Genomic DNA, 113,046 nt, shown 5'->3' on the forward strand with positions numbered 1-113,046 from the left:
GAAGGTCTTCCTGTCAGCCATCGCACTCGCGGCTACCGTTCTATTCTGGTTGTAAATCAATGAGTCTGGAGCCTAGGTCTCCTTGACAATTGGCGCAGTCAGAGGTGAATCTTGATCGTAAGGCCGCCTCTGGAATGGTCAATTCCTGTCGCAGAGGCCGTCGGCTGATCCTGATGATGGGCGCGAGCTATGAGGCTGAAGCACGGGCGGAGCCGCCCCAGTTTCGTCCAGGGCGTCCATGACCGGACCGATGTGAAACCCTTTGTGAAAATACGACCATAGATACGGTGAGAGTTCCGGGTTTTCTGTGTCACGAGTGCGGTTGACTTGTTAGGCTGATTCCATCCTGAAAAAGAGGGGGTTTCATGCTTTTTATCACGAACAGATTTCCGACCCAGAGTATTCGCACCCGTAAAGGACGCCGTTTTACCTTTGATCTGGACAATAACGCGCCTTCAAATTCGGTGTTTTACTGTGAAAAGGGCGAAGATGAGCATCACACCGAAATCACCAGTAAAGAGCTGCTGCGGCGTGTGCGTGACAACAATTGCCGCCAGATCCTGCTGTATCTTCACGGGTTCAACAATCTGCCGGAGGATGTGTTCGAAACCACGGCTGAGCTTCAGCGTCTGTGCGATCAGGCCAAACCCGGTGAAGTGATGGTGTTACCCCTGATCTGGCCCAGCGACGCCAAGCAGGGGATCGTGCAAAAGTATTGGGATGACCAGAAGTCCGCAGACCAAAGCGGGTTTTCTTTTGCGCGGGTGCTGGAACGTTTTCTGGAATGGCGCAACAGTGAGGATAACGAGCCCGAAACCGCCCCCTGCCTGAAACGGATCAACCTTCTGGCCCATTCGATGGGCAATCGGGTTTTGCGCCAAACGCTGATAGAATGGGATCGGTACGATCTGGCGTCGGGCGTGCCCCTGTTGTTTCGCAATACCTTCATGGTCGCTGCAGATGTCGTTAATGAATCCGTGCATGAAAATGAGCCCGGTGTGCTGGTCAGCCATGCTTCGCGGAATGTGGTTGTCTATTTCGCCTCTGACGATCTGGCGTTGCGGGCCAGTAAGGCTGCAAACCTCAAGAACAAAGTTGCGTCCCGCCGGTTGGGTCATACCGGGCCAGAGAACATCGACCGAACCCCGCACAACATATTTCAGGTTGATTGCGACGATATCAATACGGCCTATGACACGCCTACCGGCCACAAATATTTTGGTCCGGTTTCGCCGGGCGGCGAGGCTGGTCTGGTATTCCGGCATATTTTTCAATGCGTCCAATCCGGGCGCGTTTTCCCAGATGATCCGCATCAGCGGTCGGTCATTTTGCGCTGAATCAGGCGTTCGCGATATGTCGGCTTTTCAAATTTGATCAGAAATCCAAATAGTTCACAATCTGGTGTTGCAACCTTCAGAATGATCTGGATGATCAGCACTACCAAGACCGGCAAAACCGGTCTGCCGTTTCATGGAACGGTACTAACGAAAAAACGGGGAGATTATAATGATCCTGAAGAACCTGATGATCGCTGCCAGTGCGACCGCATTGATGGCGGGTGCCGCATCGGCGGAAACGCTGCGATGGGCACGTGCTGGTGATGCGCTGACGCTGGATCCGCACTCGCAAAACGAAGGCCCGTCACACACAATACGTCACCAGATGTACGAGCCGCTGATCATCCGCGACGTAACAGGCGCGTTTGAACCTGCACTGGCGACCGAGTGGGGTCCCAAGGCTGATGATCCGAATGTTTGGGTTTTCAAACTGCGCGAAGGCGTGAAGTTCCATGACGGCGCGGACTTCAACGCCGAAGATGTGGTGTTCAGCTTTGAGCGGGCCAAGCAGCCTAATTCGGACATGAAAGAGCTGATCGGTTCGATCACCGAAGTGCGCGCGGTGGACGATTATACAGTCGAGATCGTCACCGATGGTCCGAACCCGATCCTGCCGTCGAACCTGACCAACCTGTTCATTCTGGACAAAGGCTGGGCCGAGGCAAACAACACTGTCAATGTGCAGGATTTCGAGGGTGGCGAGATCACCTTTGCCACCACCAACGCCAACGGAACGGGGCCTTATGTCCTTCAAAGCCGCGAGCCTGACGTCAAAACCGTGATGGTGCGCAACGACAACTATTGGGGCATCGATCAGTTCCCGATGGAAGTGACCGAGATTGTCTATACCCCGATCCAGAACGCTGCGACCCGTGTTGCGGCGATGTTGTCGGGTGAGGTGAACTTCCTGCAGGATATGCCGGTGCAAGACATTGACCGCGTCAATGGTGCCGATGGCCTGATGGTCAAGCAAGCCCCACAGAACCGTGTGATCTTCTTTGGCATGAACCAGGGTGCGGACGATATCGAAGCAGACAACGTAGACGGCAAGAACCCTCTGGCCGATGTGCGCGTGCGTCAGGCGATGTCTATGGCGATCAACCGTGATGCGATCAAGCAGGTCGTGATGCGCGGCCAGTCGCAGCCTGCGGGCATGATCGCACCGCCTTTCGTGAACGGCTGGACCGAAGCGATGGACGGCGAATCCGCCACTAATCTGGAAAAAGCCAAGGAACTGATGGCAGAGGCAGGTTATGCCGATGGCTTCTCGCTCCGGTTGGACTGCCCGAATGATCGATACATCAACGATGAAGGGATCTGTCAGGCGGCCGTTGGGATGTTGGGCCAGATCGGCGTGACTGTGAATCTGGATGCAAAGCCCAAGGCGCAGCACTTCCCGCTGATCACCGACGGCAAGACAGATTTCTACATGCTGGGTTGGGGTGTTCCGACATATGACTCGGAATACATCTTCAACTTCCTTGTCCACGGTCGCGAAGACGACATCGGCACGTGGAACGGAACCGGCTATCAGGATGATGCGCTGGACACAAAGATCAAGTCGCTCGCCTCGAACACCGACCTGGACGCCCGTAATGCCGACATCGCCGACATCTGGCGTGTGGTGCAGGACGAAGCGCTTTACATCCCCATTCATCACCAGGTTCTGAACTGGGGTATGGCTGACGGTGTCGGCATCGAAGTGGATGCCGAAGACCAACCCAAGGTCAAATACTTCACCATCAAATAAGTCAAAACTTTTGACGATCAGACAGGGCGCGATTTTCGCGCCCTGTTTTTTGTTGCGATCTGAGATTTCCTTGCGCATGCGGCAAAAACCAAGAAAACTCGACCACAGAAACAGGGAGACATAACAATGATCCTCAGGAACAGCGCCATTGGCATTGCAATGCTGGCTGCCACCAGTGTTCAGGCCGCAGATTTCAAATGGGCTTCGACCACCGACCCGCAAACCATGGACCCGCACGCGGTCAACTCGGCCCCGGTTCTGGGATTTCTCAATAACGTCTACGAAGGGCTGGTCCGGCGCGACAAGGACATGAGCGTTCAGCCTGCCCTGGCCGTCAGCTGGGAACCTATTGGCGAAGGAGACGGCTGGCGCTTCAAGCTGCGCGAGGGCGTGACCTTCCACGACGGCAGTACCTTTGACGCGCAGGACGTTCTGTTCAGCTATCAGCGCGCCTCGGGCGAGGCCGCGGATACCCGCAGCTGGTTTGCGCCGGTCAGTGAGGTGATCGTGGTCGACGATTATACTGTCGATATCATGACGACCGCGCCGAACCCGTTGTTCCCGTCTTCGATTGCCAACTGGATGATCATGGATCAAGGCTGGACCGAGGCGAATGATGCCGCCGTCCCAGACAAAGAGGCCGGCAATTATGCGACGATCAATGCCAATGGCACCGGTGCATTCAAAGTCACCGAGCGTGAGCCGGGTCTGAAAACCGTACTGGAACCTCACGAGGGCTGGTGGGGCGACGTCGAGCACAATATCACCCGCGCCGAGTTTAACCCGATCCAGAACCCTGCGACCGCCGTTGCGGCGCTGTTGTCGGGTGATGTGGATATGATCAACCCGGTGCCAATCCAGGACGTCGCGCGCCTGCAAGAAGACAGTGATGTCGAGGTCATCAAGGGGATCGAGGCGCGCGTGATCATGCTGGGCTTTGATCACGAGGCTGAGACGCTGAAATATACAGACGATGAGGGCAAGCCCAACCCGTTCCGCGACCCGCGCGTCCGCAAGGCAGTGGCGCAGGCCGTGAATGTCGATGCCATTCTGGCCACCATCATGCGCGGCAATGCCGAAGCGGCGTCGCAATTGGTGAGCCCGGCCATGAGCGGCTATTCATCGGCCCATGCCGAACGTCCCGCATTTGACGTTGAGGGTGCCAAGGCTCTGCTGGCCGAGGCAGGATACGCGGATGGATTCTCATTTGGACTGAAATGCCCCAATGACCGCTATCTGAACGACGAAGCGGTGTGTCAGGCCGTAGTCAGCATGCTGGCCCAGATCGGGATCACGGCTGAGCTGGAAGCGATGCCTGTGCGCAATTACTGGCCCGAGCTACGCGAGGATAACTATGACATGTACCTGCTGGGTTGGAGCCCCGGAACATTTGACGCGGAACACCCGGTCCGGTTCCTTGTCGCGACCCCGAACGAAGAGAAAAAGCTGGGCAGCTGGAATTTTGGAGGCTTCTCGAATGCACGCGTGGATGAACTGCTGCCTGCGATTCAGTCCGAGCTGGATGAGACCAAGCGTCAGGCCATGCTGGACGAAGTGGCTAAGATCATTCAGGACGAACAGGTCTATGTGCCCATGTATGTGCAGCCACTGGTCTGGGGCACGCGCAGCAATATCGAGTTGACGCAGCGCCCCGATAACTTCTTTTTGCTGCGCTGGGTGACCGTAAACTGAAGACGCTTGAAACATGGATTGGCGAGGGCCGGTTCGGCACCGCCAATCCGCATCGTACCCTGCATAATACCAAAGACGCAGGAAATAAGGATCGCTCTGATACCAGCCCGTTAGCGATACCTTGACCATTTAGCCGACCCGTGCATAGAGAAGCGGATCAATGGGGAAAGTGAATGTTCGCATATATCGTCCGAAGGATGCTCCAATCCGTGATCGTACTGCTGGTCGTGGGTCTGGTCGCATTTTCTATGTTCCGGTTTGTCGGCGATCCGATCGACAACATGCTGGGTCAGGAGCGTACGCAAGCCGATATCGACCGGCTGCGGGCTGAGCTGGGGCTGGATCAGCCGTTTCCGGTTCAGTACTACAAGTTCCTGAAAAATGCCGTTCAAGGCAATTTCGGTGTGTCTTATCGTCAGGGACGTCCTGTCTCGACCATCATAGCCGAGCGCGCGCCGGCCACACTGGAACTGGCTTTTGTTTCCGGCTTTCTGGCAATCACCATGGGGATTGCGCTGGGCGTGTTCACAGCCATCCGACGACAAGGGGTTGCTGCGAATGTCATCATGACCGTTTCCCTGATCGGGGTATCCCTGCCGACCTTCCTGATCGGGATCTTACTTATCTACATTTTCTCGGTTGAATTAGACCTCTTACCCAGCTTCGGGAGGGGCGAGACCGTTATGATTGGCAACTGGTCCACCGGTTTCTTGACGGCCTCTGGCCTCAAGGCGTTGATCCTGCCCGCGATTACGCTGGGCCTGTATCAGATGACCCTGATCATGCGTCTGGTCCGATCGGAAATGCTTGAGGTGTTGCGCGCCGATTATGTCCGGTTTGCACGCGCTCGCGGTTTGTCGGACCGGGTGATCAACTTCCGCCACGCGCTGAAGAACACTATGGTTCCCGTGATCACAATCACCGGTCTGCAGCTGGGCTCGATCATCGCCTTTGCCATCATCACTGAGACTGTGTTCCAGTGGCCAGGTGTTGGCCTGCTGTTCATCAACGCGATCCAGTTTGTCGATATCCCTGTCATGGCCGCATATCTGATGCTGATTTCGGTCATGTTCGTTTCGATTAACCTGATCGTCGATCTTCTTTATTATGCCATTGACCCGCGCCTGCGTGTCGACGCGAGGGCCACATGACCGATACCATCGAAACCCCGACCGCCCCCACCAAATCGCGATTTGCCAAGTTCTGGGACAGCGATTTTGCGTGGTCCTTCCGGCATTCTCCTGTTGCGTTGATCGCCTCACTGGTGGTGCTGATCCTTTTGCTGGCCGCCGTTTTTGCCCCGGTCATCGCGCCCTATAATCCGTTCGATCCGGCATCACTGAACCTGATGAACGGCTTTACGCCGCCGGGCACGCCCAATGCCTTTACGCAGGAAACCTTCTTTTTGGGGACCGACGATCAGGGACGCGACGTATTTTCGACCATTCTATATGGCATGCGCATCTCATTATTTGTTGGCGTGTCGGCGGTGATGCTGGCGCTGATCATAGGTGTCATCCTTGGGCTGGTTGCGGCGTATTTTGGCGGTTGGGTCGAGACGCTCATCATGCGGATTGCCGATGTGCAGCTGACCTTCCCGGCCATTCTGGTTGCGATGCTCATCTTTGGTATCGCCAAGGGCGTCACGCCTCCCGAATACCGCAACGAAATGGCGATTTATGTTCTGATCATCGCGATTGCCCTGTCTGATTGGGTGCAATTTGCGCGGGTCGTACGCGGCGCTGCGCTGGTGGAAAAGAACAAGGAATACGTACAGGCCGCCCGTCTGATCGGGCGCGGGCCAATTCCGATCATGTTCCGCCATATACTGCCCAATGTTCTCAGCCCGGTTCTGGTTATTGCCACGATCTCGCTCGCGCTGGCGATTATTGCCGAGGCAACGCTCAGCTTTCTGGGCGTTGGTGCACCGCCGACCCAGCCGTCGCTGGGAACACTGATCCGTATCGGACAGGGCTTCCTGTTCTCGGGTGAGTGGTGGATCCTGTTCTTCCCGGCCTGCACCCTTCTGGCGCTGGCCCTGTCTGTCAACCTGCTGGGCGACTGGCTGCGCGACGCGCTGAACCCCAAGCTGCGGTGATTACATGAGCCTTCTGACGATCAACGACCTGACGGTCGAATTCCCGACGCGCCGCCAATTGTTCACCGCCGTGGACCACGTGGACCTGTCCGTTGAACCGGGCGAGATCCACGGTCTGGTGGGCGAATCCGGTGCGGGCAAATCCACAATCGGAGCGGCCATCATGGGTCTGCTGGACCGGCCCGGCCGGATTGCCAGCGGCACCATCAAGCTGAGCGGTGACCAGATCAGCGGCCTGGATGCCGTCGCGATGCGCGGCCTGCGCGGCAAGAAAATCTCGATGATCTTCCAGGATCCTCTGACCTCGCTGAACCCGCTGTTTACCGTGCGCGAACAGCTGACCGAGACGATCCAGGCCCATCTGGGCGGAACGGATGCCGAGGCGAACCAGCGCGCCCGTGATCTGATCGACCGGGTGGGCATTCCTGACCCGGATACGCGGTTGGACCAATATCCGCACCAGTTCTCGGGCGGGATGCGGCAGCGTGTTGTGATCGCCCTTGCGCTGTGCACCGAGCCGGACGTGATTATCGCGGATGAACCGACCACGGCGTTGGATGTGTCCGTTCAGGCGCAGATTCTGGACCTGATCAAGGAACTGGCGCAGGAACGGCAGGTTGGCGTAATCCTGATCACCCACGACATGGGCGTGATCGCGGATACCACGGACAAGGTGACGGTTATGTATGCGGGTAAGGTGGTGGAAACCGGCCCGACATCTCAGGTCATGGGGAAGCCCACGCACGAATACACCAAGTCGCTGATCGCCGCTGTCCCGCGCCCCACGTTGAAACTGCACCGCTTCCCGCAGATCAGCTATGGCGGGCGTGAGACCCGTTTTGCCATCGACGATATGGCCCGGCACTGGCCCAAGGTGGACAATGACACCAGCAAACCGGTGTTCGAGATTCGCAATCTGACCAAGAAGTTCCTGCAGCGCAAAGGCCTGCTGCCGTGGGACCGCACTTATTTCACTGCCGTTGACGATGTCAGCTTTGACATTCATGCGGGTGAGGTATTCGGGGTGGTGGGTGAATCCGGCTCTGGCAAGTCTACCATCGCGCGGATGATCGCGGGGCTGTACCCGGTTGATGGCGGTACGATCACCTTTGAGGGGCAGGTGGTTAGTGATCTGACCAACAGAGCCGCGTTGGATGCGTATCGCAAAAACATTCAGATGATCTTTCAGGACCCTTATTCGTCGCTGAACCCTCGGATGCGGGTGGACGATATCGTGGCCGAACCAATCCGCCATCACAAGCTGATGGAAGGGTCCGATGTAAAACGCCGCGTGGACGAATTACTGGATCAGGTGGGACTGGGCCATGAGGCCGGGCTGAAATTCCCGCACGAATTCTCAGGCGGTCAACGGCAGCGTATTTCGATTGCCCGTGCTTTGGCGACGCAGCCGCGGTTCTTGATCTGTGACGAACCGACCAGCGCCCTGGACGTGTCCATTCAGGCGCAGATCCTGAACATCCTGAAAGACCTACAGGAACATCTGGGCTTGACGCTGCTGTTTATTAGCCACGACCTGCCGGTGGTACGTCAAATGTGCGACCGGGTGGCCGTGATGAAGCAGGGCAAGGTGGTTGAGTTGCAGGAAACCAACGAACTCTTCGCCAACCCGCAGACCGAATATGCAAGCGAGCTTCTGCGGTTGATGCCGAAACTCGACGATCTGTCGACGGATGGGCTAGAGGCCGAGACCTAATTCCAAAGACCCAATTGCCCGTCACTCGGGCAATTGGGTGTGCATATACATTAAAATATTCAAACTTTGCAGACTCATCCGGGTTTGTTGTGCTACGTCTGTCTTTGGAGTTGGGGGCTTCAGAGGGGCGAAATGTCTCAGGACCTTAGGGACTGGCTAAGCGCACTTGGATTATCTGACTACGCGCAAGCCTTTTTGGATAACAAAATTGATTTTGGAATTTTACCCGATTTGACGGGTGAAGACCTGATCGAAATCGGAGTCACTGCTGTCGGCGACCGTCGGCGGCTTTTGCGCGCGATTGCCGAGCTTGAGACGTTCGAAACTGCCCCGCCATTTCAGCCTCAGGAATCCCTGGAGCCTGCGAAACGGCAGGTAACGGTCATGTTCGCCGATCTGACCGGATTTACTCGTTTGACCAGCGAACTGGATGCCGAAGACATGCACGCGCTGCTCAACGCGTTTTTCACCAGGGTGGACAAGGTCGTCGAAAAATACGGTGGCCGGATCGACAAGCATATTGGCGATGCGGTCATGGCAGTGTTCGGCGCGCCGATCTCGCACACGAATGATACTGAACGGGCCGCGCGGGCAGCACTGGAAATTCACACGGTTCTGCCTGGCCTGAACCCTCCGCTGACCTGCCATATCGGGATTGCATCAGGGCAGGTTATTGCCAGTACAACAGGCAGTCAGGCGCATACGGAATACACCGTGACCGGTGATGGTGTGAACCTGGCCTCGCGCATCACTGACATGGCGGCGCCGGGGGAAACTTTGGTTTCACATGACATTCAGCGTGCGTTAGGGCCGCTTTTTGTTGGTGAGTCGATGGGCGAAAAGGCAATCAAAGGCCTTGGTGATCCGGTTGAGCTGTGGCGGCTGGACCGGATGGCGCGCAACATCCGGTCGCGCCGGCATCGCTTTGTGGGCCGGGAACGAGAGCTATCCCTGTTTTCAGCAACCTTCGACCGGTGTCAGCGGCACGGTAAGGGTGAAGTCCATATCGTACTGGGCGAGCCGGGCATTGGCAAAACGCACCTGTCCGAACAGGTGGCTGAACTGGCCGACAGCCTGTCCTATTCCGTCCACAATGGCGTGGTCATGGATTTCGGTACGCGCGAGGGGCATTCAGCCATCCAATCCGTGACACGCAGTATTCTGGGGCTGGAGCCGACGGATGATACGGAAACCTGTGCATCTGTCGCGAAGGACGCGATTAGCAAGGGGTGGGTAACAGCGGCGAATGCCGCGCACCTGAATGCGCTGCTGGAGCTTGAACAAGACCCCGGTCTGGCCGAGGTCTATGCGGTAATGGACAATGCAACCCGTCTGCGGGGGCGGCGTCAGGTCATCGACGACCTGATTTCGGCCCGCAGCCAGGAAACGCCTTTGTTGATCCATATCGAGGATATTCACTGGGCTTCACCCGAGATCCTGACAGCCTGCGCCCATATCGCGGCGATGACGCGCAATCTGCCCTGCGTGTTGCTAATGACCAGCCGCGTGGAAGGCGATCCGATCGACCGTGAATGGCAACTTGCGACGGATGGTGCCCTGATATCCAAGCTGGAACTGGCGCCGATGGGGGACGAACAAGCCCGACAACTGGTCGAAGAGTTCACCGGGATCGATCCTGAACTGTTAGACGCCTGCGTGAAACGCGCCGGGGGCAATCCGCTGTTTCTTGAGCAGTTATTGCGCAATATCGATGTGCTGAAACAGGAATCTGTTCCCGGCAGCATTCAGGGCATTGTTCAGTCCCGTCTGGATTCGCTGGACCGATCCAGCCGGACATCGATACAGGCGGCATCCGTGCTGGGGCAGAGATTTTCGCCCGAGGTATTGAATTTTCTACTGGGTGAAGGGCATCTGGACACCTCAACCCTGATCCGCTCGGCCCTGATCCGCGAGGCTGAGGCCGATCTGATGTTTGCCCACGCGCTGATCCGCGACGGGTCCTATGCGACCCTTGTAAAATCCGAACGCGCGCGCCTGCATCGTCAGGCCGCGAGCTGGTTCGAGGACCGCGACGCCACCCTGCGGGCGCAGCATCTGGATCGCGCGGGTGCTACCCATGCCGCCCAGGCGTATCTGGAAGCCGCGGACAAGCTGATACAGGTCTTTCAGTTCGACGATGCCAGCCCGTTGATCGAACGGGCGCTGGAACTGCCCGCGCCCGCAGGGGTTCGCTTTGATCTGTTCTGCGCCCGGGGTGAGACGCACCGGTTGCAGGGCCTGTCCAATGATGCCCTGCGTGAATTCAAAGAGGCCGCAGAATTGGCCGAGACGGATGAACAAATCTGCCGGGCGCAAATCGGCTTGGCGCAGGCCGCGCGGCAGGCCAGCCTGTATCAGGAAGCTCTGGAAAGTCTGGACATTGCCGAGGCAGCTGCGGAACGCTGCGGGTCTGACCGCGACATTGCTCAGATCAACTATGTGCGCGGCAATGTATACTTCCCGCTGGGGCAGGTGACAAAGGCGCTTGAGAGTAACGAAAAGGCTCTAACACTGGCCAGAAAGCTTGAATCCGCGCGACTTGAGGTTGGTGCGCTCAGTGGATTTGGCGATGCCAATTTCATGAATGCCACGATGCAAACTGCGACAGGGTTCTACACGCAGGCAGTCGAACGGGCGCGAGAAAAGGGTTTGGTCCGCGATCTGGCCGCGAACCTGCACAATCTGAGCGTCGCGCGCAGCTATACCGGTGATGTAGCGCAAGGAAAGTTGGATGCGCAGGAAGCCATTGAAGTGTCACAGAAGTACTTCGCCTTTGTTCCAGAATGCGTGGCGCAGACCTGTTTGGGCGTTGCGCACACTTTCTTAGGGGAAATAGATCAGGCGCTGGACGTCTTTACCCTGTCTGCCGAGATCGCGAACCGCGTTGGAGCGAAACGCCTAGAGGCGCAGGCGCTGGAACATCTTGCCCGCACGCAGGTTTATGCCGGGCAGCTGGAACAGGCGCGTGAAACCGGTCGCCGCGCGGTCGGCATTGCCCTTGAACACGGTCGGAATTTCGTCGGACCAAAAGCGCTGTCAGCTTTGGCCATGGCCGAAGAGGACCCCGCGACACAAGATGATAACCTAAAGCTTGGCGAGAAGATCATCGCCGAAGGCTGTGTTGGCCATAGCCATCTTCATTTCTATACGGACGCCGCTGCCGTCATGCTGGCGCGAAAGCAGTGGGACGAAGCCACGCGATACGCGGATGCCCTGGCAGCTTTCACTGCAGATGAGCCTTTGCCGATGGTCGATCTGTCGATCCTGCAGGCTCGAACACTGGCTGAATGTGGGGGTTGGGGTATTCCTTTGACGGCACATGAAGGGTTCGATGAATTGAAGGCGCGGTTTCAGGACCTGGGCATCAAACAATCGCTGGTCGGGCCGCTGGACTAATCAGGTGAGGGGCTGAATGAGCATAGAAAAGAAAGTCTGGCTGATCTCGGGTTTTGTTACGCTGGGTCTGGCCCTTGTTCTGTTCAAACTCTGGATTGAACTGAACCATTTCGACGAGGATCCGACGCAACTGCCAGATCAGGCGTCGGTCGACGCTTATCTGCAAGACCTTCCCAATTTGCCAGGCTATCAGGTCAAAACTGGCATATTCATCAAATCTTTTAGTTTTACCGGTGCCAGCGATGTGCATGTCAGCGGCTATATCTGGCAGCATTATGAGGATGGTGTGCATGACGCCATCAAACCAGCCGAAGGCGAAGTGGGGTTCATCCTGCCGGAAGCTGCCGAGGCAGCGAGTGGCCTGATTGAAGAAGCCTACAGGATAGATCAGGGCGGGTCCGAGTTGATCGGCTGGTACTTTGAACAGACCTTGCGTCAGGCCTTTGACTATACCAGTTATCCGTTTGACCACAAAACCGTCTGGGTCCGTTTCTGGCCGGGTGAGTTTGACGTAAATGTGGCTCTAATCCCTGACTTTTCGGCCTATCCGGCCACGGGGCCGGACGATATCTTTGGCATCGACAACCGGATTGTCATGGGAACATGGGAGCGTGAAAACACATATTTCGACTATCGCCTGTCCGATCTGGATACGACCCTGGGCATCGGCAAGAACGAATATCAGACCAACCTGCCCGAGCTGCACTATAACTTCGTTATCAAACGGAACTTTGCGAATGCCTTTATCGTTCACATGATCCCCCTGATTGTTGTGACAATGCTGCTGTTCGGGGCCGTCATGACGGTCACGCGACGCCCCAATCTGGTGGAACGGCACGATTTCAGTACGTCCAGCGTTATCGGCACTTGCTCGGTCCTGTTTTTCGTGATCCTGCTGGCGCATGTACAACTGCGCGAAGGGTTTGCTGGATCGCCCGTGATCTACATGGAATCGTTCTTTTTCCTGATGTATTTCCTGCTGCTGGCAGTGTCGGTAAACACCTACTTCTTTGCAGCCGAGGCCGTACCGTCCCTGTGGTTCATCCACTATAAAGACAACCTGATTCCCAAGGCCTGCTTCTGGCCCTTTGTCCTGTCGTGCATGGTGATCATCACGGCCTATAACCTCAGCCTCAAGGATATCCCTAAGGATGAGGCCGGGATACAGGTTCAAAACTAGGCGGGCGGCTGCCAACCGGGCTTTTGTGTGCCTGTCGCCATGTCCAGCGTGTATTCCCCGACAACCCCGGCTGCGCCCTGATCCAACTGGTCCAGATACTTGGTGGGCTGCGCGATCACGTAGGCATAGGCGGGTTTTTTCACACCGTCGATCAGCACATTGATCCGCTTGCGGACATAGACATTCTCGGGTGATCCGGGTCCGTGGTAACCTTCGAGCTGGTCTAGCTGTTTCAGGCCCGATGAGGTTACCCGATAGACTTCTCCGCATATTGGATGGCCGCGCCCTTTCTGGTCGACCAGCGTGGCCATCCTGTGCAGGAAGCCACAGTTCGGATTGTCGCAATGCGGCTCATGCGGCACGATCAGAGGCATTCGCTGTCGCGTCACGGCCTTGCCAACGAAATCATCCAGCACATCGGCGTGGGCTTCGTGGTTCGGGAAGCCTTTCTTCAACGAACCATAGGTAAAGTAGAGATAGGTGCGCTCACGGTCATCAACCACATCGTCTTCGCCCTCTTCCTCAATCTCGGTCAGCGTGTGGCTGTTGGCCCAGTCATCCAGCATGGCCAGCACGTCTTTTGATATTTTGGCGTCTTCGATGTCATGGGCGTTTTGCAGGAAATGGATGCAAGCGCTGGCATCAATGCCATCCGCTGCCAGCAGAGTTTTGACCATTTCGACCGAGTTGTTCATCACCGCCACGTGCAGGCTGGTAAATCCATGGTCGTTGGTCGCATTCACGTTGATACCGCGCCGTATCAGCTCTTGCGCAGCCTCCAGATCAGGTTTGCCCAGGTTCTGTCCGTTTTCGTTCAGCTCGCCTTCGCCGCCTGCTGCGTAGTGCAACAGCGTGTCGCCATTGTGGTCATCCACGATGTCGATCCCGGCCATGCCATTATCGATCGCCTCGAACACACGATTCCATTGTTCGAACTCATCCGATGCGGCGGCTTCTTGCGCCCATTTGCAGATGTTGTGTTCCTGATCGGCCAGTTCTTCGAACGCTTCGTCCAGAACCTCCATGATCTGGTCCGGGGTCGCCATCATGCCGATCCCCATCATGCCATTTGACAGACGCCCTTTGCGGGGACCCACCAGATCAACACCCAAATCACGCAGCTTTTCGACATTCCTTTGGGTTGTGACGTTGTTCCACATGTTGGTGTTACACGCCGGGCAAAGGATCGCCGGTTTGTTTCGGTACTGCCAGGCAACAAAGACCGAGGTCAGCAGATTGTCGGCAATCCCATTGGCGATCTTGCCCATTGTATTGCAGGTCACGGGCGCTACGATCACGCAATCGGCCCAATCACACAAGGCAAGATGCGACGCGCGCAGCGGCATGCCGAACTTTGTGTATCGAAAGTTCCATTCATCATCGTCGCGGTAATAGTCGTTGTGCGAGATATAGTCCTCGACCTTTTCCGGCTCGTACCCCCGTTCAATCTCGACGCCCTTTTCGATCTCGATATCGCGAAAGAACTTCTCGGCGGAAACCGACGGGATCAGTTTCACGTTGTGGCCAGCGGCGGTAATTTTCTTTACCAGTTGCGGCACCTTGTCTGCGGCAGAAGACCCGCAGGCACACAGCAATACGTTGCGTTTTTCGCTGGGGGCATCGGTCAGCCCACCCTTGGGATAGCCAAAGATGTTCTTGTCCAGGCTGGGAGATTCATTGCGCAGCAGAACCGGCAATCCGGCCTTCTTGATGTCTTTTTGAAATTGACCATTAAGGATTCTGTCTACGATGTCCTTGCGCGTGCCCTGAAACACATTCTGGAAATACAGATATGGAACCGTTTCCTTGCCGGTTCTAGCGATCAGTTGCCTGCGCATTTTCATGACATTTGCCCCGTGCCCCTCGACATCAACCAGCTTGATGTCGGTGATGCCGATATTGGCCAGAATACTGCGCAGCATGTAGGACCAGGGGTCTTCATCCGCATAGAACAGAACAAGTGGGTTTTTTTCGGTGATATGGTCCACGTCGGACGGATCTTTGGGCGCTTCACGTTCTTCGATCACCAGCAACGCAGGTTTCGTTATGTCCCGAAGGCCGCGAAACAAATGCCCGCGTGGTGCTTGCCACACTTGTGAGGTCGCGGGGCTCATGTCCACAACCGTCACCATATCGGTGGCCTCTTTATATGCGATACACAGGCACCAGAACTCCTCCAACAGGGCCGTTTCGCGGAACGCATTCTTCGGGGGGCGAATGACCTCAGACCCCAGTACCTTGTTGAAATCGATATTGATCATCAGGTGACGACCTTTGTCATCGTTCAGGCTTAGCAATTGGTGGCGGAACCAGTCTTCGGGTGATTTGATGCTTTTGTCCGAACGATTGGCATAGCTGCGGAAAGTGCTGCCCAGATGCACGTCCGGTTCCTGGCTGAGGTACCGTTGCGCCATCGCGTGCATTTGCCGGGCTGTCGACACGCGGCTAAGCGCCTCGGCCAGATCGGTTTGCGTTGCTCTCAGCAGTTTATCCTCGTCAACCTGTTCATCCCCAAGGATGGCTAGGCTTTCGGCAAGAACGCCCATCGAGTTCATGTTCGGGCTGGCCCGTCGGAACAGGTTACGCCGCTTTTTGGGGTCCTTGGCCAGGTATTCCGTACTGTCGACATAATTGCAGTCCTGCTTCAGGGTTTGCAGGTATGTTTTGACAGCGTCCCGCGCCGAAAACCGCAGCATCCCCCGTGATCGCATCGAGGTCCCATCGCGGTCCGTCATCCCGGCCCACAACCGATCGATGGTTGTCACCCATAGCTTGCCGTACTTTTCCGGGTGAACGTCCATCATATGCACAAGGCCGGTGCTTGGATTGCACTTTGCAATAATGGCAAAATGGCCGCCCGGCATGTTTTCCTTGCCATGTGCGACACCGACTTGAAAGTTCGCCACAAGGATATCGTTCTTTCCACCCAGCCGATTGGATTCGTCTATTGCCTCAAGCAACAGATCCACGGATGTCGTGGCCTCATCCATGAAATAGGCCTGCACCTGAATGACATCGCGCAGGTCCTGGGTATGGATGAATGTGCAGGCGACATCGAATAGCTCGCCCAGCGATATTCCGTCGTTCACGACAAACGAGGTCGGCAAGCCGCATTCGCGAAAGATGTCATTGACTTCGTAGCTGAATCCAAGCGCCGACATGCTAAGGGCTGCGGCGGTCACGCTGCAGCAATTGATCGGCTGTTGATAGTTCTTCAGATGCACACTGACCAGATCGCCAAACAGTGTATCTTCACAGGCATCTTTGATCTTTTTCGGGATTGCCTTCCATTGGTGTTTGGGCAGATAGGCCAATCGGGTACCCGGCGTGGCCAGCGCCTGAAGACTGACGGGAATGTCCTCGATTTCGAGATGCTCTTCGTAAAAATAGTCCCCGGTGTCTGCGGTCGCCAATACCGCTTTGTCCTGCCGGAGCTGAACCATGCCGCCAAGGACCACAAACATACCTTCAGAAGGCAGGACCGTTTCTTCGGATACTTCATAGAACTCGAATTTCGAATGAATGACTGATGAATCTTTGGATGGCAGGACCTCATCTATCAATTTCAGATCGTCTTGGGATGGATTGAATGATTGAGAGCTTTCAATTGGATCTTTAGGCACGTCTTGTCCCCCCTGAACTTCGGCGTGAAAATTGTCAAAGACCCAACGCAGAAGCATGTTTTTTGGTCAGGCACCCATCGGTCATACAGAATAAAAAAACCGGCCTGACGTAATTTCCCGCGCTGGGCGGACCGATTGAACACATTGATATGCGCGAACAAAAGGGTCCAATTGAGCGCACTGTATAATATCTGAATATAAAAATCACTGGCGTTGTTGATTGGGCCAATTGCGTTGCAGCCATAGGGTGATCATGTCGTTCATCGCGCCGCCGAGTGCGGAAGCTCGCACAGGTGGTGCGACGAATTGACAAAATTCTTGTCAATATGACAAACATGACCGCGATTTCGTCAAGATTGCCCCTGCGTTTCGGACAGAAGCAGCCTCATACTTTCAAAAACGAAAAAGGAGGCGCGTTTTGAGCTGGAACATTTGTGTCATCGGAGCAGGCAAGATCGGTCAGATGATCGCGACCTTGCTGAAGTCATCGGCCAATTACTCGGTCACAGTGGCCGACCGGGATTTGGCTGCGTTATCAGCATTGAACAAGCAAGGCATTTCGACCCGGCAGGTCGATGTGAGCGACGAAGCGCAATTGACCGAAGGCCTGGGTGGGTTCGATGCCGTAATCTCGGCGGCCCCGTTCTTTCTGACGCCGAAAATTGCCAAGGCGGCCAAGGCCGCTGGTGCACATTACTTTGACTTGACCGAAGACGTTGCGGCGACCAATGCCGTGCGTGACTTGGCACAAGGCAGTGATACGGCGTTCATGCCGCAATGTGGTCTGGCACCGGGTTTTGTCGGTATCGCAGGGGCATCGCTGGCGGCGGAATTCGATGAAATAGACAGCCTGCATATGCGGGTGGGGGCGCTGCCGCTCTATCCAACCAACGCGTTGAAATACAATCTGACCTGGTCCACCGACGGGTTGATCAACGAATACTGCAACCCTTGCGATGCCATTGTGAATGGTGAACGGGTCAAGACCGCTCCGCTGGAGGATTATGAGCTGCTTGGCCATGACGGGGTGGAGTACGAATGCTTCAACACCTCTGGTGGGTTGGGGACTTTACCCGAAACGCTGGACGGCAAAGCGCGGGCAGTGTCTTACCGTTCGATCCGGTACCCGGGCCATTGCGATATCCTGAAATTGCTTCTGAAGGACCTTGGCCTGGAACATCGCCGCGACCTGTTGAAGGATATTTTTGAGACCGCGCTGCCGCGCACCGATCAGGATGTGGTTTTGGTCTATTGCACCGCAAAGGGCATGATCGACGGCGCGCTGCGCGAGAAATCCCTGATCAACAAAAGCTTTGCCCGCACGATCAACGGGCAGGTCTGGAGTGCCATTCAGGTCACCACCGCCGCAGGCGTTCTGGGCGTGGTTGATCTGATGCGGACCGGCTCGCTGCCCGCGAAGGGCTTTGTCCGGCAGGAACAGGTGAACCTGTCCGATTTCCTCAATACCGAATTTGGCCGGCTTTATCGTGCCGGTGACGTAACCGAACAGAACAAGGCGGCCTGAGATATGAAAGACATCGTGATGACAGCCCAAACCACCCTCGCAAATCTGGATCTGACCGAGGCCGAACTGACCGGCGGCACGCTCAAAGTGACGTCTCCGATTGATGGCAGTGTGTTGGCAGACGTGCATGAAACACCCGTTGCCGACATGGATGCCATATTTGCCCGTTCTAAAACGGCGTTCAAAGAATGGCGGACCGTTCCGGCACCGCGCCGGGGTGAGCTGATCCGCCTGTTGGGAGAGGAACTGCGCGCCGCCAAGGACGATCTGGGTGCTCTGGTCAGTTGGGAGGCTGGCAAGATCACCTCGGAAGGTCTGGGCGAAGTGCAAGAGATGATCGACATCTGCGATTTTGCTGTTGGTCTTTCGCGGCAATTGTATGGTCTGACCATTGCGTCGGAACGTCCGGGTCACCGGATGATGGAGACGTGGCATCCAGCAGGCCCGGTCGGCGTGATCTCGGCCTTCAACTTCCCGGTTGCGGTGTGGTCGTGGAATGCGGCAGTGGCGCTGGTTTGTGGTGACCCGGTGATCTGGAAGCCATCCGAGAAATCTCCGCTGACCGCGATGGCTTGTCAGAAGATTTTCGAACGCGCGCTGGCCCGGTTTGGCGATGCGCCGGATAACCTGCTGCAAACCCTAATCGGTGGTGCGGCGCTGGGCGAGGCCTTGGTCGCAAGCGAAGACGTTCCGATTATCTCGGCCACAGGGTCCACCCGTATGGGTCGCGCCGTCGCGCCCATCGTGGCGCAACGCTTTGGCAAGTGCATTCTAGAACTGGGTGGCAACAACGCGATGATCGTTGGTCCTTCGGCCGATCTGGAAATGGCTGTCCGTGCGGTTGTGTTCTCGGCAGTAGGTACGGCCGGTCAGCGCTGTACCACGCTGCGCCGCCTGATCGTACATAACTCGATCCGCGAAGAACTGGTGGGTCGTCTGAAAAAAGCCTATGCGGGATTGCCTATCGGCAACCCGCTGGTCGAAGGCACGCTGATTGGCCCGTTGGTAGACGAAGCCTCGGGCGCGGCCATGACCGCAGCGCTTGAGGCTGCCAAGGCCGAAGGTGGAACCGTGCACGGTGGACGTCGCGTGACCGAGGGTGTGCCTGCGGGCGTCTATATGGAACCGGCCATTGTCGAAATGCCAGGCCAGACGGCGGTTGTGAAAACCGAAACCTTTGCGCCGATCCTCTACGTCATGGGCTATGACGATTTTGATGGCGCGATTGAGCTGCAGAATGACGTCCCGCAAGGCCTGTCTTCTTGCGTCTTTACCCTGAACATGCGCGAGGCCGAGCAGTTCCTGACCGCAGCCGGGTCGGATTGCGGCATCGCCAACGTCAATATCGGCCCGTCAGGTGCCGAGATCGGCGGAGCCTTCGGCGGTGAGAAGGAAACCGGTGGCGGGCGCGAAAGCGGCTCGGACGCGTGGAAAGCCTATATGCGTCGTCAGACGAATACTGTGAATTACTCGGCTGAGCTGCCCTTGGCGCAGGGCGTCAAGTTCGACATCTGAACCAGTTATCCAGCGGCGCCTTAAAGCGCCGCTGGACGTTTCAGATTAATCGGCAAAAAGATAATCAAGGCTCATGATGGCTTGCGCCTTGTCCAGCGACACGCCCAGAAACTCGGCAATCGCGGTCTCATTCTCAATATTTGAGTTGGCCTCGCGGATACGCAGGTATCCGTCAAACTCTGCCTCGCGGATCAATTCGGATTCGTGCACCAGTGAACTGCGCAGCGCCGGGATCAGACGGGCCACGGTTTCCCGAGGACTGCTGTCCCCGGCCAACCCAACCCGGCGAGCGTGACCGATCAGATAGTCGTCGGAATACTCGCACTCGATTTCCAGAACATGGCTGCGGGCCTGAACCGAGCAGAAATCCTGAATGATATCCAGATCTGCAGGATCCACGCACAAGACCAGCTTGTTGGAACCAAAGCTTTCAAACAGCATGCGAGCCACCGCGCGCCGGTGCCGCGTGCGCTTGGCCAGAGACGATTCAATGCCACCCAGATCAGGCAGAGAAGTGTCTTCTTCGTTGAACAGGTATTCGACGCAGGGAATGTCGGTTTCCGAGACGATCTGGTCCACCAACCGTTTGGCAACATGCCATTTCTTGCTCACGATCAGAAACACTTCGCGCTCAGGGCCCAGGGAATTGCCCGCCTCCCAGAACCGCTGCGCATAACGTCGCCCCACCCGGCCGCGCCCGGTCAGAAAGCTGTAAAGATTGCGGCCTTCGTCCGAGATGTGAAACGTCATCCCTTCGGTTGCGTACATCTGACCCAACCTGTACTTCAGCTCATGGGCTTCGGGGCTGATCTTGCGGGCGAACAGGTAATCTTGGGACAGCAGCAAGTCATAGTGATCGTTGTAGAACGTCACCGGCATGCCATAATCTGAGAACATCAGAAATGTGGGCGTTCGGTTGTCGATCTCAGTCTTGGGGATCAGATGGCGCACCAAAGTCTGAAAAAAGGTCTCGTCCGGAATCCAGGTGGTCGAGAAGAACCGTTTCACATCGGGACGCTTTTGCAGAAAATCCAGAATCATTTCGATGGTCCTACGGCGCAGGCACCACCATTGGCTGCCGATCATTATCTGAACGTCTGACGGAATCTCGCGCGTCAGACCAAACCGTTTTTGCAGATTGTACGACCCGTAAAACAGCTTGGCCTGTGTGCGTTCGTTGAAATAGTGCCGATAGATGAGCCGGTCCTCAACCATGCCGGTCTTGATCCAGTTGCTTTCCAGGAAATCATGGCTTTCGACGAAATCAACGTCGTGCTGGTTCAGAAAGTCGTGGATGTACTCAGCCGATTTGATCGGCATGCAGTCACCCGACACCATGTAGAAATGAGTGGCGCGGGGAAACGCATCCACAGCGGCCTGCAGGGCATTCAGCGTGGCCTGAACCAGTGACCACGCCCCCCAGCCGCATTTGATGCGCTTGCTGGCAAAGGTGACATTGAGATTGTCTTTCAAAGCCTCGCGAATGCGTGCGTAAGCAGTCGCACTGGCCCGCGCGTCAAAGTGGATCGCCATGCAATCCCCGGCTGCGGTCAATTGCTCGGCCTGCGCGATGATCGCGTCAGGGTCTTTGTGACAAAGCAATATGTAGGCAATTCTTGCCATATTGGCCTATTGTTTTCCGTTTCTGCCCGTTTCCAACCGTGATACTGAGGATGAGCGATTGAATAAATAGAATATTTTTGGTTTTTTGGTTTCAAATGCTGGCGCGTCAATATTGAGACCAGATCAGCAAAGGAGGCACAGCAGATGGGTTTTCCCGGAACATGGATGACCGAAAGCGAAAGCATGGTTTACCGTGTGGTGCCGAAATGCGCGTGTTCGACCATTGGTCAGATCATGTTTTATTCGGATCACGGGCAGTTTTTTGACGGTGATATCCATGACGCGAAGGACGGGATGCACAAATGGGCCTTCGGCCCAAGTCAGGATCAGATATCGGGCAATGTGCGGGATCACAAATCCCTGGCCTTTACGTGCGTGCGCAACCCCTACACCCGAATTCTAAGCTCGTTCTTCGACAAGATCTGCGGCATTCAGCGCAATGGCAAGCGGTATCGGGGCAATCTGGTGCCGACCTTGATCTACAACTACGGGATCGAGGTTGGCGGTGATGACGGTAAGGGTGAGTTTGATCAGATCGCCAGTTTCCGCCGGTTTTTGCTGTTTGCTCGTGATACGATCCGCTGGCGGCGTCCGATGGATCCTGACATTCACTGGTCGGCCATGTCCGGGCATGTCTCGACCTTCATCGTGAATGGTGGGCAATACGATCAGATTTTCTGGACTGAGCAGTTCAATGAAGGAATGCAAAGTGTCCTTGATCGGTTAGAGACACCGCACGCTGTGAATTTGTCCGAAATCCCGCGATTCAATGAATCCGAAGGCCACGGGCCGAAACGTGCGCATCCTGTCGAGGACTACTTTGACGATCTTTCGATGCACCTGGTCTACGAGATCTACAAACACGATTTCGAGCTGTTCAAATACGATTTTGAAAACCCGGGCAACAAGATGCCAATCGGTGAGATTGATCTGGACGAAGTTCACGCCAAGCTGGGCGACTAGGCGAACGAGTCAGCGATCGATCAGGCGCTCTTTCAGGCCGGTCGGGTATAGCTCTGGACCGCCGATATCCAGAGCATCCAGACTGAACCATCCTGCCGTCCAATTCAGGCCATTGTCTTCGGTGAATGAAATCGGCGCGTCGGGCCAATTCAAAAGCTCGGGGCACTGAATCTCGGCCACAAAGATGATCTCATGCCCCTGATGCCCTTCATGCTGGTACAGGTTCTCGATCACCAGCGGTTGCCCACTGACTTCAACTGTCACATCGAGCTCTTCCTTGAACTCACGCTTCAGCGCGTCACGCCATGTTTCGCCGAATTCGACCGATCCGCCCAAAGGGCGAACACCCTTGATGCGACCGTCGTCATTTGGGACTTCGGCTGCAAGAAGGCGGTCCCCCCGCCAATGTAAGCCGATGGCTTTGACACGGATACCGTTATGCGGGCGCCAGAATGTCATACTTGTCACCGATTGTGCCATGGATGCCGTTGAATAAAAAAGAAAAAGGTCTCGCTAAATGAGCTAGCGAGACCTTTGAAGTTATTGCAGTTTGGGTGGTTTGGAAACCGCTTCTTCAGACTTGGCGCACGGCACCTTTCGCGGCACTTGTCGCTAGCTTGGCATAGGCCTTGAGCGCGGTTGACACCTTGCGCTTGCGCGGTGCGGCCGGAACCCATCCCTTTTCGTCCTGCTCTTCGCGGCGGGCGGCCAGTTCTTCGTCAGACACGGCCAGATGAATCGTCCGGTTGGGGATGTCGATCTCGATCTTGTCGCCTTGCTTGACCAGCCCGATTTCGCCACCCTCGGCGGCCTCTGGTGAAACGTGGCCAATCGACAGACCCGAGGTGCCACCCGAGAAACGCCCATCGGTCAGCAGGGCGCAGGCTTTGCCCAGACCCTTGGATTTCAAGTAAGACGTCGGATAGAGCATTTCCTGCATCCCCGGACCACCGCGCGGACCTTCATAGCGGATCACCACCACGTCGCCTTCTTTGACCTTGCCGGTCAGGATGTCGTTCACGGCCTGATCCTGGCTTTCGCAGACATAGGCAGATCCAGCGAACGTCAGGCTGTTGGGATCAACGCCTGCCGTTTTCACGATACATCCTTCGCGCGCGATGTTGCCAAACAGGACCGCCAGACCACCATCCTGACTGAACGCGTGTTCCTTGGATCGGATCACACCGCCTTCGCGGTCGGTGTCCAGTTCCTTGTACCGGTTCGACTGGCTGAATGCCTGCGTCGTGCGCACACCGCCGGGCGCGGCCTTGAACAGGTCCTGCGCTGCGGGGTTGTTGGCGACCTTGATGTCCCAATTGGCAATCGCTTCGCCCATGGTCGCCGAATGCACGGTGCTGCAATCTTCGTGTAGCAGTCCCGCGCGGCTGAGTTCACCGAGGATCGAGAAGATGCCACCGGCGCGGTGCACGTCCTCCATATGAACATTCTCAGTATTGGGCGCGACCTTGCACAGACACGGCACCTGACGGCTCAGGCGGTCCATATCGGTCATGGTGAAATGCACTTCACCCTCATGTGCGATGGCCAGCAGGTGCAACACCGTGTTGGTCGAACCGCCCATGGCGATATCCAGGCTCATCGCGTTTTCAAAGGCGTCGAACGTGGCGATTTCGCGCGGAAGGAAGCCTTTTTCGTCCAGATCGTAGTGGCGTTTGGTGATTTCCACGATCCGGCGACCTGCCTCAAGGAACAGCTCTTTGCGGTCCGCATGGGTGGCCAGGGTCGAGCCATTGCCCGGCAGCGCCAGCCCCAGAGCCTCGGCCAGACAGTTCATCGAGTTTGCGGTGAACATACCGGAACATGAGCCACAGGTTGGGCAGGCGTTCTCTTCGATGTGCTGGACCTGTTCGTCGGTGAACCTGTCGTCTGCGGCGGCGACCATTGCGTCAACCAGGTCGATCTTCTTGGCGTCCAGATCGGCGATGTCGATCTTGCCGGCCTCCATCGGTCCGCCCGAGACAAAGATCGCCGGGATGTTCAGGCGCATCGCGGCCATCAGCATGCCGGGGGTGATCTTGTCGCAGTTCGAAATGCAGACCATCGCATCAGCACAGTGGGCGTTGACCATGTATTCGACCGAATCCGCGATCACTTCGCGCGAGGGCAGAGAATACAGCATTCCGTCGTGGCCCATGGCGATACCATCATCGACCGCGATGGTGTTGAACTCTTTCGCAACACCTCCAGCGGCTTCAACCTCGCGCGCGACCATCTGGCCCAAATCTTTCAGGTGCACGTGGCCCGGCACGAACTGGGTGAAAGAGTTGACGATAGCGATGATCGGTTTGCCGAAATCGTCGTCACCCATTCCGGTGGCGCGCCACAGGCCGCGGGCACCGGCCATGTTGCGGCCATGGGTTGAGGTTCTGGATCGGTACATTGGCATGATGCTGTTTCCCTTTTGCCCCGGTTGCGATATTCGGGTTGCGTACGTTATAGCGCACGTACCACATGTGCGCTATAACGCACAAGAGGATTCGAGAGACGATCAAGATGGCACCGGACGAAATTACGTTAAAACTACGCGATGTGCGGGCGGCCTCGGGGTTGAGCCTGTCCAAAGTGGCCGAGATGACGGGTGTCAGCAAAGCCATGCTGGGTCAGATCGAACGAGGCGAATCCAGCCCGACCATCGCAACGCTGTGGAAAATCGCCAAAGGGTTTCAACTGCCGCTGAGTGCGTTGATCGGAACGGCGGCCCTGCGGGATACCGCCATGCCCGACGTGTTTCACACGGTGACCTTTCCCGGCAGCATTGAGGTCAAGATCGTCTTTCCCTTCGATCCTGCGCTGGGCGCCGAAACGTTTCACGTCGACCTTGCCCCAAACCAAAGCCACGAATCCGCAGCCCATGCCGCAGGGGTGACCGAAGAAGTGTTTGTGCTGAACGGATCGCTTGAGATTCTCCGTGATGGTGACTGGGTACCGCTACAGGCCGGGCAGGGCCTGCGCTTTGCAGCCGATCTGCCGCATGGTTACAGGGCGGGGACGAATGGCGCTGCGTTTTTGAACATGCATCATTATGCACAACCAGCCGAAGTCACCTGAGGCAACGCGCTCGCTGGAAAGGTTGGGCGACAAGAAACAAATATGTGACCCAAGTACAAAGCTATGACTTTATGTCGAGGTGGCACACAGCGCGGGTCGCGCTGTGTACGGGTTCTTTTGCACGAACCGATCAGTTCGACGCAGATTGCAGCTTAGAGCTGTACTCGGACAGCGAGCTGGAAACGATATCGTACCACTCGCCCGACTGCCGCATTTCGTTCAGGCCATTGTTCAGCATCGAGATATACTGCAGCCCGTATGGGTTGGATTTATGGGCCAGCAGGCGAATGGTGGACAGATGGGTGAAGTTCTCATTCTGAACCACCTCGTTTTCCATACCCAAAGCCGCAATTGCCCCATTGGCTTGCTGAATAGCCATCCCGGTGGCGTCCGCGGTTCCGTTCATGACCGCCTCGATGCACTCTTCCGGGGTGCGGGGGCGAACAAGCGTGATTTTGGGTTCGACCAGGCCGGCCTCTTCCAGGTCATTGGTAAAGAACCCATCCATACGACAGAATACGGCCCCTTCCAGCTCTTCGATGGAGGCTGCGCCTGCATATTTGCTGTCGGGAAGAGTGAAATACCCAACGACCGATTCATACAATGGCTGTGATGCGTAGAACCCGTTACAGCGATAAAGGCTGTCTTCACCCATGGCATCGGGGTTTTTTGCGCAATCTGGCACAACCCAGGCAACGGCGATGTCATACGCTCCGGCGGGCAGAAGTGTGTAAAGATGCGAGTTGAAATCGTTCACCCAACCCTGGTTGTATTCGCGCTTGTTGCCCGCACGATGCAGGGCCGTTGTTGACAACCGCATCAAAAAGCCGCCACCCGAAAGACCTTCGTCCGTATAGGGTGCCCAATCGTTCCCGGCCAAAAGACGAATCGGTGGCTCGTAAACGTTTCTGGGTTTGATTTTTGCGGCTTTTTCTTCCTCTCGCTCAACAACTTCGTTGAACTGCGATGTAGCGGTCAGTCGGCCGTCAGCGCATGGCAAGTTCAGAATTGTACCAGGGGTCAGATTGTTCGGATTTCCGGCAATGACGTTTCTGTTTGCGTTGAAGATGATCTGGTAATCCCGAGAGCCATATGCCGTTTCGGAAATAGTCGCCAGCGTTTCGCCTGCTTCTACTGTGTACGATTCGCACGCGACCTGCGCCGCAGCACTTATCGGTGAGATCAAGGCAGCCAGACCCAGGGTCATGAGGCCAAACTTAATTCCAGGGGTGTTCATTTCGTTCTCCTGTAGAGTGAGTTTTTTCAACGTGCACCAGGGTCCCGGTTTTTTGTTCTATCACCCTAGTGACGTTGTGTTTTTTCTTTCGCTTACAAAATGGTAGGAAAGATGTGCCGCGCCGATTAAAATTTTACAGACTGCGGGGGAAAGCGTTTGTTCTTTTCCTGATTGCCCGTTTCCTTTGCTTCAGCGCCGATTTGTATTGGCTGTTTCCACGGCCTGAGTTCGGGCGCTTTCACAGATACTCCGGGGTACATTGACGTGGGGAAAACCGACCTTTTTGGGGCGGAAAGTGCGTTTTTTTGGGTTCAACCCTTGGTGGAGTGATAAATTACACACGGACATAAGCCCGATAAGCGGGGCTTTAGTCTTACACGCATCACTATTTGGGGTGTTTGCAACCCAGAGTATGCATGTGGTCAAACGGGTGCGCGCACAGGTCTGGTTCCTGAGAGCGCTCGCGTCAGTTGGTTTTGCCCAACATAGTCCCAATCATTCGCACATGCAGGTTCAGAGGCGTCCGTTAGCGTCATCATCCCATCCAGCCTTGAACCCGAATGCGCGCGCGTATAGGGAAAAACCAAACGCGTTTAGGGGAGGCTTTTATGCAGGACGATCCGAAAACCCTCGTTTCTACCGAATGGCTTGCTGCCCATCTCAAGGACCCGGATCTGCGGGTACTGGACGGGTCATGGTATCTGCCACAGCAAGGGCGCGACGCAAAGGCCGAATACAATGCCGCTCATATCCCCGGCGCACGGTTCTTTGATATCGATGACATTTCGGACCACCGCTCGGACTTGCCGCATATGGCGCCCCCGGTCGAAAAGTTCATGTCCCGCCTGCGGGCGATGGGCGTGGGCGACGGCCATCAGGTTGTCGTCTATGATGGGGCCGGTTTGATGTCTGCCGCCCGCGTCTGGTGGTTGTTCCGGTTGATGGGGCAGGAAAACATCGCCGTTCTGGATGGTGGTCTGCCGAAATGGCAGGCCGAGGGGCATGAGATCGAAGATCTGCCGCCGGTGATCCGCGACCGCCACATGACCGTCCGGGTCCAGAACCATCTGGTCCGCGACGTTACGCAGGTATCTGCCGCCGCCAAGCTGGGAGATCATGAGATCATCGACGCACGCTCTGCCGATCGTTTTGCCGGAACCGGGACAGAACCGCGTGAGGGTCTGCGAACGGGCCGCATTCCCGGATCGCGCAACGTGCCCTTTGGCACGCTGCTGAACAAGAACGGCACGATGAAATCCCCCGAGGAATGCCGCGCCATCTTCGAGTCCGCAGGTGTGGATCTGTCGAAGCCGGCCATCACATCCTGCGGGTCGGGTGTGACCGCCGCAATCCTCAGCCTTGCGCTTGAGCGCATGGGCAAGAAAGACCACTCGCTTTATGACGGCTCCTGGGCTGAATGGGGTGCCTTCCCGACCCTGCCCGTCGCAACCGGAGAGAACTGATGTTCGAAAACCTCAAACCGCAGCCTGCCGACAAGATTCTGGCGCTGATGCAGGCGTATCGCGAAGACCCGCGCGATCAAAAGATCGACCTGGGAGTTGGTGTTTACAAAAATGCCGAGGGCGTGACCCCGGTGATGCGTGCGGTGAAAGCGGCCGAAAAGCGCATCCTGGAAGAGCAAGAGAGCAAGGCCTACACCGGATTGGCGGGCGACCCGGCTTATGCCGATGCAATGATTGGCCTGATCCTGGGCACCTCGGTTCCACGCGGCAACATCGCTGCCGTGGCGACGCCCGGCGGAACCGGTGCCTGCCGTCAGGCGTTTGAGATGATCCGCATGGCCAACCCATCGGCCCGCGTGTTCGTGTCTAACCCCACTTGGCCGAACCACTTGTCGATCCTGAACTACCTGGGGATGGAGACGGTCCAATACCGGTATTTCGACGGCGAAACCCGTGGCGTCGATTTCGACGGCATGATCGAGGATCTGAAAACCGCGAATGCTGGCGACGTAGTCCTGCTGCACGGCTGCTGTCACAACCCGACAGGCGCCAACCTGAACATGGTGCAGTGGCAGGAGGTCGTGAACCTGATCAACGATCGCGGCCTCGTGGCAATGATCGATATCGCCTATCAAGGCTTTGGTGACGGTCTTGAGGAAGACGCGCAGGCAACCCGACTGGTGGCCTCGTCGGTCAAGCGTTGCCTGATTGCAGCGTCCTGCTCGAAGAATTTCGGTGTCTACCGCGAGCGGACCGGCCTGTTGATGGCCATCAGTGATGACCCGGCGCAGACAGCCCTTAACCAGTCCACGCTGGCCTTCCTGAACCGTCAGAACTACTCGTTCCCGCCAGATCACGGTGCGCGGGTCGTGACGACGATCCTGAACGACGAAGCCCTGCGTGCTGACTGGGCGGCTGAGCTGGAAGAGGTGCGCCTGTCCATGCTGGGCTTGCGCCAACAACTGGCAGACGAGCTGCAGGCCCAAAGTGGGTCCGACCGCTTTGGGTTTGTCGCCCAGCACCGCGGCATGTTCTCGCGTCTGGGGGCGGCACCGGAACTGGTCGAAAAGCTGCGCGCGGACCACGGCATCTACATGGTTGGTGACAGCCGGTTGAATATTGCTGGATTGAACGCGACGACAGTTCCGATTCTGGCCAAGGCGATCATTGACGTCGGTGTCTGATTCAAGCCAATAAATCAGAAAACCCGGGCGCGAACGCCCGGGTTTTTTTGTTTTCGAGTGGCAGGCTCTTAGCCTTTCGAAAACTCTGGATAAGCTTCCATACCCAGTTCTGCCATGTCGAGGCCGTTGATCTCGTCTTCTTCGCTGACGCGGATGCCGACCGTCGCCTTCAGAATTGTCCACAGGATCAACGCGCCAACAAATGTGAACACACCATAAGCTACGATACCGGTCAGCTGTGTGATCAGGTTTGCTTCGCCGTAGAAGATCACGGCGATGGTGCCCCAGATGCCTGCGAACAGGTGAACCGGGATGGCACCGACAACGTCGTCGATCTTGAACTTGTCCAGCATCGGAACCGCGAAGACCACGATGATGCCGCCAACTGCGCCGATCCACAGCGCTCCAAACAGGGTCGGGGCAAGCGGTTCTGCAGTGATCGAGACCAGACCGGCCAGCGCGCCGTTCAGCACCATGGTCAGGTCAGGTTTCTTGTACAGCACCTGCGTCATGACCAGGGCTGCGATAGCACCAGATGCGGCGGCCATGTTGGTGTTGGCGAAGATGCGGGACACGTCGGATACGTCACCTACGGTGCCCATCGCCAGTTGCGATCCGCCGTTGAAACCGAACCAGCCCAGCCAAAGGATGAACGTTCCCAGAGTTGCCAGCGCCAGGTTGGAACCGGGCATCGGGTGGACTTTGCCGTCTTTGTACTTGCCAATGCGGGGGCCAAGGATCAGGCAGCCCGCCAGAGCGGCCCAGCCGCCGACCGAATGCACAACTGTCGAACCGGCGAAGTCGGAAAAGCCCATGGCATCCAGCCAGCCGCCGCCCCATTTCCACGACCCCGAGATCGGGTAGAGGATACCAGTCAGCACTATGACGAAGACCAGGAAGGGCCACAGCTTTATGCGCTCGGCCACGGCACCGGACACGATGGATGCGGTTGCTGCCACAAAGACCAGCTGGAAGAAGAAATCCGAACCGATAGACGCGTAGTCTAACGCCGCGTCTGCGGGCGCAACACCCACGGCATCAAGCACGGTCGGACCGCCAAGGGCAAAGAAACCATTAAAATCGCCCGGGTACATCGTGTTGAAGCCGACCAGCCAGTACATGATCGCGGCAATCGAAAACAGCGCGATGTTCTTGATCATCTGCATGGCAACGTTCTTGGAACGCACCAGACCGCCCTCGAGCATGGCAAATCCTGCTGCCATGAAGAAGACAAGGAAGCCTGCCATCAGGAACAGCAGGGTGGTAAAAATATACTGGGTATGCAGCGCTGCTTCGCCCTCGGCGACCTCTTGCGCCAGACCCATCTGCGGCAGCACGACTAGCGCGGCGGCTGGGATGAGAGATTTCATCAGGTTCATTGTCAGTCCTCGAATGCTTTGGAGTGGCGGCGCTTACAGCGCCTCTTCGTTCGTTTCCCCGGTCCGCACGCGCAGCGCCTGCTCGACATCAAGGACGAAAATCTTGCCGTCACCGATCTTGCCGGTCTTGGCGGTTTTGGTGATGGTCTCGACGATCTGGTCGGCCATCGTGGCGGGCACCACGATTTCAAGCTTGATCTTGGGCACGAAATTCACCGCGTATTCGGCCCCACGATAGATTTCGGTGTGGCCCGATTGCGAGCCGAAGCCCTTGATCTCGGTCACCATCATGCCGCGCACGCCGGCCTCGGTCAGTGCCTCGCGCACCTCCTCCAGCTTGAACGGCTTGATTGTCGCAATGATCAGTTTCACGTCTGTCCCCTCTTCCTTTCCGGCGGAACCGGTTTGTTTGCACCTGCAGAAAGAGAGCGTGACTGACCGCAGTAAGAAACGGTCAGGGTGGGAGAACGCAGGGGAAAAGGGGGGTGAGGTGCACAATTTTTGCACAAAAAAACGTTGATGCCCAAAAATCAGGCGAAATATTGAGGCCGGTTAGCGGAATTTCATACCTCTACTTCGCGCCAGTGGCAGGGTATGGTGCCTCAAAATGATAACCGGGCAGAGTTTGAGCATGACTGAGTCCAAGCGCCGCAAGACATCGCTTGTTGCGGACAAAAGATACCCTTCCAAAGGGCGCAAACCCGCGACCACAAAGCGGACGACAAAGCCCGCCGGCAAGAAGGCGACGGCGCGTAAAACGTCGACGCGCAAAACCGCCCGAAAGAAAACCCGCAAGACGTCCGGTGGCGGCGGCGGCTTCTTTCGACGCATGTTCCGTTGGATCTGGCGGTTGATTTGGGGTGTGACCTGGCGTGTGGGCGCCGTGGCCGCGATGCTGTTGGCTTTGGCGGTCGGCGTTGTCTACTCCTCTTTGCCAGATGTCGATGCCTTGTTGGATGGTCGCGCACGCGGGTCGGTGACCCTGCTGGATCGTGATGGCAAGGTCTTCGCCTGGCGGGGTGATCAGTTCGGTGGTGTCATCACGGCCGATACCGTATCGCCCCATCTGAAGAACGCGGTCGTCGCGACCGAGGACAAACGATTCTATCGCCATTTCGGCGTCAGCCCGCGCGGCGTCGCGAGCGCCGTGCGCATCAACCTGAGCGAAGGACGCGGACCGCTGTCGGGGCATGGTGGGTCGACCATCACGCAGCAGACGGCCAAGCTGTTATGTCTGGGTGTGCCATATGAGCCTAGCGAATGGGAATCTGAGGCTGCATATGAATCCGATTGCCGTCAGGGCTCGCTCTGGCGCAAGGCCAAAGAGGCGGTCTATGCGATGGCGATGGAGGTCAAGTATTCCAAGGACGAGATCCTGACCATCTATCTAAACCGGGCCTTCCTGGGCGCGGGTGCGCGCGGGTTCGAGGCGGCAAGCCAACGTTATTTCGGGATCTCGGCGGCAGAAGTCAGCCCGTCGCAGGCCGCTATGCTGGCTGGTCTGCTGGTGGCGCCGACGCGCTATGCACCGACGAACAACTTGAAACGCTCTCAGGACCGGGCGCAGTTGGTGGTTGGCCTGATGGAGGCGCAGGGGTATCTGACCGCGGCGCAAGCCAGCAGTGCGCGCAGCAATCCAGCGCAACTATCCGAAGCTGCGGCTGCACGGGCGGGCGGTTATTTCGCCGATTGGGTGATGGCGAGTGGACCCGAGTTCTTTACACGCAACACGACCGAAGACGTTGTGATCCGTACCACGCTGGATCAGCGTATCCAGAAATCAGCCGAAGAGGCGCTGCAATTCATCTTTCAGGAGAAGGTCCGCGAGGGATCAAAGGCGCAGGCCGCGATCGTGGTGATGTCGGCGGACGGGGCCGTGCGCGGCATGGTTGGGGGGCGCAAGACCCGCGTGTCCGGCGCATTCAACCGCGCCACGCAGGCGTTGCGGCAAACGGGGTCATCATTCAAACCCTTTGTTTATGCCACCGCGCTGGAGCTTGGCTATTCGCCATTGGATACGGTGGTGGATGAACCTTACTGCGTGAATATTCCGGGGTCCGGTCAGTGGTGTCCCAAAAACTACACCAACAAGTTCTATGGGCGCGTCACGCTGGCGGACGCGTTAAAGAACTCGCTGAATATCCCGGCGGTGAAAGTGGCTGAGATATCCGGGTTGGACAATGTCCGCACGGTGGCCAGCGAATTCGGTATCGATAGTGATCTGGCGCAAGGCCCCGCTCTGGCGCTGGGTGCGTCGGAAAGCACGCTGATCGAGATGACGGGGGCTTACGCCGGAATCCTGAACGGTGGCTCGGCGGTGGAACCCTATGGGCTGACCGAATTGAAGCTGTTGGGCGATCAAACCCCGGTCATGGTGACGACAACCGGCATTGGTGAGCGGGTCATCAACGACAAAGCCGCCAAACAGCTGACGTGGATGATGGAGCGTGTCGTGTCCGAAGGCACCGGTGCGCGCGCTCAGTTGCCCGGTTGGCAGGTCGCGGGAAAGACGGGGACGACTCAGGCAGCCCGCGATGCTTGGTTCATCGGTTTTACGGCAGACTACGTGACGGGCATCTGGATGGGGTATGACGACAACACCCCATTATCCGGTGTGACCGGAGGCGGGTTGCCGGCTGAAATCTGGAAAGAAACCATGCTGCGCGTGACCGAAGGCATGACACCGACGCCGTTGCCGATGCTGGCCCCGGACCCACCGGTCAGAACAGCGCAACCGCAGCAACAGCGCCGTAAGAACCAAACCGGGTTGGATCGGGCTATCAACAATCTGCTGAACAACATTTTCGGTGGAAATTGAAAAAGGCGGTGCGCTGGGCACCGCCTTTTGAATTGAATGTGGGTCCGATCAGAGGCTGTCGTCGAGCGCGCCCAAAATGGCGTCGCCCATTTCCGTGGTCGAAACCGGCGTGACGCCTTCATCTGCCAGCAGGTCGCCTGTGCGGACACCGTCGGCCAGTACCTTCTCGATTGCGGCTTCCAGACGGTCCGCTTCTTCAAGCTGATCAAAGCTGTAGCGCAGGGCCATGGCGAAGCTGAGGATACAGGCGATCGGGTTGGCTTTGCCCTGACCGGTGATATCCGGGGCCGAACCATGGACCGGTTCGTACATCGCCTTGGGGCGGCCATTCGCCATAGGAGCACCCAACGAGGCCGACGGTAGCATTCCCAACGAGCCGGTTAGCATCGCCGCGCAATCCGACAGGATGTCGCCGAACAGGTTGTCTGTCAGAATGACGTCGAACTGTTTGGGCGCACGCACCAACTGCATCGCGCCATTGTCGGCATACATATGGCTCAGCTCGACCTCGGGGTAATCCTTGGCCACACGGTTCACAACTTCGCGCCACAGGATGCCCGATTCCATGACGTTGGCCTTCTCCATCGAGCAGACCTTTTTGTTCCGGCGCATTGCCAGTTCAAAGGCTGAGCGCGCGGCGCGTTCGATCTCAGATTCGGTATAGCGCTGGGTGTTGATGCCAACACGTTCATTGCCTTCCTCGAAGATGCCGCGCGGCTCGCCGAAATAGACGCCCGAGGTCAGCTCGCGCACGATCATGATATCGAGGCCGGCAACGATGTCTTTCTTCAGCGACGAGAAATCGGCCAACGCGTCAAAGCACTGTGCCGGGCGCAGGTTGGAATACAGGTCCATCTCTTTGCGCAGGCGCAGCAAGCCGCGCTCGGGCTTGAGGCTGAAATCCAGATCGTCGTATTTCGGGCCGCCCACAGCACCCAGCAGAACCGCGTCAACCTCTTGCGCTTTGGCCATCGTCTCGTCCGACAGGGGCTTGCCATGCGCATCATACGCGGCACCACCGACCAGATCCTCGCTCACGTCGAATTCCAGGCCGCGTTTCGCACCGAACCAGTCGATGACTCTGCGCACTTCGGCCATGACTTCGGGGCCAATTCCGTCTCCGGGCAGGATGAGGAGCGAGGGGTTGGACATGAAGGATCTCCTTGCGTTTTACGCACAGGCCCTAGCGCCTGTGCGGCATCGGGTCAATGAGACGATCCCGCCTGACGGCAAGGAAAATACAGGTTTGTTTCCGTTAGCGTCTGAAAATTGCGTCAGGTCTGCTTTGCAGGCCAGATCATGGCGCAAAGTGCCGTATCAGCGAGGCAGTTTCAGGTCGACCCAGATCAGCCGGTGACGGCTGGCACTTTCGGCGGTTTTGCGTTCTTCAGTGCCTCCGGGGGGCCAGTGCACCCCGGAATCCACCACCTGCCATTGGGCCGATGGCAAGACGTAATCGACCCGCATTGGACCAACCGTTTTCCAGACCACCGTTGTCAAATCGCCTGAGGGGTCTGCGGGTGAAGGGTCCTGAAGGCGGAGGTCGTTCAAAAACTCTCGGATCGCCTCTTTGCGTCCATCACCTCGCACTGGGTCCAGATTGGCGTCACCCGCGATGACAAACAGACGATCGGGTTTGCGCCCGACTTCACCATCCATGACTGCGGACCAAAGGCGTATTTCGTCCTGGTTTCGCAGTCCATTGCGATCCTCTGGCCCGTCAAACACGGGGGGTGAGGCATGAAAAGTCATCAAATCCAGCTGCCCCGCCGGAGCTTCAATGGGCACAATCCAATGCGCCACGGATGAGAGGCGCTGGACGTTCTGCGCCGGTTCTGACGGGTAGGGGCCTGCGTAATGTTGGGGCAGTTCAGCGCCGGGCAGTTCCAGCCATAGCACGTTGGACAGGTCCTGAACCTGATCCGAAGTGATGGGGTAACGAGACATCACGGCCAGCCCACCTTGTCCGGTGAAGCGACCCCAACCCTGCGCGTCGCCGGGGCCGTGGGTTCGACCATCTCCGTCCAGATCAAGATCCGTTTCCAGGCCAGAATTTGGTTGGGCTGTGAATGTGTGGGGATAGTCCAATCCGGCCTCGCGCAGCCGATTTGCCAGTGCCGCCAGCGCCAGCCCCTCAAAATCCCAATCGATCCCCTGCAAAGCAATTATGTCGGGGCGGGTTTCCGCCAGAACCGCAGTAACCGCCATCACCTGATCATCACCGCGGCGAATATCTCGCAACAGCAACCCCGGGCCATCGCGGCTGAGCTCTGTGTTGAAGGTGGCAATACGGATCGTCTCTGCCTGCGCCATAACGGGCAACAGCAGCAGGATCAGGATGCGGATCATGCGGTCTGGGTAGACTCGGCTGTGGAATAAGCGCGCCGTTTTTCGACGATCAAGTTGGCGATGCGCAGGGTCGCCATGCCACGCATGATCATGCTGGCGGGCAGGAAAGCCCAAGCACTGAGCGTCCAGATCAGCGTCTGAGGATTGCTCAGAGAGATCGGATCGGCATAGTCAGTCAGCAGTTTGATCAGGGCCGGGATCAGGAACGGCAGCAGAATGCCGATGCAAATGTTCAGTCGTCCGTCGCGCTGCAGGCGCGTTACCACATCACCGCCTTTGGTGGGGTCGAACAGCGGAAGATTGGTCCAGACATTGAAGGCGCCGTTTCCGGTCGGCCAGCCGCGCACTTTCACCGCGTAGGCAAAGCTGGCGATCGTCACCAAAGCAGCGACATACGCGACGCTGGCGGAAATACGGACAAGTTCGATCAAGGGTGCGCTTGCATCAGTCGGCAGCATTAGGATGATCAGCCGCACTGGCGAATAGGGAAAGTCGACCACATTTGCGACGCCCAAGCCAAAGGAATAGAAGGTCGTCGTCAGGCCGGTCGGCGTATACGCATTTTTGCAGATCAACGTCAGGAAGGTGACCATCGACATCAGCCCAACAAAGCGCAAACGGTTCACGGGCGGCGCGTCGCGGAACTCGATAAAGCTGGGAAAGGCAGAGTTGTATTCAGCGAATGTCAGGAAAAACGCGAGAATGGCGAGAAAGACGACAATCTCGGTCCCATTCGTAGACGTTACTGGCAGGTACAACGCAGGTGTCAGCACCAGTAGTGCGACCAAAATTCCCCGAATCGCCGCCCCTGTTGTGCGCGCAATCACTATCCAAACCCTTTCAAAACGGATTGACCGTTTCTATTTCTTTGACGGCTTTGTCCCATCTTGCATCCGACTTTTTTGCCGGAGACCACCATTACCGCCAACATTGACGATAAGCGACAATCCGCTCAAGCCAAGGCGTAGAAAACATGTGATTTTGGGCAAAATGATGGCAAAACTGGTGCACCTTTGCATCATCCGTGCCGCAAATTAGGCGTGTATTGGAGGGTGGCCGCTACATGTTGTGATTGCCTGGACTTCAACCCCAAGAACGCGAAAGGGGCCGCCTAGGCGACCCCGATAGGTTGAGTATCCTCAGATTCGCTGCTGGAATCACACCCAGGGGCGGGCCTGGCTTGCGTGATCTTCGAATTTATCGATGTGATGATCTTTCTCCATCGTCAGGCCGATATCGTCCAAACCATTCAGCAAGCAGTGCTTGCGATGTGGGTCGACACTGAACTCGATCACAACGCCATCTGAGGTGGTGATCTGCTGATCTTCCAGATGCACGGTCATGCGAGCGTTTTCGCCTTTGTGGGCATCTTCCATCAGGATCGCGTGGTGCTCTTCCTCGACCACGATGGGCAGAATTCCGTTCTTGAAGCAGTTGTTGAAGAAGATGTCAGCAAAGCTGGTCGAGATCACAACCTTGATGCCGAAATCCTTGATCGCCCATGGCGCGTGTTCGCGCGACGAGCCGCAGCCAAAATTGTCGCCCGCGACCAGAATTTCGGTCTGCCGATAGGCGGGTTTGTTCAGAACGAACTCTTCGTTTTCGCCCCCGTCATCATGATAACGCATCTCATCAAACAGCACGACGCCAAGGCCGGACCGCTTGATGGTTTTCAGGTGCACTTTCGGAATGATCATATCGGTGTCGATATTGATCAGCGGCATTGGGGCGGCCACCCCGTGGACTTTGTCAAACTTTTCCATGTCTACACTCCTGCAGGAGAGGGCCGCGCCCGTGTCCCGCGTTTAAGCTTGTTTCGCTTCTGTTGTTGCGTCGTTGGGTGCGTTCCGGATGAAGAACGCCATAAAGACCAGGCCGAACCCGTTGAACAGCATCTCAATGCCCAGGAAGATACCCAAAATGCTCAGCAGCACCTGCGGATCGCTTCCTACATAAGTCCAGATGATACCGGCAAGGACGATCGACAAGATGCCCGAGATCATCGTGGGCCAGAAAAACTGTGTTCCTTTCATCTGGAACGACAGAATAACCCGCGCGATGCCGCCTGCCATGAACAGGATCAGCATCACGGTCGCCAGTGTCAGGGTTCCCTGCAGCGGGTGGTCCAGGAAGGACCAGCCCAGAAACAGCATCACAGCACCCATGATGAGTGACAGAATTTTGTTGCCGGTGCCTTCAACCGTAAAGCCGCCAACAACTTGCAGCGCACCCGAGATCAGCAGCAACACTCCTGTTACCACCGTCACCGCGACGGATGCCACAACTGGCGCGCCCAGTACAAAGATACCGAACGCTATGGATAGTAGCCCCAGCAGGAGCCATTTGACCCAGTCACTCATGTTTTTAATCCCTCAAATATCTAGATATGAGGGGACCTTACATCAATTCACGGACGTCTGTCAGCCGTCCTGTGATTGCCGCTGCGGCAGCCATCGCCGGGCTCAGCAAATGGGTGCGTCCGCCCCGGCCCTGACGGCCTTCGAAGTTGCGGTTCGAGGTCGCGGCACAGCGTTCGCCGGGCTGCAGCTGGTCAGGGTTCATCGCCAGACACATTGAACATCCTGCCAGCCGCCATTCGAACCCGGCCTCTTTGAAAATCTCGGCCAGACCTTCTTCTTCAGCCTGCGCACGAACCAGACCTGAACCGGGTACGACCATGGCACGCATGCCGTCCTTGACCTTTTTGCCCTTCAGGATCTCGGCAGCGGCGCGCAGGTCTTCGATACGGCCATTGGTGCAGGACCCGATGAAAACGGTGTCAATCTCGACGTCGCTCAGTTTCTGACCGGCTTCCAGACCCATGTATTCGATCGACCGGCGGGCCGCGTCGACTTTGCCGCCTTCGAAATCTTCGGGGTTCGGCACGGTTGCGGTGATCGGCAGAACGTCCTCGGGGCTGGTGCCCCATGTGACGACCGGCGCGATGTCTTCGCCGCGCAGGGTAATGACCTTGTCAAAATGCGCGTCTTCGTCGGTAAACAGCGTTTTCCACCAGGTCAGAGCGGCTTCCCACTGGGCACCTTTCGGCGCGTGGGGGCGGCCTTTGACATATTCATAGGTGGTCTCGTCCGGCGCAATCAGGCCAGCGCGGGCACCGCCTTCGATGGCCATGTTGCAGACGGTCATTCGGCCTTCCATCGACAGATCGCGGATCGCTTCACCGCAATATTCGATGACATAGCCGGTTCCACCGGCAGTGCCGGTCTCACCGATCACAGCCAGAGTGATGTCCTTGGCGGTCACACCGGGCTGCAATTTGCCGGTGATTTCCACCTTCATGTTCTTGGATTTCTTCTGGATCAGAGTCTGCGTGGCCAGAACATGTTCGACCTCGGACGTGCCGATGCCGTGGGCCAATGCGCCAAACGCACCGTGGGTGGCCGTGTGGCTGTCACCGCAAACCACGGTCATGCCAGGCAGGGTCCAGCCCTGTTCGGGGCCGACGATGTGCACGATGCCCTGACGCACATCATTCACCGGGTAATAGTGAATACCAAAATCCTTGGCGTTCTTATCCAGTGCTTCGACCTGAATACGCGATTCGGGGTTTTCGATCCCGTTCACCCGATCCGCAGTGGTCGGAACGTTGTGATCCGGCACGGCGATGGTCTTTTCCGGCGCGCGTACTGGACGGCCCGCCATCCGCAGGCCTTCAAAGGCTTGCGGACTGGTGACTTCGTGCACCAGATGGCGGTCGATATAAAGCAGGCAGGTTCCATCATCGGCTTCGTGCGCGACATGGGCATCCCAGATCTTGTCATAGAGTGTTTTGGGGGACATCGGTCCTCTCCCGTATGTAATGAGAAATAGCTGGCGAGTGGCTGGGCGCCGCTTATAGGCGGGCCAGAACCGTGCGGGCGGCCCCAAAGAACCGTTCACGCAGGCGCGTGCGGTCTTGCAGTGTCGGAGCAGGGGCCAAATAGACTCTCATGCGCCTCAGATATATCGCGTGTGCCCGTCAATCAAGGTTCAATCCGGCCTCGGGCTTGCATCACCCCGAGTTGCTGTCCAAGCTGCGGTTCAGGAGACCTGTATGAACCAAGACCTGATCCCCAGCTCGCTGTCGGAACTCTATGAAAACATGGTCGCGGGGTTTTCCGTGCAGTTCGGCAAACTTGTTGATCTGATCGTCACGCCGGGTTGGCGGCGGCACCAGTTGATAATCATCCTCGCCCTGTGGGCGTTGGCATATGTGCTCAAGCTGGTTACGCAAAACCGGTGGGAAACCTGGGCACGTGCCCGCACCGGCTGGCCCAAATGGCGGCTGCGCACTCTGGTTCAGCTGATGCAGCGCCTAACGCTGGTCTATTTCGTTTTGTTGTCCTGGACGCTGTACCTGATCATGCAGAATGTGACCTGGCCGTCGCACAGTTACATTATCGGCGTGATCGCGACATTGGCCGCCGCATGGCTGGCGATCGCGCTGGTGGCGCGACTTGTCCGCAACCGTACGCTGCGGCGGATCTTCAAATGGGCAATGTGGGTCTATGCAACGCTGGTTGCGCTGAATTTGACCGATGACGTAGCCGAGTTTCTGGACGGCGTGGCGATTTCCATCGGTGATCTGCACATCTCGGCGCTGGGGATTCTCAAGGCCGCTTTGTTGATCGGCGTGCTGCTGACATTGGCCCGCATCGGGACCCGCACGGCCGAGCGGGGATTGCAGAGGAACGACGACATCACGCCTTCGATGCAGGTTCTGTTGGCCAAGGGCATTCAGGTTCTACTGTACGGCGCTGTCTTTATGGCGGCCATCCGCACGCTTGGGTTTGATCTGACAGGTATCGCGCTGTTGTCAGGTGCGATCGGCGTGGGCATCGGGTTTGGCCTGCAAAAGGTGGTGTCGAACCTGATCTCTGGGATCATCATCCTGATGGACCGCTCGATCAAACCGGGCGACGTGATCTCGTTGGGCGACACCTTTGGATGGATCAACGCGCTGGGCGCGCGGTATGTATCGGTGGTCACGCGGGATGGGCGTGAATACCTGATCCCGAACGAAGACTTGATCACCAATCAGGTGGTGAACTGGTCGCATTCGGACCGTTATGTCCGTCTGGATCTGGATTTCGGCACCAGCTACGACGACGACCCGCATCAGGTGCGCGCAACCGCGATCCGGGCGGTTAAATCAGTGAAACGTGTTCTCAGCGGCGGCTCGCATGAGCCGGTCTGCCATATCACCGGGTTCGGCGACAGCAGCGTGGATTACGTGCTGCGGTTCTGGATCAGTGATCCGACCAAGGGGCTGACCAACATTCGGGGCAATGTTTACCTCGCCCTCTGGGACGCCTTCAAGGCCGAAGGGATATCGATTCCCTTCCCTCAGCGCGAGGTTCGGTTGCTGTCGGACGGCGCAGAGCAGCAACAGATCGCCAAAGAGTGAGCGCCTGTGCGGCCCCTAAAGCGCCCGTTCATTGAAATGTTGCATTCCCCTTGTTACCTTATTAGTACCCCTGCGCCGGGGTTTGGCGGCGCGCAACAAAGGAGGACTATGTCCTGTCTCTACATACACAGGCGGGTTTGCCCGCCGATGATGGGGCCAATGTAATGGCCCACTCTCAGTCAATCAGCGACAAGCTGCTTGAACGTATCCTTTCCTCACTTTCCGATGACAAGGCCGAAGACGTCGTGCAGATCAACCTGCAAGGCAAATCGTCGGTTGCGGATCACATGGTGATTGCCTCGGGTCGGTCGACCCGTCAGGTCTCGGCTATGGCGGAAAAGCTGACGGATCGCATCAAGCAGGAATTCGGTTTCACCTCGAAGGTCGAAGGCAAAGATGCCGGCGACTGGGTGCTGATCGATACGGGCGACGTGATCGTCCATATCTTCCGCCCCGAAGTGCGTGAATTCTATCAGCTGGAAAAGATGTGGTTGCCTCAGGGCGGCAGCGCCTCGGCGAACTGAGGCGCCATCCCGGCCTGCATTAACAGGCCGGCGGCGAGAGAAATATGCGTATAAGCATTTGTGCGGTCGGGCGATTGCGTGCCGGACCGGAGAAGGCCCTGCTTGACGATTACCTGACCCGATTTGACCGGACCGGCCGCGCGCTGGGCCTTGGTCCTGCGCGCGTGATCGAGGTCGAAGACAAGAAAAACGCAGGCATGGGCGCCGAGGCCGCGTTGCTGCGCAAGGCCCTGCCGAAAGGCGCGGTGATCTGCACATTGGATGAACGTGGGCGGGTGATGTCCTCGCCTGATTTTGCCAAGAAACTGGGGGGCTGGCGCCAAGCCGGTCGGCAGGATCTGGCGCTGATCATCGGCGGGGCTGACGGAATAGACCCTAATCTGCGGACCGAGGCCGATTTTTCCATCTCATTTGGATCGATGGTCTGGCCCCATATGCTTGTCCGTGTGATGCTGGCCGAGCAACTTTACCGGGCCGCGACCATCCTGTCGGGCGGTCCCTATCACCGAGTCTGATATGGCGCAGCTTCTGATCGTCTACCATTCGCGCACCGGCGGAGCCCGTCAAATGGCCCAAGCCGCCGCGGCTGGAGCGCGGGACGAAGCGGAAACGGTTCTGAAAACTGCGGATCAGACAACGCCTGAGGATTTGCTGGCCGCGGATGGGTATATTTTCTGCGCGCCGGAAAATCTGGCGGCAATTTCAGGTCTGATGAAAGAGTTCTTTGACCGCTGTTATTACCCTGTGCTGGGCAAGATCGAAGGACGGCCTTATGCCCAGATGATCTGTGCCGGGTCCGATGGCGAGAACGCGGCCAGCCAAACCGCGCGGATTGCCACCGGTTGGCGCTTGAAAGAGGTTCAGCCGCCGCTGATTGTCTGTACCCACGCGCAGACGCCCGAGGCTATTCTGGCTGAAAAAACCATCCCGCAAAACCAATTGGATGAGTGCCATGATATTGGGGCTGCGTTGGGTGCGGGTCTGGCGCTGGGTGTGTTCTGAAGATCAGTTCAGCGGGACCAGCGTGGTCTCATCGCCCCAGCCATCGACACTACACCGCGCTTGAATCTGAACCTGTGTCACGCCATCTGGAAGCGCAACACCGGATAGTGAGCGTGTAAAGGGCTGCTCATTCTCATGCGGGTGATGCAATACGCGCATACCCAGTTCATTGCCGTCCATGTCCAGAACACGCCAGCCATCGGCATAGTGATCCCACCCGGTATCGGGATGTCGGATCGTCACGTCGAATCGCCACGTGTCGCCGCTTTGGCTGGCCGCCACGTTTTCAATCATAGAAGGGTCGGCAAGCGCCGGGCTGGCGAGAAAAAGGCTGAGAATCAAATACCGCATGAGGCGATCCTAGGCTGTGTCCGTCGGCTTCGCGATCACGAATCCGTGTCGCGCGGTTGGGACAGCAGGACCAGCCGGGAATGCGACGCAAACTCGCGCCGGTATAGGACACCAAATGTGATCGCCGTGCCCAGCAACAGTGCCACAGGTCCAAGAATCCAGGCAACGGACGCCAGGGCAAAATAAGTCACGCGCAAACCGCGGTTAAAGCTGCGCGCCGCGGTGACGCAGATCTCGGCCGCCTGTGCCGCGCGCGGATAGGCTTGTGGATCCGATGGTTCATTGGGCACCGAGGCCATCAGAACCGCGCAATAGCCAAACAACCGGTGCGCCCAGACATATTTCAGGAATGCATTGGCCAGAAGCAGGATAATGATCAGGATCTTGATCTCCCATACCATGGCCGGAGCGCTGCCGATGGCCAGATCATTGGCGACGCCGGCAAGACTTTCGGTATTGCCCAGCAGGGCCAATCCGCCCCCGATGGCGATCATCGTGGTCGAGGCAAAGAACGTACTGCCCTGCCGCATCGCCGCGACCACCTGCGCGTCAAACATTCGGGGTTGCCGGGTGACCATTTCCCGCATCCATTCTCGACGATAGTCATCCATCATCACTGTGACGGAATGCTTGTTGGGTGACGGGTTTTCGATCCGCCATCCGATCCACAGCCAGGTGATCAGCAACACGGCAATGGCCGCATAATCCAGCGGTGAAAACAGTTGTGCCCGATCAATCCAAGTCATGCTGCGACCTTACGGCCAGACATGAGAACTTGCCAGATGAGGAAATTGGTAATATTATTTTACCAAATAGAGGATCAGCCATGGAAATGCCAACGCCAAATCCTGACGTTCTGCGCCGCAAGGCAGTGGTTCTTCAACGTTTGTTGCAGGTCTTGCCCGAAGAGGCGGTTATTCATGAACCGTCCGAGACACGTGCTTATGAATGCGACGCATTGACGGCGTATAGGTGCCCTCCGATGCTGGCGGTGCTGCCGTCGACCACGCAAGAGGTCTCGGACGTTCTACGCATTTGCAACGAGGAAGGCGTTCCAGTCGTTCCGCGCGGGTCGGGTACTTCCTTGGCAGGTGGCGCATTGCCAACGGCGGATTGCGTCATCCTTGGAGTCGCCCGGATGAACGAGGTGCTGGAGGTCGACTATGACAACCGCTTCGTTCGCGTTCAATCAGGCCGCACGAACCTGAGCGTGACCGGTGCGGTCGAGGAAGACGACTTCTTCTATGCGCCAGATCCGTCCTCACAGCTTGCCTGTGCCATTGCCGGGAACATCGCCATGAACTCAGGCGGGGCGCATTGTCTGAAATACGGCGTGACCACCAACAACCTGTTGGGCGTAAAGATGGTGCTGATGGATGGCAGCGTGGTCGAGATTGGCGGCGCGCATCTGGACTCTGGCGGCTTGGACCTGTTGGGAGTCATCTGCGGGTCTGAAGGGCAGTTGGGCGTCGTGACTGAAGCCACGCTGCGCATTCTGCGCAAACCTGAAGGTGCCCGGCCTGTATTAATGGGTTTTGATGATAACGAAGTTGCCGGGCAATGCGTCTCGGACATTATCAAGTCCGGCATTTTGCCGGTTGCGATCGAATTCATGGACACGCTGTGCATCCAGGCCTGTGAAAATTTCGCCCATGCCGGTTACCCCAACTGCACCGCTTTGCTGATTGTCGAGGTCGAAGGGTCCGAGGCCGAGATGGACTATCAGTTGTCAAAGATCATCGAAATCGCCAAGCGCCACAATCCGGTCGAACTGCGCGAAAGCCAGTCGGCCGAAGAAAGCGCGAAAATCTGGCTGGGGCGCAAGTCGGCCTTTGGTGCGATGGGGCAGTTGAACGACTACATGTGTCTGGACGGGACGATCCCGGTTTCTTCCCTACCGGAAGTGTTGCGTCGGATTGGTGAAATGAGCGAAGAATACGGCTTGCCGGTCGGCAACGTGTTTCATGCGGGCGATGGCAACATGCACCCATTGATCCTGTTCGATGCCAACAAACCCGGTGATCTTGAGAAATGCGAGGCGTTCGGAGCTGATATCCTGAAGCTTTGCGTAGACGTGGGTGGCTGCCTGACAGGTGAGCACGGGGTTGGGATCGAAAAGCGCGATCTGATGTCCCACCAATACGCGCCTGCGGACCTTGAGGCTCAGATGGTCATCAAGGATGTGTTCGACCCGAATTGGCTGCTGAACCCGGCCAAAGTGTTCCCATTGCAGGCGTCGAAGTCCCGACGCAACGCGCGGATTGCCGCAGAATAATCGGCTCTAACAAAGAAGAATTGTCATGAAACCAAAGACAGAAGCCGAACTGGCCGAGATGGTGGCCGGGTTGAATGAACCGGTCCATATCAAGGGAGGCGGTACGCGCGGTATTGCGGGGCCAGACGCGGTGATCGACACCAGCGAGCTCAAGGGCGTCACACTTTATGAACCCGGCGCGCTGACTTTGGTGGCGAAGGCCGGAACACCCGTGGCAGAGATCGAGGCAGCGTTAGATGCAGAAGGTCAGCAATTAGCGTTCGAGCCTATGGATCACCGGGGATTGCTTGGAACCCGTGGAACACCGACCATAGGCGGCGTTGTTTCGGCCAACATATCAGGGCCCCGGCGGGTACAGGCAGGGGCATGCCGCGATTTTCTGTTGGGCGTGCGCTATGTCGATGGCATGGGGCAGGTCGTCAAGAATGGCGGCCGGGTCATGAAGAACGTCACCGGCTATGATCTGGTCAAACTGATGGCGGGATCCTGGGGCACTCTGGGTGTTTTGACCGAAGTGTCGTTGAAGGTACTGCCCAAGCCCGAAGTCGCCGCAACGCTGTCTGTTCAGGTATCTGGTGTGACCACCGCAGTTGCAGCGCTGTCCGCCGCATTGAAATCCCCTTTTGAAGTTAGCGGAGCAGCGTACGACCCGGATATGGGAAGCGCCTTACTGCGCCTCGAAGGATTTGCGAGTTCGGTGACATACCGGTCGGATCAACTGAAATCCCTACTGTCTGGTTTCGGCGAGGTTGCCGAACTTGAGCAGCCCGGAACATTGTGGGCCGACCTGCGTGACGCAGCCGGTTTCCACGAACAAAGCGGTGATGTCTGGCGCATTTCGGTCAAACCCTCGGATGCGCCGGACATCGTTGCACGCATCCCGGCAGATCGGACGTTGTTTGATTGGGGTGGCGGGTTGATCTGGGCCTTGGTGCCGGTTGGTACTGATCTGCGGGCGCAATTGGGCGCGTTTGACGGTCACGCAAACATCGTGCGAGCAGGGTTCGAAACACTGGCCGAACTGGGACGTTTTCAACCGGAGGCGTCCGGGATTAAGGCTCTAACCAAAGGAATTCGTCAAAGATTCGACCCCCGTGGTTTGTTTAATCCGGGGTTGATGGGGTAAGCCGATGCAGACGACGTTCACCGAAGAGCAGTTGCAAGATCCCGCGATCCAAAGATCAAATGAAATCCTGCGAAACTGCGTCCATTGTGGGTTTTGCACAGCCACATGCCCGACATATCAGGTGCTGGGGGACGAGTTGGATAGCCCACGGGGGCGCATTTACCTGATAAAGGACATGCTGGAAAACGAGCGTGTGCCGGATGAGAAAACGGTCAAGCATATCGACCGCTGCCTGTCTTGCCTGGCCTGTATGACCACATGCCCATCGGGGGTGCACTATATGCATCTGGTCGACCACGCGCGGGAATACATCGAAGAGAACTATAAACGCCCCTTCTCGGATCGTGCGCTGCGGTGGGTGTTGGCTCAGATCCTGCCTTATCCGATGCGATTCCGCTGGGCTTTGATCGGGGCGAAGCTGGGGCGGCCATTCCGCTTTCTGATGCCTGATGCCCGGTTGCGTGCCATGCTGGACATGGCACCCAAACATATCCCGCCCGTTAGTCGCAATGACGACCCGCAGAGATTTCCGGCTAAAGGACCGCAGCGCAAGCGCGTTGCGCTGATGACGGGTTGTGCGCAAAAAGCTTTGAATACTGACATTAACGACGCAACTATTCGACTTTTGACCAGGATGGGATGCGAAGTCGTCGTAGCCGAAGGGGCAGGGTGCTGCGGCGCCCTGACCCATCACATGGGCAAGACTCGCGAAAGTCATGAGGCCGCAAAAGCCAATATCAAGGCCTGGACCGCAGAAATGAACGGCGACGGGCTGGACGCCATCGTCATCAACACCTCGGGCTGCGGTACGACGGTCAAGGATTATGGCCATATGTTTCGCAATGATCCCATGGCCGAAGACGCGGCGCGGGTGTCGTCGATTGCAATGGATATCAGCGAACTGCTGATCCAGCTGGAGCTGCCACAGGGCGAAGAAAAGGGCCTGACCGTTGCATATCATGCAGCTTGTTCTCTGCAGCACGGTCAAAAGATCAAAGCTCATCCCAAAACTCTGCTGAAACAGGCTGGTTTCGCCGTGTTAGAGCCTGCAGATAGCCACCTGTGCTGCGGCAGCGCGGGGACTTACAACCTGATGCAGCCCGAGATTTCGGGCAAGCTGAAGGACCGCAAGGTCAAAACGCTGGAAGCCAAAAAGCCGGACGTGATCGCGGCAGGCAATATCGGATGCATGATGCAGATCGGCTCTGGCACGAACATTCCCGTGCTGCACACGGTCGAGCTTTTGGATTGGGCAACCGGCGGGCCGGTGCCGCGGGCCTTGCGTGAACCAGCCAAATCTGAGGTTCCGGTCCTTAGATAGACCATGCTGATGCAACTGCGCACCACTCGCCACGTTAAACGGACGCGGACGTCATCGCCCTATTTTTGCCGCACCGGAGACCTAGGAAAATACGTCAACAGCAAAGCCGGAGTGCCGTTTGCGAAACTGGATCACAGCATTGGCACTGGCTTTGACGCCATTGTCCGCCGCAGCCCAGGATACCGGGTTGAAAAGCCTGGACACCACCGATGCGGGGCGCGCGTGGATGGCGGTCGGGCGCCTGGACATCAGGGACGGCGCCGGGTTTTGCACCGGGACGCTGATTTCTCCGACCCAGGTTTTGACGGCCGCTCATTGTCTGTTTGATAAGGTGACCGGTCAGCGAGTTGACCTCGCAGAGGTCGAGTTTCTGGCCGCATGGCGTCTTGGGCGTGCATCGGCCTATCGACCTGCGCGTCGCGCTGTTGTTCACCCGGACTACGAATACAGCACCGAAGCAACGGCCTCGCGGCTATACAATGACATCGCGCTGATCGAGTTGTGGCAACCGATCCGAAACACAAGCGTAATTCCGTTCGAGACCGGAGACCGCCCGGCCCGAGGTGCCGAAGTGGGGGTCGTGTCCTATGCGCAGGACCGGGCCGAGGCGCCCTCGCTGCAAGAAGTGTGCTCGGTCATGACGCGCACATCAGACGTTTTAGTGTTGTCCTGTGATGTCGAATTCGGGTCGTCCGGCGCGCCGGTCTTTTCCTTTGAAGGGGACCGGCCGCGCATCGTTTCGGTCGTTGCGGCCAAAGCCGAATTCAACGGGCAGCGCGTGGCGATCGGCACCGCGGTCGAGGATTCACTGGAACTGCTGCAGGCAGAGTTGTCGGCTGGCCGCGGATTTGGCGTGTCTTCCCCTCTAGGTGGGGCACGCCGCAATATTGGAGCAAGGTTCATAAAACCATGAGTCGTTTTCTTCTGAATTTTCTTTTGTTCCTTTCAATTTCCGCCACCGCAACTTACGCCCAAACCGCCAAGCGAAAGCTGACGGATCGCGATGACCTTTACGGATGGGAGGCGGTTGGACGCCTGGACATAGGCGATCAGGGGTTTTGCACCGGCACGCTGATTGCGCAGGATCTGGTTTTGACTGCTGCGCACTGTGCGGTGGACAAGGCCAGCGGCAAACCCTACGAGCCGGGAAAGGTGACGTTCCGCGCTGGTTTGAGCCATGGTGAGGCGCTGGCAGATCGCAAAGTCACGCAGATTGCCGTGAACCCGGAATATGTCAGCAATGCCCCGCTGTCACCGAATAATGTCCGCGCCGATGTTGCGCTGATGCGTTTGGAACAGCCGATCCCTTATTCTATCGCCAATCCGTTTGCCTTGCACACAGGGCGCGTTGCCGGAACCGAGGTCAGCTTAGCCTCATACGGGCGCGGCCGGTCCGAGGCGATCACGCGGGAAAGGTCCTGCCGTATCCTGGGTCGCCAGCAAGGGTTGATCACCTTCAACTGCGACATCACTTTTGGCTCGTCCGGTTCGGCATTGCTGGCCAGAAATGGCCCGCGCTGGCAGATCCTGTCAGTTGTCTCAGCAATCGGAACCTACGGGGGCCGCGTGGCCGGCTACGGGATGGAACTGTCTGGAATTGTTGCCGAACTCAAGGCGGACTTGCGGCGCGATGCCCCGCGCCCACAGGCAACGATCCGCCGGCTGCAAGTCGGATCCGACAAGTCGAATTCCGGCGCAAAATTCATCAGCTCGGGCGGGGGTTGAACTCGATCAAAATGCTACCCATGTGAACTGTGTCGGGTCGCCACGAACGGGGCCCGTATCAACCAGATGCCCGTCCGAACGGAGGGCAGAACACAGATCGCTCTGATATGAGGATATGACACATGCGTAGTTTTGATTTTGCACCCCTGCACCGCGCCACCGTTGGTTTCGACCAGATCGCCGATATGATGGATCGCGTGCTGACCAATGATGTGGCTCAGCCGAGCTACCCGCCTTACAACATCGAAAAGACCGATGCCGACACCTATTGCATCTCGGTTGCTGTCGCCGGCTTTTCGGAAAATGACCTGTCGGTCGAAGTGAAAGAAAACGCCCTTATCGTTGCTGGCAAAAAAGCCGCCGAGGACAAAGAGCGCAGCTATCTGCATCGTGGCATCGCCACCCGCGCGTTCGAACGCCGCTTTGCGCTGGCCGATCACGTGCGTGTCACCGGTGCCAACCACGAAGACGGCATGCTGAACATCGACCTGAAGCGCGAAGTGCCTGAGGCCCTGAAACCGCGCCGGATCGAGATTTCTTCGGCCAATGCTATCGAAAAGGATGTGGTCGACGCCAAAGCCGTGAACTAAGGCGACGACAATACGCCGCGATAATCGTTCCTCTCTGGATTATCGCACCATACGCCCCGCGTTCCTCCAGACGCGGGGCGTTGTTTTTTTGTAGTACCAGAAGGTCCGCAATGCGGGACATTTCTGCCGTTTGCTGCGGCGCAGAGCTCCGGAACCAATTGAATGATTGCTCAGCAGGCGGAGTGGACGAACAGAACTATCTTTCGCTGTCTCGTCTGATAGCGCGGACCCTCATTGTCTATCTCAGGGCAAAAGCCTTCATCTACCACGGGATCGATATATAGCTTTCGGCAGACGCTCTATTTAGAAAAAAGGCCATTAGAAGAAAATACAACAATATTGGGGCAGCAAATATAGCCCTTCTTATCGTAGGTTTTAGGGAGCTATTCTTGTCCGGGCCAAATGTTTCGGCCTCGGCGTCGTTCAAAGGCGGGAATAGCTCCCTTTTGCTTTGCTTAACCATAGTCAACTCGTAAAAATAAACTATTTGCTATTTTCCAGACCTCACATTAACCGAATGTTAACGCACCTATTATTTCCGATTTAGCAGTTTTTTTTGATCGCCGCTGGAAACACAAACTTAAAAACCACTGCTATTGTTAACAGTTTTATTTTCCCAAGTGATTCTATTGGAAATAAAAGCCAAGTTGTTAATATTCCATTAAAGATAACAATTCCTGAAAGTCGAATAGCTGCCTCATTCTGGCCGTGTTTGAGCAACATTTTTAAGGATGGCATTCGTTCGCCACCGCTGACCAGTATTTCTCTAAACGAAAAGGATTTCTACCGTGTTGAACTTCCTTAAAGTGAGCGTATCCGCAATCGTACTGTCTACATTTGTAGTCGCGCCAGTCGTGACCGTTCTCGCTTCCGATTACGCATACGCAAAAAATGGTAACGGAAAAGGTGGAGGTAACGGCGGCGGAAAAGGGGATAATGGAGGTGGCAACGGTGGCGGAAAGGGCGGCAACAACGGTGAAAAAGGTGCCAAAAGGGGATGGGGTTCCGACAAAACGCTGAACGGGACAAATACGAAGTCTGCCAGCAAAAGTCGTAAGTCAAAGAGCGGCAGTCGTTTGGGTCGGGCTGTGAAGGAAGACTTTCAGGCCTTGGGCCGTAACCTGAAGCAAAACGGTGTCAAAGGTCTATTCAAAGGGAACAAGGCACGGACCACCACAACACGAACAAGTAAAGCGAGTGTCGCGCAATCCCCAAGACCACCAAGCAGAAAAGCAAAACTCCTTGATGATGGCACGCTTGCCCCGCGTAACCTCGGCAAACTGAATGGTGCCATTAACTCCAGTGTAAATGCAAAACTCGCGCATATCGCGAACGGACAGTATGCGAAAGGTACAGGGCCGGTGAGCCTGGCCGCTGGCCTTGCCGTAGCCGACGCAAATTTCAATCATGTCATGGGTGAAGATTACGACTTGAGCCCTGAAGAAGTGAAGGAAATTGCTGCGGCGTATGATTATTTGGACACAGCTCCAATGACGCTGGAGGAAGCTGAACAGGTTCTTGCCGATGAGGCGTCCACTCCCGGTACGATTGCGCCTGAAGATTTGGAAACCGCACAAGCGGTGAAAGATGCGCACGACGTAACAACAGATGAGGACGGAAATACGATAGCGCAACCGACGGACGATCAGTTGGCGGCTGCGGAGGCGGTGCATGACGCGGAGGCCAGTTTGTTGGGACATTACAAAGGCGATTTTTCTGAGGACAAAATCGTCGCGGAGGAACAGCAAGACCGCGTCCTCGGCGCGGTCCGTGCCTCCAATCCCGATGAAGAATCGGTAAAATCCACACTTGGCATTTCGGATGACGGAAGCGTTTATGCCGACGGCCAGGAGGACGATGATGTTGATGGAGAACCGGAGGAAGTAGATCAAACCCCGGGTGGAGAGGCGGAAGACGAATTTGCAAGTAACGGCTGAACGTAAAGTTAGAGGCCCGAAGGCAAAGATTTAGACGCTATTTCGACAGTACCGGTCTCCCGTTGGATTGAAACTGATCCACTAGTTGGATGGCACTATCACCTCTTTGGGGGTCACCAAAACAAACCTTACGCGGGACTAACATGTCTGCTTTGGGCTCAAATCTGACGTCTGAAGTTAAATGACCCCGCACAATTTCGTGCGGGGTCCTTCTGTGTTTTTCCTGTTGAGTTTAGTTCCCACCAGTCACCGACCCGATGGACCAGAACATCGTCTCGCCCGAGGCATCGTCGACGCCGTCATTGTCGGTCATCACAAACGCCTCGCCCGAGGGCAGGATGGCCAGACCTTCGATCTTGTCCAGAACGTAGCCACCGGTCGAGGTCAGGTCAGGCAACAGGTCGCGGACCTCTTGCTTGCTAACGACGGGCAGGGGGCCACCCAGTGGGGCCGGGGTCATGTCAGACAAAGGTATGCGATAGACCTTTTTGGTCACGGCGCGGTGGTCGTGCTGATTGTCACGCTCGATGACATAGACATGGTCGCCAAAGGCCACGATTTCCGACAGGCCGACCCAGCCATTTTCCGGCTCCGCCTTGGGATAAAGCACAGCACCCCATTCCTTGGTGTCCAGATTATAGGCGACCAGTTTCACGTGGTTCTTGGGGTCGTCCTTCCATTCGCGCTGAACGGCCATCCACAGGGTGTCGCCAACCTTGGTGATGCCCTCAAAGCCAAAACGCTTTTCGACTGCCATAAGCTCAGGTGGCAGGCCGATCTCGCCTTTGCGATCCTTGATCAGGCCATCAGCGGACACGTGGTAGATCGCGTGCGGGATAACACGGTCGGTGCGCCCTTCGGAGGCGACGTAGAACCCGCCTTTCCCGTCCAGGGTGATGCCCTCAAGGTCCAACTTCTGCGCCGGGTTGCCGTCCTGGCGGTGGATGCGGATCACATCCACAATCCGCGCGGGCTGCTGGCTGGGGTCGATCTTGAAAATCGAAGGCTGGAAGCCGTAGAAGCTGTCATTGACCGCATAGATCATGCCGTCCTTATCCGCGACCAGACCGGACAGAGCACCCCAGCCGATCAGTTCATCCGCCCCTGCGGATGTCAGATGCGGATAGGTGGCCGGGGCGTCCTGATATTCGTAGATCATCACATGCGCGCGCGGGCCACCGTCTTCGATCAGGTCCTTTTCATTGGCCGAAATCAGCAGGTTCCGTTCTGGGATCGTAACATAACCTTCGGGCCCAACGCCCGAGGGAAGAAGCTGTTTCAGAACCGGGTTGGCCGGATCGGTGGCGTCATAGACACCCACGACCGAGGCGCGCTCGGCCCCCACAAAGATCATTGGTGTGTTACCGAAGGTCGCTGCGGTCACACTTTCCGGCTCTACGCCTTTGGCGTCCGAGCGTTTGTCGGGGTAGTGGCCGATCTGAATGATGGCCTTTTCAAAATCGGTGCCGTTCTCGTAAACAACGGTGCCGTCCTTGTGGAAGATCGTCCAGCCGCGCGAGCCGCCTTTGTAGTCACCTTCGTTGGCGGTTGCGAAATGGTTGTCGTCGATCCATTTCACCGCATCCGGCTCGCGCAGGCGATCCTTTTGGCTTTCGGTGAAGATCAGCGCGCCGCGCTCATCCGTGGCGTCGATACCATCCAGATCCACGCTGCCTGCCGAGAAATGGCTGATCACGTTGCCATCCTTGTCGACAACCGCGATGTGGTTGTTTTCCTGCAGGGTGATGACGGTTTCACCCAGGGTGTTGATGTCGACAAACTCAGGCTCGGGATCAGTGGGGGCAACCTCGGCCAGACCTGCCAGCGAGGCCATCTTCATGCCCGCGCATTCCAGTGCGCCGTCTTTCAGCGGCACCAGCGCCAGTGTCCCGGCGGGCAGCTGCGGGATGACCCCGTTGTTCAAGCCTTCGTCGCGCTCATTCTCGATGGCGACGGAAACAAAGCTGCCATCCGGGGCAATCGCGACACTGTCGGGCTGACCACCCAAATCACAGGCACCGGTTTCCGCCTTACCCGCGATATCGACCGAGATCAGTTTGCCCGAAGGGGCAGTATAGCTTTCCGATGTGTTCACACCCACAAAAGCCGTCGCGCCAACAATCCCCACGGATGTCGGCTCACCGCCTACATCCATTGCGCCCAGAGGCACCGGGCTCGCGGGGTCGGTGATGTCGACCATGCCAATCATGCCCAGCGGGCTGTCCGTATAGACCAGCGTCATGCCATCAGCAGTCGCTGCGATGATCTCGGGCGAGGTTTCGCGGGTGGTATCCGCGCCCTCGGCCATGTTCTTGACGACGGGGAAAGATGCAATTCGGTTGAAATTCATTTCTGCCACAGCCTGACCGGCGGTCAGGGCAAGGGCAGATGTCAGGCAGACATAGCGCAATGACATCGGGTGGTATCCTCTCTCACTTGGATGAGAGGGGGATGAACGCGGGTCATTGCAGGGATGTGACGGTTTGTTTGCAGTTTTGTGACAAACCAAAAGGCCCCGACGCGTTGCATCGGGGCCTTTTCAGATCAGACCGACAGGCAGACGTATTTCATTTCAAGATAGTCTTCCATGCCGTGATGGCTGCCTTCGCGGCCCAGGCCGGACTGTTTGACGCCACCAAACGGGCCAAGCTCGGTCGAGATGATGCCGGTGTTCACACCAACGATGCCGTATTCCAGCGCCTCGGCCACCTTGTACACGCGGCTCAGGTCCTTGGCATAGAAGTAGGACGCCAGGCCAAAGATGGTGTCATTGGCCATCGCGATCACATCGTCTTCGTCCTCGAACTTGAACAGCGGTGCCAGCGGGCCAAAGGTCTCGTCCTGCGCGACCATCATGTCCTGAGTCACGCCAGTCACAATCGTCGGCTGGAAGAAGGTGCCACCCAGATCATGCGGTAGACCGCCGGTCAGAACCGCGCCGCCCTTGTCGGTGACGTCCTTGATGTGCTCTTCAACCTTGACCACTGCTTCGGCGTTGATCAGCGGGCCGGTGGTTGTGCCTTCGGCCAGGCCGTCGCCGATCTTCAGTGCTTCGACTGCCGCTTTCAGCTTGGCCGCGAATTCGTCATAGACACCGGCCTGTACGTAGATCCGGTTGGCGCAGACGCAGGTCTGGCCGTTGTTGCGGAATTTGCACATCATCGCGCCTTCGACGGCCGCATCCAGATCGGCATCGTCAAACACGATGAACGGCGCGTTGCCGCCTAGTTCCATCGAGCATTTCATCACCTGATCAGCGGCCTGTTTCAGCAGGATACGACCCACTTCGGTCGAGCCGGTGAAGGTCAGCTTTCGCACGCCGGGGTTTTCGCAGAATTCCTTCCCAATCTCGCTGGCGCTGGAGGACGGCAATACGTTGAACACACCAGCCGGAATACCGGCCTGTTCGGCCAGAACGCCCATGACCAATGCAGACAGCGGTGTTTCCTTGGCCGGGCGGGCAACAAAGGCGCAGCCTGCCGCCAGTGCCGGAGCTGCCTTGCGGGTGATCATCGCATTGGGGAAGTTCCAGGGCGTGATCGAGGCCGCAACGCCGATCGGCTGTTTCAGCACCATGATCCGCTTGTCGCGCTGATGGCCAGGGATCGTCTCGCCATAAACGCGCTTGGCCTCTTCGCCGAAGAACTCGATGAACGACGCGCCATAGCCGATCTCGCCAACGGCCTCGGCCAGCGGCTTGCCTTGCTCGGCGGTCAGGATCTTGCCCAGATCTTCGGCGTTTTCCATCATCAGGTCGTACCAGCGACGCAGAATCACGGCGCGTTCCTTGCCGGTCAGCTTGGCCCATTCCTTTTGCGCGGCCTCAGCTAGTGCGATCGCCCCGGCGACCTGCGCGCGGCTCAGGTCCGCGACTTCGGCTACGACGTCGCCGCGGGCCGGGTTGGTCACGGCAAAGGTGCCATTGTCCCCGTCGACCCACTGACCGCCGATATAGGCTTTGGTCACCAGCAGATCGGGGTTTTTCAGGATGGATTTCAGGTCGGTTGTCGCGTCCAGCATGGGTCAGCCTCCGGCAATAAAAATTTGTTAGCACTCAAACATGTGCCTCCCGGATTGTCTATGGCCACCCGTGGGGTCAGATCAATCCAGTTTTCGTATGGTAAACGTGACGTTTTTTGCCTACCGGGGCGCATTCATGCGATCTGAGGCCAAAGTGTCAACCCGCCTATCTTTTTTTGGCGGAGTTTGCCAAAGTTCCACAGGATTGGATGCCCAAGGGGATGTAAATGATCGTAACATCTCCTATCTTGTTGGGTGCATAATTAAAAAAGGAATAGGACAGATGTCGAACCAGCAGTTTGATGCGTTGATTGAGGAAACGCAGCAAAAAGTGCGCGAAAGCCAGGCTCAGATCGAAGGGCTGACATCCCGGATTGAAGCCGCGCGTTCTAAGATCGGCTCTGCCGAGGCCGACATCGACATCGAAAACGCCACGCTTGAGGACGTGCACGCCCATACCGAGGTGATGAACGCCAATATCGCCGAGCTGATCATGGGTCTGGACGACGTCACCAGCGCCTTTTCCAAGGATTTCGACGAGATGCGCTCGAAATCAGGGTGGGAGACGTTTGTCGGCATCTTCTCCAAGGGGAAGTCTGAATCGATGCGGCAGGAGCGCATGCGCACCGCCAATATCGACGATAAGCTGCAGGACCTGATCGCCAAATCCGACGTAATCGTTCAATTGCTGCAAGGGCAACTATCCGTGTTGGAAGAACAGCGGGTGAAGGTCGAGGAAAACCTGACCGGTACGCTGGACGACCGCGAGGCTACTGTTGCTGAACTAGAGGCGCTGCGGGCTGAAATTCAGGGTATGGATCCGACGATCATAACTCTGGAAAACAAGATCAGTGTCGAACAGGACGCCGCCGCGCGGACCCAATTGGAAACCGAACTGGCCGAGCTGAACAAGCAATACAATGCCAAGGTTCAGGAAGAGCAGGTCAAGCTGGCCAAAAGCCAAACGCTCGAACGCTATATCGAAAAGGGCAAAACCTGGGTCGATTCCCTGCAGAACCAGGCGGCGACGCAGATGGTGCTGATCAACAAGCTGCAGACAGACACGCAACAGCGCGTGGTGCTGTATGACGCCCTGACCAAATCGCTGAAAACCGCACAGCAGCAGGACGTGGCCCACCGTATCAACGAGATCGGTGTGCAGACCGACCAAGAGGCGCAAACCGCCATGGCCGCCATCGGCACCGCGACCAACCAGAAGATGGCCGACATGCTTGAGGCGCATGAGGACCACATGGTCTTTGCCCGCGACGTGCTGGAGAAAAAGGCCAAGGCGGATGAACGCTTTGCCCGTCGGTTCGCCTCGATTGTCGAGAAGCATGATAAGAACTTGTATGGGGGGTAAATGGCCTCTTTCATACTCTTGTTTGGCTCAATGGTCGTGTTGATGCCGGTATTAGCAATAGCGTTAGTTGTTTATGTACTAGCACTGTCGATTTTGACACTTTTGGGGTTGCAAAATACAGCCAACGCAGAAGGCGTCGCAGTTATACTCGGGGTGCTGCTTTTACCGGCCTATGTCTATTTCGTCGTCCGTATTATGGTGCCTGCTTTTTGGTTCGGCATGGTGAATATGTATGAAGAAGTATTTCACCGTGATGGTATGACGTCAGCCGAAGCCTTTGGTTTTTGGCGGGATCGTTTCCGTCTCGTCTTTGAAGATTGGGTCAGATACAGGAAATTCATCCGTGGCCGAAGTTAACCCCACCCGAGACCATGTCGGCCTGACCGACACCTTCGCTTCGCGCCGCTATTTCCGCAAGTTCGAGGTGATCACCGTCCATCTCCTGCGCGTGGCCGCGACTATGGAGGCGGAGGGCGCGATCAGCAAGCAAGAGGTGCGGATCGTGTCGCGCTACCTCTCGGGGCTGCTCTACACCTTTCGCGCGCTGAGTATGAAATACCTACTGGTCGGGCGCGATACGGGGCGGTTCTTTGGCAGTCTCGCCATGGACAAGCGCGACAGCGGGTTTCCGGTGGCTGCCGAGCTGCTGACCATGGCCAATGACGCGCAACAGGCGCAGGTGCATCTGGCGAATATGCCGTCCGAGGATGACCTGAAGACCGACATGGTGCGCACCATCATCAGCGAACAAGAAATCCCCACCAAACTGCAATTCGCGCTGTCGCAAAGGCTCTACTACGAGGAATTGCTGAAGGGGCAGCTGTTCTGGGCCCGCAACGATCCCGAATGCCACTGGATCGGGAATGAGGGCGAACGGCGCAAGTTCATGATCCACTGGGCGGTCTATGACAGTCAAATCAACCTGCCGGTCATCTACCTGATGCAGTTGGAGGACAGCGGCAAAACCGCCCTGCCCAAGGACCAACGTCGTTGGCCCGAAGTTCAGGCGCATCTGATGGCGCAAAGCTTAGGCGGTCTGAAACTGGTGACTATTGCCAAAGGCTTCGATCAGGATTTCGACGACTTGCACCCCAAACACCTGCGCCGCATCCACGTGGGGCCGATGTATTCCTCGGCCTATACCGAGCAAACCGGCCCGTTGCGGCAGGTGCTTGAGGACGCACAGGCACCGCAAGGTCAGGACTGGGCACTGGCCTGGACCACCGAAGAGCTGCAAAGCGAAGAGGTGATCGAAGAACGCGCCGGGTGGTTTTCCACAGTCGAGCGCGAGGTTTTCGCGCTGGACCCGTTCGGCGGACAGGGGGCCGAAACCGGGGCTACGCGCACCCAACGGTCGATCATCCTGCCCCAGCGCCCGTTTCAGGTGCTGGCTGAACGTAACCCGCCGGGATTTGGCGATGTGCGCAAATTCGTGGTCAGCAAGAGCGGGCAGGTGCTGCGCTATTAGTTTGGCCTCCGGCGGGAGTATTTTTGAAAAGATGAAGCAAGGGCGGTTTTGAAATGAGTTTGACGTCAGATCAGATGGAATTGCGCGAAGACGATATTCGCAAGCATTATCCGGCAGCGACCGCCTTGCTGAACGGTTTTGAACACGCGCCGCGGATAGCCAAAGCGGTTGAGGTGGCAACCGAACGGTCTCCGGGCGTTTCCACTGGACGGCGGTTCCGCTCCACGACGCCGGGGCTGGTGACACGCCGAACCATGCGCACAGCCGGAGTGCATCTGGCCGAACGGATCGAGGCCTCGGATGATGGCGATGCGCTAGTTTCACCACCGCAGGCGACCACGCAGCAGGCCATCCGCCGCGCCATTGCCATCGCCTTGGCTGTGGCTGAGACCTATGCGGAACAGACGTCGCTGGCTGATCTGAAACGCGCGAATCTTGCTGGAGACTTGCCCGCCGCGCGCAAGACCGAATTCTCGGAGCTGCTAACGGCCGAGGCGCTGATCACCTCGCACACCTTCGGCAATGCGCTGGCGTACTTGATGTCCTCGCATCTTGGAGAGACCACTGTCGATATCGGTGAGGTCGAAGAGGTCCTGACCGACAACGGCCAACTCGCCCTGCACGGCGCGCTGTGGGAACTGGACCAGACCCTCGCCAAACATGCCCCCGACGATGCCCACCTGATTGCCGCCACCAGCGCCTATGCCGAGCAACTGATGGAAAAGGCCGCGCTGCGCGCGCAGTCAGCAGGCCATCTGGCCCCGTTCCAGAACGCCGCATGGCACATCGAGGCTGATGATCTGACGATCCGAGGGTTCGAACCGGCCTCCAAGGCCAAATCCACCACCCTCACCATGACGTTCAAGAAACCGAACGAGGTTGTCGGCAACCATATCGCCAAGTATCAGGCGATGAAGCTGGCCAAGATGGTGATGGCCTATGACTTCGATCGCCGCCTGAACCCGTTTGCGGAACTCGGCGGGTTCATCTTCACCTTCATGGGCGACGGCAAACCGGGCACTGGCAAGACCACCCTGATCCAGATGATGGCCGGGCTGATCAACGACTATTGCCAGAACGCGGGCTATCCGTTCCGCTATCAAAACCTAAGCACCGATAATATCGACAGCTATCAGGGCAAGTCTGGCCAGAACGCCAAGGCCTTTATCAACACGATCATCGACCCTTCGGTCATCGGCTTTGGCACCATCGACGACATCGACCAATTGGCGGGCAAGCGTGGCGATCGGCAGTCGTCAGCCGGGCAACTGGAAATCACCGCCGTGCTGATGGAGAGCTTTGCGGGTGCCAACACCGTCGTGCGCGGCAACTGCACCTTTGGCATGTTCTCGAACTACCCAGAGAATGTGGACGATGCCCTGCGCCAGCGGGCGGGCGCTCGGTTCCTGGTCGACGGGCCGCAGACGCGCGAGGATTACATCGACATCCTGCACCTGCTGATGGGCCGCAACCACGACATTCCGCTGGGCGAACACGAAGCGTATGCAGCGCAGGAGATCAAGAAAGCCGTCGCCGCCAGTTTCGAAAGCCACTCCCGCCCACATGAGGACGCTCTGCTGCAGGTCTATGACCGGGTCTCCGGCGATATCGGCCAGATGGATACGATTGCCAAGATGGGCACCTATCTCAAGGCAATCCAGCAGGCGGATGAGCGCTTTACCGGCCGCGCAATCAAGAACATCACCGACGCCGTCAAGGTCCGCGCGATGGATTTCGAACTGCCCGACGAATGGATGGAAAACCCCGACCTGTTTCTGTTCCGCGACTACGGCACCAAGAAGGCGATGATCGAAGACCTGCGCCAGCCGATCACAGTGGAAATGGTGATGCAAGAGATCAACCGCTACGCCGACAGCGAGTTCCGCTATGCCGACAAGAGCGACGAGGTCGCCATCGAAAACGCCGTCCGCGAAATGGGCCGGATGGAAGAGGCCAAGCGGCGGTATTTAAAAGGAAAGAACATTGAGTAGAAGATTTGTAGTTGAAGCAGAGGGCTATCCGGAAATGCCTGGCATGATGCTGGTAACCGTCGAGGCTATGAAACAGGTAGGGGGCTCTGCAAGTATTTACGAACTTGACGAGAAGGTTGCGGAACTTGAAGGCGTTTCTGAGGAAGAACAATCCTTCATGATGACCGGAACCAACCAGGGTCAACCACGATTGAACTATTATCTGGCTTGGGCTCGAACCTTTCTAAAAAAGGGTGGGGCGCTCGAGAATTCCGCCCGCGGCATTTGGGCGCTAACTGAGTTCGGAAGCACAATAGATACAATTGGCGATACTCAGCGAATAATCGACCAGGTTAACGAGGAAGAAAAAGCCAGAGCTCGTGAGCGGCGCAAGAAGAAACAGCAAAACGGGGATGAGCCCGAATTGTTTTCGCCTTCTGATCAGAGTGGCAAAATCGAAGAGACACCCGACACGGAGACGTGGAAATCTAGGTTGCTCACAACTCTGAAGCAGATGGACCCATACGCCTTTGAACGATTAGCACAGCGTTTGCTTCGGGAAGCAGGTTTCACCAAAGTCGAAGTCAGAGGGAAGTCTGGTGATGGCGGAATTGATGGTGTTGGCGTACTTCGGGTGAACCTCGTTTCTTTTCAGGTGTTCTTTCAGTGCAAACGCTACAAAGGAAGTGTTGGCTCTTCGGAAATTCGTGACTTTAGGGGCGCGATGATGGGGCGAGCTGACAAAGGACTATTCATAACGACTGGCAATTTCACCGCTCAAGCGTCGGACGAAGCCACAAGGGATGGGGCTACTGCGATTGACCTAATTGATGGAGATCGTCTGTGTGACTTGCTCAAAGAAAATGATCTTGGGGTTGCGACAAAAATGATTGAGGCAGTCACAATAGATGAGAAGTTCTTTGCTAGCGTTTAGTGTTAGACCAAAAGAAGGAAGGTCCGCCTAGTGATCCGCCTCATCAAAAAAGGCCTGATGTTCGGCAATCTCGTCCACATTTCCAGCCCGGCTCTGGTCGAGCGGTATAACCGTGCGCTGCAGCATTTGGCGGGCAAGACCACGGCGCTCACGGATTTCCACATCGATATCTCGGGCTATTCACCCGAGGTGGGGATTGAGTTGGAGGATGAGCTCTACCTCAACCCCAACGGGGTCAACCGGCAGTTCATTCTGTTGACGACCGAGCAGAAACGCGCGCCTCTGCTGAACGTCAAATTCTCGACCTCGCGCGAAATCCTGCGCGAGTTCATCGAGATGAACGAGGCGCAGCTGTTTGCCCTGACCGCCACCGATGCGGTGGCCGGAGAGCTGGTGAACTCGGTCATAAAACTCACCACGCCGCGCGATCTGCTGAACCTGCGCAAAATCGAGATTGAGGCCGACACCGCAGGCGGCACACTGCGCAAGGCACAGCAACTGGCGGGCATGGTGGAACAGTTCAAGACCGAAGAGGACGCCTGGTTCGACGATGTGCTGATCGCCAAGATGATCGAAACGGCCAAGGAAACCGGCGACGTCACCCGCAATCCCGTCCGCCTGCGCCATACCGCCTTTGAACAGCGCAATTTCTGGACGGCGCACTTCGGTGGGCTCTACCTGTTCCCCGATCTGGATCATCCGGCGGTGATCTGTATGGGCGCCAGACCCGACGATATGCCGATCAAATACGTTTTTGACCCATCTCAGCGGAACCAGATTGCCAAGTTCCTCGGGCTAAACGGCTTGGTCGAAACGATCATCGAGGCGCGCGGTGTCAATTCCGCCGCAATCTTGCAGCAAAAGATGGATTTTCTGACCGTGGATGCCGCAGCCGATGCAGGCGTTGACCTGACAGGGTTGGACCGTGGCGATATGCGACGGCTGGCGCGAAACCATTCGGATCGTCTGCCCGACGCCTATCACGGTTTGGCGCAGCTGTTGCGCTGGGCAAAGGATGGCGGGCCGTGGCCGCGTATCACCTCGGATCACCCGGCCTATTTCTATACGCTGCGGGCGACCAACACACCGAACCGCGATCTGGTGAACATGCTGCTGGCGGAACTGGCCCCGTTGGACCCGCGTCAGGTGTTCATTTGCCATAAGGAACTGTTCTACCGCACCTATGCGACTTGGCCCGAGGCCAAAAAAGCCTATGTTGCCGACTTCCTCGCGCGCGAGTATCAGGTGGATAAGGCTGGCGCCCGGGCCGCACTATTCGGCCACGAACCGGATATGAGCGGCGATGACCGGGTCAGCGAAGACATCATCGCACGCGTCGGCCCTTGGGGCGCAGTAGGGAGAAGTTAAATGTTCGTCGCACTGCGCTTTTTGATCCCGTTGCTGGTCGTTCTGACGGTCATTTATGTGGGCGTATCAATCTATTCCCGCTGGATACGGCGCAATAAGTTGATCGCTCATTGGGAGAAAAAGGGTCTGACCGGCGACCGCGATGCCTTTGTCCAGCGCGGGCTAAAAAAATACGACGGATCGTTTCGACGCAAACTGATCCTTGGGATTTACGTGGTGCCGCTGGGCCTGATCGCAATCCTGATTTATGTTACGAATTTCATGTGAGGGTTTCGCTGATGCGTTACATCAAATGGGCTATCATCATCCTGTTCTGGGGCACGATTGCGGCGGTGTTGAATTACACCCTTCCGCAGCACGATGTGGTTCGGATTTCGGATACCTATGAGAAACGGATCGACCCCGGTGAGAACAGCATCTTCTGGTCGGTTCATGACGTCGGCAGTGATGCGACAACGCCAAACCGCGATGTGTTTTTCATTCAGACCCGCAAGACCAACGGCAAGGTCATGGTGTATCGGAACGAAGACACGGGCTGGGGCTGGCCACCTTATTTCAAACTAAACTCGTCGAACCTGCAGGCCGAAGCAGCAGACTTGAAATCAACAGCCGAAGCGCCTCGCTGGGTGGTTGTTCGCCACTACGGTTGGCGCAGTGAGTTCCTGTCAATTTTCCCGAATGCAGTGAAGATTTGGTCAGTAGACAGCCAAGACGTTCGGATTATTCCCTGGTTCAATATCATTTTCCTGACCGTATTCTTCGCGATAGTTTGGGCCCTTTGGGTCCGCTGGCGCCGGTTTCGCGAGGCGCGGGTTGATCCCGTGATCGAGAATATGGAAGATGGCCTTTATGCCGCTGGCGACGCCATAGAAGAGCAGGGCAGCAGGTTCCGAAAGTGGCTGAACAGTTGGAAATCCAAATAGTTTTTGGTGGGGCCGTTTGGCACCTCCCTCAGCCTTGGCGGTGACCTGTTGGCCTGAGTTCCTCAGCGTACGATAAATTCGGCGTGCAGCGCTCCGGCGGCTTTGATCGTCTTCAAAATGTCGATCATGTCGCGGGGCGACACCCCAAGCGCATTCAGACCTGCCACAACTTCGGACAAGGTTGCTGCTTCGGGTATTTCAGCCAGTCCGGTGCCTTCTTCTTCTTCTATTCCCGCGATTGTTCTGGGCACCACAACGGTCTCGCCGCGCGCGAAGGGGTTGGGTTGAACCGCAATCGGCGCCTCTTCGACTGTTAGCGTAAGGTTGCCCTGCGAGACCGCCACGCGGGATATCCGCACTTCCTGCCCCATCACAATCGTGCCCGAACGCTGATCGACCACGACGCGGGCCTTGGTTTCGGGTTCGACCAGAATGTTCTCGATCCGCCCAAGCGCGTGGGCGGTCGAAATTGCCTGCGTTGCCGCGATGTTCAGCTCAACCGTCCCGGAATCGCGCATGATGGCCACCGCGCTTTTGAACTCGGTATTGATGGCAAGCTCGATCCTGCCTGCCGTAGTAAAATCAGGCTCTCGCAAAGCAAGGCGCATCTGGGTAAGAGCCGAAAGTTCGAAATCGATTTCACGTTCTACCCTTGCTCCGGAGGGGATCACACCGGAAGTAGGAACGCCCTGCACAACCGAGGCGGCCTCTCCCTCAGCCGACACGCCGCCTGCCAAAACGGTGCCTTGCGCAACAGCGTAAATCTGCCCGTCGGCGGCGTTCAATGGGGTCATTATCAACGTTCCACCCAACAGGCTTTTGGAATCTCCGATGGCAGAGACCGTCACGTCGATTTGCCCGCCAACACGTGAGAAAGGCGGCAGGCTTGCTGTCACCAGAACGGCGGCCACATTTTTGGGGCGAAAATCCTCACCGTTGACGTTGACGCCCAACCTTTCGAGAATGTTGGACATGATCTCTTCGGTAAAGGGTGAATTTCTTAGCCCGTCACCGGTTCCATTCAGCCCTACAACCAGACCGTAACCGACCAGATCGTTTCCGCGGACTCCGTCGAAGTCCACCAGATCTTTCAGTCGGATCGCGCCGGCGGAGGCCAGGCCAGGAAGCAACATCAGAAGAAAAACAAGAACTCTCATCTCAGGAAATTCACTAGTGACAGGTTCGCGTTGCGAACGGTGACCGAATACAGGCTTTCCAGCTGGAACTGCACGGTTTGCAACTGAGTGGCGGTTTCATAGGGATCCGCCGCGATCAATGTGCTTCGGCTGCTTTGTAGGCTAGTCCGCGCCGCATTATTTCGCGTTTGCGCCTGTTCGATTCGGGCCTCGGTCGCGCCGACATCGGCGCGCAGCCCCACCAACTGATCCTTGGCGTTGACCAGATCGACGCCCAATTGTTTGAACAAGGCCGTTCTTTGTTGCATCGGGACATTCAGACCGCTGTCCGCGACCACGGCTGCGACCGCGATGTCGCGAAGTGCAGCTTTGATGGCTGGGTCGGTCGCTGTCACAGGAATTGAAACGCTTTCATTCTCGGATATCTGCATGGGGGCCAGTTTTGTGCCGGATCCCTGATAAATTACCGCATCGAACCCGGTAGGATCGTTGAACCAATCCTCTGCCCTCTGCCGGATGTCCGCGACAGTAGCTGCGCCCGTCAACTCGGCCTCTAGCGCGGTGATCAGCGTGTCAGCGGACGGAAGCGGAGAGACATCCGTTGCGGTGCCCGAGTAAAGGCTGCGCCCTCCGGCGCGGGTGTTCAACGAGGACACGATCGCGTCCAGTTCGTTTCTGGCCTGAGCCGATGCGTTTTCGTGGGTCACCGCCTGATTTGAGGTGCCAAAGGACAGAAGTGAGGCGGTAATCCCCTCAACAGCGCCGGCAACTGTATTCAGGCTCAGCTGCATTGCATCCGTGAACAACCCGGCTTCGGCGGTCGATACTTTGAACGCATCCAGTCTGGACAGGCCGCGATCCAGATCCAGCAGATGAGAGTAATCACCGTCCAGATGGCCAGACAAGTCCTGAACCCGCCCGGATGACAATTCGTAGGACAGTGTTTCGATCTGGTTTTTGATCTCGGTCGACCGGGTTCTCAGCGTCAATCCGCGCGCCAGATCACCAATGGATGTCAAATTCATCGTCATAACCTCAGCAGGGTGTCCATCATCTCATCCACGGTCGAGATGAGCCGCGCATTCGCGGCGTATGTCTTTTCGATCTGCATCAGGTTTTGCAGTTCGGTGTCAGTATCCACGCCGCGTTCAGCTTCGATCTTGGCCATTTCCAGCTGTGAGTGCTTGGCGAATGTCATGCGCGCCTCGGCGGCATGGGCGTTTGCCCCGGCCTTAGACAACAGTGCCTCGGCAATTTCCGCAGCTCGCATGTTGCCGGTGCCATATAACCCCCCGGCAACGGGACGGGCATCGTTCAGGACCGCGCTAAAGGCCCTCAGCTGCGTTGCATCGCCCGGATCCCCCGGAGTGGCGGCGCCGAGGCCCGTCCGTAATTTCCAGCTGTCACCACCAGCATCGGGGTCCACCGCCACGTTCAAGCGTATGCGCGAAGCCAATCCGATTGCCGCAGTTGCGTCGTAGCGATTGCCATCATCGGTGAACACGCCGGGGTCAGTTGCCGCGACGGTCGGATCAAGACCGGCGGTCTCGAACCGTTCGATCAGGTCTTGGGCGGCGGTGTCCAAGTGTGCTTGAGCCTCAACCGCCAGTTCATCGCGAATCTCGAACTGAGCCGCCAGCGCACCGCCCCTAAGCTGCGCACTATTGCCGCCGGTGCGCACAGGCTGCCCGTTCATTTCAAGACCTGACAAAAGGCTGTTGGCAATTGTCATATGCGGCTTGGTTTCGCCGGTAGTCGTAAAACTGAATTCTGCTGCCTGCCCCTCTAAAAGGATCAGGCCGCCGTCTGAATATAGTGACACACGGTCGTTATCCCGCGCTACGACATTGACCGGCATCAGTTCGTTCACTTGATCAATCAATACTTGGCGCTGATCCAGCAAGGCATTGATATCGCCTCCAGAATTCTTGATGCTGGGGATCTTGTTGTTCAGGTTTTCGATATCCTGCAAGGACTGGTTCAGGCGGTTGACCTGCTTGCCGATGGTCCTGTCTGCTTCCGACCGCGCCTGACGCAAACCTTCGGATGCCGCGTTAAGGCTCTCCGCCAAATCCCGGGCAGCGCGGGCCGCCTGATCCAGCCGCACTTTGGAATCGGGCAAGCTGGCGGCCGTTGTCATGTCGTTCTCAAATTGGGTCAACCGAGAGGCAAAGGATTTGGGGTCATCAACCGAACCCACGGCCTTTTCAAAACGGGTGTAGAACTCTGAGATTGCGCTTGTACCGGCAAGATTTGCGTCGGAATCGCGCCGGTTGGCGATCAGGGCCGGGTCCTGATGGCGCGTCACACCGACGGTGCGCACGCCGTTGCCTGAGATCGGACTTGTTGCCAATTCCAGGGAGCGACGCGCATAGCCCGGCGTCAGGGCGTTGGCGATATTGCCCGAGACAACTGCGGCCCCGCGGCTTGCGGCGGTCAGGCCTCCCAACGCGTTGTTCAATGCTGTCGTCATGTTCATCGGACAGGTCCTTTCCCTAGCTCAAAGCCCCGGATCAACGTTTGATGTTTGTGGTTTCCTGCAGCATCTCGTCGACGGTCTGGATCACCTTGGCGCTTGACGAAAATGCCCGTTGCGTCTGGATCATTGATGTCAGTTCAGTTGCAACATCTGTCGTCGATTCTTCGCGCGCAAAGGACACCAGATCGCCCGTTGGCCCATCGCCCGCGTTCCAAAGGAAAAACGTTCCGCTGTCGCGGGATGGGGCATAGGTCTGATTATCCAGCGCCGTTAGCCCATTCGGGTTGGGAACATCGACAAGCGGAATCTGGTACACGCGCCGGCTAACACCGCTGTCGTATTGCGCGTAGACATACCCGTTTTCATCCACCTTCACGCCTGTCATCGTTGCAACGGGGGCACCGTCGCGCGTGATCGATACGGGGGCAAATGTATCCGACAGTTGGGTAATTCCATCTTTGTCGCCAATCTGACCGATATTAATCTCCATCGGCCCGCCATCCACGTTCACCACAAAACTGCCATTTGTCGGATCGTAAGCACCACCCGAAATGGTGGTCACGCTGGCCAGCGTGCCGCCTGCGGTTCGGCTGTCGGTGAAGGTCAGGCGGTACTCTCCGATCACCGCACCGCCAGATGCGGTATCGCGCAGTGTCATCGTCCATTCATTGCTGGAGCCCGTACCGGGCACGGTCGGGACCAGTTCAATATTCACGGATTCCGACTTTCCGAGGTTGTCAAAATACTCAACCGACAAAGGCTGTGCGTCACCCGGTGCGCCGGCATCCGTCGCCGTGGCCGGAAGATTCATGCGAAGGTTCATGCTTGTGGTCGGCGAACCGGTTAGTTGGTTGACGCTGAGTTTGACGGGTTCCAGCGCAGCTGGCGTATCCCTTGGCACATTAGGGATCGATCCGTCCGGGCCAGCGGGCCAACCCAACAAAACAAGCCCCGATTGCGTCACCAGATGACCCTGCTCATTGGTGCGGAACGAGCCAGTTGTGGTCAGAAGCATCTCATTCGAGTTTGACGCCACCTGAGAGCTGGGTCGCACGGGCAGCAGGCCACGGCCGCGCACTGCCAAATCGGTTGAATTGTTCGTTGTGACCAGCGATCCACGCTGGTCGATCATGCGCTGACTCGTGGTTCTGACGCCGCCTGCCGAATAGCTTCCGCCCTGACCGGAGGTGACCATCGAGTGAAAGTCGGTCTCGACCCGTTTGTAGCCAAAGGTGGACGAGTTGGCGATATTGTCAGAGATGGTCGCCAGCCGGTTCGCGTTGGCCTTCAAAGCGGCCACACCGGCATTCAGCGAAGAGGAAATTGTCATTGGCACGCCCTTCTGTTGCGTCAAAACGTGATGCAACAGCTAACGTGCTGGCCCTTAACAGCACGCTAACAGGTAAAATGCGTTCTATCCTTTTGGGTCTAGGGCGTGCGCAGAAAGATGACCTCGATCCGGTTGTTGCGAACGGCCATCGGGTTTTTGGCTGTCAATTCACGGTCTGCGTGGCCCGTGACCCGATCCAGCCTTTCGGCGGCCAAGCCCTTGCCTTGCAGCATCTGACGCGCTGCCTGCGCGCGGGCCGTCGACAGATCCCAGGCCGGGTTTTGCGCCAGGACAACCGGCGATGCACGCACATGTCCTTCGACGGCGACTGCATTCTGCACCAGGTCCGAAGACCGCGCCACCAGCAACGCCAGTGCGCGCATCATGGCGGTGGGCTTATCGGTCCCCGATTCGAACAGCGGTTGATCCTCGGTATCGAACAGCTCGACAACCAAACCTTCATCTGTGACCCGCGTGACGATGTGTTTCAGGACCTTGTCCGAGACCAGGCTTTCACCGGTGCGCCCCAAAAGCTTGGCTTCAAGCGTCGAGAAATCCTCGAGGTTTTCCTTGCCGCCCTCGGCGTTCACGCCAACCGAACCACGCGCCTGCCGCGCAACGGTTGGGCTTTTCTGGCTGGCACCCGAGCCGTCCATCACCATGGTTTTTTCCGAGAACATATTGTTGCCACCAAAGGCCCCGCCCCCGCCACCTGACACCGGGTTCGCGGGGATTGTCGGAGAAAAGTAATCCGCCAGTCCTTTGCGTTGTTTTTCCGTCGTTGCATTCAGCAGCCACATCAACATGAAGAACGCCATCATGGCCGTAACAAAGTCGGCATATGCGACTTTCCACGCGCCACCGTGGTGACCATCGCCACCTGACACACGTTTCTTCTTGATGATGATTGGCGCCGCATTGGATTGCGCACCCATCTCCACCACCTTTTTATCACCCGATACCGAGGTATCAGCGCAGGTCTTAAGGCAGGCTTAACGTTTAAAACTGTCGAGATATCTCTACTGCGCCAAAGCGGTTCCTGCCCGACGCAGGATCAGCTGCAGGAGGTTGAAGCTGTTCTGGATGTCTTCTGTTTCGGGTTTGGCGAAAAAGCCGTCCAGATCATCATGAACACGCACCGCCTGATCGAGAAGTGGGTCCGCGCCCTCGGAGTAAAGCCCGGCCCTGATCATAACTTCGGATTGCTCATAGCTGCCAACCAGTCGGCGGGTTTGGGATATCAACAGGTTCTCCTCCGCCGTGGCCGCACTCGGCAGGCTGCGCGAGACCGAGCGGCCCAGGTCAATGGCTGGAAACCGGCCGCGTTCGGCAATCTCACGGCTCAGGACAATGTGGCCGTCCAGAACACCGCGCAGGATGTCGGCAATGGGTTCATCCATATCAGATCCTGCAACCAGAATGCTGAACACGGCTGTGATGTCGCCCTGCTCTTCCGTGCCTGTCCCGGCCCGCTCGCACAGGGCGGCAATTAAAGGGGTTACAGAAGGGGGAAATCCGCGCAGCGAAGGCTGTTCGCCCATGGCCACGGCAATCTCACGATGCGCCTCGGCAAACCGAGTGACCGAATCCGCCAGAAACAGCACGTTCAGACCCTGATCGCGCAGGTATTCTGCCACCGACATCGCGGACCAGGCACATCGGCGGCGCGCCAGGGCGGACTGATCAGACGTTGCGGCCACGACGACTGACCGCTTCATTCCGTCGGAACCCAGTGCATGTTCGACAAACTCGTTGACCTCGCGCCCACGCTCACCGACCAGCGCGACGACAACTGCATCCGCCTGCATCGACCGCGCCAGAGTCGCCAGCAAAGTGGACTTTCCCACGCCCGAACCGGCGAACAGTCCAATGCGCTGACCCTGAACGATGGGCAGCATAGTGTTCAGCATCGCAAGACCAGTCTCCATTCGTTGACCCAAAGGTTTGCGATCGACCGCAGGTGGAGGGGCTTGCATTATGTCCTGCTCCTGAATTCCCGACAGCAGCGGTTTTCCGTCCAATGGATTGCCAAACGGGTCGACCACCCGTCCCAACCAGTGCATTCCAGGCGCAAAGGCTGGTGTTTGGTTCAGAATCACTCTGTCACCAAGGCAGACCCCGTCCGGAGCCGTGGCGGGCAGCATGTGAATCAGATCCGATTCGACATGCAATATCTCGCCTGCCAGATCCGGCCCATTGCGTCGGCGTAAGGTCACATGATCCCCGATCCGCGCATGTGCTGCGATGCCTTCAACTTCTATAAACCCGCGCGCGACGCTGGCCACATGCCCCATATGGCGTGTGGCAGTCAGGCGGTCGATTTCACATTTCAATAGCATCGGGTCGAGATCGGACATCGTGGGTTCTCCAACGGTTTCTGAAAACGGTTTTTAAAGGAATCGGGGTTAAGCCTTGATTGAAATTGATCGAGGGAGAAGCCCCGATGTTCTATGACCTGAACGTCTTTAAGACCGCGTACGCAATGGCAACACATGCCGGGCAACGGCAATCCGTCATTGCACGAAACATGGCCAACGCGGATACGCCAGGCTACCAGCCCCGTGATATCGAGGCCTTTCAAAAAGCATTCGAAAGCTCGGGTCGTGAGGTCGCAATGACTGCCACGCGGGCGGGACATCTGAATGGTGTTGGTGGCCCAAAGCCCTGGGCTGAGATTGAAGCCACCCCTTCGCGTGACCCAAACGGCAATGGCGTTTCCGTCGAGGAAGAGATGCTAAAAGGCGTTGAAGTCAAGCGTCAGCATGACCGCGCCCTGGCGATCTACAAATCTTCAATGAACATTCTGCGCAGCAGCGCCGGCCGGGCATAAGGGGGCCGTAGGATGAGTGACTTTTCCCATTCTCTGACCGCCTCTGCCAGCGCCTTGCGCGCACAGGCCGCGCGTTTGCGCCATGTGTCCGAAAACATCTCGAACGCGGATACACCGGGTTATCGGCGCAAGACGGTCCCGTTTGAAGCCGTGAACAAAGACGGCAAAGAAATGGTGCAGGCAGGGCGGGTCAAGCTGGACCGCCGCGCGCTGTCGCGCGTCTATGACCCAAGTCATCCGATGTCCGATGACACAGGCCATTTTCGCGGCTCGAACGTCGATCTGATGATCGAGATCGCCGACGCCCGCGAGGCGCAGCGCAGTTACGAAGCCAACCTCAAGATGTTCGATCAGACACGTCAGATGTCGTCGAGCCTGATGGACCTCCTCAGAAAGTAAAGGACACCAGAATGGATATCCGAGCAATCAATGCGGCCCAGAGTTATGCAGGCGCGCGCCCGGCAACGCAGGCTGATCCAGACCATGCCGGAATGGCGCAGGGGCTGCGGTCTGGGTTTCAGGATTTTGCGGCGACGTTGAAACAGTCCGAGCAGATGTCGCAGGCCGCAATGACCGGGCATGCGGATCCGCATGCCTTGGTTCAGGCGCTGGCGCAGACCGAACTGGCCGTGGAAACGGCTGTGATCGTGCGCAACAAGGTGGTCGAGGCCTATCAGGAAATCCTGCGGATGCCGGTCTGACGCAATGCTCAGCGAAGGTCTGTTCTATGACATCGTACGTCAGGCGCTTTGGGTCGCAGTCATCACTTCGGTTCCGATCCTGGCGGTGGCGCTGGTTTCGGGCCTGATCGTTGGTCTGTTCCAGGCGCTGACCTCGGTGCAGGAGATGACGCTGACCTTTGTGCCCAAACTGATCGCCATAGTCATCGTGTTCTGGATTTCCATGGGATTCATGACCCAGACGCTGGTCACCTTTTTTTCAGGAACACTCATCCCTTTAATCGCAGGAGGTCGCTGATGGATACCGCCTATGTCACCCTGTCCCGGCAATCGGGTCTGATAAACGAAATGCGGCTGGTCGCGAACAACATCGCCAACGCCAATACCACGGGCTACCGCGCGCAAGGTTTGGTGTTCTCGGAATTCGTACGCGATATGCCCGGAAATCCATCCCTGTCCATGAGCCGTGCCGAAGTGCGCAATACCTCGCTGCAGCAAGGCGTGCTGACCGAAACCGGAGGGCAGTTCGACTTCGCCATCGAAGGGGATGGGTTCTTTATGGTTGAATCCCCCGCGGGCAACCGTCTGACCCGTGCCGGTGCGTTCTCATCCAACGCGGACGGGGATCTGGTGACTATGGATGGGCACCGCGTGCTGGACAGCAATGGAGCGCCCGTTTTTATCCCGCCGGACGCGGCATCCATTGATGTCGGCAGCGACGGTACGCTGAGTGTCGACGGGCAATTGCTGGGCCAAATCGGGGTATACAGCGTTGCCGATCCCAAAACGCTGGTGCGCGAAGGCAGCACGCAGTTTCGGGCCGAGGGCGATATTGAACCAGTCGAAGAACCTGTGGTCGTTCACCGTTTTCTCGAAGGATCGAATGTGAATGCCATCGCCCAGGTCTCGCGCATGGTCGAGATCCAGCGCGCCTATGAATTGGGGCAGAGCTTTCTGGAGTCCGAAGACGAACGTGTGCGCGGTGCGCTCAAGGCGCTGATTTGAACAAGGAGAATTTGACATGCGGGCTTTAAAAATCGCAGCGACGGGAATGACAGCGCAGCAGATGCGAGTCGAGACGATCTCGAACAACCTCGCGAATATGAACACCACAGGTTTCAACGCAAGGCGCGCCGAATTCGCCGATCTGCACTATCAGCAGATGGCACGAGCAGGCGCGGTTAATGCCAATGACGGTACGGTTTTGCCAACAGGTATCCAGTTAGGTCTTGGGGTTCGCCCGGCGGCGGTGACCGTGCAGCTATCGCAGGGTGCTTTGTCGGCCACCGGAAGCAATCTGGATGTCGCCATCGAAGGGCGCGGTTACCTGGAGGTGACGCTGCCCAACGGCCAGTCCGGCTATACCCGCGATGGCAGCCTGAAACGATCAGCCGAGGGGCTGATCGTAACATCGGACGGGTTTGCCGTAGCGCCCGAGATCACCATTCCCGACGATGCGCGGTCGATCTCGATTAACCCCGCGGGTGAAGTTTACGCCTATTTCGATGACGCGCCAGAGGGGCAACTGCTGGGAGAGTTCACTTTGGCCAGTTTTTCCAACGCCAAGGGGCTCGAGGCGATTGGCAGCAACCTGTTCAAAGAAACCGAAGCTTCGGGCGCGCCCGTGGTTGGCGCACCCGGAGAGGATGGGATGGGCACGCTGCGGCAGGGCTATCTTGAGGACAGTTCGGTCGATGCGGTGCGCGAGGTTACCGAACTGATTGAGGCACAGCGAGGATATGAAATGAATGCCAAGGTCATATCCGCCGTCGATCAGATGATGGGCGCAACGACGCAGGTGCGGTGATGCGGGCTCTGAGTTTTGTTCTGGCCTTGACGGCTCCGATCCCGGCAATGGCTGAAATTGTGGTGTCGAAACGCACCATTCGGGCCAAGGAAATCATTTCAGCCACTGCCCTGGAAACCAAGGATCAGATGGTTCCAAACGCGGTGAGCAATGTGGACTTTCTTGTTGGGCAAGAGGCGCGCGTCGCCCTCTACCCCGGGCGTCCTATTCGTGAGGGCGATTTCGGTCCGCCGGCAATTGTGGATCGAAACGATCTTGTCGTTCTTGTTTTTGACCGTCGCCCCCTGTCCATCACCGCCGAGGGTCGCGCATTGGGCCGTGGCGCGGTCGGGGATCGAATCCGGGTCATGAACCTGTCGTCACGCACAACCGTCACCGGACGTATCCGGTCGAACGGCCAGATTGAGGTAAAATGATGTCAGCACTTTCCAAAACTCTGTTGATTGCCGTTCTCACCGTGTCGGCCTGTGGCCGCGTGGATCACCTTGGCAAACCGCCAAGCTTTACGCCCAATGATGAATCGCCGGAACATGTGGCGATGCTTTGGCCCGGCTTGCCCTTGCATACGCAGCCGGCGCGTAACGTTGACAAGTCCTCGCTTTGGAGCGGTGGCCAGCAGTCCCTGCTGGGAGATCAGCGCGCGATCAAGAAAGGGGACATCATGACGGTCGTGATCGAGTTGGACGAAAAGGCCGAGATATCGAATGACACCAACCGATCCCGTAGCGGCTCGGAAAGTCTTGAGGTGCCGGGGCTGTTTGGCTTGCCGCAACGCGCGGCCGAGCACCTGCCAAATGGCGCATCCCTGGACGAAGCCGTGTCGATCGATTCCTCGTCGACCAGCAAAGGCAAGGGATCAGTGAAGCGAAAAGAAAAGCTGACATTGCGGGTGGCCGCGACCGTGATTGATGTTTTGCCAAACGGGGTGCTTTCGATCTCGGGCTCGCAGGAATTGCGCGTCAACTTTGAACTGCGTGAGCTTTTGGTCGCGGGCTATGTGCGCCCTCAGGATATCTCGCGCCAGAATGAGATTACCTATGACAAGATCGCGTCGGCGCGCGTGTCCTACGGTGGTCGCGGTCAGATCACTGACGTTCAGCAGCCCCGTTACGGGCAGCAAATCCTGGATTCAATTTTGCCATTCTGAGGAGAGAGTGATGAAAAAACTGATCCCGGTCGTCCTTCTTTTCGCGGGCTTGGGTGGCGGCATCGCGGCAGGCGTGTTTCTGGCCCCTTCGGACAAAAAGGCAGAAGTTGCCAAAGATATGAACGTCGAGTCAAGACAAGACAAGACTAAGAAGATAGACCCGAAAGCCACGGCAAAAAGGTCTGGAAAAGCGGACAAAAAGGAAGGTTCGGGTTCTTATGAGTATCTGAAGCTGACCAAGCAATTCGTGGTTCCGATCGTGGAATCTGATCGGATTGCAGCACTTGTCACCATGTCGCTAAGCCTTGAGGTCACACCTGGAATGGCCGAGCCGTTCTATGCCTCGGAACCCAAGCTGCGTGACCGCTTTTTACAGGTGCTGTTCGACCACGCCAATACCGGTGGTTTTGACGGGAACTTCACCCGCTCGGATAACCTGGGGGTCTTACGCGAGGCGCTGCTGGATGAGGCGCGCAAGGATTTAGGGGACGATGTCTCAAAGGTTCTGATCATGAGTGTGAACCGTCAGGATACGTGACGGGTCGACCGGCCCTGGTTAGATAACGGGCAAATCCTTATTGGGTTTTTTGCATAAATTGGAAACCGCCTGCTTGCGCCCGAATGCGACGCGCAGATTCGTAAGGGCTGTCAGCTTTTGTGCTCGTAACCGCGCAAGCTGCATGTTGAGCTGCCTGCGTGTCGCCGATTCCCACCCGTTCCAAAGAACATCCGTTCCGGTAATACGGTAACCTTCCGCAGACGCTGTCTCTTGCCGGGTTTGTTGGACTTGGGCGTCAAGTCGGGCCAATTGTTGTTGTACCCGTGCCTCGGCCTCGAGCAACGGGCGCAGGGATTGGAATTCTCGCTGAAACGCGGCTTCGGTAACTTTTGCCAGATCCTGCAGCTGCTTGCAGTTCATCAGATCTGCTCCTTCGCCCGTTTGCGCATCGCCTCGGCAAACCGAATAGCGGCGGCAACGGGGCGGTAATGTTCTTCCGAGATCTGCTGCCCGATCTCAACAGTGGCGTGCAGCGCACGTGCCGTTGGCGGATCGGGATGGATCGGGACGCCAGACGCCCCGGCGGCCTCGCGGATCGCGGCGGCCACGGAATCCACGCCCTTGGCCACGCAGACGGGCGCTGATCCGGCGGTCCGGGACCATTTCAGCGCGACGGCAAAATGGGTTGGGTTCACGATCACGACATCGGCTTTTGGCACCTCGGCCATCATCTGATTGGTTGCGATGTCCTGGGCGCGCTGGCGGCGCTGTTGTTTTACATGCGGGTCGCCTTCGGCATCTTTGGTCTCATCCTGCATTTCCTTGCGCGACATCCGGTTCTTGCGCATGTGTTCGGCGTATTGCCAGATGTAATCGATCACCCCGATGGCCAGAGCCACCGCAATGACGATGAACATGAACCGAAATAGCAGATTCATCATAAACATCACTGAAGACTGGGCTTGGGTCGCGCTTGCGGACAGAATCTCGCTGAGGTTGGCCCGCAGGAAAAGCGCCAGGCATGTGCAATAGATCACCAGTTTTGCAAAGCTCTTGGCAAATTCGAACAAGCCGCTGCGTCCAAATTTGTTCTTCGCATTGGACGGTATCGAAATGCGCGACAGCTTGGGTTTCAGTTTGGTGGGCGCAAAAACAAGCGCACGTTGCGAAATCAGGCTGAGCAGGACGGCGGCAGTAGGTAGGCCAAACAGGATCGAAATAGACCAAGCAGCCGTCTGCAGCATCCCTCCCACAGGGCTGGAAGCCGAACCTGTTGTCAGCAGTTGGCCAAAATCATCTGCCTGATCAATCAATACGATGAACAATGTGCCCATACGGTCCACAGCGAATTGCCCCGCAGCAAGCATGGCAATCAACAAACCGACATAGGCCGCCACAACGTTCATGTCGTTGGACTTGGCGATTTCCCCTTTTTCGCGCGCCTTCTGCAGCTTTTGCGGTGTCGCGTCAAAGGACTTGTCACTGTCGTCGTCCTGACCGCTCATCTTGCAACCTCAAGCGGGTTCACAATGAAGGCGAACAGGGCATCGGACCAAACAGACAAGATCAAAGTGGTGCCCGCAAACAGCAGAAACAAACCCGCGAAGGTGATCGCGGGGGCGCCGACAAAGGCTACCATCAACTGTGGCATCGCCCGGTTTATGACCCCAAGCGCAAGGTTATAGATCAGCGACGCGATGACAAAGGGCATGGCCAGGCTGAACGCCAGACCAAAACTGCGCGCGATATGTTGGACGCCCCACTGCGACAGGTCCGGTGCCAGTGGAACAACACCCATTGGAAACAGCGTGTAACTGTGGATCAAGAACTGCGCGACGCGGATGTGCAGGCCCAGCAGAACCGCCAATGTCAGACCTGCGAGTGTCAACAGATATCCCATTGCAGGAACAGGATCGACAGCGGCCCCGCCTAGAATCTGTGACAGCGATGTCGATTGCGCCGCGATGGACCCCGCAGTTTGCAAGGCCAGCACGAACAAACGCAAACAAATGCCCATTGCCAATCCGACAAGTGTTTCGGTGCCAATCATCCGCACCAAAGGCAACACCCCTTGCCCGTGGTCGGGCGCAGGAACAGCGGGCGTAACGATCAGTGTAAATGCCGCGGCGATCCCCAGCTTGACGCGGGTTGGAATGCTGCGTTCCGCGAAGGCGGGTAATAGCGATACCAGCGCCGACACGCGCAGGAAGACGGCAAAGAGATGCCACAGACCATCTGCCAGTTCCGGCAGCAACGCTGGAGGCACGGTGATCATGCGGGTACTGTTCCGACCAATGCGGGTCTGGCCTCGAGCCCGATTTCCTCAAAGGACAGGACCGGATTCGACACCCCCCGCGCCTGCATGATCGTGCGCAGCAATCGACGCCGGCGGGTCGAGGTCACGACGGCCGGGAACACCCCGTGATCAGCGGATTGCGAGACGGTTTCGACGACACCATCTGCCAGTTTGTTGAACAGGTTCGGCGGCAGGGCGACATCCAATCCGGCGTTGGGCGCGTCGATCTGGTACGAGGCAAACGTGTCTTCCCATTCAGGCGCAAGCTGGATCAGCGGAATGGAACCGTCTCCCCGCTTCATGTCGGCAACCAACTGGAAACCCAATCTCTGCCGGACCAGTTCGCAAATCCCTTCGGGTTGGGTCGTCGTCAGGCGCGCCTCAGCCACAGTTTCAAGGATCAGGGCCATGTTACGGATCGAGACTTTTTCCTCCAGCAGCAGGCGCAATACAGAATGTAACGTGTCGATTGGCACCTTGTCCGGGATCAGCTCGTCCAGCAACTTGCGGTTCGCTTCGGCCCGAACCGGATCGCTAAGCCGTGTCATCTCGGACAGCAGGCGGCGCAGGGATTTCAAAGTCAGCAGCCGCGCGAAGTTCTGCTTGATGATCTCAAGCAGATGGGTCGCCAAAATCTCGGGGGGAGAAACGATGGTCGCGCCGCTCAGCGCCGCGGCTTCCTGATCCTTTGGTAGAATCCAGCGCGCCGGGGCGCCATAAACAGGTTCGGTCACATCATTGCCTTCGGGCAGCATGTCATGGCCGTCCTGCACCAGCGCCAATACCAGATCTGGGTTGAGAACACCGCGTGCCTGCTCGACCCCCTGTACCTTGATCACATAGGTTCCCAGTGGAAGTTCTGCCCGGTCGGTCAGGCGGATGTCAGGCAGGATCAGTCCAAAGCCTGAGGCGACATATGTGCGCATATTGGCAATTCGTGCGTCCAACCCGGTGCCGGGGTTGAGAACCATGCTGACAAGATCAGGGGCGAATTCCAGATGAACATCATCCAGATCCAGAATGTCCCCGATGGCTTGGGAAACCGGGGTTTCATCCTCGGATGAAGGTGCCTGTTCCGCGTCTGTTTCGGCCTTTTGTTTGCGGTGAACCGAGTATGCCGCATACCCCAGAACGCCCGCGCCGAGGATGAAGGGCAGAAAGGGCAGGCCGGGCACCAGCGCAAACAAGACCATCAGCATGGCCACTGTGCCCAAAGCGGCCGGATGCCGACCCAATTGCGAAAAAATCGCGCTGTCGGTTGCACCCTGAGTACCACCCCGCGCCAGCAATAGCGCCGAGGCGATCGAGATGATCACAGCGGGAATTTGCGAAACCAGCCCGTCGCCGACAGTCAGAATGGCATAGGTCTCAAACGCGGCAGAGATGGGCATTCCCTGCACAATCACGCCCATAATCAGGCCCATCACAAGGTTGAGAAGCGTGATCAACAGCCCCGCAACCGCATCCCCCTTGACGAATTTCGAGGCCCCGTCGAGCGAGCCGAAGAACGTGGTTTCCTGTTGTTCACGTTCGCGGCGCTCTTTCGCTTGCTGATGATCAATGGCCCCGGCGGACATGTCGCTGTCGATGGCCAGCTGTTTGCCAGGCATTCCGTCCAGAGCAAACCGCGCGCCGACCTCGGCCATGCGGGCCGCGCCCTTGGTGATGACCATAAAGTTCACGATCAGCAGCACACCAAAAACGACGAGGCCCAGAAAGATGCTGCCGCCCATAACAAAATTCGCAAACCCCTCGATCACGTCTCCGGCAGCACTGGGGCCGGTATGGCCCTGACCGATGATCAGCTTGGTCGAGGACACGTTCAGCGACAGCCGCAGCATCAGCGAGGCAAGCAGGATGGTTGGGAAGGACGAAAAATCCAGCGGGCGTTCGATGAACAACGTCAGAGTGAAGATCAGAATCGCCAATGCAAATGAAGCGGACAAGCCAACATCCAGTACCCATGCGGGCATCGGCAGGATCATCATCACGATGACCGTCATCAACGCCAGCGCCAGCAGCACGGTCGGAGAGAAAAGCGAACGGACGTCGATCTTGGGCACACAGAGCTCCTAGTTGAACTGGATAAAGGCACTCGCTGCGCCGGCCACCGGCACCAGCGATCCCATAGCGCCAGTGTTGGCAGGCTCCGCCCGAGGTCGAATTAGTGGATCGGCAGCCCCGGTAAACGGATCGCGCGTCGCAAATGCGTTTGGAGTTTGCTGATCCAACTGAGCCAGAACGGTTTGAAAACGCGTCACGTAGGCGTTCGCCAAAGCGGGTGTGCGCGAGTGATAGGCCCCGGCGGCAGCTTTCCACGAGCCCAGCTCGGCATACAGCTCTTTCAGAAACCGCGCGGCATATGTGGCGTTTTCATCTGGGTCGAACATGGCGTCGATCGAGCGGAACGCCTTGCCGTGCCAACGGTAATTGATCTGGAAGCACCCGATATCAAAGCTGCGTTTGCCTGCTTTGAAGATGTCGAACACATATGATTTTGCCTCGAACTCTGAGGTGAACCAAATGCCCTTTCCTTCAACATTGATCGTCCAGGGCCAGGGTTGCAGTGCCCCGTCAGCTGTGCGGCCCGTTTCAACGCGGACAATGGCGCGCATGACATCTAGTGGCACACCTTCGGACCGGGCGGCGCGCTGGGCGGCGTGGTCGCAGATACGGGCTGTTCGGGTGTTGGGCATGGCAAAACCCTGCGGCGCAGCCAACAGCATCACCAAGGTCAGTCCTAAGATCGTTCGATATGGCATTCTGCCGGTCCGGGATTCTGATCAGTCCGGGCCAAGCTAGCTGTGTCAGGGTTTACAGAGGGTTATCGGCCGCTTAGTTTCGGTCGATCCGGCGGCCGAACACGACACTGGTGTTGGTTCGCAAAACCCCGGGGATCTTTGCCAATTCGTCGACCAGTATGTCCAGATCCTCGATCCTGGGGGCTTCGGCGGACAGCAGCAGGTCGAATTCCCCATTGATCGACAGGCAAAGTTTGACCTCGGGATAAGTTTCCAGCCGCTTGATAATACGTTTGGTCTCTTTTTGCTGAACCTCAAGCAAGACAACGACCTGAACGCGCGGGGCGTCTTCAGGGGCGCTCAGAACCACCGAATACCCGGCAATCACGCCGCGTTCTTCCATCCGTTGGATGCGTTCGTGCACGGTGGTCCGGGCCACACCCAGTTTCGCCGCGATCTTAGTCGTAGATTCGCGGGCGTTGTGCTGCAGGGCTGTGATGATGCGGCGGTCAAGCTGATCCATAGGTCCAAGGTGTAGTGCAAATACCTTGGGATGCTCAAGGTTTGTCAGCGTGTTCGCCCGACGTGATCTTCTGCTTGGAGCGCGGCCAGATCAGAAGGGCAATACCAAGCCCCGCAAGGCCTGCAATAGTCATCCAGATCAATGTCTGTTCGGTCCCTTTGGTGGTCATCAGCCACCCGGCCAACGGGTACAGCACCAGCCAGCAGGCATGGGACAGGGTGAACTGCGCGGCGAAAACTGCTGGTCGGTCTTCCGGGCAGGCCGTGCGTGTCAGCAGGCGGCCGGACGGTGTCAGAGTGGCTGAATAGCCAAAGCCAGCACCCGCCCATAACACCGCGAGCCCCCACAAAGTCATCTGGGTCGAGGCGAACAACCCCGCTGCAACGGCCATCGTAAGTGTCCCGAATGCTGCACCAGCCAGCATAACGCTGCGATCCTCGTAGTTGTTCAGAAGAGACGGCAGGATGAAGGCCGCCACCATCGAGCCGCCGCCATACCCGGCCAATGCAACGGCCACAGCACTTTCCGACAGTCCAAGATCGGCGCGCACGATGACGACAGTGTTGACGATGACCATCGCGCTGAGTGACGCGGCCGTCCACGTCAGCGCCAGCAAACCGCGCAACCGTGTCGTACCAAGGTATAGGCGAATGCCCCGGGTTGTCCGGTCGTAACCCCCCCTGCGTTTCGTCGGTTTGGGCGAAGGCAGGGCGACCGACACGACAAGGATTGCCGAGGCAACGAACCCAAAGCTTGTGCCCCAGAACAGGCTGTCAAAGCTAATGATCAACAACAGCGCTGCAGCCAGAGCGGGACTGAGCAGACTTTCGAGGTCATAGGCCAGCCGGGACAGCGACAGGGCTTTGGTATAGTCCTGCTCATCTGTCAGAACATCCGGGATCGTTGCCTGAAAGGCAGGGGTGAAACCGGCAGAGGCCGATTGCAGCAGGAAGATCAACACATAGATCTGCCAGATCTCGGTTACGAACGGCAGACAAAGCGCAACGGCGGCACGCACCAGATCTAGCACCACCAACATTTTGCGTCGGTCCAGCCGTTCCGCAAACGCAGCGGCGAGCGGGGCGACAACCACGTAGGCCACCATCTTGATGGTCAGGGCGGTTCCCAGAACCATACCTGCCGCGTCACCGGCCAAATCAAAGGCGAGCAACCCCAAGGCAACCGTCGCCAGCCCGGTTCCCATCAACGCAACCACCTGAGCCGCCAGTAAATGCCGATAGACACGGTTCTTCAGGACGCTCAGCATCGGTCAGAGGTACTTTGTGATGGTTTTGAAGTCTTCCACGTCCGGGTCTTTGGCTGCGGTGGTTGGTGACAGGCAATGATCAATATGATCGTGGATCAAGGCCCGTTTGGCGTTGGTAATCGCCTTTTCAACCGCAAAAAGCTGCTGTGCGATGTCGGTGCAGTGGTCTTGATCTTCGAGCATGGATATTACCCTGGCCAAATGTCCGTGCGCCCGTTTCAAACGCGCATGGATCTGCGGGTGCGACTCGTGTTTGTGCTGTGTCATGTAATAACCCTATCCACCCCATAGGGATATGGTCAACGTATCGTACGGGTCCCTGCCGCCCCGTTATGGATGGCGTTGAGTTTAGGGACCAAACCTCCTATCTCGGGGACGATACCGGACAAAGGACAAGCCCCGTGGCAAATCATCTTTACAAAAACGACCTGCCGGACGGGTTGGATATGGGCCCTGTTGTGGCCATCGACTGCGAGACCATGGGTCTGAATCCGCATCGGGACCGGCTGTGCGTGATCCAGATGTCAGGCGGCGACGGAAACAGCCACATCGTTCAGGTCGAAAAGGGGCAGACCGAGGCCCCGAACCTGTGTGCGATGCTGGAAAACCCCGACGTGCTGAAACTGTTCCACTTTGGGCGTTTCGATATCGCTGCGATGTACCACGCGTTTGGCGCGCTGGCGGCTCCGGTCTATTGCACCAAGATCGCCAGCCGGTTGGTGCGAACCTATACGGATCGCCACGGGCTGAAGAACCTGTGTCAGGAGTTGATCGGTGTCGATATCTCCAAACAGCAGCAGATGAGCGACTGGGGCGCCGAAGCCCTGACAAATGCGCAGCTGGATTATGCGGCTTCTGACGTACTGTACCTGCATCAGCTGCGCGAGGCGTTGGACGGGCGCTTGGCCCGCGAGGGCCGCACCGAAATGGCGCAGGCCTGTTTTGAATTCCTGCCGATGCGTGCGAAACTGGACCTCGCCGGTTGGCCCGAAACGGATATTTTTGCGCACTCATGACCGATACCGAAGCATTCCTGAGAACCGCACGTCAGGTCATCACCGACGAAGCCCGCGCGTTGGACGTGCTGGCCGAAAGCCTGAATGAAGATTTTGCCGAAGCCGTGCAGATGATCCTACAGGCTCCGGGCCGCATCATCATCAGCGGTATCGGCAAATCGGGTCATATTGGCCACAAGATTGCCGCCACGCTGGCCAGCACCGGCACGCCCGCCTATTTCGTGCACCCGGCCGAGGCCAGCCATGGCGATCTGGGCATGGTGTCAAAAGGCGATGTGGTTCTGGCGATTTCCAATTCGGGCGAAGCGCCGGAGCTGGTCAATCTGCTGGCCTTTACCCGCCGCTTTGGCATTCCCTTGATTGGTTTGTCCAGCAAACCGGAAAGCACGCTGATGAAGCAGGCGGATGTGCATCTGTTGATCCCGTCGCTGGGCGAGGCTTGCGGTTTTGGCATGGTGCCCTCGATCTCGACCACTTTGACGTTGGCGATGGGCGACGCCTTGGCCATTGCGTTGATGAAGTACCGTGATTTCAAGCCCGAGGACTTCCGCGCCTTCCACCCTGGCGGCAAGCTGGGGGCGCAGCTTTCAACCGTGCGGGATTTGATGCACGCCGATCTGCCAGTTGTTTCTGAGGGCACCCCCATGAGCGAGGCGCTGCTGGTCATGAGCCAGAAAAGCTTTGGTGTTGTCGGCGTGACGGATGAGACGGGCCGCCTGATTGGCATCGTGACTGACGGCGACTTGCGCCGGAATATGGACGGCCTTCTGGACAAGACCACCAAAGAGGTCATGACCACCAATCCGCTGACCATTTCCCCGAACGCAATGGCGGAAGAGGCGGTGGCGATCATGAACGACCGCAAGATCACTTCGCTGTTCGTGGTCGACCCCGAGACACAAGGCCCAGCCGAGGGGCTGTTGCATATCCACGACTGCCTGCGCGTCGGATTGGGCTAAGCGGAGGGTAGTGCGGTGGACGGACACTCACGCAGGGTACAGTTCTTCAAGGTGGTGCTGCCGTTGGTGGCTATCGCTATGCTGTCGACTGTGTTCCTGCTGTCGCGCAGCATCGAAACCAATGTGTCCGTGCCCTTCAACCAGCAGGATATCGATGAACGTTTGGCGGATCAGGTGGTGACGCAGCCCAATTACCAAGGAACGACCCGCAAAGGCGAAGACGTTCAGATCGAGGCAAGCCGGGCAACGCAGGGTACTGAGGGCGAAGCGCCAACAGCGGCCGAATTTCGGGGCCGCTTTGGCCTGCTGAATGGCGGCGTAATCACTTTGGATTCCAACTCTGGCATGATCCGTCCGGACAAGAATACGGCTACCTTTGTCGGGGATGTGGTTATAACAACAACGGACGGCATCGTCGTCACAACGGATCTATTGAACACCGCGCTGGACGAAATTCAGGGCGACACGCCCGGCCAGGTCGACGGAACCGGTATTATTGGTGATTTTACTGCGGGCAGAATGACATTTGGGACTGAAAAAAAAGATGGACCGGTCCATATTATTTTTACAGATGGCGTGAAGTTGGTGTATGAGCCTCAAAAAGCAGAAAGATAACCTGTGTTCTATTTTCGATTAGCCCTTGTAAGTGCTGCTCTGGTAACTGGTGCGATCTCTGCGACAGCGCAGGAAACTCAGGTTGCTTTCGGTTCGGCCAATGCCGACCCAAGCCTGCCGGTCGAGGTGACCTCGGAAAAGCTGAACGTAAATCAGGAAGACGGCTCGGCCGAGTTTCTGGGCAACGTGATCGTCATTCAGGGCGAAATGCGTCTGACGGCGGAACGCGTGCTAGTTATTTATAACGAAGACCGTTCAGGCATCGAACGGATGGAGGCGACAGAGGATGTGATTCTGGTCAGCCCTCCGGATGCGGCCGAAGGCGATTGGGCGGAATACACCATCGATTCAGGTGAGATCGTCATGAAGGGCAACGTTCTGCTGTTGCAGGGGCCAAGCACGATCAGCGGCGACCAGATGAACGCCAACCTGACCACTGGCAAAGCGACGATGACCGGCAACGTGAAGACCATCCTGCAGCAGGGGGCCAACTGATGGCTCAGCCAAACCTGACGGTAGCCGAAGGCACCTCTGGCCTGAAAATCGAAAAGCTTCGCAAGTCTTACCGAAAAAAGACAGTGATCCGCGACGTTTCCATGACCTTGGGCCGATCCGAGGTGGTTGCGCTTTTGGGCCCGAACGGGTCAGGCAAGACCACCACATTCTATTCGGTCGCGGGCCTTGTGTTTCCTGAGGCGGGCACTGTTACGATTGACGGTCAGGTTGTCACAACGCTGCCTATGTATCGCCGCGCGCGTCTTGGGATCGGATATCTGCCGCAAGAGATGTCGATTTTCCGTGGCATGAGTGTCGAGGACAACATCGCCGCCGTTCTGGATATCACCGTCAACCACGCCCACCGCCGAAAAGAGCGGCTGGAAGAGCTGTTGTCCGACTTCTCGATCGAACACCTGCGCCGCGCACCCGCGCTGGCCCTGTCGGGCGGTGAACGCCGCAGGGTCGAGATCGCGCGCTGTTTGGCAGCAGATCCGAAATATCTGTTGTTGGATGAACCCTTTGCGGGGGTCGACCCGATCAGCGTCGGGGATATTCGCCATCTGGTTGCGGACCTGAAAAAACGTGGAATCGGCGTGTTGATCACCGATCACAACGTACGCGAAACACTCGAAATTGTGGATCGTGCCTACATCCTGCATGACGGTCAGGTCCTTATGTCCGGCACACCCGACGAAGTGGTTGAAAACGAAAACGTGCGCCGGGTGTACCTGGGCGAAAACTTCCGTATTTCATAAGCTTGCGCAGATTTTCGCCGGACGCATGGCGGAAATCACGTATATACACGCCTGTTTTGATTGACTCTCCCGCCGTCTCTTGCCTCAATTGGACTATGGCATTTCTTCGGTTCCCGACTGGATCACGACGCCCCTTCCTGGAAGGGGGGCCGGTGCGGTTACCGCAGGATTTGCCGATGTCCCCCACCCGATAAAAACAAGCGCGTCGCATTACGTGACGTCAGAAATGGGTGTGAATTGTGAAGGAGATCACATGCGTTACCAAATCAGCGGAAAACAGATCGACATCGGTGCGGCCCTGCAGACTCATGTGCAGACCGAACTGGGCGAGGTCGTGGGCAAATATGCCCAACGTCCGACAGATGCCAACGTCGTCTTTTCCCGTTCAGCGCATGAATATGTATGCGAAACCACAGTGCATCTTTCCACTGGTCTGACCGCTCAGGCCAAGGCACATGCAACCGAGATTTACGCGGCGTTTGAGGGATGCTGCGACAAGATGGAAACGCAACTGCGCCGCTACAAGCGCCGCCTGAAAGACCACCACAAGGATCGGTCCGAGCCTGTTGAACTCTTCGGAGCGTCGTCTTATATCCTCGCCTCTGACGAATCAGAGACGGCTGACGAGCCCGATACTCTGCAGCCCATGATCGTGGCTGAGATGGAAACCAAGATCCCATCGCTGAGTGTTGGAGAGGCGGTCATGCAGATGGAACTTGCCGGTGCACCGGTGTTGGTGTTCCGGAACGAAAACAAGGACGGATTGAATGTCGTGTACCGTCGCGAAGATGGTAATATCGGCTGGATTGATCCGTAACAGGCAAGACTAGCAAGGCACGCCCCTGCAATTGCAGGGGCCCCGCCGTGGAGCGTGATGATGGAGCTTTCGAGCATATTAAAGCCCGAAGCAGTACGTGTGTTGTCCGCCGCTTCTAGTAAGAAGCGGTTGTTTCAGGAAATTGGCGATGTTGCTGCCGGGACTTTGCACCTGGATGCGCAGACTGTCGTCGATTGCTTGCTGGAGCGCGAAAGCCTTGGACCGACCGGGGTTGGACACGGTGTCGCCTTGCCTCACGCTCGGCTGACAGATCTGGCCTCTGTCTCGGGTGTGTTTGTAATGCTCGAAAAACCGATTGATTTTGGATCGGTCGACCGGCAGCCGGTGGACATCGCTTTTGCACTGTTTGCGCCGGAAGAGGCGGGTGTCGATCACCTTAAGGCGCTTGCGCTGGTGTCCCGTACACTGCGTGATACGTCTGTTTGCACAAAACTGCGGGCCAACCCTGATCCGGTCAAGCTTTACGCGATTCTGACCGAAGCTCAGTCCATGCAGGCCGCCTGACCTTGCTGAAATAAAAAAGCCCCCGAAAACTGGGGGCTTTTTTCTTCGAGGCGGCTTTTGGTTACCCGCCTGCTCCCATTTCCAGCGTCCACCAGATTTTCCCACCACTTTCCTGATGCCAGGAAAAGCCCATTTGTGAGGCTTTCGGGTCCATGATCACGGCTCGGGGGCCAGGTTCCTGCATCCAGGCGGCCAAGGTTTCGGTTTCGGTCTCATAGGTTTCCGAGATCGCCTCACCCAGGAAAGTTCCGTTGTAACCGACGCGTTGCGCGCGATCTATGGGCGACGATCCATCCGATCCGAAGTGCCACGGGCGGTTCTGACGCGCCATGTCCTTAGAGTGGGTCGCGGCCGCGGCATTCAGCTGCGAGTTCAGCTGCACCGCCTGCAAACCCTGAGCCTGGCGCAAGGCATTTACCGAATCCAGCATGCGGAACTGGAGCTTTTCGGGGTTGCCGCGGATTTTGTAGACCGACGGCAGTGGACGGCCATCCGATCCGTAAGTTGGGGTGCTGCTTGGGGTACATGCAGCCAGCGCAACAAAGCAAAGAAACAGTAATGTGATAATACGCGTCATGATCGACCTGATTATTGTGTCGACATACGGCATAGCGCGCCATGCAGCCTTCGGCAAACCTGCAATGGCTGATTCTTGCATGTTTCTGCCGGTTTGATTTGCGATTGACGCATTCTGGCAATAAAATACGTGAAAATTTCAGGACAACTTTCGCAAAGGACCGGTCACTATGGTCAAGAAACCTATTCACTCATCTAGCCGCCGAGCATTTCTGGCCGGTGCTTCGGCCTTGTTGGCATCGCCGGCGATTGCCCAGTACGTTCCTGGTGACCCACTGCGCCCAGCCCCCGAGGCCGAGCCAGACGTGCGTCGCAATGTCTCGGGGTTCCGCGCCCTGGATTGGCAGCCTTATTTCTCGAATACGAGAAATGGGGCCATTCTGGTCGATACGGTGTCCCGAGCGCTGCATTATTGGTCAGATGATCAATCTGTATACAAACTCTACCCCTCATCCGTTCCGCTGACCGAAGAATTGACCCGCCGGGGCCGCACCAGCGTCATCCGCAAAGTTGAGGGTCCCAGTTGGTCGCCGACACCTTCTATGAAGAAACGAAATCCCGAATGGCCGGACCATATTCCACCGGGCCCTGATAACCCATTGGGAACACATGCTTTATACCTGAGTTGGAAATACTACCGGATTCACGGAACGCATGACACGCGCAAAATCGGTCGCCGGTCGTCGAACGGATGCATCGGCCTGTTCAACGAAGATATCGCTGAACTGTTCTCGATGGCGAAGGTCGGCACGCAAGTGTTGCTAATATGACGACATTTTCGCGCACGAACCCGCTTGTGGCTCAAGTTGCAATTGCATTCCAGCCATATAGCTGATTAGAAAAAAACCACGAGGTAAGTCTTAGGTGTGCGGATCCGATTGATGGAGCCGTGCAAACTCTGGAGGTTAATATGAAAAAACTCGTTCTCGCCGCTGCATTTACTGCTGCTGCTTCGACCGCTTATGCCGGTAACCTGGAAGAGCCGGTTGTTGAAGCACCGGTTGTTGTAGAGGAAACTCAGGGTTCGTCGCAGGGTATCATCCTGCCGCTGGTCCTGCTGGTCGTAGTTGCCGCAGCTGTTGCAGCAAGCTAATTTGACGAGCTAAATCTAGAGAAAAGGCGGTGGAGTGATCCACCGCCTTTTTTCATATTTATTTGGTGGGAATCGGTCAGTCGAGCCAGCCCTTCAGATTGTCTTCGATTACCTTGCCCAGTGCGCCAATGTGCGAATCATCGTCATTGAGGCAGGGGATATAGGTAAAGGTCTGACCGCCAGCCTCTTCAAAGCTTTCCTTGATCTCTTCGTTGATCTCTTCCAGCGTCTCGATGCAATCGGCGGAAAACGCGGGCGCTATCACGGCGATGTTCTTCTTTCCCTGCCGCGCCAGATCAGCCACGTGATCCACGGTATAGGGTTTCAGCCATTCCTCGGGACCGAATCGCGATTGGAAGGTTGAGACCAGCTGATCGTCCGACCAGCCCAGCCGTTCCTTCAACAATCGGCTCGTTTTCGCGCATTGGCAATGATAGGGGTCGCCCTGCTGCAAATAGCGCTCTGGCATGCCGTGATAAGAACAAACCAGGTAATCCGGTTTGGTCTCCAGCGCGGCATAGGCTTGTTCCACTGACCCGGCCAAAGCGTCGATATAAGCTGGCTCGTCGAAATAGGCGGGAACAGTGCGCGCGGCAGGTTGCCAGGCTTCGTCCATCAGAGCACGGAAGAACTGATCGTTTGCCGTGGCGGTCGTCGCGCCAGCGTATTGCGGGTAAAGCGGAAAGAACAGGATGCGGTCGCAGCCCGCGGCAACCATCTCACGCACTTTGGATTTGGTCGAAGGGTTGCCGTAGCGCATACAGAAATCGACCATCACCTGATCGCCATATCGTTCATGCATCGCGTCGCGCAGCTTTGCTGTCTGATCCTTGGTGATCGTCATCAGCGGGCTTTCGCCCTTGTCATGGTTCCAGATCGACTTGTAGGCCTCGCCCGAACTGAACGGGCGCTTGGACAGGATGATGCCCTGCAGAATCGGCTGCCATTTCCACTTGGGATAGTCGATTACGCGCTGGTCCGACAAAAACTCGTTCAGATACCGGCGCATCGGCCAATAGCTGTAGTCATCCGGCGTGCCAAGATTGGCCAGCAGAATGCCGACGCGGCCCATTTTGACCTTGGGGTGGTCTGCTGGGGCATGATCGGGGCGAGTGGCGTCAAACATCTGATGCTTCCTGAGATTTCTCTGTACTGGCCTGAGATAACCGGAAAAGCCCGGTCGTCAATTGGACAGTTTGCCTTCTTTTGTGCCCAGCGCATCCGCAAGCCGCGCTTTGGCTGATCCGGGGCGCAATGGTTTCTGTTGGCTGTCATCTGGCGACCAGCCGGTTAGACAGATCAATTCATAGGTGGCGGCCAACCGCCCCCCAGGCGTTGAGAAGTTGTCGGCATAAACCTGCTGCGCACGGGCAAAGACCTGCCGCTTGGTGGGTTGTTTCATGCGCCCGGACAGGCTGTTGGTCTCACCCATGGCGCGCAGGTCATGCATCAGGTGAAGCATGTCGCGGTATTCCGCCGTCAGGCGCGCGGTGTCGGCGACCGGCAGCGCAAACCCCGCCCGTTGCAGCAAACCGCCCAGATCGCGCAACTCGGCCATTGGGGCGATGCGGGGGCTGAGGCCTCCGGTTACTTCGATTTCGGCCTGTCCCAGTACAGCGCGCAGCTCGTGTAGGGTTTCGCCGCCCAGACACACGACCAACAGCAACCCGTCGGGGCGCAGAGCACGGCGACATTGGATCAGTTGTCCAACAGGATCGTTGGCCCAATGCAGCGCCATGGCGTGAATCACCAAATCATGCGTGCCAGGTTGCAGAGCCAGCACCTCATCATCAGGTACGAATTCAGCCTCTGGGATCACCTCGCGCCAGATATGCGCAAACGGCGTCACGATCGCTGGGGCCGTAAAGGTTTTGTTAACCATGGAGAGCCGATCCTGAACCTCGTCCACTGTAGCGCGATGCAGGAACAGGGCTTCGTCCTGTGCACGGGCGCGATGCAGGGCAAGGGCCCGGCGATCAAACAAAGAGGGTGCGTTGGCTTCAGGCAGTTTCATAGGGCGCAATTATCGCATGTGGCAGCGGATTCAAACCGCTGTCTCTCTTATCTACCCGCCGCGCTGCCTGGGATGCGGTGATCTGACCGAGACGGATTTTGGCCTGTGCGGATCCTGCTGGCGAGAAACACCATTTATCGGCGGCGTTGTTTGCGAAAGCTGCGGAGTACCGTTGCCGGGGATGGCAGACGGGCATCGGATTGAATGCGATGATTGCATGGCTGCCCCCCGACCTTGGCGGGAAGGGCGTTCGGCCTTGTTGTATGATGGCAAGGCGCGGTCGTTGATCCTGGCTTTGAAACACGGTGACAGGCCCGAACTGGCGCGCCCTGCGGCACGCTGGCTGGCACGGGCCGGGCAAGACCTGTTTCGGGACGGCATGCTGGTCGCGCCTGTGCCTCTGCACTGGTCCCGGTTGCTGAAACGCCGGTACAACCAATCCGCCCTGCTGGCGCAGCATCTTGGGAAAGAGGTCGGGCTTGAGGTTTGCCCAGACCTTTTGCTTCGCCACCGAAAGACACCGGTTCTGGACGGCAAAACGGCCACCGAGAGGGCTGAAATCCTTGAGCATGCGATCATCGCCCATCCAAAACGACAAGACCAAATGCAGGGGCGCGATATCCTGCTGGTGGATGATGTGATGACCTCCGGCGCAACACTGGCGGCTTGTGCGCGTGTCTGCCTTACATCCGGAGCAAATCATATTTCCGTGTTGACCCTAGCGCGCGTTGCCAAGGATGCCTAATTCGCCCAAGATTATGCGAAACGCGAAGGTACGGAATATGAAACCGGTAGAAATATACACCTCGCCGCTGTGCGGTTTTTGTCACGCGGCCAAACGCCTGCTGAAACAGAAAGGCGTCGAATTCAAGGAAGTCGACGTGCTGATGCATCCCAAGCGCAAGCCCGAGATGATCAAGCGCGCGGGTGGCAAACGGACCGTGCCACAGATCTTTATCGGTGCGCAGCACGTGGGCGGCTGTGACGAACTTTATGAGCTGGAGCGTCAGGGTAAGCTGGATCGCCTGCTCGCGGCCTGATGAAGACCGCGCTGCTGCAAATTACCTCGTCGGACGATCCGGTCGAAAACCTGGACAGGGTGCGCGCCATGATGGCCGAGGCTGCGGCACGAGGCGCGCGGTTCATCCTGACGCCTGAGGTGACGAACTGCGTGTCCACCAGCACAACGCGGCAGCGCGAGGTTCTGCAGCACGAAGAAGACGACCAGACGTTGGCGGGCCTGCAGGATCAGGCCGCCGCGCTGGGTGTCTGGCTGCTGATCGGGTCTTTAGCGATCAAGACCCATGACGCGGATGGGCGGTTTGCCAACCGATCCTTCATGATCGACCCGCAGGGGCAGATCGTGGCGCGGTACGACAAGATTCACATGTTTGACGTGCAGGTTACCGAAACCGAGACCTTCCGCGAATCGAAAAACTACCGGCCCGGCGACAAGGCGGTGATTGCCGACACCGATTTTGGCAAGGTTGGCATGACGGTGTGTTACGACATCCGGTTCCCGGCGCTTTACGCGGCGCTGGCGCAGGCGGGTGCGCGTATCCTGACGGTTCCGGCGGCGTTTTCGCCGGTGACCGGGGCTGCGCACTGGGAATCGCTGCTGCGTGCGCGGGCGATCGAGACCGGCTGTTGGGTGCTGGCCCCGGCGCAAACCGGCGAACACCCGAAAACCCGAGGAAAAACGCGCCATACCTATGGCCACAGCATGGTAATTGCCCCCTGGGGAGAGGTTGTCATCGACGCAGGGACCGATCCGGGCATTCACATTTTCGATTTGCGTGATAGTTCTGTGTCTGAGGCGCGCCGACGGGTGCCCTCACTTACTCACACCCGTCGCTTTGACGGACCCTGATCCAGAACCGGACCATGACTGACGAACACAATGCCCTTGCGGTCACGCTGTTCAGCGAAATCCTGACCGCCGATCAGCTGTTGCGCAACCGGCTTAGCCGGGTGTTGCCCAAGGGCATGGAGATTTCGCATTTCTCGGTGCTGAACCATCTGGTTTTTGTTGGGGATGAGCGTAGCCCGGCCCAACTGGCGGACACATTCCACGTGACCCGAGGGGCGATGACCAACACTTTGGCCAAGCTGGAATGGGCCGGATACATCCACATCCGCCCCGACTGGGACGACGCCCGCCGCAAGATGGTGGCGATCAGCCCGGCTGGCCGGAGAGCGCGCGATCAGGCGATTGCGTCAATCGCCCCACTGATCAACCGCGTGGTCGGAGAGTTGGGGCTGGAGCGTGTCCGCAGCACGCTGCCCGTGTTGCGGGATTTGCGGTTGCAGTTGGAGGGGGAGTAGGCGTGCCGCAAGTGGTCAATTACAATGGATAAAGTAGCTTGGGGATGCGATGTCATTATCGGTACGTCGTACTACTGCGATTTTATCGGTGACTTGTACTTGAGCGATGAAACCACTGAAGAAGCCGTTAAGTCGGCCTATCGAAATCAGCTTGGGATGTCAGTGGAGGCTGACAAGTTTCCGAAAAAGACGATTGCCAGAAATGGCCGACCTCAAAAACTTAGGCATTTTGCCAATGCAGGATTCTTTCTCATCTCTCCCGAAGTCACCGAAGTTCTGAAAACGCTCGATCTTGGCCAAGGCGCAATTTATTCGACGTCGTTTTTCAAGAAAGATCAAAAGACACCACTGAACTTGCACCACAGCTATCTGAACATCGGAAACGTTAAGGATACGTTTTTGGCAGAGCAATCTCCGAGAACAGAGAAATCAGCCGCGCCTAAATCATGGTCGGAGGAAGACAGGCTAAGAGTCAGGGGCCGCGCTGCAGGATGGGCTGATGGTGATGTTGCGTTAGGATCGGCGTGTCTTGAAGGTCCAGATATCTGGGTAGAGAAGTGCTTCAACGACGCTTTCTTCATAAGTGACAGGTTCGCTCAGGCCCTTCTGCGAGAAAATCTTGCGGAAGACTTCAACCTTAAGCGCTGCCGCGTCCTGTAGGATGGGTGCTTGCACCAATCGCGCCTGAGTTGTCGCCGGAATGATGGGTATATACCACCCATCCTACCCTGGCCTCACACTCGCCGTCACATAATTCACGCTCAGGTCTCGGTCCGAGATCGACCAGCTCCACAGGATCGGGTTGAACACGAACCCCTTGCGGTCCACCGGCTCCAGCCCTGCCTGGCGCAGCAGGTCGAACAGCTCATCGGGGGTGATGAACTTGTTCCACTCATGGGTGCCGCGCGGCAGCCAGCGCATGACGACCTCGGCCCCGAAAATGGCCATCGCATAAGATTTCGGGTTGCGGTTGATCGTGGAACAGATCAGCAAACCGCCCGGTTTCAGCAATTGCTGCGAGGCTGTCAGAAATCCCAACGGGTCGGCCACGTGCTCGACCACTTCCATGTTCAGCACCACGTCGAACTGTTCGCCTGCGGCGGCCATGTCCTCGGCAGTGGTGTGGCGGTAGTCGATCTCCAGCCCGGATTGCTCCGCGTGGATGCGCGCGACGGGCAGGTTGCCTTCGGCGGCATCGGCACCCACGACCTCGGCCCCCAACCGAGCCATCGGTTCGCTTAGCAGCCCGCCGCCGCAGCCGATATCCAGCAAACGTAGGCCCTCGAACGGCTTTGGCGACTTTAAATCGCGATCGAATTCGCCCGCGATCTGCTGTGTGATATAATCCAGCCGACAGGGGTTCAGCATGTGCAGTGGTTTGAATTTTCCGTGAGGATCCCACCATTCTGCGGCCATCGCTTCGAATTTTGCGATCTCAGAAGGGTCAACCGTGTTCGGATGCGCTTGCATTCCTGTCTCCGTATGCTCTTTTACGCTTAAGGACTATATAGGGCCATAATGGACAAGTACCCGGACCAAAAGCGCGCAGTTCAATATCTGTACCCGCCGATCGATCCTTTCGATCAGCGGATGGTCGATGTGGGCGACGGGCACCGTATCTATATGGAACAATGCGGCAATCCCAACGGTGTTCCGGTGGTGATTCTGCACGGTGGGCCGGGCGGTGGCTGCAGCCCCGCGATGCGGCGTTATTTTGATCCGGACTTCTACCGGGTGATTCTGTTTGATCAGCGTGGATGCGGACGGTCGCGGCCCCATGCGTCCGTCACGGACAACACCACTTGGCATCTGGTGGACGATATCGAACGTCTGCGAACCCTGCTGGATATCGGCGACTGGATTGTCTTTGGCGGCAGCTGGGGGGCAACGCTTGCGCTGGTCTATGCGCAGTCCCACCCGGATCGGGTCAATCGCCTGGTGCTGCGCGGTGTGTTCCTTGCGACGCAGGCCGAGCTGGACTGGTTTTATGGTGGTGGCGCGGGCAAATTTTGGCCCGAGCAATGGGCGAAGTTCACCGCTCTGCTGTCGGAAAGTGAACTAAGCGACACGATCGGCGCATATAACAAACGCCTGTTCTCGGGTGATCGCGCGACCGAGATTCTGTATGCCCGGGCCTGGTCCAGTTGGGAAAATGCGCTGGCCTCGATCCATTCACATGGCGCAACCGGGGAAAGCCCCGGTGAATACGCGCGCGCCTTTGCGCGGCTTGAGAATCACTATTTCATCAACCGCGCGTTCCTTGAACGCGACGGGCAGATTTTGGACCAGATGGACAGAATCGCACATATCCCCGGCCATATCGTGCAGGGTCGGTATGACATGATCTGTCCGCCTCAGGCCGCGTGGAACCTTGCCCAGCTGTGGCCCAATGCCGAGCTGAAGATGGTGCGCCAGGCCGGGCATGCGCTGTCCGAACCCGGAATTAGCGCGGAATTGGTTCGCATCATGGACCGCGTGGCGGAGGGCGCATTATGACCCGCATCGACCGTCGTGCTCTGTTTGCCTCCGGCGCTGCTGCCGCTCTGCTCGCGGCGACCGGTGCGTCTTTAGCCGATACGCCCAAAGTGGGTGGTACGCTGCGCCTTGCCGTGCCCCGCGATGACAGTTTGGAGCAGGTTGCCCGTGGGGCCGTGTTCGACACCCTGACCGAGATTGCACCCGACGGCACCCTGCGCGGAGAGCTTGCGACCGGTTGGCAAACTGATTCCCAAGCCCGCATCTGGAGCTTTGATCTGCGCGAGAACGCTCGTTTTCACGATGGCGCGGTCCTTGATGTAAGGGATGTGATGGCGGTTCTGGGCGATGTCGGGCAGGTCGACGCCTTGTCAGATAATCGCGTGCGTCTGGAGTTGGCTCAGGCCAACCCGGGTCTACCCTTCCTTTTGGCCGACAGCAGGTTCGTTATTACGCGCAACGGGCAAGGTGTCACGCCCTTGCAGGCGGCGAACGGCACCGGATGCTACCGAGTTGAACGGGCGGAGGATGATCGTCATTTCCTTGGGCGCCGTGTGGCGGGCCACTACAAGGATGGATTGGCTGGCTGGGCCGAAACCCTGGAAGTTATCGTGATTCCCGACGCTCGCGTGCGTACCGAGGCACTGCGAGACGGCTTTGTGGATATCGCGGCACTGCCGCAGGGCGAAGGGTTCAGCCCGCACCGCGGATTGCGCTTTTTTCCAAGCGAATCCGATATGGCGCTGGCTGTAGCAGGGCATGTCGGCATGCCCCGTCAGATCGGAACGGATCGCCCCCTGGATGATGGCCGCGTTGCCGAGCGTTGGTGGTTGATTTAAACGCCGAAAATTCGCCTGACTTCTACTTTGTGCAAAATTTTGCTATTGTACGCGCTGTATTAGCTTAATTGTTTCGAAAGTGGGAGAATTCCCATGAGGGTTGAAGGTTTAAAGAATATATCAATTTCCATTTTGTCCGTAGCATTGGCGGTTGTTGCGGTGTTTGCCCTGAAATCAGGTAAAGACGTTACCGTAAAAGTCAGCAAAAACGGGACGATAGAGCTGGATGCCCGCGAAGGGCAGTCGCTGACCCAGTTGCTGGACAAGGGTTTTGAGGCCGTAGAGGCGAACCCCGAAGATAGTGCAGAGACGACAGCGCGGAAACTGTCCGATATGCGGGCTCTGACCCGCACGCTGAAGTCGCATGGTTACTATGCGTTGAACGATTCGGATCTGGTTCACGAAATTAGAGGGCTGGAAAAGGAGGATCCCCTGTCGGCCGGGCTGCGCGACGTGCTGTATGATCTGGAAGGTCCGTTTTCGCTGCCCGGAACATTGCGTGGGGCGGATTCACGGATGTGGCAGGCGATCGCTGATCTGTACGAGGGTATAAAGTCCGAACCGCGTGGTGACAGCCAGCTATTTGCGACGCTTTACACGAACTTCATTCAGCAAGAGACCGTGTTCAGCCCCTTCAAGCACGAGGTAACGGCCGAGGCCGTGTTGTTGCATGACGCAAATGGGAACGAAAAACCGATGGTGTACACCTGCCCCGACAGTTTTTTGAAACCGGGGATTACCGTCCTGATCAAACCGACCGGGGGGTCATCCAATATCATGCGTCAGTTCACGGTGCGGCAAGATCCTGTTTTTCATGCCTGCGCCGCGCGGACACCGTTCGAGTTTTTGTCGGGTTCGGAAATGAAGTTGGGGCTGAACAGGGTGGCCTTTGATCAACTCTTCCCACCGCGGACGGCGAATGCCGAGCAGTTTCAGGGCAGGGGCACTCTTTCGGTGATTATCTACCCGCGCAACACGCAGCCTGCGCTTTTTGCATCTTCGGCGGAATAGGAGCTTTCCATGAATAAACTTTCTGTTCTCGCTGCCATTATTGCACTTGTGACCGTCGCTCTGTCAGGCGTGGCACATGCCCAGGGACGTCAATGCCTGTTTGACGGCGAAGTCTACGAAGACGGGGACCGCGTTGGTCCTTACTTGTGTGAAAATGGCGAGTGGATTCTGTCAGACTGATATTGTGATTGCCCATCCTGGTGCTTGGGCTTGCAATCTTGCAGTCGCTTGGCTATATGGCCGTTAACAGCGGCGTGTCGGGCTTCGGTCCGGGGCTCCACCGGAAAAGATCGACGGGCCGCGCGCCCGTTTTTTTGTGCCCGACTGACAGGGTAGAGTACCAGATGACAAATGACCTGATAGCCAAAGCAGCCATCGACCGGCGACTGGCCGAGATCATCACCCCCGTTATCGAGGATCTGGGGTATGAGCTTGTGCGTATTCGCCTGATGAGCGGCAAACAAACCACGCTGCAGATCATGGCTGACAAGCCTGATGGCGGTATCGAAGTGGATGATTGCGCCGAGATTTCGAACGCGGTCAGCGCCACGTTGGATGTCGAGGATCCGATCCTTGACGCCTATGCGCTGGAAGTGTCCAGCCCCGGCATCGACCGCCCCTTGACCCGTCTTAAGGATTTTGAGGCGTTCGAAGGATATGAGGCCAAGATCGAAACCGCCGAACTGATCGACGGGCGCCGCCGTTTTAAGGGTGAGCTGGCCGGGATCGAGGGCGATGAGGTCTTGATCAATCTCGCCGAGGGGGACGAGACGATCACCATCGGACTGCAATTCGACTGGCTAAGCGATGCCAAGCTGGTCCTGACCGATGACCTGATCAAGGAAATGCTGCGCCAGCGCAAAGACGCCGGTGCCTTGAACGAAAACGCTTTCGACGAGATTGAGACCGAAGGGTCCGAAGAGGAGACGAACTGATGGCAATCACCTCAGCCAACCAGCTGGAGCTGCTGCAGACCGCCGAGGCCGTGGCCCGCGAAAAGATGATCGACCCCGGTCTGGTTGTCGAAGCGATGGAAGAATCGCTCGCCCGCGCCGCCAAGAGCCGTTACGGCGCCGAGATGGACATCCGCGTCAGCATCGATCGCAAGACCGGTAAAGCGACATTCACCCGCGTCCGCACCGTGGTCGAGGATGAAGAGCTGGAAAACTATCAGGCCGAGATGACCGTTGAGCAGGCCAAGCAGTATATGGAAACGCCTTCGGTTGGTGACGTCTTCGTCGAAGAAGTGCCGCCGGTTGAAATGGGCCGTATCGCGGCACAATCCGCAAAGCAGGTGATCCTGCAGAAGGTTCGCGAAGCCGAGCGTGACCGTCAGTACGAAGATTTCAAGGATCGTGCAGGCACCATCATCAACGGTGCGGTCAAGCGCGAAGAGTTTGGCAATGTCATCGTCGATCTGGGCGGTGCTGAGGCCGTTCTACGCCGCAATGACAAGATCGGTCGCGAAAGCTATCGTCCGAATGACCGTGTGCGTGCCTATATCAAGGAAGTGCGTCGCGAAGTTCGTGGACACCAGATCTTCCTGTCGCGCACCGCGCCGGAATTCATGGCTGAGCTGTTCAAGATGGAAGTGCCGGAAATCTATGACGGCATCATCGAGGTCAAAGCTGTTGCCCGTGACCCCGGTTCGCGCGCCAAGATCGCCGTGATTTCCTATGACGGTTCGATCGATCCTGTTGGTGCTTGCGTTGGTATGCGCGGCAGCCGCGTGCAGGCCGTTGTAAACGAGCTGCAGGGTGAAAAGATCGACATCATCCCGTGGAACGAAGATCAACCGACCTTCCTGGTGAACGCGCTGCAGCCTGCTGAGGTTTCCAAGGTGGTTCTGGATGAAGAAGCCGGCAAAATCGAGGTTGTGGTTCCCGAGGAACAGCTTTCGCTGGCCATCGGTCGCCGCGGTCAGAACGTGCGTCTGGCCAGCCAGCTTACCAATCTGGATATCGACATCATGACCGAGGCCGAAGAATCGGCGCGTCGTCAGAAGGAATTCGAAGCCCGCACCCAGCTGTTCATGGACAGCCTGGATCTGGATGAGTTCTTTGCCCAGTTGCTGGTGTCCGAAGGCTTCACCAACCTCGAAGAGGTAGCCTATGTGGAAATCGAAGAACTGCTGGTGATCGACGGCGTTGACGAAGGCACCGCGCAAGAGCTGCAAACACGGGCGCGCGAATATCTGGAAGCACAGGCCAAGGCTGCGTTGGAAAGTGCCCGCGCGTTGGGTGCCGAAGACAGTCTCATTGAGTTCGAAGGCCTGACACCCCAGATGGTTGAGGCGCTGGCCAAGGACGATGTGAAGAACCTGGAAGACTTCGCCACCTGCGCTGACTGGGAACTGGCCGGTGGTTGGACCACGGTCGACGGCCAGCGAATCAAAGATGACGGTGTTCTGGAACCTTTCGGAGTAACGCTGGAAGAGGCGCAGGATCTGGTCATGACAGCTCGGATCATGCTGGGCTGGGTCGATCCTGCTGAGTTGGAGCAGGCCGAAGAAGAAGTTACCGAAGAGGAGGCCGAGGCCTGATCTCAGGCTTCGGGTGGCGCAAATGGGTCGCGGTGGCGTCCATAAGGATCGGTCCGAAGGACCTGAACGCAAGTGCATCGCCACGGGCGAGGTTCAACCTAAATATGGGTTGATCCGCTTTGTGACGGGGCCGGATGGTCAGGTCTTTCCGGATGTCGCGGCGAAACTACCGGGGCGCGGTGTCTATGTCGCGGCGGATCGAAGCGCGTTGGACAAGGCCGTGGGCAAAAAGTTGTTTGCACGTGGTTTCAAGGCGCAAGTCAGTGTGCCTAACGATCTCGCGGATGAAGTTGAGCGTCAGATTGCGCGCCGTGTGATCGAGTTGGTGAGCCTTGCGCGCAAATCCGGTGATGCGATCGCCGGTTACGAAAAGGTCAAGACGTGGCTGGACCGGGAAGAGGCCCAGGTACTGATACAAGCCTCTGATGGATCAGGGCGCGGCAAGTCGAAACTGAGCACGCCGCACTTCGGAACATACATCGGCTGGCTGACGGCGGACGAGCTGGGACAGGCATTTGGGCGCCAAACCGTGATTCATGCGGCGCTCGCCTCTGGCGGACTCGCCAAACGTGTTGTAGAGGAAGCGCAGCGCCTGCGTGGCTTGCGCGAAACGGATGACGGCGGCAGGGGCCGCGCGGAAGGGTAAGAAGCTTTATGAGCGATAATGACGGCAAAAAGACATTGGGTCTTCGTGGCGGGGCACGCCCCGGAAATGTGAAACAAAGTTTCAGCCACGGACGTACCAAGAATGTCGTGGTGGAGACCAAACGCAAGCGCGTGGTGGTTCCCAAGCCGGGTGCCGGCAAGCCGGGTGGCGGAGCAACGCCCTCGGGTGATCCGTCGCGCCGCCCTGCCGGGATTTCCGATGCGGAGATGGCCCGCCGGATGAAGGCGCTGCAGGCCGCGAAGGCCCGCGAGGTCGAAGAGGCCGCCGCCCGCGAGGCAGCTGAAAAAGCGCGTGAAGAAGAACGCGCCCGTCGTCGTGCGGAGCAAGAGGCCAAGGAACGCGAACAGCGTGAGGCCGAAGAACGTGCACGTGCCAAGGCCGAAGAAGAAGATCGCAAGCGCAAAGAGGCTGAAATAGCGGCCCAACGCGCTGCTGCCCCGGCTGCACCGGCAGAGCCCAAGGCGGCTGCTCCGCGCAGCCCGGCCAACAAGCCTGCACCGGCTGCAACGCCGCGGAAAAACGATCGCGAGCGTGAACAGCGCGGAAATCGTGGCAAAGGCCGTGATGACAACCGCCGGTCCGGCAAGCTGACACTGGGTCAGGCAACGGGCGGCGAAGGTAATCGTCACCGCTCTATGGCGGCGATGAAGCGCAAGCAGGAGCGGGCGCGTCAGAAAGCCATGGGTGGTACGGTCGAGCGCGAAAAGGTAATCCGCGACGTACAGCTGCCCGAGGCGATCACGGTGTCAGAGCTGGCCAACCGTATGGCCGAGCGTGTGGCAGACGTTGTCAAATCGCTGATGAACATGGGCATGATGGTCACGCAGAACCAGACCATTGATGCCGATACCGCCGAGCTGATCATCGAAGAATTCGGTCACAAAGTGACCCGTGTCTCTGATTCGGATGTCGAGGACGTCATCAAAGAGGTCGAAGACGACGACAAAGATCTGAAATCGCGTCCGCCGGTCATCACCATCATGGGTCACGTTGACCACGGCAAAACCTCGCTGCTGGATGCGATCCGCGATGCGCGGGTTGTGGCAGGCGAAGCGGGTGGCATCACCCAGCACATCGGTGCTTATCAGGTGACAACCGATAGCGGCACCACACTGTCTTTCCTGGATACGCCGGGTCACGCGGCCTTTACCTCGATGCGCTCGCGCGGTGCTCAGGTCACCGATATCGTGGTTCTGGTTGTTGCCGCCGATGACGCGGTGATGCCGCAGACGGTCGAAGCGATCAACCACGCGAAAGCGGCCGGAGTGCCGATGATCGTGGCGATCAACAAGGTCGACAAGCCGGGCGCGAACCCGGACAAGGTGCGCACCGATCTGCTGCAGCACGAAGTCATCGTCGAGAAAATGTCGGGTGAAGTTCAGGACGTCGAAGTCTCTGCGATCACCGGTCAGGGTCTGGATGAGCTGCTGGAAGCCATCGCGCTGCAATCCGAAATTCTGGAGCTGAAAGCCAACCCGAATCGCGCCGCCCAGGGTGCCGTGATCGAGGCGCAGCTGGACGTGGGTCGCGGCCCCGTCGCCACTGTTCTGGTTCAGAACGGCACGCTGCGTCAGGGCGATATCTTCGTCGTGGGTGAGCAATACGGTAAAGTCCGTGCGCTGATTAATGACAAGGGTGAACGCGTCAAGGAAGCTGGCCCCTCGGTTCCCGTCGAGGTTCTGGGTCTGAACGGCACGCCTGAGGCTGGCGACGTTCTGAACGTGACCGAGACCGAAGCGCAGGCTCGCGAGATCGCGGAATACCGCGAACAGGCCGCCAAGGATAAACGCGCCGCCGCTGGTGCCGCAACGACCCTTGAGCAGCTGATGCAGAAGGCCAAGGAAGACGAGAACGTCAACGAACTGCCAATTCTGATGAAAGCAGACGTTCAGGGCTCGGCTGAAGCCATCGTTCAGGCGATGGAGAAGATCGGCAACGACGAGGTGCGCGTGCGCGTACTGCACTCGGGCGTAGGTGCGATTACCGAAACCGATGTCGGCCTGGCCGAAGCATCCGGTGCGCCGATCCTGGGCTTCAACGTGCGTGCCAATGCGTCGGCGCGGAACACCGCGAACCAGAAGGGCGTGGAAATCCGCTACTACTCGGTGATCTACGACTTGGTCGATGACGTGAAAGCCGCCGCTTCTGGCCTGCTGAGCGCCGAGATCCGCGAAAAGTTCATCGGTTACGCCGAGATCCGCGAAGTCTTCAAGGTTACAGGCGTCGGCAAAGTTGCTGGCTGTCTGGTCACCGAAGGCGTGGCGCGTCGTTCCGCAGGCGTCCGCCTGCTGCGCGACAACGTGGTGATCCACGAAGGCACGCTGAAAACGCTGAAGCGCTTCAAGGACGAAGTGGCCGAGGTCCAGTCGGGTCAGGAATGCGGGATGGCGTTCGAGAACTACGACGATATCCGTGCAGGCGACGTGATCGAAATCTTCGAACGCGAAGAGGTCACCCGGACGCTGGATTGATCCGGTAGTACAGTAAAACAAAAAACAGCGGCTCACTCGGGCCGCTGTTTTATTTTTGTGAATGGTTGCAAGCCTTTGATTGTGCGTATGAGATTCTCTGAATCCAGTCAGTAAGGTGCGTTTTACAATCCTGCCCTAATTATGAGATGAGTCTGACTTCAAGGTCGGCTGTGCGGACGAAGCCGCCGGATTGGGTCGCCTGCTTAACTTTGCTTTCTCAGATTGGAAGGCCTGCTTTTAGCCATCCATCCCGCCATTGCTCCGAGCATTCGGGAACGCTGAATATGGGGAGCTTCGTTTGTTCTTTAATGTCGAGATCCGGACGAAGTTCCTTCAGTTCAGATACCGCAGCCCTTGCTGACTCAAGGTCTCCGTTTTGAGCCAAGGATGCGATGAGCATGAGATGAGTAATCACGAATTTCGCCCTAATGGCCAAGGCGTTTCGATTGGCCACTACAGCTTCAGCATAGCGGCCAAGTTGGAAAAATGCGGAGGCTTGCCCTACATAGGCTGCGTGCCGCATCGGATCTTTCGGACTGAGATTGATCGAGTGTGTCGCGTGTTCGAGGGCTTCTTCGGGTCTGTCGAGAAAATTCAGATTGATGCCAGCGAGCATGTGAACGGTCGCAGCATTTGGATTTTCGGCTAGTGCTTGTTTGAAAACTGCGCGAGCTCGCGGCAAGTCTTGTGCAAGCATAGAGATTGAGTGTGCGGCGTAAGCCAACGCGATTCCATCCGCGCGGTCACTTAACAACACACGTTCTGCTGCGGTTATGGCCGCTTTAGGCCCTTCATCAATCGGCTTAAGTCCCTGTACCATCCTTTGGATATGCAGCCACGCAAGCAATCCAGCTGCCGACGAATAATCAGGATCGCGCTCCAACGCCAGACGTGTAAGGCGAATAGCCTCACGGTTGTCTTCGTCGGTCAGCAGGTGAAAATGTGACTGAGCCTGGAGATAAAGTTCATACGCGTCGAGGTTTTCTGTCGGTTTCGCCCGAGCGCGGACCGTCTCGGCATGGCGAACGGACGGTTCGATTGCCGTGACAACTTCCTGTGTGACCTGATCTTGAAGGTCAAAAACATCGTCCAGCATCCCATCGAAACGATCGGCCCAAATATGGCTGCCATTCTCTGCATCAATTAATTGTCCTGTTATCCGCAGACGCTGACCCGCGCGCCTTACAGACCCTTCAAGCACATATCTCACGCCGAGCACCTGCCCGACTTCGCGAATGTCAGTGCTCTTTCCTTTGAATGTAAAAGACGAGTTTCGCGCCACGACCATCAACCAACGAAACCGAGACAACTCAGTTATGATGTCCTCGGTAATCCCATCGGCGAAAAACTCTTGTTCAGTGTCGCCAGACATATTGTCAAACGGCAGCACAGCAATACCGGGTTTCTCCGATTTGACAGTTGGACTTGTAGCCGCCGAACCGACAGGCCACTGCCACACGCCAACGGGGCGGGCAATGTTCTTCAATTCGGCCTGCTGGCCGCCAGAGAACGAGGCGGCGGCATTCCTGTCTAGGCTGTTATGTGCGGTGTCTGAAATCAATATTTGCCCCGGTTCCGCTAATGCCTCGAGACGGGCAGCTATGTTGATACCGTCACCGAATATGTCATCACCTTCCGAAACGACTTCCCCGGTATGTATGCCGATGCGGATTTGGATTTCCTGTGGTCGGTCAGCAATCTGAACAGCAATCGCGCATTCTGTCGCGGCTGATGCGGAGCGAAACTCAACAATCCATCCGTCGCCCATGCTTTTGACCAGTCGCCCATCATGGGCTGCTAAAGCGGGTATTAGATGATCCTCACGGAAAGCCTTGAGCGCTTTGAGTGTTCCGTCCCTATCCTGATCCATCAACGCCGAGTATCCGGCGACATCAGCCGCCAGCACCGCAGCAAGCCTCTTTTCCATGTTTCTCTCCCCGCTTGTTGGAAGCTAGCTTGTAGAAAGAGCAATGTCAGCCCGGTAGTTAGAGCAAAGGGGTTCCATCAAGAAAGCGCGACCGCTTTGGGCTCGGAGCGGACATTCGAACCTTGGCCGCAAAGGTAAGGTTTGTAATCGTCGTATTAATTTCCGGGGAAAATACCAAATCAGTTGATTTTCAATGCCTTTGACTACCGATTTGCCGGCAAAAACGTCCCACGATGCATGATGATATCGAAGTGCTGCATGCCCTTTAGCAAATCGAAACTGACCGAATGCCCGCCTTTGCGTAGGGCTTCTGCATAATCACGGCTTTGGCGGATGAATTCCGGCGTGTCCCGTTCTGCCACCGTCACTTGATAGCGTGGACCGGGGGGTGGCAAGTGCAGGATCGGGGACAGATCGTGCACCTCGACCGGGGTCAACTGCAGCGGGTCGTTCACCGAGGTCAGGCTGATCGGTTCCAGATCATAGACGCCGCTGATCAGAATAACATCGCGCACGCGCAATCCCGCGCGGGCCAACGCATCCGCCGAGGTCGCCATGACCATGGCCACCAGATGCGCGCCTGCACTGTGTCCCGATAGCGTGATCCGCGACGGATCAAAACCTAAATTGAACGCGTTCTCTGCCAGCCAAAGCAAGGCGTCGCGGCATTCGTTGACCATCTGATCCAGCCGCGCATCCGGGGCCAGCGTGTAATTCAACGTGGCAAAGGATTGCTCGGCCTCAATCAGTGCGGGGGCCATCATCGCCGATTCTCGCTGGCTGAGCGCTTGCCAATATCCGCCGTGAACAAAGACGTGCAGAGGCGCGCCTGCTCCTTTCGCGGGAAAGAAATCCAGCACTTGCGCCGGCGAATCGCCATAGGCGACGTTTTCCTTCACGTCCATCCTCGCCCGGTGCTGCGCGCTGAGTGCGGTATAGCTGTCTAGATAAGGCGTCAGATCGCCACCGATCATCGAGCTGGGAGAGTATTCACGCTCCAGCTCATCCTGAGAGAACCCTCGATACAGCATCGCCTACTCCTGCCCCGCATACATCAATTCGGTGCGCACATCGTAGAGATCGTGGAAGAAGCGTAAATCCAGGGCCTTGCGCAGAAAGGACACGCCGCTGGATCCACCCGTGCCGGGTTGGTTGCCGATCACACGTTCCACAGCCGTGACATGGTCAAATCGCCAACGCTGAAACAGGGATTCGACGTCCATCAACTTTTCGGCCAGCGCGTAAAGGTCCCAATGTTTGTCCGTGTCGCGGAACACCTGCCCCCAAATCTTCACCACGCGGTTGTCGCCGGAATATGGCTGCGCATAGTCCCGATTTAGTAAATCATCGGGCACATCGAAACCCTGACGGGACAACATATGCAGCACCTCGTCATACAAGGACGGTTTCGTCAGTGCGGCATCTAGCATCGCCATCACTTCGGGATCATGTGCGTGAACCTTAAGCGTCGAGGCATCCTTGTTGCCCAGAATGAATTCGATCTGACGATAGCCGTAGCTTTGGAAACCCGACGAACTGCCCAATGCCTCGCGGAAGGTCATATAGTCGGCCGGCGTCATGGTCAGCAACGTCTCCCAAGCCGAGATCAGCTGGCGCTGAATCGCCTTGACCCGGTCGAGGTTCTTCATCGTAGGCCCGAATTCATCCTGTTGCAGGAACCGGCGCACCTCGACCAGTTGGTGGTGCATCAGTTTCAGCCACAGCTCGCTGACCTGATGGATGATGATGAACAGCATTTCATCCGGCTGCGCAGGGTCCTGAAACGTTTTTTGCAAGTTCAACAAGGTCTTGAGCTGCAGGAAGTCACCATAGCTTTTGCGATGGGTTTCCGCGAAATCGGTGACCAGAGTGTCCTCGATCCCACGTTCCAGATACCGGTCCTTGTCGCCCATTTGCTCCTCCAAACGCATGATTTCACCCCTGTTTAGGGTCTGATCCCGCGCAATTCCAGAGCGTTAAGTCCAGTCCAGAACCACTTTGCCTGATTGGCCGGATTTCATCGCGTCAAAACCTGCGGCGAAATTGTCGACCTTCATCTGGTGTGTGATGACCCGGCTGACGTCCAGACCGTTCTGCAACATGGCGATCATCTTGTACCAGGTTTCGAACATTTCGCGCCCATATACACCTTTGATGGTGATGGCCTTGAAGACGATACGGCTCCAATCCACCGGGGATTTTCCGGGGGGAATGCCCAGCAAGGCGATTTTGCCGCCCATCACCAGTGCCTCGACCATCTGGTCCAGTGCGGCTTGCGAACCGGACATCTCTAGGCCAACGTCAAACCCCTGCTGCATACCAAGCTCGGTTATGACGTCTTGCAGGTCTTCCTTGCTGACATCCACGGACCGCACGGTGGGCACGACGTGTTCGGCCAGCTTTAGACGATCCGGGTTGATATCGGTGATCACCACATGCCGCGCGCCTGCATGCCGGGCGACAGCGGCTGCCATGATGCCGATTGGGCCTGCGCCTGTGATCAGAACGTCTTCGCCCAACAGGTCGAAGCTGAGCGCCGTGTGAACCGCGTTGCCCAGCGGGTCGAGGATGGCTCCGATCTCGTCAGGTACGTCTTCAGGCAAGGGCACCACGTTGAAGGCAGGAAGTTTCAGGTATTGGGCAAAAGCCCCCTGTTCGTTTACACCGATGCCCCGTGTACCAGGATCCAGATGGAACTTGCCCGCTCGGCTTTGGCGACTGTCGGTGGTGATCAGATGCCCTTCGCCAGAACAGCGCTGGCCGATCTCCAGACCGGTGACATTGCGCCCGATTTCGACGATCTCACCCGCGAATTCGTGGCCCGTGATCATCGGGATCGGCACGGTGGCTGCAGCCCAGTCATCCCAGTTCCAGATATGGATATCTGTCCCGCAAATGCCGGTCTTGTTGATGCGGATCAGAACCTCGACCGCGTCGATTTCGGGCACCGGAGCCTGCACCATCCACAGGCCTTCCTCGGGTTTGGATTTCTCCAAAGCTTTCATTGTGTTGGGGCGCATCAGATCACTCCCAATTCTTTGCCGACCTTGCCAAAGGCGGTCAGCGCACGGTCCAATTCGTCCTTTGTTAGAGCCGCATTCATCTGTGTTCTGATCCGTGCCTGTCCACGTGGGACCACTGGGAAAAAGAAGCCCGAGACATAGACGCCTTCGTCGAACAGGCGCGACGCCATATCTTGCGCCAGTTGCGCCTCGCCCAGCATGACAGGGATAATTGGATGCTCACCGGGCAGGAGGTCAAAGCCCAGATTTTCCAATCCTGCACGCCAGTATTTCGCGTTGCCAAAAAGTTGTGCGCGCAGCATGTCGCCCTCTTCGACCAGGCGGATTGCTTCCAATCCGGCGGCGACGATGGAAGGTGGCAGCGAGTTTGAGAACAGGTAAGGCCGCGCCCGCTGCCGCAGCAGGTCGATCACTGGCTGCGGCCCGGCGATGTAACCGCCGATAGCCCCCCCAAGTGCCTTGCCCAAGGTTCCCGTCAGAACGTCCACGTCGACACCGAAGTGATCCGGCGTGCCCGCCCCACTTGGCCCCATGAAGCCGGTGGCGTGGCAGTCATCCACCATGACGATCGCATCGTATTTGTCCGCCAGCTCGCGAATTTTTGGCAGGTTGGCCAGATAGCCATCCATTGAGAACACGCCATCGGTCGCGATCATGATGTGCCGAGCACCATCCTCGCGCGCTTGTTTCAACCAAGCCTCAAGATCGTTCATGTCATTGTTGAGATAGCGATAGCGCTTGGCCTTGCACAACCGAACGCCGTCGATGATCGAGGCGTGGTTCAGACTGTCCGAGATAATGGCGTCTTCAGGCCCTAATAAAGGCTCAAACAGTCCGCCATTGGCATCGAAACAGGCGGCGAACAGAATCGAATCGTCCTTGTTCAGGAATTTGGCCAGCTTCTGTTCCAACTCACGGTGGATGTCTTGCGTGCCGCAGATGAACCGGACCGAGGCCATGCCGAACCCCTTGGGTTCCATCGCACCCTTGGCGGCCTCGATCAACGCGGGGTGATCAGCCAGACCCAGATAGTTGTTGGCGCACAAGTTGATCACCTGCTTACCGCCCACCGTAATCTCACCTCCCTGAGGCGAGGTGATCATTCGTTCGCGTTTGTACAGACCCTCAGATTCGATCTGCGCGAGGGTGTCCGTTATGTGGGACAGGAATGCATCAGCCATGGCGGTCTCCGTTTGTCTGAGTCGCATTTCTAACATAGCGGACACAATTCCCAAATAGGGGAATTACAATATACAGGAAAAATTTCCGTGAATACGGATTTTACAGGTGTCAGGCGTTTTTGACGATCAGGAAGACGCGCGCTGCCCCGTTAGCAACGATCGAATGCGCGACATCCGCCGCATAGCGTGCGGTATCACCCTTCTGCAGATCACTGACAGCCGTACCGGAGGTCACACGAACGGCACCTTCCAGCACGGTCAACTGTTCTCTGGCTCCACGGGCGTGGGGCTGGCTGTTTAGTGCGCCGTCTTTGTCCAACTCAATATCGTAGACCTCGTGACCACCTGCTTCCTCGGGCGGTGAAAGAATGCGAATCCGGCAGTTTTGGCCCATGTTGTCGATGCTGGGCACCTCGGATTTCCTGAGGACTTCGATTTGGTTCGCGCTGTTCGCGTCTTCGAGTAAACCTGCGAAATCCACCTGTAGCGCGCGGGTCAGGTTCCACAGGGTCGAGATCGTTGGGCTGCTTTCGCCCCGCTCGATCTGACTGACCATCGATCTGGATACGCCGCTAAGATTTGCCACGGCTTCAAGCGACAGACCCTTGGCCCGACGTGCCTCTTTCAGGCGAGCGGGCAGGCGTGTCAGGATATCGTCTGGATTTTCCGTCATGACGGAATCTCATGCGCGTTTGTCCGTCATATGTCAATTCTGCTTGTGACGGTACGTTCCATGGGACAGCCTGATGCCGCAGGTGCATAGTGCCGTCAAATTCCGGAGGAGTAGAGACATGAAAGACATCGTGATTCTTGATGGTGCCCGCACCGCGATTGGTACGTTTGGCGGGGCGCTGGCATCAACCGCGCCGATTGATCTTGCGACCGTGGTGACGGAAGCGGCGATGGAACGTTCAGGGGTCGAACCGACCCAGATCGGCAGCGTTGTTTTTGGCCACGTGATCAACACCGAGCCACGCGATATGTACCTGTCGCGCGCCGCTGCAAAACAAGCGGGCATTCCGAACGAAACACCTGCGATGAATGTGAACCGCCTGTGCGGGTCGGGAGCGCAGGCGATTGTGTCCGCTGTGCAGTCTCTGATGTTGGGTGATGCAGAATTTGCCGTGGCTGGAGGTGCTGAAAGCATGTCGCGCAGCCCCTACATCGTTCCTCAGGCGCGCTGGGGTGCGAAGATGGGGGATGTTAAATCGCTCGATATGATGCTGGGTGCCCTGAATTGTCCCTTTGGCACCGGCCATATGGGTGTGACAGCCGAAAACGTGGCGGATGAACATCAGATCACGCGTGAGCAAATGGACGAATTTGCCCTAGCCAGCCAGGCGCGGGCTGCTGCTGCGATTGGGGCTGGCTATTTTGAAAGCCAGATCGCGCCGGTTCAGGTCAAAGTCAAACGCGACATGGTCGATTTCACGGTCGACGAACACCCCAAGCAGACCTCGGCCGAAGCGCTGGCAGGACTGCGCCCGGCGTTCAAGAAGGACGGTCGGGTGACGGCCGGGAACGCGTCAGGCATCAACGACGGTGCCGCCGCGATGGTTCTGGCTACGGCTGCAGCAGCTGAGAAAGCGGGTCTGAAGCCCAAGGCGCGCATTCTTGGATATGGTCACGCTGGTGTCCGCCCCGAGGTTATGGGGATCGGACCAGTTCCGGCCGTGCAGAACCTGTTGGCGCGCACGGGCCTGTCGATCGAGGATTTTGACGTGATCGAAAGCAACGAAGCCTTCGCGTCGCAAGCCTTGGCCGTAAACAAAGAACTGGGGCTGGATGCCGCCAAGGTGAATCCAAACGGGGGGGCAATTGCTTTGGGGCACCCGGTGGGCGCTACAGGCGCGATCATTACCCTTAAGGCGTTGTATGAACTGGAACGCATCGGCGGATCCAAGGGCCTGGTCACCATGTGCATTGGTGGCGGACAGGGCATCGCCATTGCCTTCGAGCGGATCTGATCCGGATCGGGCAGAGGGGGGGCTGTCTGCCCCCCCCATCGCGCCCTTCGGCGCGACCCCCCCCGAGGATATTTTTGGCCAGATGAAGCTGGCGGATTTGCCTTAGGTGAAGGCTGTCAGGATCAGGACAATTACGGCGCCCGCAGCGGCGCCGATGGTTGCTGGAAGAATGGCCGCCGATAGGCCTTTGTTCTGAGTGTCGTCCTTTTGCGTCTGCGCGATCAGCGCATTTTCCACCAAAGCGGGCAGGCGCGGGCCAAAGCGGGCCAGCACCATAGCGGTTTTGCCAAAATCCCGTAGTGCAGCCCGGGGGCCGATGGATTGCTTGATGTAATCTTCGACAACCGGGCGGGCAACTTCCCAGATGTTGATGCGCGAGTCCAGTGACCGCGCCACACCTTCGACAACCACCATGGTCCGTTGCAGCAGGATCAGTTCCGTGCGGGTTTCCATACCGAACCGTTCTGTCACCTCGAACAGGTAATTCAGTAGGCGTCCCATCGAAATATGAGTGGCATCCATGCCAAAGATCGGCTCTCCGACCGCGCGCAGGGCGCGGGCAAACTCGTCGACGTCCCTGTCGGCAGGGACATAGCCGGCTTCGAAATGCACTTCGGCCACGCGCTTGTAGTCGCGGCGAATAAAGCCAAAGAGGATCTCGGCATAAACCCGGCGGGTATATTCGTCGATATGACCCATGATGCCATAGTCGTAGGCAATGATGTCCCCATTTGCCGCGACCTTCAGGTTGCCCTGATGCATGTCAGCGTGGAAAAAACCGTCACGCAGCGCGTGC

Annotated in this window: 110 protein-coding genes (1 of these 110 only partly in view); 67 read left to right on the forward strand and 43 right to left on the reverse strand. The window is 57.4% G+C overall.

Going from position 1 to position 113,046, the window contains the following annotated elements; translation table 11 throughout:
* Positions 1–365 precede the first annotated feature (365 nt).
* The 8 genes from AC2FJC_RS14315 (at position 366) to AC2FJC_RS14350 (ending at position 13,167) form a co-directional block, all read left to right on the forward strand.
* Positions 366–1,337 carry an alpha/beta hydrolase gene (locus tag AC2FJC_RS14315; RefSeq protein ID WP_496740008.1) on the forward strand — a complete coding sequence of 324 codons (972 nt, stop codon included), beginning with the start codon at positions 366–368 and terminating at the stop codon, positions 1,335–1,337.
* Between the two features lie 169 nt (positions 1,338–1,506).
* Positions 1,507–3,087, forward strand: a complete 1,581-nt coding sequence (locus AC2FJC_RS14320) for an ABC transporter substrate-binding protein (RefSeq protein ID WP_282120968.1) — start codon at positions 1,507–1,509, stop codon at positions 3,085–3,087.
* Positions 3,088–3,213: 126 nt separating this feature from the next.
* A complete protein-coding gene (locus AC2FJC_RS14325; RefSeq protein WP_496740009.1) occupies positions 3,214–4,779 on the forward strand; it encodes an ABC transporter substrate-binding protein in 1,566 nt (521 codons plus the stop codon).
* 173 nt (positions 4,780–4,952) lie between these two features.
* Complete coding sequence (locus AC2FJC_RS14330) at positions 4,953–5,930, forward strand: ABC transporter permease (RefSeq protein WP_496740010.1); 978 nt, start codon at positions 4,953–4,955, stop codon at positions 5,928–5,930.
* Complete coding sequence (locus AC2FJC_RS14335) at positions 5,927–6,877, forward strand: ABC transporter permease (protein WP_058273051.1); 951 nt, start codon at positions 5,927–5,929, stop codon at positions 6,875–6,877. The genes AC2FJC_RS14330 and AC2FJC_RS14335 overlap by 4 nt, the downstream gene beginning before the upstream one ends.
* Positions 6,878–6,881: 4 nt before the next feature.
* Positions 6,882–8,591, forward strand: coding sequence for an ABC transporter ATP-binding protein (locus AC2FJC_RS14340; protein WP_496740011.1), 1,710 nt, complete (start codon positions 6,882–6,884; stop codon positions 8,589–8,591).
* 132 nt (positions 8,592–8,723) lie between these two features.
* A complete protein-coding gene (locus AC2FJC_RS14345) occupies positions 8,724–11,987 on the forward strand; it encodes an adenylate/guanylate cyclase domain-containing protein (RefSeq protein WP_496740012.1) in 3,264 nt (1,087 codons plus the stop codon).
* 16 nt (positions 11,988–12,003) lie between these two features.
* Complete coding sequence (locus AC2FJC_RS14350; RefSeq protein WP_496740013.1) at positions 12,004–13,167, forward strand: hypothetical protein; 1,164 nt, start codon at positions 12,004–12,006, stop codon at positions 13,165–13,167.
* On the opposite strand, the gene AC2FJC_RS14355 is transcribed toward AC2FJC_RS14350, so the two are convergent.
* Positions 13,164–16,790 carry a flavoprotein gene (locus AC2FJC_RS14355; protein ID WP_496740014.1) on the reverse strand — a complete coding sequence of 1,209 codons (3,627 nt, stop codon included), beginning with the start codon at positions 16,788–16,790 and terminating at the stop codon, positions 13,164–13,166. The two genes, AC2FJC_RS14350 and AC2FJC_RS14355, sit on opposite strands and share 4 nt — an antisense overlap.
* A 418-nt stretch (positions 16,791–17,208) precedes the next feature.
* Here AC2FJC_RS14355 and AC2FJC_RS14360 point away from each other — a divergent pair, with 418 nt between their 5' ends.
* Both AC2FJC_RS14360 and amaB read left to right on the forward strand, forming a co-directional pair.
* Positions 17,209–18,315, forward strand: a complete 1,107-nt coding sequence (locus tag AC2FJC_RS14360) for a saccharopine dehydrogenase family protein (RefSeq protein ID WP_496740015.1) — start codon at positions 17,209–17,211, stop codon at positions 18,313–18,315.
* Positions 18,316–18,333: 18 nt separating this feature from the next.
* Positions 18,334–19,830, forward strand: a complete 1,497-nt coding sequence (gene amaB / locus AC2FJC_RS14365) for an L-piperidine-6-carboxylate dehydrogenase (protein ID WP_496740016.1) — start codon at positions 18,334–18,336, stop codon at positions 19,828–19,830.
* 45 nt (positions 19,831–19,875) lie between these two features.
* Here the strand turns inward: amaB and AC2FJC_RS14370 are convergent, their stop codons facing one another.
* Complete coding sequence (locus AC2FJC_RS14370) at positions 19,876–21,453, reverse strand: DUF5928 domain-containing protein (RefSeq protein ID WP_496740017.1); 1,578 nt, start codon at positions 21,451–21,453, stop codon at positions 19,876–19,878.
* Positions 21,454–21,597: 144 nt separating this feature from the next.
* Between AC2FJC_RS14370 and AC2FJC_RS14375 the strand changes: the two genes are divergently transcribed.
* On the forward strand, positions 21,598–22,416 hold the full coding sequence (locus AC2FJC_RS14375; RefSeq protein WP_109311313.1) for a sulfotransferase family protein: 819 nt from the start codon (positions 21,598–21,600) through the stop codon (positions 22,414–22,416).
* Between the two features lie 9 nt (positions 22,417–22,425).
* Here AC2FJC_RS14375 and AC2FJC_RS14380 read toward each other — a convergent pair whose 3' ends face one another.
* Together AC2FJC_RS14380 and ilvD are read right to left on the reverse strand one after the other, a co-directional pair.
* Entirely contained in the window at positions 22,426–22,875 is a 450-nt protein-coding gene (locus AC2FJC_RS14380; RefSeq protein ID WP_496740018.1) for an NUDIX hydrolase, read from the reverse strand.
* Between the two features lie 115 nt (positions 22,876–22,990).
* Positions 22,991–24,823: a dihydroxy-acid dehydratase gene (gene ilvD / locus AC2FJC_RS14385; protein ID WP_496740019.1), complete on the reverse strand. Its 1,833-nt coding sequence runs from the start codon at positions 24,821–24,823 to the stop codon at positions 22,991–22,993.
* Positions 24,824–24,930: 107 nt separating this feature from the next.
* On the opposite strand from ilvD, the gene AC2FJC_RS14390 reads away from it, so the two are divergent.
* Positions 24,931–25,485 carry a helix-turn-helix domain-containing protein gene (locus AC2FJC_RS14390; protein WP_108861682.1) on the forward strand — a complete coding sequence of 185 codons (555 nt, stop codon included), beginning with the start codon at positions 24,931–24,933 and terminating at the stop codon, positions 25,483–25,485.
* 130 nt (positions 25,486–25,615) lie between these two features.
* On the opposite strand, the gene AC2FJC_RS14395 is transcribed toward AC2FJC_RS14390, so the two are convergent.
* Positions 25,616–26,722: a peptidoglycan-binding protein LysM gene (locus tag AC2FJC_RS14395; protein ID WP_496726735.1), complete on the reverse strand. Its 1,107-nt coding sequence runs from the start codon at positions 26,720–26,722 to the stop codon at positions 25,616–25,618.
* 608 nt (positions 26,723–27,330) lie between these two features.
* Between AC2FJC_RS14395 and sseA the strand changes: the two genes are divergently transcribed.
* Both sseA and AC2FJC_RS14405 read left to right on the forward strand, forming a co-directional pair.
* Positions 27,331–28,185, forward strand: coding sequence for a 3-mercaptopyruvate sulfurtransferase (gene sseA / locus AC2FJC_RS14400; protein ID WP_496740020.1), 855 nt, complete (start codon positions 27,331–27,333; stop codon positions 28,183–28,185).
* Positions 28,185–29,369: an amino acid aminotransferase gene (locus tag AC2FJC_RS14405; protein ID WP_496740021.1), complete on the forward strand. Its 1,185-nt coding sequence runs from the start codon at positions 28,185–28,187 to the stop codon at positions 29,367–29,369. Before sseA ends, AC2FJC_RS14405 begins: the two co-directional genes overlap by 1 nt.
* Positions 29,370–29,437: 68 nt before the next feature.
* Here the strand turns inward: AC2FJC_RS14405 and AC2FJC_RS14410 are convergent, their stop codons facing one another.
* Both AC2FJC_RS14410 and AC2FJC_RS14415 read right to left on the reverse strand, forming a co-directional pair.
* Complete coding sequence (locus AC2FJC_RS14410; protein ID WP_496740022.1) at positions 29,438–30,748, reverse strand: ammonium transporter; 1,311 nt, start codon at positions 30,746–30,748, stop codon at positions 29,438–29,440.
* A gap of 33 nt (positions 30,749–30,781) precedes the next feature.
* Positions 30,782–31,120, reverse strand: coding sequence for a P-II family nitrogen regulator (locus AC2FJC_RS14415; RefSeq protein WP_058273036.1), 339 nt, complete (start codon positions 31,118–31,120; stop codon positions 30,782–30,784).
* A 259-nt stretch (positions 31,121–31,379) separates the two neighbouring features.
* Here AC2FJC_RS14415 and AC2FJC_RS14420 point away from each other — a divergent pair, with 259 nt between their 5' ends.
* Complete coding sequence (locus tag AC2FJC_RS14420; protein ID WP_496740023.1) at positions 31,380–33,566, forward strand: transglycosylase domain-containing protein; 2,187 nt, start codon at positions 31,380–31,382, stop codon at positions 33,564–33,566.
* Positions 33,567–33,614: 48 nt separating this feature from the next.
* On the opposite strand, the gene leuB is transcribed toward AC2FJC_RS14420, so the two are convergent.
* The 7 genes from leuB to AC2FJC_RS14455 form a co-directional block, all read right to left on the reverse strand.
* Positions 33,615–34,718, reverse strand: coding sequence for a 3-isopropylmalate dehydrogenase (leuB, locus tag AC2FJC_RS14425; RefSeq protein ID WP_108861675.1), 1,104 nt, complete (start codon positions 34,716–34,718; stop codon positions 33,615–33,617).
* A gap of 165 nt (positions 34,719–34,883) precedes the next feature.
* Entirely contained in the window at positions 34,884–35,915 is a 1,032-nt protein-coding gene (locus AC2FJC_RS14430) for an endonuclease/exonuclease/phosphatase family protein (RefSeq protein WP_496740024.1), read from the reverse strand.
* Positions 35,912–36,742 (reverse strand): hypothetical protein, encoded by an 831-nt coding sequence (locus tag AC2FJC_RS14435; protein WP_496740025.1) that lies wholly within the window; start codon positions 36,740–36,742, stop codon positions 35,912–35,914. The genes AC2FJC_RS14430 and AC2FJC_RS14435 overlap by 4 nt, the downstream gene beginning before the upstream one ends.
* 330 nt (positions 36,743–37,072) lie before the next feature.
* Positions 37,073–37,678 carry a 3-isopropylmalate dehydratase small subunit gene (gene leuD, locus AC2FJC_RS14440; protein WP_496726727.1) on the reverse strand — a complete coding sequence of 202 codons (606 nt, stop codon included), beginning with the start codon at positions 37,676–37,678 and terminating at the stop codon, positions 37,073–37,075.
* Between the two features lie 42 nt (positions 37,679–37,720).
* Positions 37,721–38,275 carry an HdeD family acid-resistance protein gene (locus AC2FJC_RS14445; RefSeq protein WP_109311305.1) on the reverse strand — a complete coding sequence of 185 codons (555 nt, stop codon included), beginning with the start codon at positions 38,273–38,275 and terminating at the stop codon, positions 37,721–37,723.
* Positions 38,276–38,312: 37 nt separating this feature from the next.
* Entirely contained in the window at positions 38,313–39,716 is a 1,404-nt protein-coding gene (gene leuC, locus AC2FJC_RS14450; protein WP_496726726.1) for a 3-isopropylmalate dehydratase large subunit, read from the reverse strand.
* 52 nt (positions 39,717–39,768) lie between these two features.
* Positions 39,769–39,867, reverse strand: coding sequence for an isopropylmalate isomerase (locus AC2FJC_RS14455; RefSeq protein ID WP_108861670.1), 99 nt, complete (start codon positions 39,865–39,867; stop codon positions 39,769–39,771).
* A 102-nt stretch (positions 39,868–39,969) separates the two neighbouring features.
* On the opposite strand from AC2FJC_RS14455, the gene AC2FJC_RS14460 reads away from it, so the two are divergent.
* The 4 genes from AC2FJC_RS14460 (at position 39,970) to AC2FJC_RS14475 (ending at position 42,848) form a co-directional block, all read left to right on the forward strand.
* The gene (locus AC2FJC_RS14460; protein ID WP_496740026.1) at positions 39,970–41,322 is read left to right on the forward strand and encodes a mechanosensitive ion channel family protein; all 1,353 of its coding nucleotides are present in this window, start codon (positions 39,970–39,972) and stop codon (positions 41,320–41,322) included.
* 164 nt (positions 41,323–41,486) lie between these two features.
* Positions 41,487–41,846 carry a ribosome silencing factor gene (gene rsfS, locus AC2FJC_RS14465; RefSeq protein WP_058276550.1) on the forward strand — a complete coding sequence of 120 codons (360 nt, stop codon included), beginning with the start codon at positions 41,487–41,489 and terminating at the stop codon, positions 41,844–41,846.
* A gap of 44 nt (positions 41,847–41,890) precedes the next feature.
* Positions 41,891–42,361 (forward strand): 23S rRNA (pseudouridine(1915)-N(3))-methyltransferase RlmH, encoded by a 471-nt coding sequence (gene rlmH / locus AC2FJC_RS14470; protein WP_496740027.1) that lies wholly within the window; start codon positions 41,891–41,893, stop codon positions 42,359–42,361.
* 1 nt (position 42,362) lies between these two features.
* Entirely contained in the window at positions 42,363–42,848 is a 486-nt protein-coding gene (locus AC2FJC_RS14475) for a flavodoxin family protein (RefSeq protein WP_496740028.1), read from the forward strand.
* Positions 42,849–42,851: 3 nt separating this feature from the next.
* On the opposite strand, the gene AC2FJC_RS14480 is transcribed toward AC2FJC_RS14475, so the two are convergent.
* Together AC2FJC_RS14480 and AC2FJC_RS14485 are read right to left on the reverse strand one after the other, a co-directional pair.
* Entirely contained in the window at positions 42,852–43,199 is a 348-nt protein-coding gene (locus tag AC2FJC_RS14480; RefSeq protein ID WP_496740029.1) for a hypothetical protein, read from the reverse strand.
* A gap of 35 nt (positions 43,200–43,234) precedes the next feature.
* A complete protein-coding gene (locus AC2FJC_RS14485) occupies positions 43,235–43,945 on the reverse strand; it encodes a DUF599 domain-containing protein (protein ID WP_496740030.1) in 711 nt (236 codons plus the stop codon).
* An 80-nt stretch (positions 43,946–44,025) separates the two neighbouring features.
* On the opposite strand from AC2FJC_RS14485, the gene AC2FJC_RS14490 reads away from it, so the two are divergent.
* The 8 genes from AC2FJC_RS14490 (at position 44,026) to AC2FJC_RS14525 (ending at position 52,173) form a co-directional block, all read left to right on the forward strand.
* On the forward strand, positions 44,026–45,474 hold the full coding sequence (locus AC2FJC_RS14490) for an FAD-linked oxidase C-terminal domain-containing protein (RefSeq protein WP_496740031.1): 1,449 nt from the start codon (positions 44,026–44,028) through the stop codon (positions 45,472–45,474).
* A 25-nt stretch (positions 45,475–45,499) separates the two neighbouring features.
* The gene (locus tag AC2FJC_RS14495) at positions 45,500–46,600 is read left to right on the forward strand and encodes an FAD-binding protein (RefSeq protein WP_496705907.1); all 1,101 of its coding nucleotides are present in this window, start codon (positions 45,500–45,502) and stop codon (positions 46,598–46,600) included.
* A gap of 4 nt (positions 46,601–46,604) precedes the next feature.
* The gene (glcF, locus tag AC2FJC_RS14500; protein ID WP_496740032.1) at positions 46,605–47,921 is read left to right on the forward strand and encodes a glycolate oxidase subunit GlcF; all 1,317 of its coding nucleotides are present in this window, start codon (positions 46,605–46,607) and stop codon (positions 47,919–47,921) included.
* Positions 47,922–48,039: 118 nt separating this feature from the next.
* Positions 48,040–48,834 carry a trypsin-like serine peptidase gene (locus tag AC2FJC_RS14505; RefSeq protein ID WP_496740033.1) on the forward strand — a complete coding sequence of 265 codons (795 nt, stop codon included), beginning with the start codon at positions 48,040–48,042 and terminating at the stop codon, positions 48,832–48,834.
* Complete coding sequence (locus tag AC2FJC_RS14510) at positions 48,831–49,646, forward strand: trypsin-like serine peptidase (protein ID WP_496740034.1); 816 nt, start codon at positions 48,831–48,833, stop codon at positions 49,644–49,646. The genes AC2FJC_RS14505 and AC2FJC_RS14510 overlap by 4 nt, the downstream gene beginning before the upstream one ends.
* 122 nt (positions 49,647–49,768) lie before the next feature.
* A complete protein-coding gene (locus tag AC2FJC_RS14515; RefSeq protein WP_496740035.1) occupies positions 49,769–50,236 on the forward strand; it encodes an Hsp20 family protein in 468 nt (155 codons plus the stop codon).
* A gap of 556 nt (positions 50,237–50,792) precedes the next feature.
* A complete protein-coding gene (locus tag AC2FJC_RS14520; RefSeq protein WP_496740036.1) occupies positions 50,793–51,041 on the forward strand; it encodes a hypothetical protein in 249 nt (82 codons plus the stop codon).
* Positions 51,025–52,173: a hypothetical protein gene (locus AC2FJC_RS14525; RefSeq protein WP_496740037.1), complete on the forward strand. Its 1,149-nt coding sequence runs from the start codon at positions 51,025–51,027 to the stop codon at positions 52,171–52,173. Before AC2FJC_RS14520 ends, AC2FJC_RS14525 begins: the two co-directional genes overlap by 17 nt.
* Positions 52,174–52,405: 232 nt before the next feature.
* On the opposite strand, the gene AC2FJC_RS14530 is transcribed toward AC2FJC_RS14525, so the two are convergent.
* Both AC2FJC_RS14530 and AC2FJC_RS14535 read right to left on the reverse strand, forming a co-directional pair.
* Positions 52,406–54,589, reverse strand: a complete 2,184-nt coding sequence (locus tag AC2FJC_RS14530; RefSeq protein ID WP_496740038.1) for an esterase-like activity of phytase family protein — start codon at positions 54,587–54,589, stop codon at positions 52,406–52,408.
* Positions 54,590–54,717: 128 nt separating this feature from the next.
* The gene (locus AC2FJC_RS14535) at positions 54,718–56,193 is read right to left on the reverse strand and encodes an NAD-dependent succinate-semialdehyde dehydrogenase (protein WP_496740039.1); all 1,476 of its coding nucleotides are present in this window, start codon (positions 56,191–56,193) and stop codon (positions 54,718–54,720) included.
* Positions 56,194–56,476: 283 nt separating this feature from the next.
* On the opposite strand from AC2FJC_RS14535, the gene AC2FJC_RS14540 reads away from it, so the two are divergent.
* The 8 genes from AC2FJC_RS14540 to AC2FJC_RS14575 are packed head-to-tail and all read left to right on the forward strand — an operon-like array spanning position 56,477 to position 64,219.
* Positions 56,477–57,556, forward strand: a complete 1,080-nt coding sequence (locus AC2FJC_RS14540) for a hypothetical protein (RefSeq protein WP_496740040.1) — start codon at positions 56,477–56,479, stop codon at positions 57,554–57,556.
* Positions 57,557–57,913 (forward strand): hypothetical protein, encoded by a 357-nt coding sequence (locus tag AC2FJC_RS14545; RefSeq protein WP_496740041.1) that lies wholly within the window; start codon positions 57,557–57,559, stop codon positions 57,911–57,913.
* Positions 57,900–59,024 (forward strand): hypothetical protein, encoded by a 1,125-nt coding sequence (locus AC2FJC_RS14550; protein WP_496740042.1) that lies wholly within the window; start codon positions 57,900–57,902, stop codon positions 59,022–59,024. The genes AC2FJC_RS14545 and AC2FJC_RS14550 overlap by 14 nt, the downstream gene beginning before the upstream one ends.
* Positions 59,025–59,077: 53 nt before the next feature.
* On the forward strand, positions 59,078–61,015 hold the full coding sequence (locus AC2FJC_RS14555) for an AAA family ATPase (protein WP_496740043.1): 1,938 nt from the start codon (positions 59,078–59,080) through the stop codon (positions 61,013–61,015).
* Entirely contained in the window at positions 61,008–61,928 is a 921-nt protein-coding gene (locus tag AC2FJC_RS14560; RefSeq protein ID WP_496740044.1) for a restriction endonuclease, read from the forward strand. The genes AC2FJC_RS14555 and AC2FJC_RS14560 overlap by 8 nt, the downstream gene beginning before the upstream one ends.
* Before the next feature lie 30 nt (positions 61,929–61,958).
* Positions 61,959–63,296, forward strand: a complete 1,338-nt coding sequence (locus AC2FJC_RS14565; RefSeq protein ID WP_496740045.1) for a DUF6638 family protein — start codon at positions 61,959–61,961, stop codon at positions 63,294–63,296.
* Positions 63,297–63,563: a hypothetical protein gene (locus AC2FJC_RS14570; RefSeq protein WP_109311285.1), complete on the forward strand. Its 267-nt coding sequence runs from the start codon at positions 63,297–63,299 to the stop codon at positions 63,561–63,563.
* An 11-nt stretch (positions 63,564–63,574) separates the two neighbouring features.
* A complete protein-coding gene (locus tag AC2FJC_RS14575; protein ID WP_496740046.1) occupies positions 63,575–64,219 on the forward strand; it encodes a DUF1523 family protein in 645 nt (214 codons plus the stop codon).
* A 62-nt stretch (positions 64,220–64,281) separates the two neighbouring features.
* Here the strand turns inward: AC2FJC_RS14575 and AC2FJC_RS14580 are convergent, their stop codons facing one another.
* The 6 genes from AC2FJC_RS14580 to AC2FJC_RS14605 all read right to left on the reverse strand — a co-directional run bounded on the left by AC2FJC_RS14580 (position 64,282) and on the right by AC2FJC_RS14605 (position 71,521).
* The gene (locus AC2FJC_RS14580; protein ID WP_496740047.1) at positions 64,282–65,376 is read right to left on the reverse strand and encodes a flagellar basal body P-ring protein FlgI; all 1,095 of its coding nucleotides are present in this window, start codon (positions 65,374–65,376) and stop codon (positions 64,282–64,284) included.
* Positions 65,373–66,380, reverse strand: coding sequence for a flagellin (locus AC2FJC_RS14585; RefSeq protein ID WP_496740048.1), 1,008 nt, complete (start codon positions 66,378–66,380; stop codon positions 65,373–65,375). The genes AC2FJC_RS14580 and AC2FJC_RS14585 overlap by 4 nt, the downstream gene beginning before the upstream one ends.
* 2 nt (positions 66,381–66,382) lie before the next feature.
* Positions 66,383–67,834, reverse strand: coding sequence for a flagellar hook-associated protein FlgK (gene flgK, locus AC2FJC_RS14590; protein ID WP_496740049.1), 1,452 nt, complete (start codon positions 67,832–67,834; stop codon positions 66,383–66,385).
* A 34-nt stretch (positions 67,835–67,868) separates the two neighbouring features.
* Positions 67,869–69,164 carry a flagellar hook protein FlgE gene (locus tag AC2FJC_RS14595; protein ID WP_496740050.1) on the reverse strand — a complete coding sequence of 432 codons (1,296 nt, stop codon included), beginning with the start codon at positions 69,162–69,164 and terminating at the stop codon, positions 67,869–67,871.
* A 98-nt stretch (positions 69,165–69,262) separates the two neighbouring features.
* On the reverse strand, positions 69,263–70,099 hold the full coding sequence (locus AC2FJC_RS14600) for a flagellar motor protein MotB (RefSeq protein WP_496740051.1): 837 nt from the start codon (positions 70,097–70,099) through the stop codon (positions 69,263–69,265).
* Between the two features lie 84 nt (positions 70,100–70,183).
* Positions 70,184–71,521 carry a FliI/YscN family ATPase gene (locus tag AC2FJC_RS14605; RefSeq protein WP_496740052.1) on the reverse strand — a complete coding sequence of 446 codons (1,338 nt, stop codon included), beginning with the start codon at positions 71,519–71,521 and terminating at the stop codon, positions 70,184–70,186.
* An 86-nt stretch (positions 71,522–71,607) separates the two neighbouring features.
* Here AC2FJC_RS14605 and AC2FJC_RS14610 point away from each other — a divergent pair, with 86 nt between their 5' ends.
* Genes AC2FJC_RS14610 through AC2FJC_RS14650 form a run of 9 tightly spaced genes read left to right on the forward strand, consistent with a single transcriptional unit; the run spans position 71,608 to position 76,166 of the window.
* Entirely contained in the window at positions 71,608–71,994 is a 387-nt protein-coding gene (locus AC2FJC_RS14610; protein WP_496740053.1) for a FlgB family protein, read from the forward strand.
* Between the two features lie 12 nt (positions 71,995–72,006).
* Positions 72,007–72,393: a flagellar basal body rod protein FlgC gene (gene flgC / locus AC2FJC_RS14615; RefSeq protein WP_496740054.1), complete on the forward strand. Its 387-nt coding sequence runs from the start codon at positions 72,007–72,009 to the stop codon at positions 72,391–72,393.
* Positions 72,394–72,404: 11 nt separating this feature from the next.
* Complete coding sequence (gene fliE, locus AC2FJC_RS14620; protein ID WP_282120920.1) at positions 72,405–72,695, forward strand: flagellar hook-basal body complex protein FliE; 291 nt, start codon at positions 72,405–72,407, stop codon at positions 72,693–72,695.
* Between the two features lie 4 nt (positions 72,696–72,699).
* A complete protein-coding gene (locus tag AC2FJC_RS14625; protein WP_282170851.1) occupies positions 72,700–72,972 on the forward strand; it encodes a flagellar biosynthetic protein FliQ in 273 nt (90 codons plus the stop codon).
* A complete protein-coding gene (locus AC2FJC_RS14630) occupies positions 72,972–73,679 on the forward strand; it encodes a flagellar hook-basal body complex protein (protein ID WP_496740055.1) in 708 nt (235 codons plus the stop codon). Before AC2FJC_RS14625 ends, AC2FJC_RS14630 begins: the two co-directional genes overlap by 1 nt.
* Before the next feature lie 16 nt (positions 73,680–73,695).
* Positions 73,696–74,481 carry a flagellar basal-body rod protein FlgG gene (gene flgG, locus AC2FJC_RS14635; protein WP_496740056.1) on the forward strand — a complete coding sequence of 262 codons (786 nt, stop codon included), beginning with the start codon at positions 73,696–73,698 and terminating at the stop codon, positions 74,479–74,481.
* Positions 74,481–74,897, forward strand: coding sequence for a flagellar basal body P-ring formation chaperone FlgA (gene flgA, locus AC2FJC_RS14640; protein WP_496740057.1), 417 nt, complete (start codon positions 74,481–74,483; stop codon positions 74,895–74,897). The genes flgG and flgA overlap by 1 nt, the downstream gene beginning before the upstream one ends.
* A complete protein-coding gene (gene flgH, locus AC2FJC_RS14645) occupies positions 74,897–75,628 on the forward strand; it encodes a flagellar basal body L-ring protein FlgH (RefSeq protein ID WP_496740058.1) in 732 nt (243 codons plus the stop codon). Before flgA ends, flgH begins: the two co-directional genes overlap by 1 nt.
* Positions 75,629–75,638: 10 nt before the next feature.
* Positions 75,639–76,166 (forward strand): flagellar basal body-associated protein FliL, encoded by a 528-nt coding sequence (locus AC2FJC_RS14650; RefSeq protein ID WP_496740059.1) that lies wholly within the window; start codon positions 75,639–75,641, stop codon positions 76,164–76,166.
* A gap of 18 nt (positions 76,167–76,184) precedes the next feature.
* On the opposite strand, the gene AC2FJC_RS14655 is transcribed toward AC2FJC_RS14650, so the two are convergent.
* The 8 genes from AC2FJC_RS14655 to AC2FJC_RS14690 form a co-directional block, all read right to left on the reverse strand.
* Positions 76,185–76,547 (reverse strand): hypothetical protein, encoded by a 363-nt coding sequence (locus AC2FJC_RS14655; protein ID WP_496740060.1) that lies wholly within the window; start codon positions 76,545–76,547, stop codon positions 76,185–76,187.
* Positions 76,547–77,632 carry a flagellar type III secretion system protein FlhB gene (gene flhB, locus AC2FJC_RS14660; protein ID WP_496740061.1) on the reverse strand — a complete coding sequence of 362 codons (1,086 nt, stop codon included), beginning with the start codon at positions 77,630–77,632 and terminating at the stop codon, positions 76,547–76,549. Before flhB ends, AC2FJC_RS14655 begins: the two co-directional genes overlap by 1 nt.
* Complete coding sequence (locus AC2FJC_RS14665) at positions 77,629–78,402, reverse strand: flagellar biosynthetic protein FliR (protein ID WP_496740062.1); 774 nt, start codon at positions 78,400–78,402, stop codon at positions 77,629–77,631. Before AC2FJC_RS14665 ends, flhB begins: the two co-directional genes overlap by 4 nt.
* Positions 78,399–80,486 (reverse strand): flagellar biosynthesis protein FlhA, encoded by a 2,088-nt coding sequence (flhA, locus tag AC2FJC_RS14670; RefSeq protein WP_496740063.1) that lies wholly within the window; start codon positions 80,484–80,486, stop codon positions 78,399–78,401. Before flhA ends, AC2FJC_RS14665 begins: the two co-directional genes overlap by 4 nt.
* 9 nt (positions 80,487–80,495) lie before the next feature.
* Positions 80,496–81,185 (reverse strand): lytic transglycosylase domain-containing protein, encoded by a 690-nt coding sequence (locus AC2FJC_RS14675; protein WP_496740064.1) that lies wholly within the window; start codon positions 81,183–81,185, stop codon positions 80,496–80,498.
* 73 nt (positions 81,186–81,258) lie between these two features.
* The gene (locus AC2FJC_RS14680) at positions 81,259–81,687 is read right to left on the reverse strand and encodes an Lrp/AsnC family transcriptional regulator (protein WP_058273002.1); all 429 of its coding nucleotides are present in this window, start codon (positions 81,685–81,687) and stop codon (positions 81,259–81,261) included.
* A gap of 34 nt (positions 81,688–81,721) precedes the next feature.
* Entirely contained in the window at positions 81,722–82,954 is a 1,233-nt protein-coding gene (locus AC2FJC_RS14685) for an MFS transporter (RefSeq protein WP_496740065.1), read from the reverse strand.
* A gap of 3 nt (positions 82,955–82,957) precedes the next feature.
* Positions 82,958–83,221 (reverse strand): metal-sensing transcriptional repressor, encoded by a 264-nt coding sequence (locus AC2FJC_RS14690; protein ID WP_496740066.1) that lies wholly within the window; start codon positions 83,219–83,221, stop codon positions 82,958–82,960.
* A gap of 134 nt (positions 83,222–83,355) precedes the next feature.
* On the opposite strand from AC2FJC_RS14690, the gene AC2FJC_RS14695 reads away from it, so the two are divergent.
* The 7 genes from AC2FJC_RS14695 to AC2FJC_RS14725 all read left to right on the forward strand — a co-directional run bounded on the left by AC2FJC_RS14695 (position 83,356) and on the right by AC2FJC_RS14725 (position 88,139).
* On the forward strand, positions 83,356–83,970 hold the full coding sequence (locus AC2FJC_RS14695; RefSeq protein WP_496726685.1) for a ribonuclease D: 615 nt from the start codon (positions 83,356–83,358) through the stop codon (positions 83,968–83,970).
* Complete coding sequence (locus tag AC2FJC_RS14700; RefSeq protein ID WP_496736888.1) at positions 83,967–84,929, forward strand: KpsF/GutQ family sugar-phosphate isomerase; 963 nt, start codon at positions 83,967–83,969, stop codon at positions 84,927–84,929. Before AC2FJC_RS14695 ends, AC2FJC_RS14700 begins: the two co-directional genes overlap by 4 nt.
* A 15-nt stretch (positions 84,930–84,944) precedes the next feature.
* Positions 84,945–85,544 carry an LPS export ABC transporter periplasmic protein LptC gene (gene lptC, locus AC2FJC_RS14705; protein ID WP_058272998.1) on the forward strand — a complete coding sequence of 200 codons (600 nt, stop codon included), beginning with the start codon at positions 84,945–84,947 and terminating at the stop codon, positions 85,542–85,544.
* Between the two features lie 3 nt (positions 85,545–85,547).
* On the forward strand, positions 85,548–86,039 hold the full coding sequence (locus AC2FJC_RS14710; RefSeq protein ID WP_058272997.1) for an LptA/OstA family protein: 492 nt from the start codon (positions 85,548–85,550) through the stop codon (positions 86,037–86,039).
* Positions 86,039–86,797 (forward strand): LPS export ABC transporter ATP-binding protein, encoded by a 759-nt coding sequence (gene lptB / locus AC2FJC_RS14715; RefSeq protein ID WP_058276524.1) that lies wholly within the window; start codon positions 86,039–86,041, stop codon positions 86,795–86,797. Before AC2FJC_RS14710 ends, lptB begins: the two co-directional genes overlap by 1 nt.
* Positions 86,798–87,050: 253 nt before the next feature.
* Positions 87,051–87,614, forward strand: coding sequence for a ribosome hibernation-promoting factor, HPF/YfiA family (hpf, locus tag AC2FJC_RS14720; RefSeq protein WP_058273067.1), 564 nt, complete (start codon positions 87,051–87,053; stop codon positions 87,612–87,614).
* Positions 87,615–87,674: 60 nt separating this feature from the next.
* A complete protein-coding gene (locus AC2FJC_RS14725; protein WP_496740067.1) occupies positions 87,675–88,139 on the forward strand; it encodes a PTS sugar transporter subunit IIA in 465 nt (154 codons plus the stop codon).
* Positions 88,140–88,200: 61 nt separating this feature from the next.
* On the opposite strand, the gene dalA is transcribed toward AC2FJC_RS14725, so the two are convergent.
* Positions 88,201–88,716 (reverse strand): divisome-associated lipoprotein DalA, encoded by a 516-nt coding sequence (dalA, locus tag AC2FJC_RS14730; RefSeq protein WP_496740068.1) that lies wholly within the window; start codon positions 88,714–88,716, stop codon positions 88,201–88,203.
* Between the two features lie 169 nt (positions 88,717–88,885).
* Here dalA and AC2FJC_RS14735 point away from each other — a divergent pair, with 169 nt between their 5' ends.
* Both AC2FJC_RS14735 and AC2FJC_RS14740 read left to right on the forward strand, forming a co-directional pair.
* Entirely contained in the window at positions 88,886–89,485 is a 600-nt protein-coding gene (locus tag AC2FJC_RS14735; protein WP_496736884.1) for a L,D-transpeptidase, read from the forward strand.
* Between the two features lie 140 nt (positions 89,486–89,625).
* Positions 89,626–89,808, forward strand: coding sequence for a hypothetical protein (locus AC2FJC_RS14740; RefSeq protein WP_496726682.1), 183 nt, complete (start codon positions 89,626–89,628; stop codon positions 89,806–89,808).
* Between the two features lie 76 nt (positions 89,809–89,884).
* On the opposite strand, the gene hemH is transcribed toward AC2FJC_RS14740, so the two are convergent.
* Together hemH and AC2FJC_RS14750 are read right to left on the reverse strand one after the other, a co-directional pair.
* Complete coding sequence (gene hemH / locus AC2FJC_RS14745; RefSeq protein ID WP_496740069.1) at positions 89,885–90,934, reverse strand: ferrochelatase; 1,050 nt, start codon at positions 90,932–90,934, stop codon at positions 89,885–89,887.
* A 57-nt stretch (positions 90,935–90,991) separates the two neighbouring features.
* Positions 90,992–91,822, reverse strand: coding sequence for a methyltransferase domain-containing protein (locus tag AC2FJC_RS14750; protein WP_496740070.1), 831 nt, complete (start codon positions 91,820–91,822; stop codon positions 90,992–90,994).
* Positions 91,823–91,838: 16 nt separating this feature from the next.
* On the opposite strand from AC2FJC_RS14750, the gene AC2FJC_RS14755 reads away from it, so the two are divergent.
* Genes AC2FJC_RS14755 through AC2FJC_RS14775 form a run of 5 tightly spaced genes read left to right on the forward strand, consistent with a single transcriptional unit; the run spans position 91,839 to position 94,807 of the window.
* Positions 91,839–92,567, forward strand: coding sequence for a ComF family protein (locus AC2FJC_RS14755; protein WP_496740100.1), 729 nt, complete (start codon positions 91,839–91,841; stop codon positions 92,565–92,567).
* A gap of 37 nt (positions 92,568–92,604) precedes the next feature.
* Positions 92,605–92,862 (forward strand): glutaredoxin 3, encoded by a 258-nt coding sequence (gene grxC / locus AC2FJC_RS14760; protein ID WP_058272991.1) that lies wholly within the window; start codon positions 92,605–92,607, stop codon positions 92,860–92,862.
* Entirely contained in the window at positions 92,862–93,692 is an 831-nt protein-coding gene (locus tag AC2FJC_RS14765; protein WP_496740071.1) for a carbon-nitrogen hydrolase family protein, read from the forward strand. The genes grxC and AC2FJC_RS14765 overlap by 1 nt, the downstream gene beginning before the upstream one ends.
* Before the next feature lie 14 nt (positions 93,693–93,706).
* Complete coding sequence (locus AC2FJC_RS14770; RefSeq protein WP_496726678.1) at positions 93,707–94,147, forward strand: MarR family winged helix-turn-helix transcriptional regulator; 441 nt, start codon at positions 93,707–93,709, stop codon at positions 94,145–94,147.
* A gap of 24 nt (positions 94,148–94,171) precedes the next feature.
* Entirely contained in the window at positions 94,172–94,807 is a 636-nt protein-coding gene (locus AC2FJC_RS14775) for a hypothetical protein (protein WP_496740072.1), read from the forward strand.
* A gap of 63 nt (positions 94,808–94,870) precedes the next feature.
* Here the strand turns inward: AC2FJC_RS14775 and ubiG are convergent, their stop codons facing one another.
* Complete coding sequence (gene ubiG, locus AC2FJC_RS14780) at positions 94,871–95,617, reverse strand: bifunctional 2-polyprenyl-6-hydroxyphenol methylase/3-demethylubiquinol 3-O-methyltransferase UbiG (protein ID WP_496740073.1); 747 nt, start codon at positions 95,615–95,617, stop codon at positions 94,871–94,873.
* A gap of 48 nt (positions 95,618–95,665) precedes the next feature.
* Between ubiG and pip the strand changes: the two genes are divergently transcribed.
* The 8 genes from pip (at position 95,666) to infB (ending at position 104,152) form a co-directional block, all read left to right on the forward strand.
* A complete protein-coding gene (pip, locus tag AC2FJC_RS14785; RefSeq protein ID WP_496740074.1) occupies positions 95,666–96,643 on the forward strand; it encodes a prolyl aminopeptidase in 978 nt (325 codons plus the stop codon).
* Positions 96,640–97,461 carry an ABC transporter substrate-binding protein gene (locus AC2FJC_RS14790; protein WP_472722370.1) on the forward strand — a complete coding sequence of 274 codons (822 nt, stop codon included), beginning with the start codon at positions 96,640–96,642 and terminating at the stop codon, positions 97,459–97,461. The genes pip and AC2FJC_RS14790 overlap by 4 nt, the downstream gene beginning before the upstream one ends.
* Positions 97,462–97,554: 93 nt before the next feature.
* Positions 97,555–98,472: a hypothetical protein gene (locus tag AC2FJC_RS14795; RefSeq protein WP_496740075.1), complete on the forward strand. Its 918-nt coding sequence runs from the start codon at positions 97,555–97,557 to the stop codon at positions 98,470–98,472.
* Between the two features lie 9 nt (positions 98,473–98,481).
* Positions 98,482–98,652 carry a hypothetical protein gene (locus AC2FJC_RS14800; protein ID WP_496740076.1) on the forward strand — a complete coding sequence of 57 codons (171 nt, stop codon included), beginning with the start codon at positions 98,482–98,484 and terminating at the stop codon, positions 98,650–98,652.
* Between the two features lie 164 nt (positions 98,653–98,816).
* On the forward strand, positions 98,817–99,407 hold the full coding sequence (rimP, locus tag AC2FJC_RS14805) for a ribosome maturation factor RimP (RefSeq protein WP_058276577.1): 591 nt from the start codon (positions 98,817–98,819) through the stop codon (positions 99,405–99,407).
* Positions 99,407–101,014: a transcription termination factor NusA gene (gene nusA / locus AC2FJC_RS14810; RefSeq protein WP_058276512.1), complete on the forward strand. Its 1,608-nt coding sequence runs from the start codon at positions 99,407–99,409 to the stop codon at positions 101,012–101,014. Before rimP ends, nusA begins: the two co-directional genes overlap by 1 nt.
* Positions 101,015–101,036: 22 nt before the next feature.
* The gene (locus tag AC2FJC_RS14815; RefSeq protein ID WP_058272981.1) at positions 101,037–101,660 is read left to right on the forward strand and encodes an RNA-binding protein; all 624 of its coding nucleotides are present in this window, start codon (positions 101,037–101,039) and stop codon (positions 101,658–101,660) included.
* 8 nt (positions 101,661–101,668) lie between these two features.
* A complete protein-coding gene (gene infB / locus AC2FJC_RS14820; protein ID WP_058272980.1) occupies positions 101,669–104,152 on the forward strand; it encodes a translation initiation factor IF-2 in 2,484 nt (827 codons plus the stop codon).
* A 217-nt stretch (positions 104,153–104,369) separates the two neighbouring features.
* Here infB and AC2FJC_RS14825 read toward each other — a convergent pair whose 3' ends face one another.
* The 6 genes from AC2FJC_RS14825 to AC2FJC_RS14850 all read right to left on the reverse strand — a co-directional run bounded on the left by AC2FJC_RS14825 (position 104,370) and on the right by AC2FJC_RS14850 (position 110,956).
* The gene (locus AC2FJC_RS14825) at positions 104,370–106,079 is read right to left on the reverse strand and encodes an adenylate/guanylate cyclase domain-containing protein (RefSeq protein ID WP_496740077.1); all 1,710 of its coding nucleotides are present in this window, start codon (positions 106,077–106,079) and stop codon (positions 104,370–104,372) included.
* Between the two features lie 203 nt (positions 106,080–106,282).
* A complete protein-coding gene (locus AC2FJC_RS14830; protein ID WP_496740078.1) occupies positions 106,283–107,110 on the reverse strand; it encodes an alpha/beta hydrolase in 828 nt (275 codons plus the stop codon).
* 3 nt (positions 107,111–107,113) lie between these two features.
* Positions 107,114–108,010: a tryptophan 2,3-dioxygenase gene (locus tag AC2FJC_RS14835; RefSeq protein ID WP_496740079.1), complete on the reverse strand. Its 897-nt coding sequence runs from the start codon at positions 108,008–108,010 to the stop codon at positions 107,114–107,116.
* Between the two features lie 45 nt (positions 108,011–108,055).
* Complete coding sequence (tdh, locus tag AC2FJC_RS14840; protein WP_496740101.1) at positions 108,056–109,084, reverse strand: L-threonine 3-dehydrogenase; 1,029 nt, start codon at positions 109,082–109,084, stop codon at positions 108,056–108,058.
* A gap of 14 nt (positions 109,085–109,098) precedes the next feature.
* On the reverse strand, positions 109,099–110,283 hold the full coding sequence (locus tag AC2FJC_RS14845; protein WP_496740080.1) for a glycine C-acetyltransferase: 1,185 nt from the start codon (positions 110,281–110,283) through the stop codon (positions 109,099–109,101).
* Between the two features lie 109 nt (positions 110,284–110,392).
* Positions 110,393–110,956 carry a helix-turn-helix domain-containing protein gene (locus AC2FJC_RS14850; RefSeq protein ID WP_496740081.1) on the reverse strand — a complete coding sequence of 188 codons (564 nt, stop codon included), beginning with the start codon at positions 110,954–110,956 and terminating at the stop codon, positions 110,393–110,395.
* A 118-nt stretch (positions 110,957–111,074) separates the two neighbouring features.
* On the opposite strand from AC2FJC_RS14850, the gene AC2FJC_RS14855 reads away from it, so the two are divergent.
* Entirely contained in the window at positions 111,075–112,250 is a 1,176-nt protein-coding gene (locus tag AC2FJC_RS14855) for an acetyl-CoA C-acyltransferase family protein (protein WP_496740082.1), read from the forward strand.
* Between the two features lie 102 nt (positions 112,251–112,352).
* Here AC2FJC_RS14855 and ubiB read toward each other — a convergent pair whose 3' ends face one another.
* A protein-coding gene (ubiB, locus tag AC2FJC_RS14860) for a 2-polyprenylphenol 6-hydroxylase (RefSeq protein WP_496740083.1) crosses the window boundary here: on the reverse strand, positions 112,353–113,046 show its 3' portion. The gene runs 836 nt beyond the window's last position; the window shows 694 of its 1,530 coding nt (coding positions 837–1,530); its start codon lies beyond the right edge, outside the window; it ends in the stop codon at positions 112,353–112,355.

It is taken from the genome of Ruegeria sp. CDSB117, assembly GCF_059611005.1.

Excerpts from the sequence above, each read along its gene's own strand:
- AC2FJC_RS14315 (WP_496740008.1), top strand. The coding sequence starts at position 366 with ATGCTTTTTATCACGAACAGATTTCCGACCCAGAGTATTCGCACCCGT.
- AC2FJC_RS14320 (WP_282120968.1), top strand. The coding sequence starts at position 1,507 with ATGATCCTGAAGAACCTGATGATCGCTGCCAGTGCGACCGCATTGATG.
- AC2FJC_RS14325 (WP_496740009.1), top strand. The coding sequence starts at position 3,214 with ATGATCCTCAGGAACAGCGCCATTGGCATTGCAATGCTGGCTGCCACC.
- AC2FJC_RS14330 (WP_496740010.1), top strand. The coding sequence starts at position 4,953 with ATGTTCGCATATATCGTCCGAAGGATGCTCCAATCCGTGATCGTACTG.
- AC2FJC_RS14335 (WP_058273051.1), top strand. The coding sequence starts at position 5,927 with ATGACCGATACCATCGAAACCCCGACCGCCCCCACCAAATCGCGATTT.
- AC2FJC_RS14340 (WP_496740011.1), top strand. The coding sequence starts at position 6,882 with ATGAGCCTTCTGACGATCAACGACCTGACGGTCGAATTCCCGACGCGC.
- AC2FJC_RS14345 (WP_496740012.1), top strand. The coding sequence starts at position 8,724 with ATGTCTCAGGACCTTAGGGACTGGCTAAGCGCACTTGGATTATCTGAC.
- AC2FJC_RS14350 (WP_496740013.1), top strand. The coding sequence starts at position 12,004 with ATGAGCATAGAAAAGAAAGTCTGGCTGATCTCGGGTTTTGTTACGCTG.
- amaB (WP_496740016.1), top strand. The coding sequence starts at position 18,334 with ATGACAGCCCAAACCACCCTCGCAAATCTGGATCTGACCGAGGCCGAA.
- AC2FJC_RS14370 (WP_496740017.1), bottom strand. The coding sequence starts at position 21,453 with ATGGCAAGAATTGCCTACATATTGCTTTGTCACAAAGACCCTGACGCG.
- AC2FJC_RS14375 (WP_109311313.1), top strand. The coding sequence starts at position 21,598 with ATGGGTTTTCCCGGAACATGGATGACCGAAAGCGAAAGCATGGTTTAC.
- AC2FJC_RS14380 (WP_496740018.1), bottom strand. The coding sequence starts at position 22,875 with ATGACATTCTGGCGCCCGCATAACGGTATCCGTGTCAAAGCCATCGGC.
- ilvD (WP_496740019.1), bottom strand. The coding sequence starts at position 24,823 with ATGCCAATGTACCGATCCAGAACCTCAACCCATGGCCGCAACATGGCC.
- AC2FJC_RS14390 (WP_108861682.1), top strand. The coding sequence starts at position 24,931 with ATGGCACCGGACGAAATTACGTTAAAACTACGCGATGTGCGGGCGGCC.
- AC2FJC_RS14395 (WP_496726735.1), bottom strand. The coding sequence starts at position 26,722 with ATGAACACCCCTGGAATTAAGTTTGGCCTCATGACCCTGGGTCTGGCT.
- sseA (WP_496740020.1), top strand. The coding sequence starts at position 27,331 with ATGCAGGACGATCCGAAAACCCTCGTTTCTACCGAATGGCTTGCTGCC.
- AC2FJC_RS14405 (WP_496740021.1), top strand. The coding sequence starts at position 28,185 with ATGTTCGAAAACCTCAAACCGCAGCCTGCCGACAAGATTCTGGCGCTG.
- AC2FJC_RS14410 (WP_496740022.1), bottom strand. The coding sequence starts at position 30,748 with ATGAACCTGATGAAATCTCTCATCCCAGCCGCCGCGCTAGTCGTGCTG.
- AC2FJC_RS14420 (WP_496740023.1), top strand. The coding sequence starts at position 31,380 with ATGACTGAGTCCAAGCGCCGCAAGACATCGCTTGTTGCGGACAAAAGA.
- leuB (WP_108861675.1), bottom strand. The coding sequence starts at position 34,718 with ATGTCCAACCCCTCGCTCCTCATCCTGCCCGGAGACGGAATTGGCCCC.
- AC2FJC_RS14430 (WP_496740024.1), bottom strand. The coding sequence starts at position 35,915 with ATGATCCGCATCCTGATCCTGCTGCTGTTGCCCGTTATGGCGCAGGCA.
- leuD (WP_496726727.1), bottom strand. The coding sequence starts at position 37,678 with ATGGAAAAGTTTGACAAAGTCCACGGGGTGGCCGCCCCAATGCCGCTG.
- AC2FJC_RS14445 (WP_109311305.1), bottom strand. The coding sequence starts at position 38,275 with ATGAGTGACTGGGTCAAATGGCTCCTGCTGGGGCTACTATCCATAGCG.
- leuC (WP_496726726.1), bottom strand. The coding sequence starts at position 39,716 with ATGTCCCCCAAAACACTCTATGACAAGATCTGGGATGCCCATGTCGCG.
- AC2FJC_RS14455 (WP_108861670.1), bottom strand. The coding sequence starts at position 39,867 with ATGAGAGTCTATTTGGCCCCTGCTCCGACACTGCAAGACCGCACGCGC.
- AC2FJC_RS14460 (WP_496740026.1), top strand. The coding sequence starts at position 39,970 with ATGAACCAAGACCTGATCCCCAGCTCGCTGTCGGAACTCTATGAAAAC.
- rsfS (WP_058276550.1), top strand. The coding sequence starts at position 41,487 with ATGGCCCACTCTCAGTCAATCAGCGACAAGCTGCTTGAACGTATCCTT.
- rlmH (WP_496740027.1), top strand. The coding sequence starts at position 41,891 with ATGCGTATAAGCATTTGTGCGGTCGGGCGATTGCGTGCCGGACCGGAG.
- AC2FJC_RS14475 (WP_496740028.1), top strand. The coding sequence starts at position 42,363 with ATGGCGCAGCTTCTGATCGTCTACCATTCGCGCACCGGCGGAGCCCGT.
- AC2FJC_RS14480 (WP_496740029.1), bottom strand. The coding sequence starts at position 43,199 with ATGCGGTATTTGATTCTCAGCCTTTTTCTCGCCAGCCCGGCGCTTGCC.
- AC2FJC_RS14485 (WP_496740030.1), bottom strand. The coding sequence starts at position 43,945 with ATGACTTGGATTGATCGGGCACAACTGTTTTCACCGCTGGATTATGCG.
- AC2FJC_RS14490 (WP_496740031.1), top strand. The coding sequence starts at position 44,026 with ATGGAAATGCCAACGCCAAATCCTGACGTTCTGCGCCGCAAGGCAGTG.
- AC2FJC_RS14495 (WP_496705907.1), top strand. The coding sequence starts at position 45,500 with ATGAAACCAAAGACAGAAGCCGAACTGGCCGAGATGGTGGCCGGGTTG.
- glcF (WP_496740032.1), top strand. The coding sequence starts at position 46,605 with ATGCAGACGACGTTCACCGAAGAGCAGTTGCAAGATCCCGCGATCCAA.
- AC2FJC_RS14510 (WP_496740034.1), top strand. The coding sequence starts at position 48,831 with ATGAGTCGTTTTCTTCTGAATTTTCTTTTGTTCCTTTCAATTTCCGCC.
- AC2FJC_RS14515 (WP_496740035.1), top strand. The coding sequence starts at position 49,769 with ATGCGTAGTTTTGATTTTGCACCCCTGCACCGCGCCACCGTTGGTTTC.
- AC2FJC_RS14530 (WP_496740038.1), bottom strand. The coding sequence starts at position 54,589 with ATGTCATTGCGCTATGTCTGCCTGACATCTGCCCTTGCCCTGACCGCC.
- AC2FJC_RS14535 (WP_496740039.1), bottom strand. The coding sequence starts at position 56,193 with ATGCTGGACGCGACAACCGACCTGAAATCCATCCTGAAAAACCCCGAT.
- AC2FJC_RS14540 (WP_496740040.1), top strand. The coding sequence starts at position 56,477 with ATGTCGAACCAGCAGTTTGATGCGTTGATTGAGGAAACGCAGCAAAAA.
- AC2FJC_RS14545 (WP_496740041.1), top strand. The coding sequence starts at position 57,557 with ATGGCCTCTTTCATACTCTTGTTTGGCTCAATGGTCGTGTTGATGCCG.
- AC2FJC_RS14555 (WP_496740043.1), top strand. The coding sequence starts at position 59,078 with ATGAGTTTGACGTCAGATCAGATGGAATTGCGCGAAGACGATATTCGC.
- AC2FJC_RS14570 (WP_109311285.1), top strand. The coding sequence starts at position 63,297 with ATGTTCGTCGCACTGCGCTTTTTGATCCCGTTGCTGGTCGTTCTGACG.
- AC2FJC_RS14575 (WP_496740046.1), top strand. The coding sequence starts at position 63,575 with ATGCGTTACATCAAATGGGCTATCATCATCCTGTTCTGGGGCACGATT.
- AC2FJC_RS14580 (WP_496740047.1), bottom strand. The coding sequence starts at position 65,376 with ATGAGAGTTCTTGTTTTTCTTCTGATGTTGCTTCCTGGCCTGGCCTCC.
- AC2FJC_RS14585 (WP_496740048.1), bottom strand. The coding sequence starts at position 66,380 with ATGAATTTGACATCCATTGGTGATCTGGCGCGCGGATTGACGCTGAGA.
- flgK (WP_496740049.1), bottom strand. The coding sequence starts at position 67,834 with ATGAACATGACGACAGCATTGAACAACGCGTTGGGAGGCCTGACCGCC.
- AC2FJC_RS14595 (WP_496740050.1), bottom strand. The coding sequence starts at position 69,164 with ATGACAATTTCCTCTTCGCTGAATGCCGGTGTGGCCGCTTTGAAGGCC.
- AC2FJC_RS14600 (WP_496740051.1), bottom strand. The coding sequence starts at position 70,099 with ATGGGTGCGCAATCCAATGCGGCGCCAATCATCATCAAGAAGAAACGT.
- AC2FJC_RS14605 (WP_496740052.1), bottom strand. The coding sequence starts at position 71,521 with ATGTCCGATCTCGACCCGATGCTATTGAAATGTGAAATCGACCGCCTG.
- AC2FJC_RS14610 (WP_496740053.1), top strand. The coding sequence starts at position 71,608 with ATGTTCTATGACCTGAACGTCTTTAAGACCGCGTACGCAATGGCAACA.
- flgC (WP_496740054.1), top strand. The coding sequence starts at position 72,007 with ATGAGTGACTTTTCCCATTCTCTGACCGCCTCTGCCAGCGCCTTGCGC.
- fliE (WP_282120920.1), top strand. The coding sequence starts at position 72,405 with ATGGATATCCGAGCAATCAATGCGGCCCAGAGTTATGCAGGCGCGCGC.
- AC2FJC_RS14625 (WP_282170851.1), top strand. The coding sequence starts at position 72,700 with ATGCTCAGCGAAGGTCTGTTCTATGACATCGTACGTCAGGCGCTTTGG.
- AC2FJC_RS14630 (WP_496740055.1), top strand. The coding sequence starts at position 72,972 with ATGGATACCGCCTATGTCACCCTGTCCCGGCAATCGGGTCTGATAAAC.
- flgG (WP_496740056.1), top strand. The coding sequence starts at position 73,696 with ATGCGGGCTTTAAAAATCGCAGCGACGGGAATGACAGCGCAGCAGATG.
- flgA (WP_496740057.1), top strand. The coding sequence starts at position 74,481 with ATGCGGGCTCTGAGTTTTGTTCTGGCCTTGACGGCTCCGATCCCGGCA.
- flgH (WP_496740058.1), top strand. The coding sequence starts at position 74,897 with ATGTCAGCACTTTCCAAAACTCTGTTGATTGCCGTTCTCACCGTGTCG.
- AC2FJC_RS14650 (WP_496740059.1), top strand. The coding sequence starts at position 75,639 with ATGAAAAAACTGATCCCGGTCGTCCTTCTTTTCGCGGGCTTGGGTGGC.
- AC2FJC_RS14655 (WP_496740060.1), bottom strand. The coding sequence starts at position 76,547 with ATGAACTGCAAGCAGCTGCAGGATCTGGCAAAAGTTACCGAAGCCGCG.
- flhB (WP_496740061.1), bottom strand. The coding sequence starts at position 77,632 with ATGAGCGGTCAGGACGACGACAGTGACAAGTCCTTTGACGCGACACCG.
- AC2FJC_RS14665 (WP_496740062.1), bottom strand. The coding sequence starts at position 78,402 with ATGATCACCGTGCCTCCAGCGTTGCTGCCGGAACTGGCAGATGGTCTG.
- AC2FJC_RS14675 (WP_496740064.1), bottom strand. The coding sequence starts at position 81,185 with ATGCCATATCGAACGATCTTAGGACTGACCTTGGTGATGCTGTTGGCT.
- AC2FJC_RS14680 (WP_058273002.1), bottom strand. The coding sequence starts at position 81,687 with ATGGATCAGCTTGACCGCCGCATCATCACAGCCCTGCAGCACAACGCC.
- AC2FJC_RS14685 (WP_496740065.1), bottom strand. The coding sequence starts at position 82,954 with ATGCTGAGCGTCCTGAAGAACCGTGTCTATCGGCATTTACTGGCGGCT.
- AC2FJC_RS14690 (WP_496740066.1), bottom strand. The coding sequence starts at position 83,221 with ATGACACAGCACAAACACGAGTCGCACCCGCAGATCCATGCGCGTTTG.
- AC2FJC_RS14700 (WP_496736888.1), top strand. The coding sequence starts at position 83,967 with ATGACCGATACCGAAGCATTCCTGAGAACCGCACGTCAGGTCATCACC.
- lptB (WP_058276524.1), top strand. The coding sequence starts at position 86,039 with ATGGCTCAGCCAAACCTGACGGTAGCCGAAGGCACCTCTGGCCTGAAA.
- hpf (WP_058273067.1), top strand. The coding sequence starts at position 87,051 with ATGCGTTACCAAATCAGCGGAAAACAGATCGACATCGGTGCGGCCCTG.
- AC2FJC_RS14725 (WP_496740067.1), top strand. The coding sequence starts at position 87,675 with ATGGAGCTTTCGAGCATATTAAAGCCCGAAGCAGTACGTGTGTTGTCC.
- dalA (WP_496740068.1), bottom strand. The coding sequence starts at position 88,716 with ATGACGCGTATTATCACATTACTGTTTCTTTGCTTTGTTGCGCTGGCT.
- AC2FJC_RS14735 (WP_496736884.1), top strand. The coding sequence starts at position 88,886 with ATGGTCAAGAAACCTATTCACTCATCTAGCCGCCGAGCATTTCTGGCC.
- AC2FJC_RS14740 (WP_496726682.1), top strand. The coding sequence starts at position 89,626 with ATGAAAAAACTCGTTCTCGCCGCTGCATTTACTGCTGCTGCTTCGACC.
- hemH (WP_496740069.1), bottom strand. The coding sequence starts at position 90,934 with ATGTTTGACGCCACTCGCCCCGATCATGCCCCAGCAGACCACCCCAAG.
- AC2FJC_RS14750 (WP_496740070.1), bottom strand. The coding sequence starts at position 91,822 with ATGAAACTGCCTGAAGCCAACGCACCCTCTTTGTTTGATCGCCGGGCC.
- AC2FJC_RS14755 (WP_496740100.1), top strand. The coding sequence starts at position 91,839 with ATGTGGCAGCGGATTCAAACCGCTGTCTCTCTTATCTACCCGCCGCGC.
- grxC (WP_058272991.1), top strand. The coding sequence starts at position 92,605 with ATGAAACCGGTAGAAATATACACCTCGCCGCTGTGCGGTTTTTGTCAC.
- AC2FJC_RS14765 (WP_496740071.1), top strand. The coding sequence starts at position 92,862 with ATGAAGACCGCGCTGCTGCAAATTACCTCGTCGGACGATCCGGTCGAA.
- AC2FJC_RS14770 (WP_496726678.1), top strand. The coding sequence starts at position 93,707 with ATGACTGACGAACACAATGCCCTTGCGGTCACGCTGTTCAGCGAAATC.
- AC2FJC_RS14775 (WP_496740072.1), top strand. The coding sequence starts at position 94,172 with ATGGATAAAGTAGCTTGGGGATGCGATGTCATTATCGGTACGTCGTAC.
- ubiG (WP_496740073.1), bottom strand. The coding sequence starts at position 95,617 with ATGCAAGCGCATCCGAACACGGTTGACCCTTCTGAGATCGCAAAATTC.
- pip (WP_496740074.1), top strand. The coding sequence starts at position 95,666 with ATGGACAAGTACCCGGACCAAAAGCGCGCAGTTCAATATCTGTACCCG.
- AC2FJC_RS14790 (WP_472722370.1), top strand. The coding sequence starts at position 96,640 with ATGACCCGCATCGACCGTCGTGCTCTGTTTGCCTCCGGCGCTGCTGCC.
- AC2FJC_RS14795 (WP_496740075.1), top strand. The coding sequence starts at position 97,555 with ATGAGGGTTGAAGGTTTAAAGAATATATCAATTTCCATTTTGTCCGTA.
- AC2FJC_RS14800 (WP_496740076.1), top strand. The coding sequence starts at position 98,482 with ATGAATAAACTTTCTGTTCTCGCTGCCATTATTGCACTTGTGACCGTC.
- rimP (WP_058276577.1), top strand. The coding sequence starts at position 98,817 with ATGACAAATGACCTGATAGCCAAAGCAGCCATCGACCGGCGACTGGCC.
- nusA (WP_058276512.1), top strand. The coding sequence starts at position 99,407 with ATGGCAATCACCTCAGCCAACCAGCTGGAGCTGCTGCAGACCGCCGAG.
- AC2FJC_RS14815 (WP_058272981.1), top strand. The coding sequence starts at position 101,037 with ATGGGTCGCGGTGGCGTCCATAAGGATCGGTCCGAAGGACCTGAACGC.
- infB (WP_058272980.1), top strand. The coding sequence starts at position 101,669 with ATGAGCGATAATGACGGCAAAAAGACATTGGGTCTTCGTGGCGGGGCA.
- AC2FJC_RS14825 (WP_496740077.1), bottom strand. The coding sequence starts at position 106,079 with ATGGAAAAGAGGCTTGCTGCGGTGCTGGCGGCTGATGTCGCCGGATAC.
- AC2FJC_RS14830 (WP_496740078.1), bottom strand. The coding sequence starts at position 107,110 with ATGCTGTATCGAGGGTTCTCTCAGGATGAGCTGGAGCGTGAATACTCT.
- AC2FJC_RS14835 (WP_496740079.1), bottom strand. The coding sequence starts at position 108,010 with ATGCGTTTGGAGGAGCAAATGGGCGACAAGGACCGGTATCTGGAACGT.
- tdh (WP_496740101.1), bottom strand. The coding sequence starts at position 109,084 with ATGAAAGCTTTGGAGAAATCCAAACCCGAGGAAGGCCTGTGGATGGTG.
- AC2FJC_RS14845 (WP_496740080.1), bottom strand. The coding sequence starts at position 110,283 with ATGGCTGATGCATTCCTGTCCCACATAACGGACACCCTCGCGCAGATC.
- AC2FJC_RS14850 (WP_496740081.1), bottom strand. The coding sequence starts at position 110,956 with ATGACGGAAAATCCAGACGATATCCTGACACGCCTGCCCGCTCGCCTG.
- AC2FJC_RS14855 (WP_496740082.1), top strand. The coding sequence starts at position 111,075 with ATGAAAGACATCGTGATTCTTGATGGTGCCCGCACCGCGATTGGTACG.